Here is a 115,343-nt window from a genome sequence, read left to right on the forward strand (position 1 = left end):
AAGCTCCATCAGATTTCGGGGATGTTTATTAAACAAAATATCCTTTTGCTTAACATTCGACACATGTGTATAAATTTCTGTTGTGCTTATAGAACTATGTCCCAACATTCTTTGTATATACCGAATATCCACATCCTGCTCCAAAAGCAGAGTAGCAAAAGAGTGTCGGAACATATGTGGTGTCAAATGCTGTTCAATTCCAGCAAGTTTGGCATAACGTATAATCATATAGCGGACGGACTGATCTGACAATTTCTTCTGCAGTCTATTTACAAAAAAATACCCACAAGTATCAATATCAGACTTAAAAGTCCCATGATATAAAGAAAGAGCCGAGAGAACCTCTGGATTACCAATCTGCAGGATTCTCTCTTTGGCTCCTTTACCATAAATCAAAATATTGTTACTGATAAAATCTATGTTTACCGGGCGCAAAGAGCATAGTTCAGATATACGCATTCCAGTAGCGAATAAAAGCTCAATAACAGCAATGTCCCGAATACAGCACCGGAGCTGATATTCTGAGGTTGCCTGTTCTTTCTGCTGATATAAGGTGGACAGGAAAGTTTGTATAGCGTGAAAAGGAATTGTTTTAGGCAAAAGCTTTGCCTCCCGGAAACGGATATCCAGTTTAGAGAAGGGATTTTCAGTTATAACCTCTTTGTACTCCATATAATGAAAAAAGGCTTTTAGACTGGCAATCTTGCGTTTAATCGTTTTCGGCTTATACTGCTTATGCAAATAGGTAATGTAGTTATCAAGGTTATCCTTGAAATAAAATTCCGAAATATTTTGAAGATAATTTGTATACTGCCTCAGATCAATCCGATAAGCTTTCAATGTCTTCTGGTCAAGACGCTTCCTGTATTCACAATATTCAATATATTCCGCAACATAATCATTTAAAGTATTCATAGTCTGACACTCTCCTGTTTTTTAGACTATTATGAGTGCCAGCCTATGAAATGTCTATTATTTCCCCTCTGGAAAGAACTTATCCAGTATCTCCAGACAACCTTTGGAGGTATATCCCCAAAGAATAGAACTGAGCGCCTGCACTGCTTCTGGTCGCTTTCGATAGTAGGTTCTGGGGGATATATTTGCAATATGCGGACGCAGGTTCTCAATGATTTCATCCGTATTCTGAAGCTGTTGATGAGACAGGTAGCTGTAGTAAAGGATCCAGTAATACTGTTCTCCATGCTTGTGCTTATTCCGCAGGATGTCCACGGCAGAGTTTAAGAGTGTAAGCATCTTATTGCTTCGCTCAATGCTCTTTGCATAGTTCTCCAGTTTGGTTCCTCCTACATCCGCACCTGCAATATACATGGAATCCAGAAATTCTTCAATGCTGCTTCCGTACTCGATTTCAAAGGTGTTTCGTACCTGCTGGACCGCCAGTTCCAGATTCCAGACGGCATCCCTGTAATTCTTTAACAGTTTCCAGGTATCATGAAACAGAGGGTTCTCCTCCTGTGTTGGGATGTTTTTATTTGGTCTTGTGTTTGCCATAGTATTTACCTCATCTTTCTTGTGCTTTTGATTGACGAATTGGGATTTTGTTACTGAACGATGGACGTGGTGCCCTCAGCAGAGCTTGGCAGGAGAAAGCGTCAGCTCAAACTGATAAGGGATTCTCCCATCCAGACAGCATATCTTCAGTGAATACCTAAAATCTGTTTCCCTGCAGTCGGATAAGGGATATAACTTATACAGGGTTTCGGAGCATTCACAGCACGGAACCCCTTGTGCTACAAGGATTTCCGCCGTTTTTCGGATGACCTGGCAGATGTTGGATTTTGAAACGCTGCCGGACAGGGATGAAACGGTATCCAGCTCCTCCGCTATGTAAATCTGCTCTTCTCTGACAACAGTATTTTCCGGAATGGGAGCATTTTCCGTAATATGGACAGGAACCTGGAATGTCATGGAAACCTCCTCTTTGTCGATCATGACGTCACTGATATTGAACATGGTGGATAAGTAGCTGCACAGATAGATCACACTGCCGTGACGCCCAGTAAAGGAAACGAGGGAAAGGTATTCCTTCTCCTGCAGCTTATTGAGTATCCGGCTGACAGTTGCTTTCGAGATGCCCCAGCGCAGGGAAAGGTCGCTGCAGCTGGTCAGCGGATTGCCGGTGCAGTTGCGGAAATAGACCACGGGGCCGAGTTCGGAGCCCTGGACCTGGCTGTCGTTGTAGATGGCGTGTACCCAAAGATCCAGTACAATATCCATCTCTGAGCATTTTCCCATACTAATCAGCTCATGGACTGCAGCAACCGGGAAAAAGAAAAAGCCCACATCCTTCTGACATGGGTAGTTGTAGTCGAGTGCGGTATTATGCTTTTTCCATCCGGTAATGCAGAATTTGATGAGATGCCCCCTGCCGAGGCGGGTATAGGTAATGTAATTCTGGTTCTGGAGAAAATCCAGGATGGACAGTGCCTGGTGCTGGAACCGTGTGCGGAACCATCCGGAAAGCTCTGAAGTCCTGCAGATCCATTCTCCGGGGCCAACCAGATAGGAGATGCCCTCCAGTCTCTGATAGGAAGAGCGGAAGTTTGCATAGGAGCAGAGTGTCATGTAATAAAAAAGATAGGAACTTCCGTTTGTGCGGATGTTCCTATCCTCCATGAGCGTGCGGATGAATTCCCGGTAGATGCGGCACCGGGGATAGTCCACGATTTGTTTGATTTCTAATTGATAGTCCATATATTCAATCTCCTTTGAAATATTGAGCCAAATCTTGTACTGTAAAACTGTTTATGTTATGATTAGGAAAATAATGCGTTGCTGAAGGAATGAGCGCTCTTTGCCTATGTAGAGTCTGCAAATAAAAAGGTAGCTGACCACCATACGAATCTTTTCCTTGCTAATAGCCTGCTAATTGGACGGGCAGGGACTAAACAATATTAGACGGAAAAAACGGTTTTAGATGGACAACTACCCTCAAAAAAGTCCAAATTACACGGAAAATATGGACAACAGAGAGTTTGCTGGACTCAAAAAAACGGGTTGATTTGACTCCTAAGCGGTAGGTCGGGTGTTCGAATCACCTCGGGAACGTATAAAAAAGCTAAAACCTAATTATCAGGTTTTAGCTTTTTTTCATCTAATTTTCCTATGGATGAAATATCATTTCCCCCTGCAACCATATAACACCCTTAAACCGACGGCCAACTTGGGGCTCTCCTAAAAGATCTTTTTGATTGATACAAACCTCAAAAATTAAATCATGACTTTCCACCGTAAGCACATAGATCTGTTCTTCCGTTAAACTATTTTCCACCTGCTTACACTCTAAAATTTCTCCCAGTATACTGTAATGGTCACACTCTACTCCATAAGGCATAAAGTATGTAGACACAATGGAAAACACATCTTCATTTGCTATTCTTCTGGAAATCATAGAATAAATATCCATATCCTCCAGGGTTAGATTTTCAATAGCTTCCTCATCACCATCTCTGGCTGCCTGAATTAATTTTGTTCTCTGAAGGACAGCATCAGAATTTTCTTCTTCTGTCATTCCTTTGATTACAGGAAGCAGTACCTTGCCGCTTACAGAAAGACCAGTAAACCTAAGTGTTACAGTGCAGGAGGAAAGCTGGTTCAATCGCTTTTCATTTAACAGATCTGCCACATTCTGAACATAAAAAATAATAGATACGCCTAGAGACAGATCATCGCAGACGCCTGCATAGGATTCTTTTTCAGCATGACGCTCTACTGTAACACTGTCATACAGCTTTTCTTGTTTTCCCTGAAAATAAGGAAAATAGTAATCCCTGCGATAATTTTCGTTTTCATCGTATTCTCCGCGAAGTATAATTCCCATTCCTGGTGCAAATTCCTTTTTCCGCTCGGAAAAGTCCACTCCATTCCGATTACCGGAGGTGCGTTCACCTTGATAGCTTTCTTCTGTCATTTGAAGCAAAAAATTCAGTTGCTCTTTATTTTCAATTTCGCTAAAACCTACAGCTCTCAAATATTCGTGCACCGTATTTCACCTCCCTTTTCCAATGAATCAATACCTGTGTAAACTTTTATTTAACTCATTGTACGAAAAAATACACACGAAAGATAATTTTTTAGAAAGTTATCCACATATTATACACTTATCCACATATTATAAAAATGTTTTACTTGATTACTTTCTGACCTCCCATATAGGGCTGCAAAGCTTCTGGAATGCTGACGCTGCTATCCGCATTCAAATTATTCTCCAAAAATGCGATCAACATCCGAGGCGGTGCAACTACTGTATTATTTAATGTATGCGCAAAGTACTTTCCTTTTTCTCCATTGATTCGAATTTTTAAGCGCCGGGCCTGGGCATCTCCCAGATTCGAACAGCTTCCAACCTCAAAATATTTCTTTTGTCTGGGTGACCAGGCTTCCACATCTACAGACTTCACTTTTAAATCCGCCAAATCTCCGGAACAGCATTCCAATGTCCGAACCGGAATATCCAGAGAACGGAAAAGATCTACCGTATTCTGCCACAGCTTATCAAACCACATAGGACTGTCCTCTGGCTCACAGACTACAATCATTTCCTGCTTCTCAAATTGATGAATCCTATACACGCCTCGCTCCTCCAAACCATGAGCACCCTTTTCCTTGCGGAAGCAGGGAGAATAACTGGTCAGCGTCTGCGGAAGACTCTCCGGCTGAAGAATCGTATCAATAAATTTTCCGATCATGGAATGCTCGCTGGTACCAATCAGATATAAGTCTTCTCCTTCAATCTTATACATCATGGCATCCATCTCTGCAAAGCTCATAACACCTGTAACTACATTGCTGCGAATCATAAAGGGCGGTACACAATAAGTAAATCCCCTGCCGATCATAAAGTCTCTGGCATAGGCGATTACTGCAGAATGAAGCCTTGCAATGTCTCCCATAAGATAATAAAATCCATTCCCTGCTACTTTTCTGGCACTGTCTAAATCAATGCCGTTGAATTTCTCCATAATTTCTGTATGATAGGGAATATCAAAATTAGGTACAACCGGCTCACCATAACGCTGTACCTCTACGTTCTCACTGTCATCCTTACCAATGGGAACACTTGGATCAATAATATTAGGAATGGTCATCATGATTTTTAATATTTTCTCATCCAACTCTTTTTCTTTTTCCGAAAGAGCAGACAGGCGATCTGCCTGTGCAGCAACCTGCTTCTTTACTTCTTCTGCCTCTTCCTTTTTTCCCTGACCCATCAATGCGCCGATCTGCTTGGAAAGCTTGTTTCTCGCTGCTCGTAAAGCATCTGCCTCTTGTTGAGCTTCCCTTTTTTGTGCATCCAATTCAATAACCTCATCTACCAGCTTAAGCTTTTGATCCTGAAATTTATTCTTTATATTTTGCTTTACAATCTCCGGGTTTTCCCGTACAAACTTCATATCCAGCATAATTGTAATCTCCTTTAGTCATTTACTGCTTTTTCATCATATACCACTCTGATTCATTTTTCAAGCCTAGCTTTTATTTTTTGCCTGATTCAGGGCTTTTTCTTCTTCCTCTGAAAGATTAATCTGACATTCTCCCTTTACAATTTGTTTTACATAGGAATAACTTCCTTCATTTGCATACACTGAATTTATAATAAATCCATTTTCCTCTTGATCTAAAAGTGCTAATGCGTAACTCAATTCACCGCTCATCTCGCGAAATGCGTCATATTTTACCATTCCCATTTTCTGATAAGTCATACGCTGAATTTTCTTCAACACTTCTATTTCTACCTGCAATTTCTTATTTTCTTTATCTGCAATTTGGACCTTCTCCATATAAGAGAGAAGTTCTTCTTCTAAACTCTTACCGTCTTTTCCTTCTAAAAAAGCTTCTATACGCTTTTTCAGCTTTTTTTGTTTACATAACACGATAATTATTATAATTATAAGGACTACTAAAAGAAGTACTATAGCAAATAAGTAATACGCAGGGTCAATTCCTGTATATTGATAGATGTAATCTAAAACTGGGCTGTTCACGTCTTTTTCCTCCTGTCGTATTTTAAATTTTAATCATCTTTCTGATATTTTTATTATGTATGAGAAGTATTCAATATAATATCAATAATTCGTTCCAAATCTTCTTTAGAATAATACTCTATCTCAATTTTTCCATTACCCTTTGCTTTTTGATGAATAGATACCTTACTTCCAACAGCCTCTTTCATCTTTTCTTCCAAATCCGTATAAATAAAATCTTGTACAACTTTTTCCTTTTTCTTTTCTGTCTTTCCTTTCTGAATGTCCTTTACAATTTTTTCAATCTCACGGACACTAAGTTTTTCATCAAATACGCGAGCTGCTGTTGTCACTTGCAGCTCAGGATCTTCAATTCCCAATAATGCTCTGGCATGTCCTGTTGTAAGCATGTCATCAATCACCATTTGCTGTACTCGTTCATCCAATTTCAATAAACGCATTGAATTAGTAACCGTAGTTCGGCTTTTTGAAACTCTTTCTGCTACCTCATCCTGTTTCAGATTAAATTCTTCCAAAAGACGTTTGTAGGCTATAGCTTCTTCAATGGGATTAAGACTTTCCCTTTGAATATTTTCAATCAGAGATATCTCAACAACTTCCAGATCTGTATATTCTTTTACTATAACAGGAACTTCTTTTAGACCCGCTAGTTTTGCAGCTCGCCACCTTCTCTCTCCTGCAATAATCTCATAAAATCCGTTTTTTTCTTGCACAATCAGGGGCTGAATAATACCAAACTGACGAATAGAATCTGCAAGTTCCATTAAAGCATCTTCCTCGAATTGTTTTCGAGGCTGATCTTTATTTGGTCCCACCTTTGAAATCTTTATTTTTAATTCTATAGGTTTCTCAACAATCTTTTCTACTATTTTTTCTTTTTCTGGCTGTGATGATTTAATTGTTTCCGGAATAAGACTATCCAATCCTTTTCCTAACCCACTTTTCCTTGCCACTTTAGTCTTCCTCCCTATTTATAACTTCTTCTGCCAAAGCCCTATAACTTTCTGCTCCCGCTGATTTTGTATCATATATGGTAATGGGATACCCGTGGCTGGGTGCTTCCGCCAGACGAACATTTCTTGGGATTATTGTACTATATACCTTTTGTTTTACATTTGCCCTTACATTTTCTACTACCTGCAAAGAAAGATTTGTTCTGGCATCAAACATGGTAAAGACGATTCCTTCTATATCCAAATATGGGTTTAACCGTTCTTTTACCAAATTAATAGTATGTATTAACTGACTCAATCCTTCCAAAGCATAATACTCACACTGAATTGGGACTAAGACAGTATCTGCTGTAGTCATAGCATTAATTGTTAAAAGGCTCAAAGATGGAGGGCAGTCTATTAAAATAAAATCATATTTGTCTTTAATTTCATCTACATCTTTTTTTATAATATATTCCTTTTCTGGTATACCTATCAATTCTATCTCCGCTGCTGCTAAATCCACATTAGAAGGAATCAAATAAAGATTTTCAAACTCTGTAAATTCAATGCAATCTTGTATAGCTGCTTCTCCTAGAATTAAATCATAAACTGTATATTCTAATTGACTTTTATCAACACCCACACCGCTAGTTGCATTTCCTTGGGGATCTAAATCTATTAATAGAACCTTCTTATTTTTTTCTGCTAGGGCAGCGGATAAATTAATTGCAGTTGTTGTCTTACCTACACCGCCCTTTTGATTGGCAATAGCTATTACTCTTCCCATAAACAAATATTTCCTTCCTATTTTTTATGTTTCACGTGAAACATTCATTCACAAGTTAGTTTTAATTATATCACATTATTCTGCAGTATAAAACTATTTTATTTGTTTCACGTGAAACATTTTAAAAATCAGAATTATTTCGAGCATAGAGGTTCCTTTGCAGGCATTCCCGCTTTTCTTGGATATTTTTTTGGCGTATATCCCGTTTTTCTTATTTTTACAATACAACGAAAAACATCTGTATCAGGAAGTAATACTTCTCTCTGCTCCTCTATTATTCCTCCAAGAATATTAATTGCTCTTCTCCCAGATTCTAATTCTTCCTGTATTTTACCTGACTTATACGCAATAAAAAAACCTTCCTTTCTTACAAAAGGAATACAATATTCTGATAAAGTTGATAAATTTGCAACAGCTCTGGAAACACAAAGGTCAAATTGTTCCCTATAATTATCCTTTTTTGCTAAATCTTCCGCCCGACCATGGATTGCTATAATTTTTTCTAATCCAAGTTTTTGAATAACCTCATTTAAAAATTGAACCCTTTTATTTAAGGAATCCAATAACACCACATCTAAATCCGGATAAATAATTTTTAAAGGAATCCCGGGAAATCCTGCACCAGTACCTACATCAATTAATCTTCCCTTGGGAATAACTATCTGATGAATCATCAAACTATCAATAAAATGTTTCAATATCACTTCATCAAAATCTACAATCGCAGTCAAATTCATTACCTTATTTTTTTCCACCAAAAACTCATAATATTGAAAAAATTGAACTGCTTGTTGATCTGTCAATTCTAATTTAAGTTTTTTAAATTTTTCTTTAATCTTTTCCATTTTATCCATTATTCATACTTACCTTAATTTATAAGTCTTCTTTTTTGTTGTTCCATATAAACCAAAAGTACCGAAATATCTGCCGGTGATACTCCGGAAATACGGGAAGCCTGTCCGATAGATACAGGTCTGTATTTTTCAAGCTTCTGTCTTGCTTCCAAACGAAGACTCGGAACTTCCGCATATGGAAAATTTCCAGGAATATACCTATTTTCTAATTTTTTAAATTGCTCAACCTGTTTTTCCTGACGCTTAATGTATCCTTCATATTTAATATTAATATTTACCTGCTCCGCCACACCCTTAGCAAGCTTTGGCCGTTCCGGATCCAAAGGTGCCAAAATATCATAATTTAGTTCCGGTCGACGTATCAATTCTGCAAGAGTAGAACCAGATGTAAGAGATGCGCTTTTTGCTCGCTCTAATAATCTCTGTACCTTTTCGCCCGTTCCAATATTCACATGCTGCACTCTGTTGATTTCCTCTGAAATCTGTTTTTCCTTTTCCAAAAGTAGCTGATATCGATCTTCTGAAATAAGCCCCACTTGATACCCCAGCTTAGTTAAACGCAGATCGGCATTGTCTTGACGCAATAAAAGACGATATTCGGCACGAGAAGTCATCATTCGATAAGGTTCCCTATTTTCTTTTGTAACCAAATCATCTACTAATACACCAATATAAGCCTGAGAACGATCCAAAATCAATTGCTCTTTTCCTAGTATTTTCATAGATGCATTAATACCTGCCAAAAGCCCCTGTGCTGCCGCCTCTTCATAACCGGAGCTTCCATTAAACTGGCCACCGCTGAATAATCCGGAAACATCCCGAAATTCTAAAGTAGGAGCAAGCTGTCTGGGATCAATACAATCATATTCAATAGCATAAGCATTTCGAACAATCCTTACATTCTCTAAACCAGCTACAGAAGAATACATCTTATGCTGAACATCTTCTGGTAAAGAGCTGGACATGCCACCCACATACATTTCATTGGTATAAAGTCCCTCCGGTTCAATAAATACCTGATGCCGATTTTTATCTGCAAACTTTACTACCTTATCTTCAATAGAAGGGCAGTATCTTGGCCCTGTCCCTTCTATCATACCGGAATACAAAGGAGAACGATCCAAATTCTCACGAATAATTTCGTGAGTCTTTTCATTAGTATAAGTCAACCAACATGATACCTGTTCCTTCTGAACATCTTCCGGATCTGTAGTAAAAGAAAAAGGAACAACTTTCTCATCACCAAACTGTTCCTCCATTTTACTAAAATCAATGGAACGTCGATCAATACGTGCAGGAGTTCCTGTCTTAAAACGATACATTTGAATTCCCAAAGACTTTAAAGAATCTGACAAATAATTGGCCGCCTGCAACCCATTAGGTCCCGTGGCATTGCTTACATCTCCATAAATGCATCTTGCTCTTAAATATGTGCCTGTACAAAGTATTACAGCTTCCGCATAATAAACAGCTCCGGAATAAGTCTTAAGCCCAGTCACATGATGATTCTCTGATAAAATCTCTGTTACTTCAGCCTGCACAATTGAAAGATTTTCTGTGTTTTCCAAAACTCTACGCATACTACGACTATACTCAGATTTGTCCGCCTGTGCACGCAGAGAATGTACTGCCGGACCCTTGGAAACATTGAGCATTTTTGACTGGATAAAAGTCCTGTCAATATTCTTTCCCATTTCTCCGCCCAAAGCATCAATCTCACGAACCAAATGTCCCTTTGAGGTTCCTCCAATATTTGGATTGCAAGGCATAAGTGCAATACTGTCAATGCTTACTGTAAACATAATAGTTTTTAAACCCAATCTGGCACAAGCCAGCGCCGCTTCACAGCCTGCATGTCCGGCACCTACTACAGCCACCTGACAATTTTCACTATACACAGATTCCGATTTCATCTTTCATATCCTTCCATTATTTTCCAATACAAAAACGACTAAAAATTTCCTGCGTTAGATCTTCACTCATTTCTTCTCCTAAAATAGCTCCCAAAGAAGAATAAGCACCCATCAAATCAACAGTATAAAGATCCTCCGGCATTCCTTCACAGATACTATTCTTCACCATAAAAAGGCTTTCCTTTGCTTTCTCCAAAGCAGTCTTATGACGAATATTTGTAATAATAAGCTCATCATTAAAAGAAATACTTCCCTGAAAAAACAAATCTCGAATTATCTCTTCCAATTCTTTCAGTCCATGACCACTTTTTGCTGATACTGTAACCACTGGATGCTGTATCTGATCCTGAATCATTTCCTCTGTTACAACAGACAGTAAATCTGATTTATTCAACAATATAATCGACTTCTTATTATGCAAAAAAGCAAGAATTTCTTTGTCACTCTCATCCAAAGCGCAGGAACTGTCCACCACATATAGGATCAAATCAGCAGATTCAGCTTGTTCCTTTGCCCGATTCACACCTATTTGTTCTACAATATCCTGAGTTTGCCTGATTCCTGCCGTATCCAAAATATTCAAATTGACTCCATCCAAATGAAGCTGTTCTTCCAAAATATCCCGGGTCGTTCCCGCAATCTCTGTTACAATTGCACGTTCCTCTCCAAGAAGAGCATTCATAAGTGAAGACTTTCCTGCATTCGGCTTTCCTAAAATAACAGTCTTAATTCCCTCTTTTACAATTCTTCCATTATCAAAAGTATTTAAGAGTTTATCAATCTCTGAAATAAGATATTCCAGATTTTTTGAAAGCTTATCACTATATCCATCCAGACTGATATGCTCCGGGTCATCCAAAGCAGATTCTAAAAAAGCAGTTTCATATAAAATCCGTTTTCTAAAATCCTTTACTTTTTCACTGACAGAGCCTTTTAATTGAGAAACAGAACTTTTCAAGGCCAATTGATTCTTTGCTTGAATCAAATCCATAACTGCTTCTGCCTGCGAAAGATCCATTCTTCCATTGAGAAACGCACGCTTTGTAAATTCCCCTGGCTCAGCAGGACGTGCCCCTTTTTTGATGACAGTCTCCAAAATCCTGCGAAGTACAAGAATACCTCCATGACAATCTATTTCTACAGTGTTCTCCGCCGTATAGCTGTGGGGAGCCTTCATCAAAAGAATAATCACCTCATCCAGCAATTCTTCTCCATCATAGATATTTCCATAATGAATAGTGTATGAATGCTGATCCGATATTCTTTTTCCCGGATTTTTAAATTTAAAAATCTGTTCTATAATAGAGAAAGCATCTTCTCCGCTAATACGAATAATTCCAATTCCTCCGCTGGACATAGCTGTAGATATAGCTGCAATCGTATCACTATTCATAAGAAATACCCTTTCTTTTTCCTATCTTCACAAAAAGGAACGCCTCAGCGTTCCTTTTTCTCTCAGTCAACAGAATTGCCATTTACTTAGACCGCTGTCCACGGGAATTGCGGTTATAACGATTCCGATTTTTTCCTCCATTATAATGTTCCAAACGCACTCCTTCTCTCAAAGTTACAACTACACGGCGATAAGGTTCTTCCCCTTCACTATGAGTACAAACAAATTTATCATTTTGAAGAGCCGAATGAATCACACGCCGTTCATAAGGATTCATAGGTTCTAAGGAAACAGGCTTTCTCGTTCTTTTTACCTTATGAGAAATATTCTTTGCAAGATTCTCTAAGGTTGCTCTTCTTCTTTCCCGATAATTTTCCGTATCAACCTTTACACGAATATATTCTTCACTCTTTTTATTCGCAACCAGGCTGGTCAAATATTGAAGAGAATCTAAAGTCTGTCCTCTCTTTCCAATAAGGACACCCATATCATCCCCTTCCAGGTCAACAGTAATTTCATGTTCTTGAGGATGAGCAGTTACTATTACCTGAACTTTCATTTCCATAGCTGCAAATACCTTATTCAAAAATTCCTGAACAGGAACTACATCAATCTCAATCGGTTTTTTCTCTGGCTTCTTCTCTGCTTTTACTTCTACAGCAGGCTTTTCCTCTTTTTCAGCCTGTTCCTTTTTAACTTCTTTTTTTACTTCCTTTGCAGGCTCCTTTTTAGGTTCCGGAGATACAGGCTTTTCTACAGCTTTCTCATTTACTTTTTCCAAAATCTTTTCTACTTCTTTTTCTGCTTTCTTTGATGCCTGAATCTCTTCCTCAGTCTGAATATGAGCTTTGATCACAGCCTTTCTACTTCCAATACCAAGAAATCCGGCACTTCCCTGAGAAATCACTTCGTATGCAATCTTATCCCGCGTAGTGCCAAACTTAATTGCAGCTTCTAATATAGCATCATCAACTGTTTTTGCCGAAACTTCAATATATTCCATAGTGAACCCCTCACTTTTTATTTATTTTTGCCCTTATTGTTCTTTTCATTATACTGTTCTACCATTCTCGCCTTGGCTGCCAGACTTCCCGGTTTTGCCGTTCCCTTACTGTAATATTCGGTAGAATCCTGAATTGCTTTCTGACGTTCCTCAGAAGTAATCTCTCTTTTTGTTGTCTCTACATTGCGGGTGCTTGTCCTTGCTACATTACTAAGCCGTTCCGGAGGAAGCCCGTTTTTCTCTCTCTTCCTATTATAAGCTTCTATATTCTTTTTAATTTCTTCATCAATATCCATCTTACTTAGATGCTTATTGATTATCAACTGCTGAATGGTACGGACCACAGCACTCATAATCCAGTAGATGCCTACACCAACGGGAAGAATGGCACAAAAATATACGGACATAAGAGGCATAAAATTATTCATCATTTTCATGGACTGCATCATTTCATTATTCTCACCGTCCGCAGAAGCCGCCGCCTGGGGCATCAGCTTCAAGCTGAACCACTGACTTAAGCCCGCCAGTACCGGAATAAGAAGTGCAACTACAATCCACAGATAATTCCCCTCAGCAAAACTTTCCTTAATGGTATACCAGGGTGAATTTACAATATTCAGTCCCAGAAAATCATTAAAACCGCTCAAAGTGTGCTGCGTACTCTCCACAACACTGCTTAAGCCTGGAAATTCCGCTGCTATACTTTCCCACTCTGCGGTAGTTGCCTTATTCAGCACATCAATGATGGTATTCTCCAAAGCAAAATCACGCTTCTGAAAGGACGCAGCGCTTTTGAGTCCCTTAATAAATGCGCTTCCGCCCGAAGTACTCAGCAAATCTGTCACCAGAGGATAGTAAGCCATCTTAATCTTATCAATATATGCGGGAATCGCATACACCACTGCATATACTGCAAGCAGAACCGGAAACTGGATAAGCATGGGAAGACAGGTTCCCGTAGGCGAAGTGCCGTACTTTGCATAGACAGCCTTTGTCTCGTCCTGCATCTTCAGCATAGACGCCTGATCCTGTTTTCCTTTGTACTTTTTCTGAATCGCCTGGATCTCCGGATTCATCCGCATAGACATTTTTGAAAACTTCTGCTGCTTATATGTCAACGGAATCATAAGCATATATACAATAATGGTAAACAGAATAATAGCAAAGCCTACATTGGCAATTCCGATAGAATCCAGAAAATTAAAAATCTGATTAATAATCCAGCCTAATATTTTCGCAATATCACCCAGAATAAATCTAGAATCCTGTGTTAAAAACAAACTTGTCAATGGAAAAATCCTCCTTTAGCTTTTACCCCTGGATATCCTTTTCCTCAAAAATCTTTGCGGCTAAAGGAAACCTTACGGCACCGGATCATATCCTCCCTTAGAAAATGGATTACATCTTAAAATCCTCCATACAGCCAGAATACTTCCTTTTATGGCTCCATATTTCTGAATGGCCTCCAATCCATACTGGGAACAGCTTGGAATGTAAGGACATCTGGTACTTTTCATCGGCGATAGATATTTCTGATAAAATTGAATCAATCTGATCAATATGGTTTTCATTCTTTTCTGATAACTCCCTGAAGCTTTCCCAAGTGAAGCAATGCATTGCGGATCTCTTCAAAGCTTTTTCCTTTTGCATTTACCCTTGCGATGACTACCATGTCCAAACCACTATTGAACATGTCTTCCTGTAGCCGGTAACTTTCCCTGACCAGTCTTGTTATCCTGTGTCTTACCACACTGTTGCCTACTTTCTTACTGACGGATACACCAAGACGGTTCTTTGCAAGACCGTTTTCTCTTACATAGAGAACAAGATAACGGTTTGCACAAGATTTTCCTTCCTTATATATAAGCCGAAAATCCTGGTTCTTTTTCAACGATTCTGAATGAGGATACTTCATATCTCCTCCACATCAAAACATAAGCAGATCAAAAAAACACGTGCAGATCTAAAGAAACACCATACGGGTATCCCTTTATGCACAAAAGACACGTGCAGATCTAAGGAAAAAGGCCACATATATGCGGCCTACGCTGATAACTTCTTTCTTCCTTTTAATCTTCTAGCTGCTAACACTTTCCTTCCGCCAGCAGTACTCATTCTCGCTCTGAATCCATGAACTCTCGCTCTGGACTTCTTCTTTGGCTGAAATGTCATTTTCATCTCTCAAAACACCTCCTCTTCTAAAAAACATTATCTCAATTATATTCGGAAAAGCCTACAAAGTCAAGCAATTTACAGGCTTTTTTCGTTTTCTGGATTTTAAACAGTATTTTGTTATTAAAGAAAATTTTATCCACAATATGTGGATAAGTTGTGGATAAAATGTGGAAAAATGGAATTTTTTATTTTTTCTTGATTATGAAAATGATTTGTTATATTATTGAATATAGGGTAGCATGCATTTTTTTACAGCCACTTTGAGGAGAATAATACAATGAACCTAATTTTAGATAAATGGAGCGATATTCTGGAACATATTCGAAAAGAACATGAACTTTCAGATGTGTCCTTTGAGACATGGCTTCTTCCTTTAAAAATACACAGCATAGAAGGTCATACCGTACGGATTATTGTACCCGTAGATCAAATGGTTACTTATTTAAATTCAAAATTTAAAATTCCAATCTATGTAGCCATTGCAGAATTCACAGGGGAAAAATATGACATTGAATTTATCACAAAAGAAGAAGCTGACGCATTTGACCTAAAGCAGAAAAAGGAATCGCCTGCTACTTCCGCTTTACGCAGACAAGTACCAGTAAATGTAATTTCCGAACAGTCTAATATTAATGCAAAATATACCTTTGACACTTTTGTAGTAGGAAATAATAATAAGTTTGCCCATGCTGCATCTCTGGCCGTAGCTGAAACACCGGGAATTGTCTATAATCCGCTTTTTCTCCATGGAGGTGTAGGACTTGGCAAAACCCATTTGATGCACGCCATTGCAAACCATATATTAAATATTAATCCTAATATGAAGGTTCTCTATGTAACCAGTGAATATTTTACCAACGAATTGATCGAAACTCTCCGTGCAGGTGATCCAACTGGTATGACCAAATTCAGAGAAAAATATCGGAATATTGATGTTCTGTTAATTGACGATGTACAATTCATTATTGGAAAAGAAAGTACTCAGGAAGAATTCTTCCATACTTTCAACTCCCTTCACAATGTCAATAAGCAGATTATAATTTCCAGTGATCGTCCTCCCAAAGATATCGAGACTCTTGAGGAACGCTTAAGGACACGTTTTGAATGCGGCCTGATTGCCGATATTTCTTCCCCGGATTTTGAAACTCGTATGGCAATTCTTCGTAAAAAAGAAGAATTGGAAGGATATCAGATTGATGATGGCATCATTACCTACATAGCTACCAATGTAAAATCCAATATTCGTGAGCTGGAAGGAGCTTTCAATCGACTCATAGCCCTTTCTACATTGGAAAAACGTCCTATTGACATGCCTCTGGCTGAGGAAGCAATTAAGGATATTATTTCACCTGGAGAGAGCCGTAAGGTTACACCAGAACTGATCATTGATATTGTTGCAGAACATTTTCATGTAAAACCAGATGACATCAAAGGTAAAAAGCGAACTGCTGATATTGTATACCCCAGACAGATCGCCATGTACCTCTGCCAGGATCACGGAACCTCCTTTAAACGAATTGGAGAGCTCTTAGGAGGCAGAGACCATACAACGGTTATGCACGGAGTAGAAAAAATTTCCAATGAATTAAAGGTGAATGACTCTACCGTACGTCTCGTTGAAACCATACGGAAAAAGATCTATCCCAATTAAAATTTATCCCTCTACACTTATGGATAACGTTGGGATAAGCAGTGGAAAACTTTTCACAACTTCAAGTATGTGTACAACCTACCCTGTTTTCCACAAGCCTTCTATAATATTTTCACATACTTATCCTTTTGGAAAATGCCTTTATTACAAGGCTTAAAACTGGTTTTCAACATATTCACAGCCCCTACTAAGACTAAGACGGATTATTTTATTTATATATATATGAAAGGAGTTTTCCACATCATGAAAATCGTTTGTAATAAAACAGATTTATTAAAAGGTGTAAACATAGTTTTGAAAGCCGTTCCTTCCAAAACAACAATGTCCATTTTGGAATGTATCCTGATTGATGCTTCTGCTCAGAAAATCAAGCTTACAGCAAATGATATGGAACTTGGAATCGAGACTGTTATTGAAGGTGATATTCTGGAAAAAGGTATTGTAGCCATTGATGCTAAGATTTTTTCAGAAATTGTTCGAAAGCTTCCGGACAATTATGTTGCTATTGAAACAGATGCCAACTTCCAGACAAAGATTACCTGTGAGAAAGCAAAGTTTAATATTTCAGGAAAGTCAGGCGAGGATTTTTCCTATCTTCCTTATATAGAAAAAGAAGATCATATCAGTATCTCTCAATTCAGTTTAAAAGAAATCATTAAGCAGACCATATTTTCTATCTCTGACAATGAAAATAATAAAATGATGACAGGAGAACTATTTGAACTAAACGACTACAATTTGAAGGTAGTTTCTTTGGATGGCCATCGTGTTTCTATCCGCAATTTGGAGTTAAAGGAAAGCTATGACTCGAAAAAAGTCATTGTACCAGGAAAGACTCTAATGGAAATCAGCAAGATCCTTTCCGGAGAAATGGATTCTTTTGTCAATATCTTTTTTACAAAAAATCATATTGTTTTTGAATTTGATGAGACAGTCGTTGTTTCCCGTCTGATTGAAGGAGAATACTTTCGCATTGAACAGATGCTTTCCAATGATTATGAGACAAAGGTTCAAGTAAATAAAAAAGAATTGCTAAATTGTATTGATCGTGCCACTCTCCTTATCAAGGAGGGTGATAAAAAGCCGATTATCATTGAGATCGGCGATGGAGAAATGCATCTTAAGATAACCTCAGGAGTAGGTTCTATGAATGAGGAGATTGTGATTGAAAAAGAAGGAAAAGATATTTTAATTGGATTTAATCCAAAGTTTTTGATTGATGCACTTAGAGTGATTGATGATGAAATAATTACACTATATATGGTAAATCCAAAGGCACCCTGTTTTATAAGAGATGAAGAACAGTCTTATATTTATCTGATTCTGCCTGTGAATTTTAATAGTGCAGTCAATTAAGGAATAGGAGAACATATGGAAGAAATACATATTCGGGATGAATTTATTAAGCTTGGCCAGGCTTTGAAGCTGGCCGGGCTGGTAGATTCCGGTGTGGATGCAAAGTATGTGATACAAGAAGGGCATGTAAGAGTAAATGGGGAGACAGAGTATCAGAGAGGGAAGAAACTTCATTCTGGTGATATTTTTTCTTACCATGGACAGGATGTCAGGGTGTCATGATTATACAATCCATAGAGCTGAAGAATTTCCGGAACTACCGGGAATTGAAGCTGTACTTTGATGAAAATACGAATATCTTCTATGGGGATAATGCCCAGGGAAAGACAAATATCCTGGAGGCTGTCTATTTAAGCGGCACTACAAAGTCTCACAAGGGAAGCCGGGATAGGGATATGATCTTTTTTGGAGAAGAAGAAGGCCATCTGCGTACTTTTGTAAAAAAGGGCGAAATGGATTATCGTATTGATATTCATTTAAAAAAGAGCAGAACAAAGGGAATTGCAGTTAATGGTATTCCCATCAAAAAAGCAGGTGAGCTCTTTGGAATTGCTAATTTTGTATTTTTTTCTCCGGAAGACCTGAGTATTATTAAGCAGGGGCCGGGAGAAAGAAGAAGATTTCTGGATATGGAATTATGCCAGCTTGATAAGGTATATCTGCATAATCTGACCAATTACAATCGGATTGTAGTCCAGAGAAATCGGCTTTTAAAAGATTTGGCACTTCGCAGTGATCTGGAAGAAACTCTGGATGTATGGGATATGCAGCTGGCAGAGTATGGAAGTAAGATTATTGTCGGAAGGGAGTTATTTATTCGACAATTAAGTGAGATTATTTCCGGAATCCATAAAAATCTCTCAGGTGGCAAAGAAGATCTTCAAATCTCTTATGAAAAAAATGCAGAGGTAGCAGATCTTTATGAGATGATTCGAAGGAACAGGGATCGGGATAGAAAAATGAAAACTTCTACTGTAGGCCCCCATCGAGATGATTTACGGTTCGTTATAGATTCTATTGATATTCGAAAATTCGGTTCTCAGGGCCAACAAAGGACAGCCGCACTTTCCCTGAAATTATCGGAAATTGAATTGGTAAAAAAAATCATTCATGATACACCGGTATTGTTATTAGATGATGTTTTGTCTGAACTTGATCATAATAGGCAAAACTATTTATTAAACAGTATTCATGATATTCAAACTATGATTACCTGTACGGGTCTGGACGAATTTGTCAATCATAGGTTTTCCATTAATAAGGTATTTCGGGTAATCGAAGGTGCCGTATGGGATGAGAATTAGAAGCAGCAATTTGTTCTGGATAAGAGTTATACAGAGCATATTGAGGAAATAAAAATAGGAGGTTATATATGAGTACAGAGTACGGTGCAGATCAAATCCAGATTTTGGAGGGGCTGGAAGCAGTCCGGAAAAGACCTGGCATGTATATTGGAAGCACCTCTGCCAGGGGGCTCCACCATCTGGTATATGAGATTGTGGACAATTCCGTAGACGAGGCATTGGCAGGATTTTGTAAAAATATTGACGTATCCATCAATAAAGATAATTCTATTACAGTTATTGACGATGGAAGGGGAATTCCGGTAGGAATTAATCACAAGGCCGGGATACCAGCTGTAGAGGTAGTATTCACTATTCTTCATGCAGGCGGTAAATTTGGCGGCGGAGGATACAAAGTATCCGGCGGACTTCATGGTGTGGGAGCTTCTGTAGTAAATGCTCTTTCCGAATGGTTAGAGGTTACTATTTACAGTGGAGGAAAAATCTATAGACAGCGTTATGAAAGAGGCCATGTAATCTATAAGCTGAAAGAGATAGGAACTTGTGACCTTGAAAAAACAGGTACCACGGTAGTATTTCTTCCGGATAAGAAGATATTTGAAGAAACAGTTTTTGATTATGATACTTTAAAGATACGCCTTCGTGAGATGGCTTTTCTGACAAAAGGATTAAATATTATTCTCAGAGATAAAAGGGAAGAAAAAGAGGTTGTAAAGGAGTTCTGTTATGAAGGAGGAATCCGGCAGTTTGTGGAATACCTGAATCGTTCTAAGACCAGCCTTTATGAGCCTATTATCTACTGTGAAGGCATGGTAAATGATGTATATGTAGAGGTTTCTATGCAGCATAATGATTCTTATACAGAAAACTGCTACAGCTTTGTAAATAATATTAATACTCCGGAAGGAGGAACTCATTTAACAGGATTTAAAAATGCACTCACAAAAACCTTTAATGATTATGCAAGAAAAAATAAGCTTTTAAAGGATAGTGAACCCTCTTTGAGCGGCGAGGACATCAGAGAAGGTTTGACAGCCATTATCAGCATAAAAGTTGGTGAGCCTCAGTTTGAAGGTCAGACGAAGCAGAAGCTGGGCAACAGTGAAGCCAGGGGAGCTGTAGATAATGTGGTATCTGAACAATTGATGATTTTTCTGGAGCAGAATCCAACCATTGCAAAGGTAATTCTTGAGAAATCAATTTTAGCTCAGAGAGCCAGAGATGCAGCAAGAAAAGCCCGTGATCTGACTAGAAGAAAGACGGCTCTTGACGGTATGGCTTTGCCTGGCAAGCTGGCAGACTGTTCTGATAAGAATCCGGAAAATTGTGAGATCTACATTGTAGAGGGTGACTCTGCAGGGGGGTCTGCAAAGACAGCTCGTTCCCGTGCAACACAGGCAATTCTTCCTCTGCGCGGAAAGATTTTGAACGTAGAAAAAGCAAGACTTGATAAAATATATGCCAATGCAGAGATTAAAGCTATGATTACTGCATTTGGAACAGGAATTCATGAGGATTTTGATATTTCAAAGCTTCGTTACCACAAGATTATTCTCATGACAGATGCAGATGTTGATGGCGCCCATATAAGTACCCTGCTTTTGACCTTTATTTATCGTTTTATGCCGGATTTGATTCGGGAGGGTTATGTATATCTGGCACAGCCTCCTCTGTATAAGCTGGAAAAAAATAAAAAAGTATGGTACGCCTACAGTGATGAAGAATTGAATCAGATTTTAACAGAGGTTGGACGGGATCAAAGCAATAAGATTCAGCGTTATAAAGGTTTGGGAGAGATGGATGCAGATCAGCTTTGGGAGACAACTATGGATCCGGAGCACAGAATCTTAAAACGTGTTATGATAGACGATACAAATTCCGCAGAGATTGATTTAACCTTTACTACTCTTATGGGAGATAAAGTAGAACCAAGACGGGAGTTTATAGAGACGAATGCGAAGTATGTGAAGAATTTGGATATATAGAATAAATAATTACAGAATGGTAAAGTCGCAAAGGCGCACGAGAGGAACTTTCATGAGTGCCCTTTCGAATGAAAGTTTCTCTCATTACCTGTGTGTCGAAGTGATTTTACTCTTTAGTGCTATCGCACAGCGATTTTGAATAGGAGAATAGAATGGAAGATAATATCTTTGACAAGGTCCATGAGGTAGATTTGAAAAAGACCATGGAAGATTCCTATATTGATTATGCTATGAGCGTTATTGCGGCTCGTGCTCTTCCAGATGTAAGGGATGGCTTAAAGCCAGTGCAGCGCCGTGTGCTGTACTCTATGATTGAATTAAACAATGGTCCAGATAAGCCTCATCGTAAATGCGCCCGTATTGTCGGCGATACTATGGGTAAATATCATCCTCATGGAGACAGCTCTATCTACGGAGCTTTGGTTAACATGGCTCAGGAATGGTCTACCCGTTATCCTTTGGTAGACGGACACGGCAATTTTGGATCTGTTGATGGAGACGGTGCAGCGGCCATGCGTTATACAGAAGCGCGTTTAAGCAAGATTTCCATGGAAATGCTGGCAGACATCAACAAAGATACGGTAGACTTTGTACCTAACTTTGATGAGACAGAGAAGGAGCCCTCCGTGCTTCCTTCCAGATATCCAAATCTTCTGGTAAATGGTACGACTGGCATTGCCGTAGGAATGGCTACCAATATTCCGCCTCATAATTTGAAGGAAGTAATTGCCGCAGTTGTAAAGCTTATTGATAATCGGGTTTTAGAAGATCGAGATACAGAAATTGAAGAAGTATTAAAGATTGTTAAAGGTCCGGACTTTCCTACCGGAGCAGAAATTCTGGGTACAAGAGGCATTGAGGAAGCTTATCGAACCGGACGGGGAAAAATTCGTGTTCGTGCTGTTACAAATATTGAAGCAATGGCCAACGGAAAGAATCGTATTATAGTCACAGAGCTTCCCTATATGGTAAATAAAGCACGTCTTATTGAGAAAATTGCAGATCTGGTTAAGGAAAAGCGAATTGACGGTATTACTTATATTGGAGATGAATCCAGCCGAGAGGGAATGCGGATTAATATTGAGCTGAGAAAGGATGTAAATGCAAATGTCATTTTAAATCAGCTCTACAAGCATACACAGCTTCAGGATACCTTTGGAGTAAATATGCTGTCCCTGGTGAATAATCAGCCGAAAACCTTAAATCTTTTGGATATGCTGAAGTATTATCTTCTTCATCAGGAGGATGTGGTTACACGAAGGACAAAGTATGAGCTGAATAAGGCTGAGGAGAGAGCACATATATTAAAGGGATTGCTCATTGCCCTTGATCATATTGATGAGGTGATCAAGATTATCCGCAGTTCCCGGTCTACTCAGATTGCAAAAGAGGGATTAATGGAACGCTTTGGTCTGGATGATATCCAGGCACAGGCCATTGTAGATATGCGTCTGAGAGCTCTCACCGGATTGGAGAGAGAGAAGCTGGAAGCAGAATATAAGAGCCTTATGGAGCAGATAGAGTATTTAAAGTCTATTCTTGCAGATGAAAAGAAGCTTTTAGGAGTTATCAGGGAGGAAATTCTTGTTATCTCTGAGAAATATGGTGATGAGAGAAGAACCCATATTGGTTATGATGAATTTGATTTGTCTATGGAAGATTTAATTCCAAATGAAGAAATAGTGATTACTATGACAAATCTGGGTTATATCAAGCGGATGACTACGGATAATTTTAAGAGTCAGAATCGCGGGGGCAAGGGCATCAAGGGAATGCAGACTATCAATGAAGATTATATTGAGGATCTTATGATGACTACCACCCATCATTATCTGATGTTTTTTACCAATACAGGTAAAGTATACCGCTTGAAGGCTTATGAAATTCCAGAGGCCGGCAGAACTTCCAGGGGAACAGCTATTATCAATCTGCTGCAGCTGCAGCCGGGTGAGAAGATTACAGCTGTGATTCCTATTAAGGATTACAATGAAGGTAAATATCTGTTTATGGCTACCAAGAATGGACTTGTAAAGAAAACTTCAATTTTGGATTATGCGAATGTTCGTAAGACAGGGCTGCTGGCTATTAACCTTCGAGATGGGGATGAACTGATTGAAGTAAAATATACAGATAATGAACAGGATGTATTTCTTATCACAAAATTTGGTATGTGCATCCGTTTCCATGAGACAGATGTAAGACCTACGGGCCGTACTTCCATGGGAGTAATTGGAATGAATCTGACCGATCAGGATGAAGTGGTCGCTATGCAGGTGCATACCCAGGGTGAGTATCTTCTGGTTGTATCAGAAAAAGGACTTGGAAAACGTACTCACATAGAAGAATTTAATTCACAGAATCGCGGCGGTAAGGGAATTAAATGCTACAAGATTACAGAAAAGACAGGATATGTAATTGGCGCTAAGGCGGTAAATGAGGAAAATGAGGTAATGCTTATTACTACGGAGGGAATTGTTATTCGTATCCCCTGCAATGGAATTTCCATTGTAGGAAGAATTGCTTCAGGTGTGAAGCTAATGAATGTGGATTCCGAAAATGTAGTAGTGGCAAGTATTGCCAAGGTTCGGGGACAGGAAGATTCAGAAGAGGAAACAGATCCAGAAGATTCAGAAAACTCTCAAAAGAATCAAGAATCTGAAAGTCAGGATAAAAATGAATAATTTTATCGTAAATCAATAAATATATATTGATTCCCAAAAATAAGTATGATAAGATGCGGTTATCAGCTAAAAAGCGGTAACTGCATCTTTTTTCATAAAGATCATAAATGGGAGACATAGTATGAATCGAGTGAATGTAACAAAAATAACAAAAGGAATTTTAGATTTTATGTTTTATGCAGGAATTTTCGCATGTATAAGCCTTCCTCTTTCTCTCAGATTTATTGGAAACTATTTTCCTCACTATAAGATTTTTTATTTTCCTATGCTGATTTTATTCTTTATTTCGGGAATTTTTGCTATTTTAATTATCTTAGAGCTGCGGTCTATGTTTCGAACGGTGTTGAATGAGGACTGCTTTGTTAAAGAAAATGTTCGGGGATTAAAGAAAATGGGAAACTATAGTTTTTGTATTGCTGCTTTAAGTGCAGTCAGGCTGTTTATTGTAATTACTCCTGCAACCCTGGTAATCATTCTGGTATTTATAATTGCCGGATTATTTAGCAAGGTACTTTCCAATGTATTTGATCAAGCAGTTACTTATAAACTGGAAAATGATTTGACTATATAGAGGAAAACGGGGGCAGAAGGAAGGAGCAGCATATGTCAATTGTGATAAATCTGGATGTTATGATGGCAAAGCGAAAGATTGGGGTGACAGAGTTAGCTAAGGAAGTAGATATTACTATGGCAAATCTCTCTATTTTGAAAAATAATAAAGCAAAAGCTGTACGTTTTACTACCTTGAATGCTATCTGCAAAGCTTTAGACTGTCAACCAGGGGATATTCTGGAATATGTACCCGAGGAAGAAGGTATTAAAATCAATGAAAAGGGAATCTGATAGAAATAATTAAAAAATTGGTAATAATATTCATTTTTACAATAAAAATGAATAGATGACAAATTAATGAAAGTATACTATAATTACTTTGAATTCTTATGGAGAAAGAATCTAAAGTAATTTTTATATTTAGAATAATTTTTAGAATAAAAAAGTCGTGACAAAGGAGAAACAAGATGAAATTAAAAATATCTCAAAGAATGAGTTTATTATCTGTAATTTTGTCTCTTTTGACTACGACTATATTTATTTACTTCATAATGCAATTACTTTATACCAAAATGCCCCAATATGAAGAGTTTGTAACAGGTTATACTTCCTGGACAGCTTATTATAAATCAGGAGATATGAGCCTTGCTTATTTGGTGATTGGAGGTATTCTGGTATTTTATGGACTTTTTGTATTATTATTTTACTTTCTTTCCAATAAGCTAGATTGGTTGAAAGGAAATGTGGATGTAAAACTGGAATATAAATCCGGATGGAAAAACAGACTAAAAAAAGTGCAAAATATCTTTTTTTTCATTTTATTTATACAATTTAGTATAGCATCTGTATTAAGAACAATTGATCTTTTGATACCTGGAGATAATTTGGTTTATGGAAAAAGAATTTATTTGATACAGATAGTTTGTTTAATTGTAATCGTAGTTTTTATTTATATCTACATAAAGCAGAAGAATGAAAAAAGCATGAAACATGCTTTGGAAAAAAGTCAATTTTTTTTGCCTTTGTGTTTTTTATGTATCTCTCATTATGAATATCTATGGAATGGGATGATAGTTACTCAGTATGATTCTATAAAAATGAAAATAGTTATGGGAATTATAACAATTATATTAATTAGTTATAATGCTTATCGTATTTTTTTTAAGGATCGGGAAAAGAAAGAAGGAACAATCTATTTAAGCAGTTTTCTTTCTTTGGCAGTATTTGCTTCCTATATTCTTCCAAGAGGGACTATTTCGGGAACACCTTTGGAAATGTATCATTATGGAGAATTTTCAAGTCCTTTACATCAGCTGGTGAATTTTGGCATAGTTCCTTATCTGGATACTATGCCGATTCATGGAGTTTGCGATTATATTCAGGCAGGAGTATGGTATACGTTGTTTGATGGAACTTATGCTTCTTTTGAAGCAGCTATGGTAATTGGATGTGTACTAATTGCTGTAGTTACTGCTGCTATTATCTATTACTGTGTAGAAAATAAATTAGCCGGGTTACTTTGTATTCTGCTGTTTTCCTTGTTTGGAGATCATTATTATTATACACGATGGGCTTTTGTATTACCTTTTATGTTAATTATATTTTCAAAAAAGGTACGAACAGATTTTTCCAAACTATTATGGTGCTGGACGTTTATATCAATTTTATCTGTTGCCTGGAATCCGTCTATAGGAGGATCCTGTGCTTTAGCTGCCTTACCTATGGTTCTTTATGAAGGAATTCATGAAAAAGGGTGGAGAATCTTTCTGAGTCTGAAAGAAAGAGAGGGAAGAAAAAAACTTTTACCTTGGTATATTCCTCTTTTTATTCTGGGATTATGTTTTATCCCCATGTTTTTTGCAATTTTGCGTTATATTGTAGAAAACTCGGAGGCAATTTTGGAAACTACAGGGGATATTCTCATGGAAGAATTGACTGCACCTTATGTGTGGTATGCTACCTTTGGTTTTGTATTTTCTCTGTTGGCAGCTCTTTATTTTCTTATTGAAAAAAAGGAAGAAGAAAAAAAACTGGCAGTCTATGCACTGATGTTTTTAATCATATTTAATGGAATTATAATAAAATATACATTTATCAGAACACAATTTGGAGAACGGGGGATTATTGTTACCTGTCTGTGCAGTTTATTTTTGATTCTTATGATATTTCTTCCTTACTTGGATGAACATCGTTCTGTAAGCATAACAGGTATTACATTTTTTCTTTTTATTTGTGCAGTATGGTTTAAAGGAACCAACATATTGGAACTGCCAGGAAGAATTTTTGAACAAGATGAAATTCCTTCGGATTATGTTTATGCATCTGTGGATGAAACAGAAATACCTGGTCTTGGCAATATTTACATTACAGAAACTCAAAAACAGGAACTAATGAATTTGAATGAACTTATTCAAAAAGCAATTTGGGGGGGGCATCAGGTCATAGATATGACCAATCAGCTTGCTCATTATAATATTTTAAATATAAAAGTTTTGCTTCCTTTCAGCAGTACTTATAATACCAATAACCGTGTTATGCAGACAAAGGCAATTGAGGTATTAGAGGAAATAAAGCCGGAAGTAATTGTTGTATGGCCTGCCTGGGAGCATGATTCCGGATCATTAAGCACACGAAATTATTACCTTTATCAATATCTGTCAAAAAATTATGTTCCATGTAAATATAAAAATATTATTTTTTTTACTAATCAGACAGAGATTCAGGATCAATATGAATCTGCTTATGAAGAGCTTGGGCAGATCATGCATCTGGAAAGACTGAAAAAACTGCCGTCTGTCTGGGGAAATGAATATTTAGAAGAAAAGGAAACAGAGGATATATCTCTTTCATACAGTTTAGCGGATACAAATGCGGAAAAGCTGGGCAAAGATTGTTACCGTATGACAGCAGAAGAAAATTATTTTATGTATGTATTTGAGAAAAATTTGAATGGATCCCAGGTTCCATTTTTACGGATTAGTGTAAATAAGCATGATGAATCCCAGACAGATTTGAATTTTGAAGGTGTAGTCTATTTTATGAATGAAGGGAAAGGTTTAAATGAGGGGCATCGTTTTATCTATGATGGAGGAGAGGGGGAATTTTTAATTCCTTTGACAACCAGCCCTTATTGGAGTTATTCGGATGAAATACAGACAATTCTGTTAGATTTTATTGGTACTAATCTAAAAGATAGAGAAGTAGAAATTAGTTTGGAATTTGAAATATTAAAATCGTAAGATGAAGGAGGAGAAGTATAATGAATACAAAGGATAAAATTTTGCTTTTTATTCCAGGATATAATTGTGAGAAGCAGATTGTACGTGTTTTGGAACAATTGGACGAAGGCATTTTAAATTTTTTATCTCAGATTATCGTAGTTAATAACCGAAGTACAGATAAAACCGAACAGGCAGTGTTGCAATTTATGCAGGATCATCCTCAGGTTCCCATTGCATTACTGCGAAATCAGGATAATTACGGTCTTGGAGGATCTCACAAGACTGCTTTTCAGTATGCTATGGATCACGGCTATGATTATGTAATTGTTCTTCATGGTGATGATCAGGGTGATATCCATGACATGGATCGAGTGTTGAAAAAGAAGCTTTACAGAAAATATGACTGTTGTCTGGGAAGCCGCTTTATGCGGGGCTCCCGATTGAAGGGATATTCTCTTTTCCGTACCTTCGGAAATATCGTATATAATTTTTTATTTTCTGCAGTAGTGCGGAATCGGATTTTTGATCTGGGTTCCGGTTTGAATATGTATTCTGTATCTATGCTGAGAAATCATTTTTATGAAAAATTTCCGGATAAATTGACCTTTAATTACTGTATGATTCTGGCTTCCCACTATTACAGACATCGAATCATGTTTTTCCCAATTACCTGGAGGGAAGAAGATCAAATATCCAATGTAAAGATGGCAAGCCAGGCAGTATCTGTATTAAAAATGCTTGCAGCTTATGGACGAAACTATGAATTTATAAAAACAGAACTAAGGGAGATTCCCCGGAATGCTTATCTGGCCGATGTGATACAGGAAAACAAATGAGGACTTGTCTATGAAAATGTTATATCTTGTACCGCTGTTTCTGACAGGACTGTTTGTGGTTCATGCACTGAAAATGATGCGTTTTTATCTGGTGCTTTTAGAACAGAAGATATCCGTAAAGGAATTTTTGTTTTTATACATAAAAACTACTTTTATCAATCTGTTAATACCCTTTAAGTTGGGGGAGGTCTATCGGATATTCTGTGTAGTGCGTTTTACAAAATGCCTGCAGATCGGAATTTTAAGTGTTGTACTGGATCGGTTTTTTGATACGTTTATTTTATTATTATTTTTAATTCCATACGATCTAGTCATCCTTCATGGCCTTACCTGGATGACAGGGATTTTATTGGTATTTCTTTTATTTGTGATGCTGCTCTATCGAATGTTTGAGCCTACCTATCTGTATTTGAATGAATATATGATTCGGAATTCCAAAAGCAAGAGAGGAATTTTTATTCTTTCCGCCATGGAAATGCTTCGGGAATGGTATGATTATATAAAAGATCTCATTAAAGGCAGGCAATATTTGATTATTTTTTGTTCAGCCCTTGGATGGATAACGGAATTCGGTTTGCTTTGGCTGATATCCCGTTATGATCAGACAGCATTTGGTCTGACAGAATTTGCAGATTATATTCAATCTATATTTTCTTCGGAAAAGAATCATGTATTTATTATCTATAATCATTTTAGCATGTACATTTTGTTTGCATTGATTCTGATATTTTTGTGTTTTCGATTTTTGGGGAGAAGGAAAAAATGAAAAAAAAAGTATTTGTTCTGTATGATGACAGAATCCGGCCAAACGAAAAAATTGCTCAGGTAGCAGGGAATAAAACCTATGGAAGTATTATCTTTAAGCAAAAGACCATTCAGAGACGGGTGGAGGAAGTTCTTCAGGATAAAGATTACATTTTAAAATTTTGTCCTTTTTCAGAGGAAAAGAAAAGAGAAGAAAGCATTGGATTGGTGTTGTCTGCTTCTCAGTCTACATCAGTGGTATATTTGTTTTCTTCCTATGGAATTTTAGATCCTCAGATGTTCGGGCTTCTTTTGGATAAAACACAGTTTTTAAATCAATCAAAAAAAGTAACAGTAAATAAGAACACAGCAGCCTTACTCTTTGCAGATACAGAGCAATTCCGAGAATGGGTGAAAAAAGGCAGCAACCCGGAAGGAAATGAGGAAATGGAAGCCCTTTTGGGAGATATGCTGATAGATTTGAACTCTTTTGATGAATTTATTCAATACATAACCAGTGGTTTTGATGCAAGATTTTTTAATACTTTGGAGGGGGATCAATATACAGTTACAAAACGATCTGCAAACAGAGAAAAAATAAAGAATGAATATCAATTTTATTATTTTCTTCCCAGGGAAATGCAGCATTGGTTTGTACAGCCGTATTCCTATGAGGAATCAGATCAGATGGCCTGTTATACCATGGAGCGTATGCATATGACAGATCTGGCTATTCAGTATGTGCATGGGGCTGTCTCTACAGAGGATCTGGATCAAATTCTGTGTCAATTATTTTATTTTTTAAGGACAAGATGTACAAAAAAAATAACAAAAGAGGAATACGATCAACAGTCCAAACACCTGTATTTGGATAAGGTTCTGGAAAGGCTTGCAGGGCTTAAGAAAAGTTCTTATTTTGAGAAAATGAATGGAATGATTGGGGTTGGAACCTTCTATAAGGATATTGATGCAGTCTTTTCTCATTATGAAGATTTATACAGGAAAATACATGAAAAATATACCTTTGAACCTCTTGCTACAGTCAGTCACGGAGATCTCTGTTTTTCCAATATTCTTTATCAAAGGCATGCAAATATTCTGCGGATGATTGATCCAAAGGGGGCAACGGAGGAATCCGACATCTGGATGGATCCCTGGTATGATTTGGCAAAGCTGTCCCATTCCATCTGCGGAAGATATGACTTTTTTAACAGCAGCTTGTATCAGGTGAAGATAGGAGAAGATCTAAAACTTGAGCTTCAGATAGATTTCGAAAATCAGGCTTATATAGAGGTATTTCAAAGATATTTGGAGGAAAATCAGTTTTCTTATCCGGTTGTGCGTCTATATGAGGCTTCTTTGTTTTTATCCATGCTTCCATTGCACATGGATAATCCCCAGAAGGTATTTGGATTTTTATTAAACGGAATTGAAATTTTACAGGAGGTGGAGAGATGTTTGAAGGATTGACGCTGGTGATGGATATTGACGGAACCATCTGTCCGATTAAGAGGAAGGATCAGGAGTATATAGATGTGGTTCCTTACAAAGAAGTTGTGGAAAAGATGCGGGAATATAAGGCCGGCGGTGCAAAAATCGTATTGTATACCTCCCGGAATATGAATACCTACAAGGGAAATCTGGGCATGATCAATGCCAATACAGCAAAGGTTCTGATGAAGTGGCTGGAAAAGTGGGAGATTCCCTATGATGAGATTCTTTACGGAAAACCGTGGCCGGGACACAGAGGATTTTATGTGGATGATCGCTGTGTGAGACCGGACGAGCTTTTAAAATATTCGGAGGAGGAATTGGATGCTATTTGTAAAGGCAGCCGTCCAGAGGAGGAGCGTTTATGACAATTGTAATTACGATGGCAGGCTTTGGAACTCGATTTAAAAAAGCAGGCTATCCCATGCCAAAGTATCAGATTACTGCTCATGGAAAAACCTTATTTGAATGGTCTATGGAGAGTCTTGCAGACTTTCGCCGTCCGGAGGATACCTATTTGTTTATTCTGCGAAAAGAAGATCAGGCGTCAGATTTTATTCAGAAAAAATGCTCCGCAATGGGAATTTCACAAATTCAAATTATAGAATTGGACGAAATGACAGATGGGCAGGCTACTACAGCTATGTTGGGGGCTGAATATTGGAAAAAAGAAAGTCCTCTTTTAATTTATAACATTGATACATATGTGGAGGCAGGTCAGATGCGTCCCGAGGAATTTTGCGGAGACGGGTTTATTCCTTGTTTCTGCGGGGAGGGAGATCACTGGAGCTTTGTGCGTCTGGGAAGGGATGAAAAGGCAGTAGAAGTTCGGGAAAAGGTACGTATATCTGATTATTGCACACTTGGTGCTTATTATTTTAAAACATGTGGTCTCTATGAGGAACTTTATGAAGAATATTACAGTGAAGGATCCAATATGGAAAAGGGAGAAAAGTATATTGCTCCTCTCTACAATTATTTGATTCAGAAGGGAAAAGAGGTTCGAATATCTGTAATTGATGAAAAAAAGATCCATGTACTGGGAACTCCGGAGGAGTTAGATTATTTTAAGGAGTATTATAAAAGATGAAAAAAATACGAATCCGAAAGCTTTGGATAACAGTGGCAGTTGTTCATTGGCTTATCAGTCTTCTGACAGATACTTTTATTATTACCTGTGAGAGTTCTGCAGTTTATGGAATCTGGAAGGTTCTGTTTTTGCTGTTTATTCTTGGACTTTATCAGATAGCAGGAAATTTGGTGTATGAATTTCGATCCGGCAATAAAGCAGTTTGCAGGATACTTCGGCTTTCTGGAATTTATTTTTTAGTAATGCTGATTTTTCTGCTTTTAACGTGGCCGGGAATATGGAGAGTGGATGAGTTTGGAATCCTACGTTCGGCTCAGGAATTGAGCCTTCATTTCTGGCAGGGATACTTAACCTCTGTCTATTATATTCTTTGTCTGATGATGCTGCCTTTTCCGGCATCTGTCGTTTTGTTTATGTGTGTAATTAATTCTGCTGTTGTGGGATATCTGGTTTATAAGCTGTGGACATTTACAGGGGAAAGAAAATGTGCTTATATTTTGTATGTGCCCTTTTTGTTTTTTCCTGTTATTGATTCAAATCTGTATCCCATGCGTATGAGTATCTATGCTTTTTTGGAATTGCTTTTATTGGCAAAGATATGTTTTTGGGCCTATGAAAAACGATATCCAAAAAAGGGAGAATTTCTTTGGACAGCGCTGTTAGCAGGAATTGTTACAACATGGAGAAGTGAATCCGTTTATTATCTTCTGCTTTTTCCTGTATTGCTGATTATTTTTTTGTGGAAAAGAGCGTCAAAAAAACAGATTGCCAGGGCTGTTCTTATCTATTTAAGCATTTCTATTGTATTGATAGGAATTCAGAAGATAGGAGATGGAGGAACCGGAAGCGGCGGCAGGGGGGATGGATATGAAATTACAGCAATTATACGTCCGCTGACGCCTCTTGTAGTGGAAGCTGCCTATGCAGAAGAAAAAGATTTGATTGCTATGGTAGATAAGGTCATAAACTGCGCATTTATTTTTCAGGGAGCTTCCGAAGGAGAAAACGGAATCGGTATCTTTTGGAGATGGGGCGGAGATGGATTAGTGAGTGACAGCTATACGGAGGAAGATTTTCAAAATCTGAAACGGGCGTATTTTCAGTTAATTCTGCGTCATCCGAAAACCTTTTTAAGAGAACGTCTGGATACATATTGGAAATCTACGGGAATTTTGGGAGATCTTCCGAATACGGATCCTCCTTCACTGCCAATTAATAAAAATATTCGAAATATAACATATAACTTATTGGAACTGCGCATTTTGGATGATGATAATTATTGGGTTCAGGGGAAAGCATCTGAATTTGTATATTCAACCATTTTTCCGTCTCTGATTCTGGCAGCTGCAATGCTTTGGTTTTTGGTGAAAAAGAAGTGGATTTATGCAGGTTGTATCATGATGGCGGCTCTTAAAGTTCCGCTTGTATTTTTGACAGCCCCAGGATGTTTGTTTATGTATTACTATTCTCCTTATCTATGCGGATGGATATTTTTGTTCTTTATGGGAATTTTATGGATTAGGAACAAAAACAGGGAGGCAGAGGAATGAAACGAATACTTTTGATGGTATTATATAATCTTCCCTTTGTACCTTGGTGGTGGTATCAGCTCTGCTCCTATGCAAAACATACAGATGAAATTCCGGAGGATAAGAAATTTGCTCTGTTGAAGAAAATTACCGTTCATGCCAATAAAGGCGGGAGAGTAAAGATAGAAGTTCATGGAAAAGAGAATATTCCTTCCCAAAAAGGTTTTATTTTCTTTCCTAATCATCAGGGGTTGTTTGATGTGCTGTCCATTATTGAAGCCTGCCACATGCCTTTCTCAGTAGTAGCTAAGATCGAAGTAAAGAACATTTTGTTTTTAAAGCAAGTCTTTGCCATTTTGAAAGCAAAGTTTATGGATCGGGAGGATGTTCGCCAATCTTTGAAAATTATCCAGTCAGTGACGGAGGAGGTAAAAGAAGGGAGAAACTATCTGATTTTTCCGGAAGGGACACGTTCTAAAAAGGGAAATGAGGTAGGAGAATTTAAGAGCGGAAGCTTCAAAAGCGCCATGAATGCCAAATGTCCCATTGTGCCGGTAGCCATGCTGAATGCTTATCAGGCCTTTGATACCAACAGTATCAGTCCGGTTACGGTAGAAGTACACTTCCTAAAGCCTATTTTTTATGAAGAGTATCAGGGAATGAAGTCCAGGGATATTGCGGAACTGGTACGGAGACAGATCGTAGAAACCATAGAAAACAGTCTAAAAAACAATTGACAACCATAGGAAGAAATGCTATGTTTTAACTAATTATACGACTGACGGAAGTGGAAGGAACCACAGGGAGTATAAGGATTGGAAAGCCGACCGTCTGGGCACATGTGTAGCTTAGATTGCGGCTTTTTTCTATTTTATGGAAGATTTACCGAAACTATTTGAAAAAAGACAAGAGAGGAGAAAAGACATGGAAATGATTTCACTGGCACAGGAACTTAGGGAAAATTCCTATCCGGGACGGGGAATTGTCATTGGAAAATCCGAGGATGGCAAAAAAGCAGTGACTGCTTATTTCATTATGGGCAGAAGTGAGAACAGCAGAAACAGAATATTTGCAGAAGAGGAGGATGGAATACGAACAGAAGCCTATGATCCCTCTAAGCTTACAGATCCAAGTCTCATAATTTATGCGCCAGTACGGGTTCTGGGGAATAAGACCATTGTAACCAACGGGGATCAGACGGACACAGTTTATGAACTCATGGGAAAAGGACTGACCTTTGAGCAGGCTCTGCGCACCCGGGAGTTTGAACCGGACGGACCTAATTATACACCGCGGATTTCCGGAATTTTGGAGATTGAAAATGGAACATTCAGTTATTCCATGTCTATCTTAAAGAGTAATAATGGGGATCCGTCTTCTTGTAATCGATATACCTTTTCTTATGAAAACTGCCCGGCAGGAGAAGGACATTTTATCCATACCTATCAGTGTGACGGAGATCCTTTGCCGAGTTTTGTGGGAGAGCCGAAGCTGGTAGCTATACCAAGTGATATGGAAAAGTTTACGAATATGCTGTGGTTAAATCTCAATAATGAAAATAAAGTGTCTCTCTTTGTGCGGTATATTGATATTGAAACAGGAAAATGTGAGACAAAAATAGTAAATAAGAATGAGTAAAAGGCCAGAACAGGAGAAAGGATTATATATGAAAGAATTAGAGTTAAAATATGGGTGCAACCCCAATCAAAAGCCCTCTAAAATCTATGTGGCAAATGGTGAGGAACTTCCCATCACCGTCCTTTTTGGAAAGCCGGGCTATATCAATTTTTTGGATGCTTTTAATGGCTGGCAGCTTGTAAAGGAGCTTAAGGAGGCCACCGGACTTCCGGCAGCAACGTCCTTTAAGCATGTATCCCCGGCAGGGGCAGCCGTAGGACTTCCTTTGGATGACACTTTAAAGAAAATTTACTGGGTAGATGATATGGGGGAGCTTTCACCTTTGGCCTGTGCCTATGCCAGAGCCAGAGGCGCAGATCGCATGTCTTCCTTTGGAGATTTTATTGCCTTGTCGGATGTGTGTGACAAGGATACAGCTTGCATCATCAAAAGGGAAGTTTCTGACGGCGTTATTGCGCCGGGATATACAGAGGAAGCTTTGGAAATCTTAAAAGGAAAGAAAAAAGGAAACTATAATGTAATTCAGATTGATCCTTCCTATCGTCCGGCGCCACTGGAGCATAAGGAGGTCTATGGAATTACCTTTGAGCAGGGCCGTCAGGAGCTGCCTATCAATAATGAACTTCTTTCCAAAATTGTGACTAAGAATCAGGAATTGACAGATGCAGCAAAAATGGATCTGAAGATTTCTCTCATTACCTTAAAGTATACACAATCCAATTCTGTATGCTTTGTCAAGGGCGGGCAGGCTATCGGAATTGGTGCAGGTCAGCAGTCCAGGGTACACTGTACCAGATTGGCAGGCCAGAAAGCAGATAACTGGTTTCTGCGTCAAAGCCCCAAGGTATTGGGACTTCAGTTTATAGACGGAATCGGCCGGACAGACAGAGATAATGCAATAGATGTCTATATTGGAAATGAGTATATGGATGTACTTGCAGAGGGTGCATGGCAGAAAATCTTCAAGGTGAAGCCTGAAGTATTCACAGAAGAAGAAAAGCGTGCATGGCTTAATCAAATGGCAGATGTAACCGTAGGATCAGATGCATTTTTCCCATTCAGTGATAACATTGAACGGGCAAAGAAAAGTGGTGTAAAATATATTGCACAGCCAGGAGGATCTGTTCGGGATGATTTGGTAATTGAAGCCTGTGATAGATATGGAATGGTGATGGCCTTTACGGGGATACGGTTGTTCCATCATTAAAAGTATATTAAGATATGGAGCTTTGACAGCAAAGGATTTTTTCATTGACAAATGGAAGGATAACCGCTATACTAAAATTCTGAAATTATCTAAGATTTCCGCACAGCCGGGGAGTTAGCGGTGCCCTGTACCCACAATCCGCTACAGTGGGGGTGATATCCTGCCTCGGGCTTTGAAATAGCATACAGCCCTTTGTAAGCAGCATTGACGTCTGGGTCTTGCGCAACAGGAATCTGTGAACCGAGTCAGGTCAGGAATGAAGCAGCTCTAAGCAGAACCTTCTGTGTGCCGCAAGGCTGCCTGGGCTGAGCCGGCTGCAGAGGTAACTGGTGTTGTTTCTGGTTCAAAGCAGGATGTGCGGATTATAATAAAGTTTAGGAGCACAAATCATGTGTTGATTAAGGAGTTATTGCAAAGGCAGTAATTCCTTTTTGGTTTACTGGCAAGAATAGAAAAATCAATTGTGAATTGGGCTGCAAAGGTGAAATATGCAAATTTTATTGACTGCTATCAATGCAAAATATATCCATTCTAATCTGGCGGTTTATAGTCTGAAAGCTTCTGCCGGAGAATATTCTTCTCATGTGGAGCTGGCGGAATTTACGATTAATCATAGAACAGAAGAAATCCTAAGTGAGATTTATAGAAAAAAACCGGAGGTTCTGTTGTTTTCCTGCTATATTTGGAATATTGAACAAGTGAAGGAGCTGGTTCGGGAGTGTGCAAAGGTATTGCCCGAAACGCCTATCTGGCTGGGAGGGCCGGAGGTATCTTTCTGCCCTTTGGAGATTTTGAAAGAATATACTGAAGTGGCAGGGATTCTAACTGGAGAAGGAGAGGAAAGCTTTCGGCTTCTGGCAGAATGTTATGTGAGAAAGACTAAGAGATGGAAAGAGATCCCGGGAGCTGTTTTTCGTAAGTCAGCAATGGAATTAAAAAAATCAGAAAAATACAGAAATGAAGAAACTCAAGAAGATAAAGATGATATTTTCAGCAATAATCAGGGAAAACCCCTTGATATGGATACACTGCCTTTTCCATACACAGGGTTTATAGACTTTGCTCATAGAATCATTTATTATGAATCCAGCAGGGGATGTCCATTTGCCTGCAGTTACTGTCTTTCTTCCATTGACAAGCAGGTTCGTTTTCGGGATTTAAAGCTTGTATTCAGAGAACTTCAATACTTTTTGGATGCCAAAGTTTTGCAGGTAAAGTTTGTGGATAGAACCTTTAACTGCAGTCACAGTCATGCTTTTGCTATTTGGCGCTATCTTTTAGAGCATGATAATGGGGTGACAAATTTTCATTTTGAAATAGCTGCAGATTTGTTAAATGAGGAAGAAATGGAACTGATGGCTCAGATGCGTCCCGGGCTGATTCAGTTGGAAGTTGGTGTACAGTCCGTAAACGTTAAGACTATTGATGCCATTCATCGCAGAATGGATTTGGAAAAAGTAAGGGCTAATGTGGAAAGAATTCATAGGATGGGGAACATTCACCAACACCTGGATTTGATCGCAGGGCTGCCTTATGAGGATTATGTAAGCTTTGCCCATTCCTTTGATGAAGTATTTGCCATGAAACCGGAGCAGCTGCAGCTTGGTTTCCTCAAGGTTTTGCAAGGCTCTCCCATGTATCGGGAAGCAGAGCAATATGGGATAGTCTGTAAAGATAAGCCGCCCTATGAGGTACTGTATACGAACTGGCTTTCCTTTTCAGACATTTTACAGTTAAAGGCAATTGAAGAAATGGTGGAAATCTATTATAATAGTCATCAATTCCGGCATACATTGGAGAAGCTGCTTAAGACAGCTCCGTCACCCTTTTATTTTTTCCAACAGCTGGCGGATTTTTATGAAAGGAAGGGGTTAAATGGGAGAAACCATTCCCGGCTTCAAAGGTATGAGATTCTGCTGGAATTTATTCGAGAGATCTGTTCAAAGGAGGAAGATCGATACAGAGAGCTTTTAACCATAGATCTGTATGGAAGGGAAAAGGTAAAAAGCCGTCCGGCATTTGCATCCGATCAAAGTCCTTATCAGACAAAAATCAGGCAGATTTTGAGTCAGACAGGAAAACAAAAGCATGTGGAAGCATTGCTTACATGGGGGGAGATGCCGGTGTATTTGATTTTTGACTATGAAGCAAGAGATCCCCTGACACATGATGCATCTATAACACAATGGAAAGAAGCATAAGAGGAAGTATGAATATGATAGATACCTATATTGCCCTGGATCTGGAAACCACAGGACTTAATCCATCTATGGATCGAATCCTGGAGATAGGAGCCGTAAAGGTGATTGGCGGGCAGGTGGAAGAAACTTATGAGACACTGGTAAATCCGGGCAGAAAAATCGAAAAGCGGATAGAAGAATTGACTGGCATAACAGATGAGATGGCAGCAGAAGGGCTGGATACCCGGACAGCGGTAACAGAGCTCGTGGAATTCTGTGAAGATTTGCCCTTATTGGGGCATAACATTCTGTTTGATTACAGCTTTGTAAAACAGAATGCCATCAATCTGAATTTACCATTTGAAAAAGAAGGAATCGATACTCTCAAAATTGCAAGAGTTCTGTTTCCGGAGATGGAGCACAGAGGCCTCCAGGCTCTCTGCAGCTATTACCAGATTCAGCCGGAGAAGGCTCACAGGGCAGCCTTTGATGCGCTGGCTGCTATGGAATTGTATCATCGAATGGGAGAACAGTTTCCTGATAGCCCAGAGGAGCTTTTTGCTCCAAAAATGCTCATTTACAAAGGGAGAAAGCGGGGACCTATTACTCCTGCGCAAAAAGGGTACTTGAATGATCTGATAAAATATCATAAAATAGCATTGGAGGAGTCTGTAGATAGCCTCACTAAGAATGAAGCATCACGGATCATTGACCGAATTATTCTGGAATATGGGAGGATTCAAAGATGAATTGGTACAGTAAAAAGACGAGAAAGATCATTTCTACCGTGATCATCGTAATTGTAGTTGTGGCAATGATTGTTCCCCTTTTGAGCTATGCACTTTAGGGGAAGCAATTTGAAATCAGAAAAGAGGAAAAGGAAATGAAAAGATTTGCAGGTTATGGGTTTCTTTTTGCATTTATACTGGCTGTTGCCGGTATGGGAAGCATGGAAGCTCTGGCAAAAGAGAAAGAGGATCCCACGATTCACAGTGGTGTCTTTGCAGATGAGGTTGATCTGTCTGGTATGACAGAGGCAGAGGCAGAAGCAGAGCTGGCAGCTTACATAAACAGATTAGGAGACGAAACACTGACCTTGGAGATTTTTGATGAACAGGTGGAAGTAACATTAGGAGATCTGGGTTTGGGATGTACAAATCTGAACGTCATTGAGGAGGCTGCTCAGCTTGGCAAGACTGGCAATGTGATTAAGCGCTACAAAGAGCGCAAGGATTTGGAGCATGAAAATAAGGTATATGAATTAAATTGGATGCTGGATTCTGATCTGATAAGGGATTTTGTGTCAACAGAATGTGTTAAGTTTGATTCTGAGGCTAAGGATGCAACCTTAAAACGGGAAAACGGTACATTTCAAATTGTGGATGGAAATACAGGTACAAAGCTGGATGTAGAAGGCTCCATACAGGCAATACAGGATTATATTGAGAATGACTGGGACAAAGAAAACGGCAGAATTACGCTTCCTGTGGAGACAGACTATCCCAGAGGCAGCAGAGAAGAACTGAGCCGTGTAAAAGATGTACTTGGAACCTTTACTACCAGCTATTCTACCTCAGGCCCCAGCAGAAGCCAGAATGTGTCCAATGGAGCCCGGTTGATCAATGGAACGGTTCTGTATCCGGGAGATACTTTTTCTACCTATGAAGTGGTAAGCCCTTTTACCACAGCCAATGGCTATGAAATGGCAGGCTCTTATCTGAACGGAAAAGTGGTGGACAGCTTAGGAGGAGGAATTTGTCAGGTATCTACTACATTGTATAATGCAGTATTGCTCTCTGAGCTGGAGGTTGTAGAGAGATCGAATCACTCTATGATTGTAACCTATGTGGATCCTTCTGCTGATGCAGCTATTGCAGGAACATATAAGGATTTTAAATTTAAGAATGATTCGGATGCACCCATTTATATAGAGGGAGTTACTGCCAATAAGCAGATAACATTTACCATCTATGGAGAGGAAACACGTCCTTCCAACCGCACAGTCAAATATGTAAGTCAGACTCTAAGCACAACAGATCCCGGCGCAGTCATTATAGCAGATCCGGGACAGCCGATTGGATATCGGGTGGCAGAGAGCGCTCACAGGGGTGTGCAGGCAGAGCTGTATAAGCATGTGTATGTAAATGGTGTGGAAGAAAGTGTGACCAAGGTGAATAAAAGCACTTATAATGCCTCGCCGCGTACCGTTGTTATTGGCGTAGCCGGTGATCCGGGGATGTCTGCGGAGCTAATAGAGGCAGTAGCTACCCAGGATGAAGGTGTGGTAAATGCTGTTCTGGCCTCCTGTCTGGAGAGAATGCAGTAAGACAGACGATATAAAGCAGAGCAGGAGCAGGCAGAAATGAAGATAGGAAAAGTTTCCGAGACGATTTTAAAGAGAAGCATTTTTAAACAGATTCGAACTAAGCGGGATGAGGTGCTTTTAGGAGCCGGAGTCGGCGAGGATTGTGCTGCTGTGAAGCTGGAACCAGGAGAGGTTTTTGTGATTTCCACAGATCCCATAACCGGAACAGTGAAGGATATAGGAACACTGGCTGTCCAGGTTACAGTAAATGATTTGGCCAGCAGCGGGGCAGAGCCAATCGGTATCATGCTGACAGTACTTCTTCCGGAGGAGATTACGGAAGAGGATATTAAGAAAATGATGGAACAGATAGAAGAGGCCTGCGCCAAATCAAATGTTCAGGTTATGGGGGGCCACACAGAGGTAACAAGAGCTGTGAATCAGCCGGTGATCAGTGTCACCGGTGTAGGAAAGGCAAGAGAAGAACGGCTTATATCCACTGCCGGGGCAAAGGCAGGGCAGGATATCCTTGTAACCAAGTGGATTGGCATAGAGGGTACCTCCATTATTGCAAAGGAAAAGGAAAAGGAGCTTAAAACCAGATTTTCAGTGGATTTTGTGGAGACGGCCAAAGGCTTTGAGAAGTATCTTTCCGTATTGCCGGAAGCATCCGTAGCAGTAGAATTTGGTATCAGTGCCATGCATGACGTGACAGAGGGCGGAATCTATGGAGCACTTTGGGAGTTGGCAGAGGCTTCTGATGTAGGACTTGAGATTGATCTGAAAGCAATTCCTATTCGTCAGGAGACTGTTGAAATTTGTGAATATTTTGGATTGAATCCTTATTATCTGATTTCCAGCGGCTGTATGCTGATGGCAGGAGACAGAGGGCATGATTTGGTACGGGAGCTTAAAAAAGCCGGCATTCCGGCAGCAGTGATTGGAAAAGCAGTGGAAGGAAAGGCCCGGAGGATTTTGAATGGAGAGGAAGAAGCCTTTCTGGAACGCCCCAGAACAGACGAGCTGTATCGTATTTATGAATAAAAAAGTTATTGAGGAACAAAAACAGGAGGATGTGTAATGAGGGAAAAGATCTTAACTTTTATTGAAAAGAACAGCAGAGTGAACTTGAAGGATCTGGCAGTTATGCTGGGAGTGGATGAAGCAGCCATAGCAAATGAAATAGCAGATATGGAAAAAGAAGGAATCATCTGCGGCTATCACACATTGATTGACTGGGATAAGACAGGAGAAGAAAAGCTGACAGCGCTGATTGAAGTGAAGGTAACACCTCAGAGAGGACTTGGATTTGATAAGGTAGCAGAGCGCATTTACAATTATGCAGAAGTGGATAGTGTTTACCTGATTTCAGGAGGCTTTGACTTTATGGTGATGATTGAAGGGAAGACTATGCGTGATGTAGCGCAGTTTGTATCAGATAAGCTTTCTCCCCTGGATACGGTACTCAGCACAGCTACACATTTTGTACTGAAAAAGTATAAGGATCACGGTTCGATCATGGTACATAAATCAAAGGATGAAAGGATGCTGGTTACACCATGAGAAATTTTTTAGCTGATAAAGTTGTAGAGATTCCCCCTTCAGGCATACGGAAATTTTTTGATATCGTCAGTGAGATGCCGGATGCTATTTCTCTGGGAGTGGGGGAACCGGATTTTGATACTCCCTGGCATATTCGGGAAGAGGGAATTTATTCTCTGGAGAGGGGACGCACATTTTATACATCCAATTCCGGATTGAAGGAGCTTCGGGAAGAGATTTCCAGTTATTTGAAAAGAAAGGTTCATTTGAACTATGATCCCATAAAAGAAGTTATAGTGACCGTAGGCGGGAGTGAAGGAATTGACATAGCATTCCGCGCAGTTCTGAATCCCGGAGATGAGGTGTTGATTCCCCAACCCTGTTATGTGTCTTATGAACCCTGCGCTGTACTGGCCGGGGGAGTTCCTGTGCTTATTAATCTGAAAGAAGAGAATGAGTTTCGGTTGAGAAAACAGGAGCTTCTTGATGCAATTACAGAGAAAACAAAGATACTGGTACTTCCTTTCCCCAACAATCCTACCGGAGCCATAATGGAACAGAAGGATTTGGAGGAAATTGCAGAGATAGTAATTGAAAAGGATATTCTGGTTCTGTCGGATGAGATTTATTCGGAGCTTAGTTATAAAGGAGATCACATATCTATTGCGTCGCTTCCGGGAATGCAGGAGCGAACAATTCTGATTAATGGATTTTCCAAAGCCTATGCCATGACTGGCTGGCGGCTTGGATATGCCTGCGGGCCGGCAGATATTATTAAGCAGATGACAAAGATTCATCAGTTTGCCATTATGTGTGCGCCTACCAACAGCCAGTTTGCAGCAGTGGAAGCGCTGAAAAACGGGGATGACGATGTAGCTGTAATGCGGGAATCCTACGATCAGAGAAGGCGCTATGTGGTGCACACTCTGCGTGAAATAGGACTTCAGTGCTTTGAACCTTTTGGAGCCTTCTATGTGTTTCCCAGCATTCAGGAGTTTGGGATGACTGCAGATGAATTTGCAACCCGTTTTCTGGAGGAAGAAAAGGTGGCTGTGGTACCGGGAACTGCTTTTGGAGCCTGCGGAGAGGGATTTTTAAGACTTTCTTATGCCTATTCTCTGGAGGATCTGAAAGAGGCCTTCGGTCGTCTGGCAGATTTTGTAGGCCGTCTGCGGGAGGAAAAAGAAGGGAAATAGGCAATATGGCATTTAATATTGTGCTTTTGGAACCGGAGATTCCGGCAAACACAGGAAACATCGGCCGCACATGTGCAGCTACTGGGACAAGGCTCCATCTCATAGAACCTTTGGGTTTTCGCCTGGGAGAAAAGGAGCTGAAAAGAGCAGGAATGGATTATTGGTCTCAGCTGGATGTAACTACCTATATCAATTATGAAGATTTTTTAAAGCAGAATCCAGGTGCAAGAATCTATATGGCAACCACCAAAGGACCGCAGGTGTATTCAGAAGTACAGTTTGAGCCGGATTGCTACCTAATGTTTGGAAAGGAAAGCGCCGGGATTCCGGAAGAACTGCTGCTTGAACATCAGGAGACAGCCATACGAATTCCTATGATGGGGGATATGCGTTCTCTGAACCTGTCTAATGCAGCAGCGATTGTATTGTATGAAGCTCTGCGGCAGAGCAATTTTGCCCAGATGAAACTGGAAGGAAAGTTAAGGAAATACGACTGGAAATAAAAGGCGGGCACAAGTGTTATGCCTGGTATATTGCCGTTAAAGAAAAAGCTGGTGATAAGATGAAAAACAAACGACTGCAGAAAATTACATATGGAATGGCCGGAATCATCATGGCTTTCAGTCTTGGATTTGCTTCTCATGCTACTAAGACGAGTGATATTGATCGAACCAAAGATGAGATTGACAAGACTCAGGAAGAAATAGACAGGCAGCAGGAGGAGATTGATAAAACCCAGCAGGAGATCAATGCAACAAAGAGTAAACAGCAGAAGCTTGAAGAAGCCAAAGCGAATATGGAGGCATATCTGAAGGATTTGAATAATCAATATGCATCCATCAATGAGGAAATCGAAGAACTGAACCAAAAGATCGAAGAAAAGGAGCAGGAGATCGAAAAGACTCAGGCAGAGTTGGAGGAAGCAAAGGAGATCGAAGCGAAGCAGTATGAGGATATGAAAAGTCGGATTCAGTATATGTACGAGAATTCTCAGGCATCCTTTTTTGCAATTCTTCTGGAAGAAGGAAGCTTTGCTTCTGCTTTGAACAAAGCAAATTATGCTGCCAGTATTGCGGATTACGACCGAAAAATGATGGAAAATTATGTGACCCAGAAAGAAGCTGTAGAAGAGAAGGAAGCAACGCTTCAGGGAGAGAAGGAAGCATTAGATGAGCTTTATGCATCCATTGTGGAAAAACAGGATGAGGTTTCGGCATTGGCAAAAAGCACTTCTGGAAAGATTGGGCAGCATGTGAATGACATTGCAGCAGCGGAGGCAGCACTTAATGGAAAAAATGATACCCTGGAGGGACAAAAGGAAGTACTGGCTTCACTGATTGCAGAGAAGAAAAAGCTGGAGGCATCTTTAGAGGCAGCAAAGCTGGCAGAGATTAATGCATCTCTTGGAAATGTAGCAGGTGTACAGACTACAGGATCGGATTATGTACACTATGGAGCCTATAGCGCTACAGAAGAAGAAGTTACAGCTCTTGCGGTTCTGATTCATTGTGAAGCTGCCAATCAGGGAGATGCAGGGCGTCTTGCAGTAGGGGCCGTGGTTATGAATCGGATTCGAGATCCCCGATTTGCCCAAAGTACGATTATGAGTGTAATTCGGGCGCCGGGACAATTTTCTCCTGTTACTTCCGGGCGTTTTGATCTGGTATTACAGCAGGATTTGGGAAGTGTGAGTCAGGCTTGTTTCGATGCAGCCCGCCGTGCTATTGCAGGGGAGTCCAACGTAGGCAACCGCGTGTTTTTCCGTACTCACAATAATAATCCAGCTTTGAGTGGATTGATTATCGGGGCTCATATATTCTCCTATACCTGGAATTATGCACCAGAGGAAGGTACGCCTTCGGTAAGTGCACCAGAAGAGAATCCTCCTGAAGAAAATCAACCAGAGGAGAATCCGCCGGAAACAGAAAATCCAGATGAAGGAGGATCAGAACCAAGTGCTCCGGAAGAAGGTATATCAGAAGGGGATACATCAGGAGTATAATAAAGTGTAAGAAAAAATCAGAATCCGGTATTTTGTACTGGACAAATACCGGATTCTATGATAATATAATCAATGCTGAAAACAAAACAATTAAATAACGGCGTGTGGCTCAGCTTGGTAGAGCGCTACGTTCGGGACGTAGAGGCCGCAGGTTCGAATCCTGTCACGCCGATTCCTTGGCAGGGGTGCCGGAACTCTTAAAATGGATGAGAGTTCCGGTTTTTTATATTTCTTCCAAAATGTTTTCAGTGAATTTTGTTATAGTATCACACTGAAAAAATTATATTAAAAATGAAATATCCGGGCAGTCATCAAGTAAAAATCAGGATTTCTCTGTAAAATTGCATTGGTTTCATTAGAAAAGATAGTGAGCCAGCCTCGACCAATGGTCATAAGCAGAGCACCTGTTACAATAATATAAAGAATCCGGGAGGAACGAGTCTTATCAAAATGAATATACTCCAGCAGGAGGAAGAAAGCCAGAAGGCTGACGGCCAGGCTTAAGTCACAGACATAGCGGATATGAATTCCTCCCAGAAGAAAATCAAGGTAGCCAAGTCCAAGAATCCCAAGGAGCAGCAGACTATAGGTCCACTTTTTCAGGGAATCCTTCTTTTCTTTTGAACCCAAAAGGAAGCATATCAGAAGAATGCCAAGATTTAAAGGCATCTGAAATAGTCCGGCGCTGTATTCCTGATAAAGGTAATTTCCAAAATCCACACATTTTTCTGTGGTAAACCTCAGAAATGGAAAGAATTCCAGAGAGACAAAAGATTCTCCAAAATAATGGTAGATCATAGAAGTAAAATGGTGCAGACTCAGGGTAACATGATTGTACCGAATATCACTCTCTGTAAGCTGGAAAGCTGTCCCAAACTCAAATACGGAGTCAAAACGAATATAATTATAGTACATAATAGCCATACCGCCGATAAAAACAGGAATTAAGAAAGGGAGCACGCATAATAGCTTGTCCTGAAATGGCCTGGAGCGTTCAAAGAGAATCCGAAGAAATAACGGTGCTGCAAAGGCAATAGCCAAAAGCACCATATTAGGACGGGAAAGTACCAGCATCACCACGGAAATGCCGGAGAGAGCAAAAAGCAAAATCTTCCGGCATTTTTTTGTACTTCGACATGCAAAAGTGGAAAAGGCAATAAAGGCAGCCAGCCATCCCACTGCACTGATGAGAGGCAGGTAGTAAAAACTTAAAGATGCCTGCATCAGATATAAAAAGCTTCCGGACACTACAGCGGCTTCGCCAATGAGAAATAAAAGCAGGTTTGCCCGAGGCCGGAAAGTAATAAACAACCCATGTATAGCTGCAAAAACAGCAAAAATAGCAAAAACAGCCAATACAGAGCCAGCCAGAAGCTCTGTAGGAAGCATTCCGGTGAGCCAGTATACAGGATAATACACCATAAATAGAGGGGCTAAACCAAAATAAGAGTAATATTTTCCATTATAATAGGCACGATCCCAATGGTAAGTAATCTCTTTTTTGTCACGCTCTCCCCTGTCATATGGGTTGTCAAGGGCTTCCAATTCGGGATTGACATCCAGATCCAGAGAAAGCTGCCCTTTTTCAAATGCATCCAATTGCTGCATATAGGCGTCCACAACCATTTCCGGAGAACGGATCTCATCCAGAGATGGGTAGGAACGAAGATAGGAATGGGCGGCATCTGCCTTGTATAAAATTCCACAGGAGACAAAGAGACAGAGGGCCAAAACAGCCAGGTTCATCAGCCGATGGCTCTTCTTTTCCGGACAATAATCTATTTCATAGAGACGATAACACAAAGTTGCAGCAAGGGCAAAAAGGAATCCGGCCATAAGCAATAGGCGCAGCCAGTGAACCTGAAAGGGGATATGCTCATTCAGTACTACTGAGAGAAGAAAAACTGGTGCAAGGGGTTGTTCTGTAAAGTTAATGCGAAGCCTGGTCAGAGAGCCATGGCTATTGATGGGTACTGTAAAAATGGATTTTTGGCCTCCGGGATTAACTTGGAAGCTACCGGCACCCATTGTCCGGTAAGCATTCGCTTCATCACAGATTCCGATATTTCCGTATAACAACTGTGAGGGGCCGGAGGTGCGGACCGTAACACTGCGAACGGGTATGGACAGGTCATTAAAGGAAACTGTGGGGTTCTCTGGAAGAAGAGGAAGTGCTTCGCCATTAAATCCGTCCATAGCAGAGAGATCTAACTCCATGCGGGTGTAGTCCCCGAGGTACTGGGAAAAGTAAGAGAACTGAAAGACACCCAATTCCAAAATAAAGGCCAGCAGGATTGCTCCAATCAGAAGAATGCCTGGATTGGATTTTTTGATAGCTTCCATATATTTTTTCATTATAACCTAAGCCTCCATAACTTCACAGACACATCAAAGAGTGCTGACTTTTACTTTGATAATAGCATTGGAGGAAAAGAGTGTCAATTCGGAAGTGGTTTTCTGGGAGCCGTGAATGGTAAGTTTAAATTGACAAAATGCACGTAAACTTTTATCATGGAAGTAGAAGAAAACGAAAATTTCGGACTGCATAAGCGGTGCCGGGTAAGGGGTGTTGAATATGGATAATTTCGTAATTTCTATTACAAGAACCTGCGGAAGCGGTGCAACCTCTATTGGAAGAATCTTGGCAAAGGATCTGGGGGTGGAGCTGTATGATCGGAATCTGCTGAGGCTGGCTTCCGATGAAAGCGGCATCAGTCAGGAATTATTTGCAAGGGCTGACGAGGATCAGAAGAAGAGCCTTTTATTCCGGGCATCCCAGAAAGTGTATAACGGTGAACTGATTCCGCCGGAGAAGGAGGATTTCACTTCCAATAACAATCTCTTTAATTATCAAGCCAAGGTGCTTCGGGAGCTGGCGGAGGTATCCTCCTATGTAGTAATCGGGAGGGCTGCGGATTATGTGCTGAATGACAAGCCGAATCTGGTAAGGGTATTTATCTATGCTTCCAGAGAAAAATGTATTCAGAAAGAAATGAACCGCCAGAAGATTGACTGGAAGAGGGCGGATAAATTCATCACCAAAACAGACCGCTATCGCCGGGATTATTACCGCTATTTTACCGGCCAGGAGTGGGAGAGTATGCGCAATTATGATCTGTGTATCAATACCACGGATATGACTTACGAGGAAGCGGCCAAGGCTATCAAGAACTTTGCGTTTACTCTGCTGGAAAGCAAGAAAAAGTAAAAACCCGCAGCTTCATATGACAAATTTGTATTTTTATAGCCGGAAAGGATAAAATAAATAAGCGGAAATAAGATGAGCGGTCTCTTTAAAAACAAAAAAGAGGCCGCAGATTTATTTTATTCCACTAAATTTTATAAAATATTCAGATTTTCTTTAAGATTCATGATATACTATTGCTGTATCATCAAATCAATATCTTTTTATGTACAAGAAGCATGTGCAGATTAGGAAAAGGAGTAACTATGGCCAAAAAACGGGAATTCACTTTTAACTCCAGAGACGGAAGAACTAAAATCCATGCTGTGGAGTGGAGCCCGGAGCAGGGGACGATTACAGGGGTCCTGCAGATTTTTCATGGAATGATCGAATTTATCGGCCGTTATGAGGAATTTGCAGAGTTTTTAACGGAACGCGGCTTTGTGGTAGTGGGAAACGATCATTTGGGCCATGGCGCATCCATTGTATCAAAAAAGGATTACGGCTTTTTCAGTGAAAAGAATGGAAATACTGCCGTGCTTGCGGATGTTCACCATCTAAAGCGGATAACAGAAAAGCGATATCCGGATGTGCCTTATTATATTTTGGGGCACAGCATGGGTTCGTTTCTTCTGCGGCAATATCTATGCCTTCGGGGAAAAGAGCTGGACGGAGCGGTAATTATGGGAACAGGCACACAGCCGCTGTCCCTTTTAAAGCTGGGCAAAGTACTTTGCAGGGGTATGGCGGCAATATTTGGATGGCATTACCGGAGCCTGTTTGTTGACATGTTAGCCTTTGGCGGTTATAATAAACACTTCAGACCGGCAAGGACAGGCCGGGACTGGCTTACAAAGGATGAAGAGCTTGTAGATCGCTGCCTGGCAGACGAGCGCTGTACTTTCCGATTCACCATAAATGGTTATTATAATCTGTTTACCAGTATAGAAGCGGCGTCAAAGGATGAGAATCTGAGAAAGATGCCAAAGGATCTGCCGATACTGTTTACGGCAGGCGGAGACGATCCGGTGGGAAACTTTGGGAAAGGCGTGGAACAGGTAAAATGCATTTTTGAAGCTATAGGAATGCAGGATGTGACAAAGATTATTTATGAAACCGACAGACATGAGATTCTCAATGAGACTGACAGAGAAACGGTGTATGAGGATATTTATGCATGGCTGGAAAAGTGTTTGGCACATCCCCGTAGAAAAAAGTCCAGCTAAGAAATGTTAAGTGATAATGATAAATTTTTTTAGCTTGACCGTAAAGTCGCAAAGGCACACGAGAGAAACTTTCATGAGTTTCTTTTCGAATGAAAGTTTCTCTCATTAGGTGTGTGCTGAAGGGACTTTACACTTTAGTACTGTTGCGTAGCAACTTAAAAAGGAGGAGTAAAAAATGAAAAAGAGACTTTTATCTCTGGTACTAGCCATGGTAATGTTGGTTACAACCGGAATTACAGCCTTTGCGGCAGAGGATGACACGCCGATTCTGGCATTGGGGGCAAACCTGAGTGAAGACCAGAAAGCAGTTGTACTAAATCTGTTGGGAGTAGATCCGGCGGAATTGGACAATTATAAAGTAATCTACGTGACGAATGAACAGGAGCATCAGTATTTGGATCAATATTTGGGTTCAAGCGTCATAGGAACGAAAGCGCTGTCTTCTGTGCTGATCCGTCCGGCGGCAGAAGGATCAGGACTGAACGTTACTACCTACAATATCAGTTACTGCACCATAGATATGTACCGGAATGCCCTGATTACGGCAGGACTTAAGGATGCTGATGTCTATGTGGCAGGTCCTACCAACCTGTCAGGAACGGCTGCGCTTATTGGTGCGGTAAAGGGCTATGAAGAAATGACCGGTGAGACGGTAGGTGAGGAAGCTCTGGAAACGGCGGTAAATGAGATTGTCGTAACAGGAGATCTGGGTGATATACTGGGTGACTCGGAAGCGGCATCTGATATTATTGCCTATATCAAGCAGCAGATTGCAGAAGAGCATATAGAGTCGGATGAGGATATTGAGCGAATCATCCGCAATGCCATGAAGGAATTTAACATTGAGCTGACAGACGAGCAGGTGGCGGAGCTGATCAAGCTTATGAATAAGATCAGTAAGCTGGATCTGGATGTGGATGCGCTGGCAAGGCAGGCCGGAGAACTGTATGAAAAGCTGAAAGGAATGGGACTGGATCTGGATAATATCGACACGGAACAGGTGGGAAACTTTATTACCCGGTTTTTTGATGCGATAGTCGGTTTCTTTAATAAGCTGTTTGGCTAAAGACATATTTGAGGAGAATGCAGGTTATGTATAAAGCACTGCTGGTAGATGATGAAGCGCTGATACGGGAGGCGATTAGTGAAAACATCCCTTGGGAGGAGCTGGGTTTTGAACTGATAGCAAGCTGCGAGAACGGCAGGGAAGCCATGGATCAGATAAGGCGGACACCGCCGGAACTTTTGCTGACGGATATCTGTATGCCTTATGTGGATGGAATTGAACTGGCTCGTTATGTTCACGAAAATCATCCCGATACCAAAACCGTCATCATCAGCGGCTATGATGAATTTGAATATGCAAAGCAGGCGGTGCGCTATCAGGTAATGGAGTATATTTTAAAGCCCATTACACCGGCAGAGCTTACAGAAGTTCTTCTTCGGGCGAAAGAAAGCCTGGATGAAAAATGTGAAAAAACCAGAACATTGAAAAAATTGCAGGGGGCCTATATCAGTAATAGGCCCTTTTTGCGAGGACGCTTTTTAAACAGTCTTCTTAAGGGAAATGAGCGGTCCGGCGGCCTTGACGAGAAAATGGCGGAGCTGGAGATTTCTTTGACAGGCTGTTTTTTTAATACGGCTATTGTGGAGGGAGATGACTTATCACCCTTTTTAAACCAGTACAAGGATGTTCGGGACGAGCTGGCGCTTTTTGCTATCTGCAACATTACTCAGGAATTAATTGAGCGGCGGAAGCTGGGAGTGGCTTTTCAGAATATGGAGGAAAAGACCGTTATTATTTTCTGCGGCGACACGGAGGAGCAGCTGGGCCGGCAGGCAGACGAGACGCTTAAGGAAATTCAGAAAACCATCGGGAATCTGCTCTTAATTGAGACCACGGTTGGCGTAGGGCAGACGGTCTCGGATGTCCGGCGCCTGTATCAATCCTATGAGAGCGCCAGGGAGGCCATGAAACAGAAGTTTTTGATGGGAGGAGGCCGGATTCTGCAGCAGGAACTTTTAGAAGATCCGAAAAGCAATATGTCTATTGATGTGTCAAAATGGGCGGAGCAGGTAGTGCAGGAGGTAAAAAGCGGAAATGAGGAGGCCATAGAGGAACGGATCCGGGAATTTGCCCAGGAAATTCGTGACTCCTATGTAAACCGCAACCGTTCTATTATCTATATGCAGAATCTTCTTTTGACTATTATTGGCACGGCAAATCTTATAAAGGAAAAGGAATGCATAATTGTAGAAGAAGAAAAGACATTCTTAAACAGGATCTATGATTATGAGCATTTGACAGATATGGCGGCAGATGTGACGGCTATCTGTATCCATATTTCCAAGCTTCTGGGAGAGCAGAGAGACAGCTATGGTAAGAAGCAGGCCCTGATGGCTTTGGATTATATTAAGGACAATTATATGAATTCAGAGGTGAACTTGAATTCCGTGTGCAGCCATCTGGCTATCAGTACCAGCTATTTCAGCACACTTTTTAAAAGCTGTACGGGGGAGACGTTTATTGAAGCCCTGACAAAGAAGCGCATGGAGGAGGCGAAGAAGCTTCTGGAGAATACTTCTATGAAGACTTATGAGGTTGCCCGTGAGGTGGGTTTTTCAGATCCTCACTATTTCAGCATTGCTTTTAAAAAGGCTACAGGCAGAACACCTACCGAATACGCCAAGGAGAAACGAACAGGATGAAAAAGAATTTGCTCATGCGCTTCCGCAGTATTCGAACCTCCATTATCTTTTCTTTTGCCGTGCTGATTGTATTTGCCCTGATGGTATTTCTTCTTCTTTCTTTAAATTTTACCCGGGAAGCCGTGCTGGAAAACTCTACGGAATACACGTCTCAGTTAATTGGACAGGTGAACAATGATATAGATTCTTACATTGGCTATATGGAGAATATTTCCCTGATTGTAGCAGATAATTCCGATGTGTGGGATTACCTGTTCGGGCGGGAGCTTTCTAGGGAAAGGGAGGAAGAGATTCCAGAACGGATTCTGGGAGTTTTTAAAACGATTACGGATACTCGAAGCGATATTGTAAATATTGCGCTTCTTTCCAGAAACGGGGAGGCTTTGATTAATCAGGGAAGAGCAAGATTGAATCCTTACATTGATGTTTCGGAGCTTACCTGGTATCAGGCAGCTGTGGCAGCAGGAGAAAAAACAGTGATTTCTTCCTCCCATGTGCAAAACGCCATATACGGAAGCTATGACTGGGTGGTAACCTTAAGCCGCAATATTTCCAGAACAGAGGATCCGGAGGCCGGGGGTGTATTTTTTGTAGATCTGAACTACAGCGCTATCAGCGATCTTTGCGAACGGATCAGTCTGGGAAACCGGGGCTATATTTATATTTTGGATGAAAATGGGGGAATTGTATACCATCCTCAGCAGCAGCTTATTTACAGCGGTATGAAAAAGGAGTTGATTGATGAGGTAATGCAGTCAAAGGAGTCATCCTTTTTGACAAAGGACGGGCGTCTGTATACGATCTCCAGATCCGAACGGACCGGATGGATTGTAGTGGGGGTTTCCATGGTATCAGAACTGATGCGGCGGGCGGAGGAAGCAAGGAAGATTTATCTGCTTATTGCTCTTGCGCTGTTCATGGCAGCTCTTGTTCTTGCCTACCTTTTGTCGGATGAAATAACAAAGCCGATCAAGGCGCTGGAAAAATCCATGAAAGAAGTGGAAAAGGGCAATTTTGCCCATGCGGCGCTGGCAGTTCGGGAAGAGAATGAGATAGGGCATTTGAGCCGTAACTTCAATATGATGACAGAGGAAATTCAAAATCTGATAGAGCAGAGAGATCAGGAGCAGCAGATCAAGCGGAAATCAGAGCTTAAGGCCCTCCAATCTCAGATCAATCCTCATTTTCTGTATAATACTCTGGACTCTATTATCTGGATGGCTGAGTGGGGAAAGAATCAGGAAGTAGTGCGTATGACTTCCTCTCTGGCAAAGCTTCTGCGCCGGAGCATCAGCAATGAGCAGGAGACGGTAACCGTGGCCGAAGAGGTAGAATACACAGAAACCTATCTGACCATTCAGAAAATGCGTTACAAGGATAAGCTGGAATATGAGATTCAGGTAGAACCAGAGATTCTGCAGGAAAATGTGATTAAACTGATTCTGCAACCTTTGGTAGAAAATGCCATCTATCATGGGATTAAGTATAAAGAGGGAAAGGGAATGGTTCGGATCGAGGGATTTCGGGAGGGGGAGCATATGATTCTCCGGGTGCGGGATGACGGAAAAGGAATGGATTCGGAAACTCTGGCTCATATTTTTGAGAAGCATACCAGAGACACCCGTTCTAACGGAGTGGGGCTCAACAATGTTAATGAGAGGATACAGATTTATTACGGAGAAGATTATGGAATTAGCTTTAAGAGCAGTCCGGGAAAGGGAACGGAGGCGGCCATAACACTTCCCTTTGGAAAGGAGGAGGGAAGCGATGAGGAATCATAAACAAAGGCTTTTGCTTGCGGGAGTTTTGCTTGCTGCTACGCTGGTTTCGGGAGGATGGTATCTGCAAAGACAGAATTATAGTTCAGAGCCCCTGCAGATCGTATTGATCCAGAAAGCGGTGGATGATACGGACTTCTGGACCTGCATATACGAGGGCGGGCATATGGCGGCAGATGAACTGGGCGTGGAGCTGACCGTAATGGGACCCAGACAGGAGAGTGACTCACAGCTTCAGCATCAGATGATCCTGGAGGCTATTGAACAAAAACCGGATGCAATTGCTCTTACGCCCAGCAGCTTTGAGGAAACCATACCTTACGCAGAGCAGATTGAAGCGGCAGGAATTACGCTGGTGCTTATGGATTCCACCATGGAAAAAGAAATGGGAGTATCTCTGATTGCTACGGATAATTTTGAAGCCGGTTATAAAATGGGGTCATATATGAGCCAATTTGTGGATGCGGATACCCTGATTGGGGTTGTGGGACATGTAAAAGGGACTTCCACAGCGACGGAGAGGGAAAGTGGTTTTCGGGCCGGGTTAAAGGATGCCCAGAAGCAGATTGCAGAGGTGGTATTTTGCGATTCTTCTTCGGATAAGGCTTATGAGTTAACCTGCAGCCTGCTTGAACATTATCCGGACATGAATCTGATTGTGGGCTTGAATGAATATTCGGCAGTGGGGGCTGCCAGGGCGGTAAAGGATATGGGGCGTTCCGAAAACTGCCATATGGCAGGCTTTGACAGCTCCATTGAAGAGATTCGGCTCTTGGAGGAGGGAGTGTTTGATGCTATTGTGATACAGAAGCCCTTTAATATGGGATATCTGGGAATAGAAACGGCGGTACGGGCGGCAAGAGGAAAAGAAGTGGAGTCTTATGTGGATTCGGGCTCGGAGCTGATTACAAAAGAGAATATGTATACGGAAGAAAATCAAAAATTACTGTTTCCGTTTTTCGGTAAGAGTACGAAAGGATTATAAATTTTCCAATTAAAACCGGGGAAAAAGTTCATCAATCTTGAGCAAAAGAGATTGATGAACTTTTTTTCGTAAAATATTCACCTATTCCAAAAGGATTTTCTATTACTTTATTCATAATTTGGACATATAATAGACATAAATTCAACGAGCAGACAAGGCGTTTTCGTCGCCTTCTCTACGGGGGTACTGGAGGGAAAAAGGTGGAAAAAATTAAACAGAATGCAATCGTAAAAAAGATTGGGTTTAACAGGGTGGTACTGTTATGTGTTATGGTGCTGCTGTATCTCCTGTTTGCGCTCATCACACCGATGGTAAAGGCAAATGCAAACTTCGTGAGTTTTGCCCGTATCGTCAGCTTATTGAAATATGCTTATTTCATGGGCTTCTTATCTTTGGGGGTAACCTTTGTTATTGCTACGGGAGGAATTGATTTTTCCATTGGCCCGGTAATGTTTTGCGGAGCCCTGATTTCGGGATATCTTTTGACCTCCAGGGGATGGCCGCTGATTATATGCCTGATTCTGTGCATCCTTGTAGGAACGGCTTTTGGAGTGCTTAACGGCGTTCTGGTATCTTATGCGGGGCTGCCGTCATTTATTACTTCCATGGCAAGCATGATGCTTGCAAAAGGAATCGGATCCGTATTTACAAAGACACAGTCCGTAAGCTGGCCCCAGGCAGGAGATGCCAATGGTTGGTTCCGGAACCTGGTAGGCATGAAAGTGGGAACTACGGAGATTCCCACAGGACTGTTTATTCTGCTTCTGGCAGCCGTTATCTGTGCTGTCATTTTGAATAAGACCATGGCAGGGCGGTATATCCTTTGTATCGGCAGCAATCGGGAAGCCGTAAGACTGTCCGGCGTGAATACCAAGCGGTGGGAAACGCTGGCATATATTATCTGCGGAACACTGGCTGGAATGGCGGCTATCTTCTATGTGGCTAAGAACACTACGGTTCTTCCGGGCCTTGGTGATACGTTTAATAACGAGGCTATTGCCGGATGCGTAATGGGAGGAACATCTATGACCGGAGGTGTGGCTTCCATTGGAGGAACTCTTATTGGAGTACTGATTATTGCACTTCTGCAGGAGGGGATTATGGCCATGGGCTTCCAGATCAATTACCAGTACATAATTACCGGACTTATCGTTCTGACGGTAGTATATGCAGACCTGCGCAGCAGAAGCAGACGCAATTAGGCGAGAGGGGGAGGAAAAATGGGCGACGTAATTTTAACCATGAAAGGCATCGATAAATCGTTCCCCGGAGTACATGCGCTGGATCATGTGGACCTGGAGGTCAGAAAAGGCGAAGTACATGCGCTGATGGGCGAGAATGGAGCCGGAAAGTCAACTCTTATGAAAGTGCTGACCGGCATTTACACCAAGGACGAGGGTACGATTACCTATGAGGGAAGGGAAGTGGAGTTTTCCAACCCGAGAGAGGCTCAGGATGCGGGAATTGTGATTGTGCATCAGGAGCTGAATATGATGGGACACCTGACAGTGGCTCAGAACATCTTTATCGGCCGGGAGATTATGAACGGCAAACTCATTGATGACAAGAAAATGAATGAAGAAGCAAAAAAGCTTTTTGATCAGCTTGGCATTGATATAGATCCGAAAGAAACCATGAGCCGTCTGACGGTCGGAAAGCAGCAGATGTGCGAGATTGCAAAGGCTATCTCCCACGAGGCGAAGGTTATTATTTTTGATGAGCCCTCTGCGGCATTGACAGAGGCAGAGATTGAAGAGTTATTCAAGATTATCCGGGATCTGCGGGATAAGCAGATGGGTATCGTATATATTTCCCATCGTATGGACGAGATTAAAGTCATTACGGATCGGGTAACGGTTATGCGTGACGGCGGTTACGTAGGAACCCTGATTACGAAGGATTCCACCAAGGATGATATCATCAATATGATGGTAGGCCGTGTAATTTATGAGGATCCCAAGACAGAGAGCGCCGTTCCCAAGGATGCGCCTATTGTACTAAAGGTAGAGCACCTGAATGCAGGCAGGATGGTTCGGGATGTAAGTTTTGAACTGAGAAAAGGAGAAATCTTAGGTTTTTCCGGATTGATGGGAGCAGGCAGAACCGAGACGGCAAGGGCTTTGTTTGGAGCAGATCCCAAGGAAAGCGGAGATATTTATGTAAACGGACAAAAAGTAGACATAAAGACTCCCCAGGATGCGGTAAAATGTGGCATTGGCTATCTGTCAGAGGATAGAAAACGATATGGAATTGTAGTGGCAAAAACAATCGCAGAGAATTCTACCATGGCCAGTCTTGAGAATTTTATGAAAGGTGCCTTTATTGATAAGAAGAAAGAAAATCAGGTGGCTCAGCAGTATGTAGAGACACTTAAGACAAAGACACCTGGCGTAGATCAACTAGTAGTGAATCTTTCCGGAGGAAATCAGCAGAAAGTGGTTATTGCCAAATGGCTGGTAAGGAACTGTGATATTCTGATTTTCGATGAACCTACCCGGGGTATTGACGTAGGAGCCAAGAGCGAGATTTATCAGTTGATGAATGAACTGGTGGCTCAGGGCAAGTCTGTTATCATGATTTCATCAGAGATGACGGAGATTTTGCGAATGAGTGACCGGATCGTGGTTATGTGTGAGGGCAGAAAAACCGGTGAGCTGGATATTTCAGAGGCTACGCAGGAACGAATCATGCATGCGGCGACGCTTAGGGATTAGGAGGGGAGAAATCATGACAGAGAAGAAAAAAGGAAATGCTTTTACAGACAATCCGCTTGTAAGGGCCATCGGGGTACAGAAGATTGTAGTTGTACTCGTGCTGCTTGCCATGCTTATCTTCTTTAGCACCGCAAGCTCCGCATTCCGCCAGTATTCAACACTTTTGAGTATTATGGACTGTACCTATTATCTGGCTTTTCTGGGGATTGGAGTTACGTTCTGCCTGATTACCGGCGGTGTAGACCTTTCCATTGGAACAGGAATGTTTTGTTATGCATTGGTGGGAGGTTATCTGATTACTCAGAAAAACATGCCGGTTATTGTGGGAATCATCGTAACAGTGCTGTGTGGCCTGCTGGTGGGAACCATAAACGGCCTGATCGTTTCCAAGGGTGGCCATGCTCCTTTCCTGGCAACACTTTGTACCATGATGATTGTGAGAGGCATGGGAGCCATCGTGACCAGCAATGCAAGTGTTACCTGGCCGTCATCCAGTTCGCCCAATGGCTGGACCCGTAAGATCTTTAAGATGGATATGGGCGGAACAAAAGTTCCCATAGGATTCTTATGGGTGCTGATTCTGGCAGTTGTTATGAGTATCTTCTTGAACAAGACCAGGCCGGGGCGCTATATCATCGCTATTGGAAGCAATAAAGAAGCTACGAGACTTTCCGGTGTGAATGTGGCAAAGTATCAGACATTGGCTTATATTATCTCCGGAGTTTTTACCGGACTGGCGGCTTTGGCTTATAGTTCCGCATTCCAGTCTATGATACCCGGCGGCGGCGGCGGAATCGAGTTGAATGCCATCGGCGGAGCCATCATTGGAGGAACCTCCATGAGCGGAGGTGCGGGAACCATATCGGGGACTATTATCGGTGTGTTCCTGATGTCCGTATTGCAGACCGGATTACCCATGATAGGACTCCAGGCAAATTGGCAGCAGATTATTATCGGTCTGGTATTGATTATAGCCGTTTATATTGATGTATTGAAGAATAAGAAACTTGCATAGGTGTTTACTGCATAAGCAGTTTACATAGAAATGCTCCAAAAAGGAGAAAAATAAAAGGAGGAACTTAAAACATGAAAAAGAAAGTTTTAGCAGCATTGCTCTCCGTAGCAATGGTAGCAACCCTGTTAAGCGGCTGTGGCGGCAAGGCTGAGGATCCTGCAGCACCTGCAGAGACAGAAGCTCCGGCAGAGACCGAGGCACCCGCAGAGAGTGATGAGCCCACAGATACACCTGCAGCAGATGCAGGCAGCATGTCTTTTGAGATCGTATCCAAGGGATTACAGCATGAGTACTGGCAGGCAGTTAAGCAGGGTGTTGAGAGCAAGGCAGCAGAGCTTGGTGTAACTGTTAACTTCGTAGGTCCGGACAGTGAGTCCAACATTGACCAGCAGGTACAGCAGCTGGAGAACGCTCTGAATGCAAACCCAACCGCAATCGGTCTGGCTGCACTGGATACAGAGTCCGTAAAGGGCCAGCTTCAGACATGTCTCGACAAGGGCATTCCGGTAATCGGATTTGACTCTGGTGTTCCAGGTGCTCCGGAAGGATCCGTATTGGCAAACTGCTCCACAGATAACTATGCAGCAGGTGCCGTAGCGGCAGAGGAAGTTTACAAGGCTGTTAAAGATCGTATCGATGGTACTGTTCGTATCGGCGTTGTAGCTCAGGATGCTACTTCCGAGTCCGTTGTAAACAGAGGTCTTGGCTTTATTGACAAGTTTGCTGAGTTGGCAGTAGCTGACGGACATACGGCAACCGTTGTTGGTAATGAGAAGTACATCAGCGATTCCAAGTGTGAGAAGACTGATGGCGCAAATGTTATTATCGACGTTCGTGTTCCTGCACAGGTTACTTCCGATGCATCTCTTGCAGACGTTAACTCTCTCCTTGGTGAGGACGGAATCCTTGCACTGTACGGTTCCAATGAGCACTCTGCAAATGCTATCGTTTCCGCAGCTGAGAATCACAGCGAGATCGGAACTGGTGCAGATCAGGTTGTTGCAGCCGGATTCGACTCTGGTGCAGCTCAGATTGAAGCTGTAAAGAACGGAGTTCTTCTTGGCGCTATTACTCAGGCTCCTGTACAGATGGGCGAGAAGCTTGTTGAAAGCCTGTATGCAGCAGCAAATGGCGAGTCAGTGGCAGACATTGACACCGGATGCCAGTGGTACACCGCTGAGAACATTGAGGATCCTGCAATCTGGGATAACCTTTACGGCAAATAAAGAGAGTTTGTAGAAGAGGGGGTACACCTTGCGGTGTGCCCTTTCTTCGTACTATACAGGCAGCACAAAGGGACTGCTTGAAAATATAATAATATGGAGGTATATTTATGCTAAAAGGAATTCCGCAAATTTTATCACCGGAGCTTTTGATGGTTTTGTGCGAGATGGGGCATGGAGATCGGCTGGTGATCTCAGATGGCAATTTCCCGGCAGAATCTATGGGAAAGGATGCCATTGTGATTCGCTGTGACGGTCATGGCGTACCGGAACTTTTGGATGCTGTCTTAAAGCTTTTCCCATTAGACACTTATGTAGAAAAGCCGGTAAACTTGATGGAGGTAGTGCCTGGAGATGATGTGGAGACACCTATCTGGGATACATATAAGGATATTATTGCGAAGTATGATAAGCGTGGGGCAGCTTGTGTAGGCAATATTGAGCGATTTGCATTCTATGATGAGGCAAAGACAGCATATGCTATTATTGCTACCAGTGAGAAAGCGCTGTACGCCAACATTATGCTTCAAAAGGGAGTTGTAGTAGAATAATCGAAAAAATCTTAACAAAAACGGATTAGATTCTTAAGATTTCTGATCTTTTTGGGATATGCCTTGCGGCATATCCCTTTTTTCGTTATACTGAAAAACATTAAAAGTTATGTAAAGCGATGGAAAGGGGAGATGTTTTCAGACAAAGGTGAGGGTGGTTATGGATAAAAGAGAGGAGCTTTATGAAAAAATGGAAGGCATATGGTTTTGCCTTGGCATGTATCCTTTTTCTCTGCTCAAAAAAAGAGATTTTTGCAGCTGGAGAAAAAAATAACGATGAGATAAAAGCAGAGGAATCATTTTTTGAGGATGGGGATGTGGTAGGATTTATTGGTGACAGCATAACCCATGCGGAGTATACGAGTATTAATTATATGGAATTCCTTTATCAGTACTATCTGAGTCGTTTTCCCGACAGAGAGATTGAATTTCGTAATCTGGGAACGGCGAGCTGTACCGTCCAGGATGTGCTGGATATCTATGACAGAGATCCGGCGTTTCAGGGGCTTAATCAGGCAGTCATTCTTTTGGGAATGAATGAAGCAATACAGGAGATCTCTGTAGAAGCATATATTGCTGATATGGAGAAATTGATTGAACGCTTAAAAGCAGATGGACTGAAGGGTGAGGATATACTGATTCTTGCACCGACACCCTACGATCAGACATGTGCGCTTAATTATGATAAAAACGGCTATCCTTATCAGAGAAGTGATGACAGGCTGACTGCATTTACAGAACAGCTGGAGGTAAAAGCAGAAGAGTGGAAGGTCTGTTATGCAGATCTTCATACACCTATGAAAGAATTGTCAGTAGAGCTTCAGAAAGAGGACGGAAAAAATACTCTGACCATAGGTGATTGCATTCACCCGGAGGCAGTTGGTCAAATGGTGATGGCTTACTATATTCTTCAGGCTCAGGGGGCAGTGGAGGAACTGCCGGAGCTTTTGATTCCGGAAGTGCCAGTGGAAATCCTGGAGGATTTTTACCGAAATGAACAGGGCGTGCGCCTGAGCTGGAAGCCGGAGTGTCTGCCGATGTTTACGGCAGACGAGTTTCAGGAGCTTACGGGGCTGATTCCATCAGCAGAAGCAATTGGAAAAGAAGTACTTTATGTGGAAGGCTTTTCCGAAGAAGTTTCTTATGAATTGACCATAGGTGACAATGTCTTGGGGGACTTTACAGGCCAGGAATTGCTAGAAGGAATTAATTTGGCTGTGCTGGAGGAAAACCCTTTACGGAAGCTTGCAGTTGAGATAGATGAAAAAAGCCGGGTGCGCCACAAGCTTGCAGCGGAATATCGAAGTGCTGTATATACAGCGGCGGAAACAGACACTGAGGAAGCATGGGCACAGCTTCAGGAAACATGGAAGAATTGGCAGAAAGCAGATAGAGCGTTGCGGGAAAAAATACATGAAAAAGTACAGACTGCAGCGGATCAGGATTATATAGTGAGTATTGTTGAAAAAGGATTCTCTAAGGAAATATTAGATCAGGAGTCTATGCCGGCCGAGGAATTTCTTTTTGAAGACGGTGATGTAGTAGGTTTTTTGGGTGACAGTATTACCCAGGTGAGCTACAGCGGAATCAGTTATCCTGAGTTTTTGCATCAGTATTATATTACACGTTATCCCCATTGGGAGTTGGAGCTTCGAAATCTCGGCACTGGTTATTATACGGCAAAGCATGCTTTGGAGCTTTACAATGGGGAAAGCGGAATTTATGATGCTGCCTTGGACGGGATTACAAAGGCTGTGATTATGTTTGGCATGAACGAAGCTCAGGATGGAGGCGATACAGAGACATATATTCAGAATATACGGAAATTAACAGAGATGCTGAATGCCAGAGGAATCGAGAATGAGGATGTGATTCTGGCAGCGCCTACACCCTACGATCAAACCAGAAGTTCTAATTACAAAGAAAATGGCGAGATGAAAGAGACGGTAGATAATATCCTTTTGGAATATACCGTAAAGCTTAAGCAGCTATCCCGGGAACTTGGAACACATTATGTGGATCTTCACACCCCTATGCTGCGGGCCACAAAGCTTTTTCAGGAAAAGGATGCAGATGATACCCTGACTGTGGATGACAATATACATCCAAAGGCAGAGGGAAGCATTCTGGCAGGCTTCTTCTTTTTATATCAGCAGGGAGCCGGAAAAGAAGTGGCAGATGTTCGGATTCTGGATAAAGGAGATGTACAGACAGACAATGCGAAGGTGAGCAGGGTAAAATGGAGAGGGAGGGGAGATTATGTAAGCTTTGCATACCATCCCTACAGTCTTCCTATGGCTATTTCCAGCGAAGTTGCCCAGACAGATGCGGATTTTGATATCATGAACCGGATCAGTCAGGAAAATCTTCAGGTAACAGGGCTGGAAAGCAGTGAGAAGTATACAGTTTATATGGATAATGTTCCCATAGGAGAATTCACAGGGGAAGCATTGGAACAGGGAGTGAACTTGGCCGCTTGCGACTGGAATTGGGGGCAGGTTGCTGCAAAGGAGATAGAGGGGCTGAATCAGAAGTGGCAGGAATGCTCTGCGGAATACCGCAGTGTTTTGGGAAAAGCCACTTTAGGTGAACGGAGCGCAACACAGGAGGATGTGGATATTGCTTATGCAGCATGGAAAGCGCAAGCAGAGGAACTTAAGAACCAGATGTATGAGATAGCCCGAACCAGCGTATCCAGAACCTATCAGATAGAGATTGTAAATAAGAATGGCCGAATCTGGATGAAGTTGGAACGATGGAAATGGGCTATAGGTGTTGCTATTGCTGCAGCAATCAGTTTGCCGTTCCTTGCAGGCGTTATATTTCAGATGAAAAAGCGAAAAAAGAAAAACAGAATTTAATTAATCCACTTTTTACGAAAGTCAGAAGCGCTGATGCCTTCTGACTTTTTAAATTGCCGATTGAGATAGCTGGAATCATAGAAGCCGCAGTTTTCTGCAATTTGCTCCAGAGTATAGTCAGAAAAACGGAGCAGCTTTTTAGCAAGCGTAATACGCCGGGCAATGACGTAGTGATTCAGGGTGATTCCATAGAGAGAGCGAAACTCTCTGGACAAATGATATTTGCTAATGAAAAAATGTTCTGACAGAGCATCCAGAGAAAACTTTTCTGTATAGTGTTCATCCAGATACTGACGTATCTGGGACATCTTTTGATGTCCGGGGTGCTTTTCGGTATGGCGCTCAGTAATATCAAGCAGCAGGAGGGAAAGAATATCCACAATCAGCCGTGAAGAAAAAATTTCAGCAGAGAGGTCAGAGGCGGTGTTTACCTCCAACAGATGTTCCAAAGAATCCTGAAGTTCTGGAAAGGTTTGGGGGTGAAAAGCGGGGGCACTTTTGGCGGAGAAATACTGGTAGTATTTCTCTGAACTGGATCCGTTAAAATGAACCCAGATTAGTTCCCAAGGATCAGAACTGTTGCTCTGATGATAATAGGGAACCATGCAGTCAATAAAAAAGCAGGAGCCTTTTTGCAAAGAATAGGAGTTTCCCTTGTACATAAGTGTACCGCTTCCGGATAGGACAAGAACCACCAGATAGGAATCCAGATTTTTACGTTGGGCAAGATGGCTTTCCTTTAGTTTCAGATAACCTGTTTCCTGCACATAATAGAGGGCAGAGCGTGCAAAGGCGCTGGGAGTCTGAATCATGCGCCGAGAGCTTTCTACATAGGAATCGGGGAATTTATCAAAATAGTTTTTCAAGGGAGTTTCCTTTCATGCACATATAGTCTCAAAAAGAACTTGTGGATAGCAATATAATACCTATTTTAAGCAACATCTTCACTTGTTATCTTAAATATACCGGTTTATACTGTCAAAAGCAATGAAAAAACAGAATTAATAAGCAAACAACCTGAAAGGAAAAAAATCTATGTATTATGCACTGTTGTCCGGCGGCTCAGGAAAACGCCTTTGGCCGTTATCAAATGATGCAAGACCGAAACAATATGTAAAGCTGGTCAATCAGGAAACAAATTCCATGGAACGCTGCTCGATGCTTCAGCGAGTATGGGCACAGCTTTTGGATGCAAAAATAGCGAATAATACAATTATCACTGCGGGAGAAGCACAGGCGGAGCTGATTCAAAGTCAGGTTCCCGGAGCGCAGATGGCTGCAGAACCGGCAGGCAGGGATACCTTTGGAGCCGTACTGCTTTCCTGTGCCTATCTTCATAGCTGCATGGGAGCGTCTAAAGAAGATTATGTAGCCGTGATGCCCATAGACCCCTATACAGAAAGAGCTTATTTTGAAGCGGTAAAGGGATTGGAGAAGGTTATGAAGGATTCCGGTGCAGATGCAGGACTTATGGGAGCAGTGCCCTCTTATCCAGCAACAAAATACGGATATATATTGCCGGGAGAGCAGAAGGAGGGGTATTTCTGGATCCAAAGCTTTATAGAAAAACCAGAGGAAAGGCAGGCGGAAGAACTTTTGGGGCAGGGAGCCCTATGGAACTGCGGAGTTTTCTGTCTTCGGATTGGAGATATGCTGGAACGGGCAAAAGTGTACGGGGTTCCGGAAGATTACGAAGGCTTGTATGCTGCCTATGAGAAATTACCAAGGATCAGCTTTGACTATGAGGTGCTGGAGAAATCTGAAAAGCTGGCGGCTGTAGAATTCCAGGGATACTGGAAGGATCTTGGTACCTGGGATGCTATGGCAGAGCAGATGAGCATGGATACATTTGGAAAAGTGATTTTAGATGATACCTGCAGAAACACGCAGGTAATCAATGAACTGGCAATGCCGGTAGTTACTGTAGGAACGAGGAATCTGGTAGTCGTAGCAGCACAGGATGGAATTCTGGTAGCAGATAAGAATGAGACAGGCAGAGTAAAAGAATTGACAGCGGGGCTTCAGACACGGCCCATGTTTGAAGAACGGAGATGGGGAACATTGGAAACTCTGGATGATACAGAGACAGCACAAATCTCTACATTGACAAGAAAGATTCGAATCTATGACGGCATGACTTCCAGTTACCATTACCACAAGGATAGAGATGAGATTTGGACGGTCCTAAAAGGGACAGGTGAATTGATTTTGGAAGGAAATAAGATTGCGCTCTCTCAGGGAAAAGCAGTCTGTATTCGAAAAAACCAGCGTCATGCAGTAAAAGCGTTTAAGGATTTTGAGTATATTGAGATTCATGTGGGAACCAGTGTGGGAAATGATGACATTCATCGGATTACCTTTGAGTGGGATGAGATAGAGAGGAGTAGTATATTATGAAAAAAACAGCATTAATTACAGGAATTACTGGCCAGGATGGCTCTTATCTGGCGGAGCTTTTGCTGGAAAAAGGATATGAAGTTTATGGGTTGTTCCGCAGAGGCTCCACCGATACGACAGCAAGAATTACCCATCTGTTAAAAAAAGGAACAGATGAGGAACAAAGGCTACATCTGGTTTATGGGGACATGACAGATTCTATGAATCTGGTGCGTCTGCTCCTTGAAATAAAACCGAACGAAGTGTACAATCTGGCAGCTCAGTCTCATGTGGCTGTTTCCTTTGAGGAACCAGAGTATACAGCAAATGCAGATGGAGTTGGCGTTTTGCGTGTACTTGAAGCTGTGCGTGCGGCAGGACTTGCGAGGACGACTAGGATCTATCAGGCGTCAACCTCTGAACTTTTCGGAAAGGCTGAGGAAATTCCACAGAGGGAAACGACACCATTTCATCCCCGTTCTCCTTATGCGGTGGCAAAACTCTATGGCTATTGGATAACGAGGCACTATCGGGAAGCATACGGAATGTATGCGGTAAACGGGATTCTGTTTAATCACGAATCTGAACGGAGAGGGGAAAATTTTGTAACAAGGAAAATCACGCTGGCAGCAGCAAATATTTTGGCGGGGCATCAGGAAAAGCTGTATCTGGGAAATCTGGATGCAAAACGGGACTGGGGTTACGCCAAGGACTACGTGGAATGTATGTGGAGGATGCTGCAGCATGAGACACCAGAGGATTTTGTGATTGCAACCGGTGTGACCCATACCGTAAGAGAATTTGTAGAGACTGCATTTCGTCAGGGGGGAGTTAATCTTCAATGGCAGGGAACGGGTGTCGAAGAAAAAGGGATTGATATGAAAACCGGAAAAGTATTAGTTGAAGTATCCCCTGATTTTTTTCGCCCGGCAGAGGTAGACTTGCTTTTGGGAGATCCTTCAAAGGCAAAGAAGCTTTTAGGCTGGAATCCAGGAAAGACTTCCTTTGAGCAACTGGTAAAACTTATGATGGAGCATGACATGAAGGAACTTGGTATACAGTATGAGCGCTGCGAAACTGGAATAGGAGAAGAAAAATGATTTGTGAACCATTGGATAGACAGAAAAAAATATATGTGGCCGGACACTGCGGACTGGTAGGCTCTGCACTAGTACGCTGTCTGAAAAAAGAGGGATTTGCTCAGATTATTACGAAAACACATGAGGAGCTTGATTTGACAAGGCAGGCAGAGGTGGAAGCATTTTTTGCAGAGGAAAAACCGGATTATGTGCTTTTGGCAGCGGCCAAGGTGGGCGGAATCCATGCCAATGATACATACCCGGCAGATTTTATTATGAAGAATCTGCAGATAGAGTGTAATGTAATAGATGCAGCGTATAAAAATCAGGTAAAAAAGCTGCTGTTTTTGGGAAGCTCTTGTATTTATCCGCGAGAATGCCCTCAGCCTATTCGGGAAGAATATCTTTTGAGCGGATATTTGGAAAAAACGAACGAGGCTTATGCGCTGGCAAAAATTGCAGGGCTGAAAATGTGCGCTTTTTACAATCAGCAGTACCACACTCACTATATCAGTGTGATGCCCTGCAATCTTTATGGAGTGAATGACAACTTTGCACTGGATAATTCTCATGTGCTTCCTGCACTGATACGAAAGTTTCACGAAGCGAAACAAAAGGGAGAGCTTGCGGTAACTGTTTGGGGAAGCGGGACGCCTTTGCGGGAGTTTTTGAATGTGGATGATCTGGCGGACGCATGCTTATATTTGATGGATCATTATGACGGAAACGAATTTTTTAATGTGGGATCCGGGAAGGAAGTAAGCATTTTAGAGCTGGCAGAGCTTGTAAAAGAGGTAACAGGTTATCCGGGCAGAATTGTACTGGATCCAGCAAAGCCAGACGGAACGCCCAGGAAGGTGACGGATATCAGCCGCATTTCGGAGACGGGCTGGAAACCGAAAATTGATTTGGAAAAAGGAATCCGCCAGACTTATGAGTGGTTCTGTAAAAAATATGAGACAGGAGCGTTTACAGAGCGATGATGGAGCAAGGGCCAATAAAGCTGCAACCAGTACGGAAAAATTATTTATGGGGAACAGAGGATTGGATGCTCTCCTGGCTGAACGAGGGATTGGAAGAAATCCCTCTTTTGATTAAAATCATTACAGCGAAGGAGGCCCTTTCGGTTCAGGTGCATCCAAAGGATTCTCTTGCATGGGAGATGGAACATGGAAATGGTAAAACAGAGATGTGGTACGTGATGGACTGTGAGCCTGACGCATATTTGTATTATGGTTTGAAGCATAGAATTTCTGTAAATGAATTTCGGAAACGGATTGAGAACGGAACCCTTCTGGAGGTATGCCGTAGGGTAATGGTAAGAAAAGGAGACGTTCTTTTTGTTCCGGCAGGAATTATTCACGCTATTGGCAGAGGGATTACGGTGGCAGAAGTGCAGCAGAGCTCTGATATCACATATCGAGTGTATGATTATGATCGAAAGGACGAGAACCACAGGAGACGGACGCTGCATATTGAGAAAGCTCTTAAGGCTGCGAACTTCATGCCGCCTTTGCCAGGACGTCATCCTATGGGGCCCAGAATCGAGAAAAATGGATATTCCAAAACTTTATTAGTGCAATGTCCGTATTTTGTGGTACAATTATACGAGATAGTAGAATGTATGGAAGGGAATGTTGAGGCATCCTTTCAGTCATTTCTTGTTTTGGAGGGAGAAGGAAGCCTAAAAAGCAACTATGGAAGCCTGAAGCTTACAAAGGGTGACAGTATCTTTCTCCCAAAAGGAATGGGAGCCTACCACCTTATTGGAAGGCTGCAAATACTTATAAGCGAGGTATAACGGATGAATTTAAAGTTTGGAACAGGAGGGCTTCGTGCCACTATGGGGCCGGGACCGGATCATTTAAATTTAGAAACCATACGAGAGGCAGCCTTGGGGGCAGCAGCCTATGTGAAAAGCCGGAGTGAAGAACCGTCTGTGGCAGTAGCCTATGACAGCCGGAATCACTCGGAAGAATTTGCAAAAGAAGCAGCAAGAGTATTGGCCCTGAAGGGATGTAAGGTGTATATTTATCCCCGGTTGATGCCGACGCCGACTTTATCCTTTGCAGTGCGCCATCTGAAATGTGATGCAGGAATCTGTATAACGGCCAGTCATAATCCAAAAGACTATAATGGCTTTAAGGTTTATGGGGCAGATGGATGTCAGGTCACCAGCGGAGCAGCAGCGGCGATCCAGATGTATATTGAAAAGGCCGATGAGAAAGAGGCTGGGGAGGATCTGGATTTTGAATATTTTTTGGAATCGGAAGAAATTGAGTATATCAATGACAAGACCATCAAGGCATTTCTTGCGTCTATTATAAAAAAACGAACGCAAAAGGAACTGACATCTCATTTGAAAGTGGTTTATACGCCGCTGAACGGAAGCGGGTTAAGCTGTGTGAGCAGTATCCTAAAATATATTGGAATAAAGAATCTACAGATTGTAATGGAACAGGCAAAACCGGACGGTAATTTTCCTACTTGCCCCATCCCGAATCCGGAGGAACCGGAAGCGCTGAAGCTGGGATTGGACTATTGTGAAAAGCTGGAGGCAGATCTGCTGCTTGCTACAGATCCGGATAGTGACCGCATTGGCGTGGCTGTCCGGCAAGGCGAGACTTATCGGCAATTGACAGGAAATCAGGTGGGAATCCTACTATTGGATTATATATTGAAATGCAGGCAGGAGGCAGGAACACTGCCGGAAAATCCCGTTGTGATTAAGACTATCGTGACTACTTCTATGGCAGATCACATTGCAGAGCATTATGGTGTTGAGGTAATCAATACTTTGACAGGCTTCAAATATATTGGAGAGCAGATTGGCCTTTTGGAACAGGCGGGCAAGGCAGAGCGTTTTGTGTTTGGATTTGAGGAAAGTTGCGGCTATCTCGTTGGAAGCTATGTGCGGGATAAGGATGCGGTGGGGGCGGCCATGCTGATTTGCGAGATGGCAGACACTTACAAGTCTATAGGCAAGACGCTTCTGGATGTACTCGAGGATCTGTACCAGACTTATGGACGATATACGACAGAGCTGAAAAGCTATACTTTTGATGGCATGGAGGCAGACAGGCGCATGAGCCTGATACGCAAGGGGCTTGCAGAGAAGCCGGATATGAAGATGCGGGGCTCCAAGGTAGTTCGGTATAAGGATTATCAGGAAGGCATCGACGGACTTCCCAAGTCCGATGTAATCAAGCTGTGGATGGAGGACGGCTCGGAAGTCGTGATCCGTCCGTCAGGTACGGAGCCGAAGATTAAGGTGTATACGGAGAGAAAAGAGAAATAAAAAAGAACAGACCATATAAGAAGAGAGCATTCCTTCATAACAGGATTTGAGTATGAAGGGATACTCTTTTTGTGTTGGGGTCTTTATATAGTTGTCTTTCTGGGCGGCCCGCAGCTTTCCCGTACGGCAAGATAAAAGGGCATAGAGATTTTCATGGGAAGATGATGTCCGCCCTGTATACGGTCAATCAGAGTCTTTGCAGCCATTTTTCCCATTTCTTCCAGCGGAACGTGAACAGTAGTAAGCATTGGGGAAAGATACTGGGCCATATCGATGTCATCAATGCTGATAACGGATATGTCTTCTGGAATTCTTAAGCCCTCTTCCTGAATTGCACGCATAACACCAATAGCTGTTAAGTCATTGGGGGCAAAAACAGCAGTAGCTTCACGAGTCCTGTTAAGAAGAGCTTTTGTGCCTTGATATCCGCCCTCGGAACAAATCATAACATTAGAAATAAATTCATTTTGAATGGGAATATTGTGCTTGCGCAGAGTAGAACAATACCCCACATAACGTTCCTCGTTTTGAGTTTCGCCTACGTAGGCAATTTTTGTATGTCCAAGCCCGATCAGGTATTCAATAACGTGTTCACTGGCAAGAGTGCTTTCGCACAGGACCTGATCGTATTTGGCGTTTAGGCTGTTCAGGCCCGTATAAATAACATAATTAAAATGCTTTTTTAAAAAACTCAGCAATTGCTTGTTGCAGCGTCCCAGAATGGCAACGCCGTCTACATGATTGTCGGCAATGAGATGGAACGTGCTTGGGTGCTGAATATCAATAGCCGTAAAAGAATACTTTAAAATATAGTTTTGCTTAAAGGCTTCTTTCTCAATGCTGCGTGCCAGCTGAGAAAAGAAAGGATCCGTAATGGCATCCGGCTCTCTTGCAAACAGGCAGGCAATGGAATGAGAAGAAGCCTGACCGGAAGGAGTATTTCCGCTTTTGAGATTACGGGCTATGGAGTTGGGCGTATAGTTGGTTCGACGCACAATCTCCCAGATACGATCTTGTACCTCTTTGCTTGCGGCCCGGGAGTTGTTTTGATTAATTACTCTTGAAACGGTAGAGATAGACACACCGGCTTCTTGTGCAATTTCTTTCAGCGTCATATGAAATTTTCCTCGCTTTTTGCTTAAATTATACTCAAATCTTATCTTATCATAGAAAAAAATAATAAAAGTGTCAACAAAAAACGTAAGGAATACTTTGGAAAAAGCATAGACAAACGTTTGGGTAAAAATAGTATTTAAAAATGCGGCTCTCCGCAGAGGAATATATAAAAATAATATATTTTCACAATTTTGCACAAACTAAACCGGGAAAACCTTTGGCCGGTATGACAAAAACTTGCACAAGGGAAGCTGATAAGGGGCGTGTCTTAGGCGGTTATACAAACGTTTGGGTAAAATTTTGTTGAAATTAGGGTATTAATAAACTATGATTAACTTACAAATCGAGTTGATTTATAAAAAACTCACAAAAAGTAAACCTTAAAAATGTATTAGGAGGGTAAAAAATGAAGAAGACGAGAAAACTAGTTGCATTGTTATTGGCTACAGCCATGGTTGCCAGTATGGCAGCCTGCGGTTCAAAAGAGGAGAAGCCCGCACAGGAGGCTCCGGCTGCGGAGGACACAGCAGATAATCCCCAAGAGTCGGAAGAAACTGCGGAACCTGCAGATGATACGGTATACGATCTCAAAGTCAGCGGTCACCCGTACATCCATGCACTTGCCAGCGTATATGCCATTGACCAGGGATATTTTAAATGTGAAGATACCACAGTTGACATGTATTCCGGCGGTCCTGTTCAGAATGAAGCGATTGCTTCCGGAGCGTGGGATGTAGGAACAACCGGCACCGGCGGTATTGTTCTCGGAGCTGTTGGTTATAATCTGAAAGCTATAGCTTATACTTCACCGGATGAGAACACCGTCGATCTTTGGGTTCGTCCCGACAGCCCTCTGGCAGGCTGCACACCGGATGAGAAGGGCGTGTATGGAACAGCAGATGATTGGAAGGGACTGACAGTACTTTGTGCCACCGGCACCTCCTGCCATATGATGCTCATCGGGCTTTTGGAGCATCTGGGCCTGACTGAGGATGACATCAATCTGATTGACACTTCTGTTGCTGATTCCTATGCGGCATTTAAAGCAGGCACCGGCGATGTTGTAGCGCTTTGGTCACCTTTTGGATTCCAGGCAGAAGAAGATACGGATTGGGTAAAGGTTGCAAATGCGGTTAACCTTGGAATTATTCAGCCCTGCGTAGTGGTTGCAACTGAGGATGCAATTGCCAATGACTGGGATGGTGTTTATGCCTACTTAAAGGCTTATCTGCAGGCCGCTACGGAATTAAATGCGGATCCGGAAGGAACAGCCGATCTGCTTTACGATTTTGAGGAAGATCAGGGAATCAGCTTAAGCGAGACTGCTGCGGTGAAAGAAGTTGAAAGCCGTCCATATGCTTCTATAGAGCGTAATAAAGAGCTTTTCACGGTAAGAGATGACGGAGGCTGTGAGGCAAATGATATTCTGCTGGTATTTGCGGAGTTCTTCGAAGGACAGGGAAAGATTTCAGAGGATGATTTGAATGCCCTTCGGGAGAATGGATTGGTTGATACAAGCTTTATGGAAGCATACATGAATGGGCAGTAAAATGAAAAGGTTCAAAACAGAATAGAGACATAATAGGGGGAGGGGAGCCCTCCCCCTATTATGTGGTTTGCAATGGAGTGATGAATATGAGTGATAATTCAAAACAGATTTCCACCGAGACAGCCAATTCCATTCGGATTGAGGCAAAGGCCAAGAGAAAGGAAGCAAGACAGCTTTTGCTTATCTCGACAGTCAGCATACTGGTATTTTTATGTCTCTGGGAGCTGGCAGTGCGTGCAGGGTGGATTGACAGCAAGTACCTTTGTGCGCCTACACAGGTGGTGAAGACCTTTATACAAAAGTTTTCAGATCCAAAGCCGGACGGTGCCGTACTTGGCATTCACATAATTACCAGCTTGAAACTGGTTCTTGTAGGATATTGCACTGCGGTGATCATCGGCGTTCCCCTTGGGCTTATCATGGGATATTATCATACCTTTGATAAGCTGGTATCCCCCGTTTTTGAGATTGTACGCCCGATTCCGCCGATTGCCTGGATTCCGCTGTCTATCATCTGGCTGGGAGTGGGTACAACGGCCAAGGCATTTATTATATTTCTTGCGGCATTTGTACCTTGCGTAATCAATTCGTATACGGGAGTAAAGCTGACGCCTGTAGTGTATTTGAACGTAGCTAAGACATCAGGTGCATCCACATGGGAGGTATTTTGGACCGTAAGCAGAAACTATGCGATGCCCCTGGCTTTTACGGGCATACAGGTGGCGCTGGGAAATGCATGGTCCACCCTGGTTGCATCGGAACTGCTGGCAGCAACGGCAGGCCTGGGGTATATGATACAGCAGGGACGCTCCCTGGTAAGATCGGATATCATAATAGTGGGAATGCTTACAATCGGTGTTATTGGAGCAATTCTGACAACGCTTTTATCGAAATTAGAAAACTATGTTGTGAAATGGAGGAGCAGAGCATGAAAAAGAATCAATCGCAGACTCGGGATATTATACTTTCTACTCTGTCCATCCTTGGACTGATTGCTATTTGGTTCCTTGTGTCAAACAGCAAGCCGGATTTTTTTCCTACACCCATGGCTACCATTGAGCGGTTAATTCGATTGATTGAAAAGCCGGTTATGAAGATATCCATTCTCGGCCATGTTTTTGCAAGCCTTAAAAGAGTTGTAATGGCCCTTTTGGCTGCAATTGTTTTAGGAGTCGGTATGGGACTCTTTATGGGATGGAATAAAAAGGTCCGTGCGGCGCTCAATCCCATTTTAATGGCTCTGCGTCCGATTCCGCCTATAGCCTGGATTCCGCTGATTATCTTACTGTTTGGCATTGGGGAATTTCCAAAAGTGCTTTTGGTATTTATCGGCGCATTCTTTCCGATTGTTATGAACACCATGTCCGGAGTTGCGATGGTGGATGATATGTATCTGAAGGTGGGAAAAATTTATAAAGCCAATACATGGCAGATGCTTCGACATGTGGTGTTTCCGGCGGCAATGCCCACCATACTTGCCGGTATTAAAATTGCAATTAGCTCCGGCTGGATGGTTGTGGTAGCGGCAGAAATGTTATCGAGTAAATCCGGACTTGGCTTCTTAATCAACAGGGGACGTGACAGCTATGATGTTGCACTGATTATGGTTGCTATGATTTTGATTGGCGTCGTGGGAGCCTTGTTAAGCGCCGTATTTACATTTATTGAAAGGAAGTTGTGCGGATGGATGAGCAAAGAGTAGTCAAGGTTCACTTGGAGAACATATCTAAGTCCTTTGCGACACGAAAGATGATTTTTGAAGCGGTAAACCATGTCACGATTGATGTATACAAAAATGAATTTCTTGTGCTGCTTGGTCCGGGTCAGTGCGGAAAGACCGTGCTCCTGAATATGGTGAGCGGTTTGGAAACGCCCACGGAAGGCAAGGTGGAATTTATTGACAGTGACGGAACGGATCTTGGCTTTGTATTTCAAAAGACAGCGGTTTTTCCATGGAAAACGGTGATGGAAAATGTGGAGATGCCTTTGGAATTAAAGGGAGTACCAAAAGAAAAACGAAGAGAAAGGGCACAATACCTCATTGATCTGGTGGGACTGAACGGGTTTGAAAACGCATTGCCCAAGCAGCTGTCCGGAGGCATGAAGCAGCGCGTGGGAATTGCACGTGCTTACTGCAACAATCCCCAGGTTTTATTGATGGATGAGCCTTTTGGAGCGTTGGATGCTCAGACCCGTTACCAGATGGAGGAAGAAATTCTGCGTATTTGGGAACAGGAGAAGAGAACAGTTATATTCGTAACGAATAATATTGAGGAGGCGGTATATCTGGCGGATCGGATTATTGTGCTGAGCGCCTGCCCGGCGACGGTTAAAGAGGTCTATGATATCTCGCTCCCCAGACCACGTGATTATGTTGATACAGAGTTTTTGCGTATCCGTGAAGCAATTGAGGCAAATACCGATTTGGCGCTGTAGATGGGAGGAATATCATGGAAAATCAAGAGATTAAGGTCCAGGTAAATCATCTGACAAAGCGTTTCGGTGATTTGCTGGTGTTAAATGACATTTCCTTTAATATTAAAAAAGGAGAATTTGTCTGTATTGTCGGGCCTACCGGCTGTGGAAAAACAACATTTTTAAATCTTCTGACAAGGCTGATTGATCCTACGGAGGGAGAAATTTTAATTGACGGAGAGCCTGCAGATCCGAAGAAGCACAGCATTTCATTTGTGTTTCAGGAGCCTTCTGCATTTCCCTGGCTCACAGCACAGCAGAATATCGAATATGGTCTGCGCATTAAGAAAAAGTCAAATGAAGAGATTGCGGCTCAGAGTGAGAAAATTATCGATCTTCTGGGGCTTGATAAATATCGGAATGCTTATCCTCATGAGATGTCTGTTAGTATGGAACAGCGTGTGGTAATTGGACGGGCATTTGCACTGAATCCGGATTTGCTTTTGATGGATGAGCCCTATGGGCAGATGGATATTAAGATGCGTTATTACTTGGAGGATGAGGTGATTCGTCTCTGGCAGGCTACCGGGAGTACGGTTTTATTCATTACTCATAATTTGGAGGAAGCTGCTTACCTTGCACAGAGAGTATTGATTTTGTCCAACAAGCCGGCCAAAATCAAGGCCAGCATTGATGTGGATTTACCCAGGCCAAGAAAGGTTTCGGATCCGGAGTTTATCAGGATAAGAAAAGAGATTACGGACATGATCAAATGGTGGTAAAGGAGGAATATGATGAAAAATTTGAAGGACAAAGTGGTATTTATAAGCGGAGGAGCCCAGGGACTGGGCTATGCAATGGCGGAAAAATTTGCGGCTGAGGGTGCAAAAATTGTAATAGGCGATATTCAGGAAAAGCTTGCATTGGAAGCGGCCAAGCGGCTGGGAGAAGAGTTTGAAATAGAGACTTATGCGTTTCGCATGGACGTGACAAGCGTAGAAGATATTAAAGAGGCCTTTGCTAAAGTAAAAGAACACTTTGGAAAGCTTGATGTACAGGTAAATTGTGCAGGAATACAGATCCGCTGTCCGTCGAAAGAATTTACGGAGGAGAACTGGGATAAATTGATGAATGTGAATTTAAAAGGCGTATTCTTCTGCTGCCAGCAGGCGGCGCTTCTGATGGGAGATAAAGGTGGTGCTATTGTTAATATTTCTTCCGGCACATCAACACAGACGACACCGGGCAGAGCTCCTTATGTAATCTCCAAGGGAGGCGTAAATGCTATGACCGCCGTTCTGGCGGCAGAATGGGCGGAGGATTGCGGGAATAAAAAGGCTATTCGGGTAAATGCGGTGGCTCCGGGGTGGATTCTGACGAATATGGTACAGGATGGCTACCGTCTGGGCGTGGTTTCCCAGAATCAGATTCATGCGGCAGTCCCCTTCAAAAGACTGGCGGATCCCTCGGAAATTGCGGATGCGGTTGTATTTCTTGGGTCCGATGAATCCAGCTACATAACGGGACAAACCCTGTTCGTGGACGGCGGATGGAGCGCCCTTGGCATGCCGGCTATGGATATGATCAAAGAATAGGGGGGAAGTTTTTATGAGATTGGAATATACTGCGGAACAGTTGGAAGCTATCGCACATGATATTAGAGTGGATGTGATAGAAAGCCTGCACTGTGCAGGCTCCGGACATCCCGGAGGATCTTTGTCCATAGCGGAGATAATGAGTGTTCTCTATTTTCATGAAATGAACCTTGACCCGGCAAACCCCAACTGGGAGGAGCGTGATCGCTTTGTTCTCTCAAAAGGGCATGCTGCGCCGGCTTACTATGCGGCATTGGCGGAGCGGGGTTATTTTTCAAAGGAATTGTTAAAAACCCTTCGTCAGATTGACAGTCCGCTCCAGGGGCATCCTGACAGAAAGAAAGCAGTTGGCGTAGATATGTCTACCGGATCCTTGGGACAGGGGATTTCCGCAGCGGCCGGAATGGCCTGCTTTGCGAAGAGAAGCAGTAAAGATTTTAGGGTTTACTGTGTTCTTGGAGACGGCGAGATGCAGGAAGGAGAGGTATGGGAGGCGCTGATGGCCGCTGCCCATTATAAGCTCTCGAATTTTACGGTTCTGTTAGACAATAACAATCTTCAGATTGACGGACAGGTGAGAGACGTAATGTCGGTCTATCCGATTCGGGAGAAGGTTGAGGCATTTGGCTGGAAAGTCCTTGAAGCGGGGGGACATGATGTGAAAGCTTTGTGCAGTGCTTTGAAGAAAGCGAGAGAAAACACGGAGACACCGACCTTTATCATCTGTAAAACAGTAAAAGGAAAGGGCGTATCTTTCATGGAAAATCAGGCCGGCTGGCACGGCGCTGCCGTTACGGATGAAAATTATGAGACAGCTATGAAGGAACTGAATGCATAAGGAGGTGGAGAAAATGTTATCAACCAGAGAAGCCTATGGCCAGGCGCTGGCAGAGATGGGAGAAAAATATGATTTCTATGTGCTGGATGCGGACTTGTCCAAAGCTACACAGACAGTGCTTTTTGCGAAAAAATTTCCGGAGCGGTTTATGAATATGGGAATAGCCGAAAGCAATATGATGGACTTTGCGGCAGGTATTTCTACCTGCGGGATCCCGGTTTTTGCCAGTACATTTGCAGCTTTTGCAGCAGGACGGGCATACGATCAGATTCGAAACGGGATCGCCTATCCCAACTGTAATGTAAAAATCGGTGCGACTCATGGAGGCGTATTAATTGGTGCGGACGGAGGAAGCCATCAATGTATCGAGGATATAGCTTTAATGCGTGCGATTCCGAATATGACGGTGCTGTGCCCTTGTGATGAAGCGGAGACTTACGCCTGCGTACAAGCGGCGCTCGAACATGAGGGCCCTGTTTACCTGCGCTTTGGAAGACTGGGAAGTCCGAAGGTATATGAGGAAGAAAATCTTGATTTTGCAATCGGCAAGGGGCAGGTGGTTTGTGAGGGTACGGATGTGACCTTAATAGCCATTGGAGATATGGTATCAAAATGCTGCGAAGCGCAAAGGGCTCTTGAAGCGGAGGGAATTCATGCGGCAGTTCTGGATATGGCATCGATTAAGCCCATTGACGGGGAATTGATCTGTGAATTTGCAAAGAAAACGGGGTGCATTGTAACAGTGGAGGACCATAATGTGATGGGCGGAATGGGCAGTGCGGTGGCTGAGGTGCTGGCAAAGAATTGTCCGGTTCCTATGGAATTTGTTGGGATTCAGGATCAGTTCGGATGCTCCGGTACACCGGAGGATTTGGCAGAGCATTATGGATTAACGGCTGCGGCAATTGTTCGGGCCGCAAAGAAAATTATGGAAAAGAAGGGCTGACTGTGAAGAAAATAGTTTTTACTGCTCCCAGGAGTGCCGAAATTCGGGAATGCGAGATTCCTTCTTATGGGGCAAATGAAGTGCTGCTTCAGAATGAGCGAATCGGTGTCTGCGGAACGGATATACAGGTTTTTATGGGAAGAAACAGGTATATGCAGTTTCCGGTTACTCCCTTTCATGAGGGGGTTGCACGTGTTGTAAAGACGGGCAAAGATGTAAAGAACGTAAAGGCAGGAGAGCGTGTTACCATACGGCCGATCTTAAGCTGCGGACATTGCTATTCCTGTGAGAGAGGACATGAAAATGCCTGTGAGAATTTTAATTGCCTTGGCGTGCAGTCGGACGGGCTTGGTGCGGAGTATTTTGTAATTGATAAACATTATGTCTATCCGATCTCGAAAAAATGTCCCTTAGATCAGGCGGTGCTTATTGAGCCTTTTGCGGTGGGAGTTCATGCGGCTGTGCGTGGGAAGGTCTGCGGCAGGCGGGTGCTGGTGGTAGGTGCGGGAACGATCGGCAATTTTACAGCTCAAGCCTGCGGCTTACTGGGAGCAAAGCAAGTGTGCATTTGTGATTTGAGTGAAGATAAAGTGAAAATGGCAGAAAGGTCAGGGATTTCAATTTGCCTGAACAGCCATAGCCGTACTTTGACGGATGTGGCAAAAGAGGCTTTTGGCACATTTCCGGATGTGATTATAGACTGTGTTGGAGCAAAAGCGGTTCTTCCCCAGATTTTGGAGCTGGCCGGAAAGACGACGGATATTGTAATTGTGGGAAATTATTCGGAACCGGTTCTGATTGATGTGGCAAAAATACAGCGCAATGAGCTGAACGTGTATGGAAATATTACTTATACGGAAGAAGATTTCCGTAAGGCGGTGGAGCTGGTGATGGATCAGAAGGTCTATATGGACGGATTTATTTCTGCCAAATTTCAATTTGATCAGGCTCAGGAAATGATGGATTTTGCTGCCGAAAATCGTGGGATAAATATGAAGGTTGTAATGGATTATGGTGTCTCAGGATGCGGTAAGGAGGGATGACATGTATCATATTTCACCTTCTCTCCTTTGTGCGGATCAGTTGGAACTGAAGCAGACGGTTGCGGAGTTGGAGACCCTTGGGGTTGATTGGCTTCACATTGATGTGATGGATGGAAGCTTTGTTCCGAATTTTGCATTTGGTACGGATCTTACACGTGCCATCGGAAGGCTTTCAAAGCTGCCTCTTTATGTACATATGATGAGCGTCCATCCTATGGATTTTGTAAAGCCCTTTGCTGACCTGGGAGCAGAGTATTATTGCTTTCATTATGAGACAACAGTGAATCCCTTTCGCTTATGTCAGCAGATTACGGCTGCCGGTATGAAAGCGGCAGCGGCTTTGAATCCCTCCACACCGGTTGAGGTTCTTGCGGATTTGCTTCCGTATCTTTCCTGCATAACACTGATGGCAATAGAGCCGGGCTTTTCGGGACAAACATTTTTACCCCATACCTATGAAAAAATTCGAAAGCTGCGCAGACTGATCGGAACTGCCCCCGTACTGATAGAAGTTGACGGCGGAGCGGATATTCCGATTTCCATGGAATGTATCCGGTGCGGAGCTGATGTAATTGTAGGCGGCTATTTTACCTTATTTGATAAAAAAGGGAATTTGTGTGACAACTATCAAGCTTATATGCAGGCACAAAAGGAGATATGAGAGTATGACAATACAAGAATTAAAGGAAATGGTTGTGGAGGCTAACAAAGAACTGCCAAAACGTCGTGTGGTTTTGTATTCATGGGGAAATGTAAGTGGGATTGACAGAGAGCGTGAGATAATTGTGATAAAACCCGTGGGGATTCCCTATGAGGAGCTGACGGTTGAAAACGTTAGTGTTGTGGACTTTGACGGAAATAAGATCCCGGGAGAAAAAAATCCATTGAATCCTTCCGTGGATCTGGATATCCATCGGGCGTTATATGAGAATTTTTCTTCTTGTAATGCCATTGTGCATACCCATTCTACTTTTGCTACGGTTATGGCGCAGCTGCATAGAGACGTGCCCTGCTTTGGCACGACCCATGCGGATTATTTTGCAGGCTCTGTTCCCTGTGTGGATGCTCTTTCGGAAGAAGAAATTATCCATAATTATGAGTGGAATACAGGAATGGCCATTGTGAAATATTTTTGTGAACATAAAATCGATCCGGCGGAGGTACCGGCAGCATTGTCTGTTAATCATGGACCGTTTACATGGGGAGAGGATTGCTGGGATGCGGTCCATAAAGCGGTTGTGCTGGAAGAGATCTGCAAGATGGCCGTGCATATGCTGGCGATTGAGCCGGAATGGCAGCCTATCCCCAAGGTTATGAGTGACAAGCACTATTACCGTAAGCATGGGGCAAATGCATATTTTACAAATGATGATCACGGCCATGGGATGGTCCGCAGTAAATAATAAAAGGGTCGGATATTTGGAGGATATTGATGAAGCATTTATATTTGAATTTAAAACGTTTTGATGTTCCTGTGGAGTTTGGGGGAGTGAACCGGATCGCTCCGATTACGGAATGGGGAAGCTGCATTGTTGCAAACACCCAGGAAGCTTTAAAGGAATATGATCCGGCGGAAGCGGAATTTGTACAGTTTTTTCCGGAAGCGCATTTGATGCAGGCAGTTGCGGCAAAAAGTGAGGGGAGTCCCATACAAATAGGCTGCCAGGGCATCTATCGTCAGGATACGGGGGCAAACGGCTTTGGCGCTTTTACTGCAAACCGTCCGGCGGCTGCGGCTGCGGCTATGGGGGTGCAGGCAGTTCTGATCGGTCACTGTGAAGAAAGAAATGACAAGATGGGGATTTTGGCAGAGGCAAAGGCTGCCGACACGGCAGCTGTCAATCGTATTCTGAACCAGGAGATTAAGCTGGCGGTTTCCAGGGGATTAAAGGTGCTCTACTGTATTGGAGAAAAAAGCGAGGAACAGGAACGATGGCAGGAGGTTCTGGGGGAACAGCTGAATATCGGCCTTGAGGGCGTAGACAAATCAAAGGTGGTGATTGGTTATGAGCCGATCTGGTCCATCGGGCCGGGAAAAACGCCTGCTGATAAGCCGTATATCACAAAAATTGCCCGTTTCATTAAAGAAACTGCCGGAGGGATTGATGTGGTGTATGGGGGCGGTCTCAAGGTAGATAACGCAGAAATGCTGTCTTCTATCCGGGAGATTGACGGGGGTCTGATTGCACTGACCCGTTTCAGCGGCGAGATAGGCTTCTATCCGGATGAGTATTTGGAGATTATTCGTACATATTTGGGAAAGTGAGGATAAATAGATGAAACTTGATTTTGAATACGGGAATGGCATCATGTCTGCCCATTTGCCGGATACAACGGATGTGTTCATTCCTGGAGAGACTGTTCCAGATCCACCGTATATCCCGGAGGAGCAAATAGCAGAGAAAACAAAAGAATCTCTTTGCAATCCAATGGGTATGAAGCCCCTGGCTGAATTAGCGCATAAGGGCAGCACGGCAGTGATTATTATTCCGGATATTGTGAAAGGCGGCTGTCAGCCGACGTCCCACCGGAAAACAGCGGTTCGCTTGATTGTGGATGAACTGTATAAAGCAGGAGTTGAAAAAAAGGATATTCTTCTTTTGTTTTCCAATGGGCTTCACCCAAGAACCACCGTAAATGAGGCAAAGCAGATTTTAGGAGAAGAGCTTTTTGATGAATTTTACTGGTCCCATCAGATTACAAGCCATGATTCCGAGGACTATGACCACCTGGTAGACTTAGGCTGCACAAAGCGTGGAGATCGGGTGCTGATGAATAAGTACGTATTTGACTGTGATATCCCCATTCTGATCGGCCATACCCAGGGAAATCCTTATGGCGGGTATTCAGGAGGCTACAAGCACTGCGCAACAGGTATTACCCATTGGCGTTCTATTGCGAGCCATCATGTGCCTGATGTGATGCACCGTGCTGATTTTACCCCCGTTTCCGGTCATAGCTTAATGCGTACAAAATTTGATGAGATTGGTATGCTGATGGAAGAAAAAATGGGTCATCCCTTTTTCTGCTGCGATGCAGTATTGGATACTTATTCCCGGCAGATAGAGATTAATTCAGGCTATGCCGCCGTCATGCAGCCAAAATCCTGGGCTATGGCAAATAAGCGTACCTACGTGCCTTTTGCGGAAAAGAAATATGATGTGATGGTATTTGGCATGCCCCAGAATTTCCACTATGGCGACGGAATGGGAACGAATCCCATTCAGCTGATGCAGGCATTGTCTGCCCAGGTGATTCGTCATAAAAGGGTTATGAGTGACCACTGTGTAATTATTTGTTCTTCTGTCTGCAACGGATATTTTCATGATGAGAGATGGCCGTACCTGCGGGAGTTGTATGAGATGTTCCAGCATGATTATATGAATGTGCTGCCTGATATGAACCGCTATGGGGAATACTTTGCCACAAATGAGGAATACATCCGGAAATATCGGTTTGCAAACGCATTTCATCCGTTCCACGGATTTTCGATGATGTCCTGCGGCCATATTGCGGAAATGGACACAAGTGCAATTTACATTGTAGGTGCTCAGGAGCCGGGGATTGCAAGAGGTATGGGACTTAAGACACGGGCAACCTTTGAAGAGGCATTGGAGGACGCAAAGAAAAAATATGTGGGAGACAATCCCAATATTCTTGCTTTGCCGAAAACCTTTAAGCTAAGTGCCGTTCATCTGTGCATGAAAGATGATGATTTGTCGGGAGTATAAGCGGCAGACAGCTTCGGCACCACAGCAGCGTATCTGCTGACTGTGGTGCCGAACTTGTTCCGGTCATAAAAATCGTGGAAAGATTTGTGTTAGGGGAAAAATAGAATGTATTTTATATTTTTTTTGGTCAGCTTTCTGGCATCTGTTGTCGGAGCAATCTGCGGAATCGGCGGAGGCGTTATTATAAAGCCGCTTTTGGACGCCGCAGGAATTATGAGTGTTTCAGCGATTAGCTTTCTTTCAGGGTGTACTGTTTTCGCTATGTCAGCAGTTTCTGTGGGAAGCTCTATGCGAAACAGGACGGTGCATGTGAAATTTGCGGTTACTCTACCCCTTGCGATTGGATCGGCAGTTGGAGGATTGGCAGGAAAGACACTTTTTCAAGTTATCAAAAATATGGTTGCTTCAGAGAATACGGTGGGATTTGTTCAGGCAGCAATGCTTTTGGCGATCACCTTCATCACTTTTCTATATACCTTAAAAAAAAGCAAAATACATACATTAAAACTTAAAAATGCCCTTATCTGTGTTGGCGTGGGAATTTTATTGGGATTTTTCTCGGCTTTTCTGGGGATTGGGGGAGGTCCTATTAACCTGATGGTTCTCAGTTATTTCTTTTCTATGGATACGAAAGAAGCGGCTATTAATTCTTTATTTGTAATCCTTGTTTCCCAAATTTTTAGCCTGACACAGACGATTTTGTCAGGGAATATACCAAAAATTGAGGTATTATTTTTGGTTCTTATGGTAATTGGAGGAATTTTAGGAGGAAAAGCCGGCAGCAGGATTAATAGAAAAATTCAGGTAAAGCATGTAAATTACCTGTTTGAAGGCTTGATGGTTCTGATTATGGCTATTTGCGGGTATAACATGTATGGCTTTCGATAATCTGTTTGATTCTGCTTGCGGTTTTATAATGCACATGCTAGAATTTGATTAAATGTCAGAAAAGGAGATTGGGCTTGTTTCATGGATATCTTACATACAAAGCTGCATTTGCTGGAACAATATTTGAAGGCTCTGGGAAGTGCTGCCGTTGCCTTTTCCGGCGGGGTGGATTCCGCATTCCTAATGACCGCTGCCCATCGGACGCTGGGAAAACAGGCGATTGCAGTAACGGCCCGATCCTGTGCCTTTCCGGAAAGAGAGCTTAGAGAAGCAAGAGAGCTGGCAAAAGCAGAAGGAATTCGCCATATAGAGTTTGATTTTCCTGCTTTTGAGGTGGATGGCTTTGCAAAGAATCCGCCGGATCGGTGTTATCACTGCAAAACTGCAATTTTAAAACAGATGAGGACAATTGCAAAGGCAGAAGGGCTCAGTCATATCATAGAAGGCTCCAATGTGGATGACGCCAAGGATTATCGGCCTGGCACAAAGGCCATATGTGAGCAGGGTATATTAAGCCCTTTAAAAGAAGCGGGGCTTACGAAAAAGGAGATACGGCAGCTTTCCAAAGAATGGGGACTGCCTACCTGGAACAAGCAGTCGGCGGCCTGCCTGGCATCACGTTTTGCTTATGGAGACCCCATTACGGAGAAAAAACTATCCATGGTAGAGCAGGCGGAGGACTACTTAAGAGATCAGGGCTTCGGGCAGCTTCGGGTAAGAGTTCACGGGAATTTGGCAAGACTTGAGCTGACAGGCGAGGACTTTGAACAGGCAGCAGGACAAGCAAAGCGCCAGGAGATATTCAGGAAGCTTCAGGCTTTGGGATTTACTTATGTGACACTGGATCTTTGCGGATATCGAATGGGAAGCATGAATGAAGCATTGGAAATCGACTGAGCAGATTTGTACACACACCATAAGCGATTGCATATGGTGTGTGTTTAAAATGGAACTGAAAGAGAATCGGAGGCGGAATATATATGAATGTGACGGAATTGCTGCAGCAGGTAAAGGAAGGAAGCGTCACTATAGAAGCGGCAGAAAAACAATTAAAGAATCTTCCCTATGAAGACCTGGGCTTTGCGAAGCTGGATCATCATAGAAAGCTCCGGCAAGGCTTTGAGGAGGTTATTTATTGCAGCGGCAAGGCAACAGAGCATCTGGTTAGAATTTATCAAACCCTGACAGGGGAAGGGATAGATGTTCTGGGAACCAGGGCAAGCCGGGAACAGTATGAAGCGGTACGGGAAGCGGTGCCGGAGGCGGTTTTTGATTCCATCTCCAAGATACTTAAGGTGGAAAAAAGGGAAAAAGAAAAAATCGGAAAAATTATTGTATGTACAGGAGGAACGGCGGATGTGCCGGTGGCGGAAGAAGCGGCGCAGACAGCAGAGTTTTTTGGTACACAGGTAGTAAGGCTCTTTGATGTGGGAGTGGCAGGGATTCACCGTCTTCTCTCCAATATGGATGTTTTCGAAGGCGCAAACTGTGTGATTGCGGTTGCGGGTATGGAGGGGGCATTGGCCGGTGTGGTTGCCGGGCTTGTGGAGGTGCCGGTGATTGCAGTGCCTACTTCCGTGGGTTACGGGGCGAGTTTCCATGGCCTTTCGGCACTGCTGACTATGCTGAATTCCTGTGCCAATGGGATTACGGTGGTAAATATAGACAACGGCTATGGAGCGGCTTATGTGGCGACACAGATTAACCGCTTAGCGGTTGGAGGCTTGAGGAACGGATAGCAGCCATCAAAAGATAAAGGCGTATCCTGCAATGATTATGAAGCTAAGACGGAGGAATTATATGGAAGAAAAGAAGACTTTGTATCTGGAATGCCGTTCGGGAATCAGCGGAGATATGACGGTGGCAGCACTGCTTGATCTGGGAGCTACGGAGGAAAATTTGCGGCATACGCTGGCGCAATTACCCCTGGACGGCTATGAGATACGGATTGGAAGAGTACAGAAATCCGGGCTGGATGCCTGTGATTTTGACGTGATTTTGGAAGAAGAGAAAGGGGCTCATGTGCATCATGAACATGCGCATCATCATGAGCATGGAGAAGAACATCACCATGCTCATGGTCCCCATGCACATGCCCATCGGACTTGGAGAGATATTGAACAGATGCTGGATGGGGCAGGCTTGAAGCCAAGAGTACTGGAGCTGTCAAAGCAGATGTTCCGGATTGTGGCGGAAGCGGAAGGAAAGGTTCACGGCCGTCCGGCAGATGAAGTTCATTTTCATGAGGTGGGGGCCGTGGACTCTATTGTGGATATTGTGTCTGCTGCGGCATGCATGGAGGAGCTTAACGTAGACAGAGTTGTTGCTTCGGATATTTGGGAAGGACAGGGGCATGTGCACTGCCAGCACGGAATATTGCCGGTTCCTGTTCCGGCGGTACTTGAGATAGCATCCGGCCATGGGCTTACCCTTAAGCAGACGGAGCAGCAGGGCGAGATGGTGACGCCCACGGGAGCCGCCATTGCGGCGCTGTCAGAGGGAAAGAAGCCGGAGAAATTCACGATTGAAAAAATCGGCCTGGGAGCCGGAAAAAAGGAATTTCCAAGGGCCAATGTGCTGAGAGCTATGCTTATTAAAGAAGAGCGGCAGCCGGGAGAAAGGCTCTGGATGCTGGAAAGCAATATTGACGACTGCTCCGGGGAGGTTATGGGATACTGTCTGGAATGCCTTTTGGAGGCCGGGGCCAGAGACGCATTTTTCACATCTATTTATATGAAAAAGAACCGGCCGGCATATCAGCTCTCCGTGCTCTGTGATGAGGAGCAGATTGAAAAGATGAATGCTATTTTATTCCGGGAGACGACTACGATTGGAGTACGCCGCTATCCTGTGGAGCGGGAAAGCCTGGAGCGCAGGATAGAGGAGGTATCTACGCCTTATGGGAAGGCGAAAGTAAAGGTGTGTCTGCTTGGCGGGAAGGAGATGCGCTATCCGGAGTATGAGAGTGTGAAGAAGCTTGCGAAAGAGCAGGGGATGGGTTATAGAGAGATGTATCAACTGGTAAAGGAGAATGTATGAATTTATTTTTTGCGGCGGTACCTATTATATGCCGAGCAGGAACAAACGGTCCTGCCAAGCTCCAAGATGAAAACGCTTTGGGAGTCTGGCAGGGCCCTTTTTTATGTTTTTAAAAGAATATTACACAAAATAAAAGTTTTTTTTATTTTGTTAAACCTTATTTTTTTATATTTTATAATTACGAACAAACTAGCTGAAAGAAAAGAAGAGAGGTGAAATTAATTTGCAGAAAAAGGTGCTTTTGGAAGTGAAAAATATTTATAAGTCTTTTGGCATTACAAAAGCATTGACGGATGTTTCGTTTCAAATATATTCCGGTGAAGTCAGAGGGCTTATAGGGGAGAACGGATCCGGAAAATCAACGGTTTCCTCTATTATTTCCGGGATCCGGAAAGCAGACCGGGGTCAGATGATATATGAGGGCAGGGAATATATTCCTGCAGATATCATTGATGCCAATAATCAGCATATCTGTATGATTGTCCAGGAGCAAAGTACGGTTTCTACAATTTCTGTGGCGGCAAATCTGTTTATAGGAAAAGAGCATATGTTTGTGCGGGGAGGCGTTGTGAACCGGAGAAAAATGGAACATGCGGCGCAAAAAGCCCTGGATGATGTAGGAATCACACATATCCGCCCGAAAGAACTGACTAGGTATTTAAGCTTTGAGGACAGGAAGCTTCTTGAGATTGCAAGAGCGTTTTATATGAAACCCAAGCTTCTGATTGTGGACGAGACAACAACGGCGTTGTCAAGGCAGGGGAGAGAGCTTTTGTATTCATTAATGGTACGGCTTTGCAAAGAAGGCGGTTCCGTGCTGTTCATATCACATGATATAGATGAGGTTATGAATAAAAGTGATGCCGTAACAGTGCTGAAGGATGGAGTTATGACAGCAACCTTAGAGAAAGCGGAATTTTCAGAGCAGAAGATTCGCAATCTCATGGTAGGAAGAGAAATCAGCGGCGATTACTACCGCACGGATTGGGAGTGCGGTTATGAAAATGAAGTAGTTCTAAAGGCAGAAAACATCTCTTACGGGCTGCTGAGAAATGTTACCGTGGAACTGCATAAGGGAGAGATTCTTGGAATAGGCGGACTGACAGAGTGCGGTATGCATGATTTGGGAAAGCTGATGTTCGGTATTATGAAACCGGATAAGGGACGAGTTATCTACAATGGAGAAGAAACCATTACATGCCCCAATCAAGCTATTAAGCGCCGCATAGGATATATGTCAAAAAACCGTGATACGGAAGCGCTGCTGACTACAATGTCCATACAGGATAACATTTGTGTTTCCGGCTATGGCAAGATAGAAAAAAACGGCATTATCACATCCGTAGCAGAAAAGGAGTTTTCTGAAAAATGGGCGGGAGTCATGAACACAAAAATGTCTTCTGTCAAAGCAGCTGTAAACAGCCTGAGCGGAGGGAATAAACAGAAAATTGTAATAGCGAAATGGCTGGCCAATGATACGAAAGTATTTATTATGGATTGCCCTACCAGGGGGATAGACGTAGGTGTGAAAGCTGCAATTTACCGCTTAATGGAGAAGTTGAAAAAAGAAGGGAAATCCATTCTGGTAATTTCGGAAGAGCTGACGGAGCTCCTGGGCATGAGTGATCGAATAATAGTTCTCAAAGACGGAAAACAGGCAGGGGAATTCAAAAGGAATGAGGTATTCACAGAGCAGAAATTAATAGAAGTAATGATTTAACAGGAAGGAGAAGCGGATGTGAAAGAGAGAATACTTGCATTAAAAGAAAACAGTGAAGAAAAAAAGCAAATGCTCCTGACTGCCGTTCCTTTAATTGTACTTATTTTGCTGATAATTTTCTTTGAGATAGTAAGCAGGGGCAGGCTTATCTCCAGGATGAATATAGGAGCCTTGCTGAACTCTATGTTTTTTATTGCATTAGGTGCAACGGGAGTCTCGTTTCTTATGGCACAGGGAAATCTGGATTTTTCTCTTGGGGGAATCGTAGGGCTGTCAGCTACATTGGCAGGATTTGCGGCTTGGATAAATCCGGTCCTTTCCGTTGTTGTTGTAATTGGAACGGGAGCCGCATGCGGATTGCTGAATGGAGTGGTTCATGCAAAACTCAAAGTGGCGGCAATCATAACCACCCTATCTACGGCGTTTATATTTCGGGGAATTCAGGGGACCTTAATTGCCTCTGGTGCGGTAAGCCTGCCGCCAGGCATGATGTTTTTGGAAAATACTCCGTTAAAGGTTACATTAATGGTAAGTGCATTTGCCATGGGGGCTGTGTTTTATAACAAGACAAGAGTGGGAAAATACTGCAAGGCGATTGGCTCCGGGGAAGAAGCGGCATTTCAATCAGGAATAAAAGTAGATAAATATAAAATATGCAGCTTTATGTTTTCCGGTGCGGTGGCCGGGATAGTGGGATTTTTCTATCTGACAAGAGCAGCCTCCGCTTCCGCCAATACGGGGTCGGGCTTTGAGTTTGATGTGCTTCTGGCGATGCTTTTGGGCGGAATGCCGATTTCCGGCGGAGCCGGTGCAAGATTCCGCAGTGTAATTATTGGAAGCCTTATCATGACGATTTTATCAAACGGCATGATTTTGTGGGGATTGGACTTAGTATTACAGCAATTCATCAGAGGGATTATATTTTTGATTTCCGTATCTGTCTCCTTTGACAGAAGAAACCTGGTAACTATTGTATAACACAAATAATTATAGAGAAAAGAGGTAAAATATGAAGAAAAAAATGATATCTTATGTATTATGCTTATGCTTGTGCGTGTTAGCGACGGCAGGAGTAATGGGATGCGGACCGAAGGCGGCTGAGGAGGAGCCTTTTGTAATTGGTATGAGATTCCCTACAAGTATTGATCAGATGCAGCAGCAGACTATGGATAATGTAACGGAGCTTGTGGAGTCCGCAGGAGGGACGCTTCTGGTTGAAAATGCAGCTTTAACACCGGAAGGAAATATTCAGGCATATGAGCGGCTGATTGCGGCAGGCGTAGACGGGCTTGTGGTGATTCCGGCATCAGATTCCGTGCTTCCCAGAATTAAAGAAATGTGTGAGACCGCAAAAATCCCCTGGGCGATCTATTACCGTTCCATTTTGGATGAGGATATTAAAGCGGAGATAGAAGCTTCAGAGTATTATCTTGGAAATACTTATGAAGACGAGTTTATGGCAGGCTATAACCTGACGGCGAAAATGGGAGAAGCCGGATGTAAAAATATTGTTCTTTTCTCAACGGCACTTGGCGATACTACGGGAGCACAGAGAGAAGATGGAATGAATCAGGCTTGTGAGGAATACAGCATGACTGTGATTAATGAGTTCCGGGCAACTGCTCAGGCGTCTGATGCCGCTCAGTCTATTGAAAGTGTGCTCACAACACATCCGGAGGTAGACGGAATCTTTATTGCAGCAGGAACCATTACGCCTGGAATTCTTCCGGCAATTACCAGTGTGCTGGATCAATATAACAGGCAGGACGTAAAAATCACGATTATTGATTATCCCCAGGGATTGCAGGATGCATTTAGCAGCGGTTATATGCTTGCGGCATGCGGCGGCCACAATGTAACAGACCCGCTGTTTGCCACAACAATGGTATTAAATAAGATTAAAGGAACGGCTTTGTCAGAGGAACCAATGTCCGTACGTATCAATCAGATGATTCTGGAAAGCGAAGAAGACGTAATAAATTATTTTAAATACTGTGAAGGCGGAGTTTCCACTTATACACCGGATGAAACAAAGGAAATGTTCTTTAAGTGGGAAAATGACAGCATTACCCGTGACAGTTTCCTGAAGGTGGCGGAAGAATATACGATTGACAGTGTAATTGAACGCCACAAGGACTTGGTAAAAGAATAATAGAAAAGGAGCAGGAAAAAGAGTGAATGGTAAAAAGCAAAAAGGGATAGCGGCCTCCATACTTTTTCCGGTGGCAATTTACCTTTTGTTTCTTATAACAGCGAGAGAACGCTTCGTGGGTACAGGGGTGTTGAGAGCTATTTTGATTCAGTCATTTATGCCGCTGCTGTGCGCCTATGGAATGGTATTTGGAAGATCTATGAGAATGCTGGATTTAAGTATAGGCTCCAGAATTATTGCATCCAGCATGATTGGCGGAATTGCGGCAATGAATTATCATATGGGCCTTATGGGGTTTGTGGTGGTAACGATTATAAGCAGTGTGCTGTTAGGCGCAATCTGCGGTCTGGTATTCCGATACTTTCGGATTCCATCTATTGTGGTTTCCCTGGTGATTGCCATGATCTTTGAAGTGATTGGCTCAAAGGTTACAAATGGTATGGCCTTCCTGAAGCTGGACAAGGAGCTTACGATTTTAGGCGGAGTTCCCTGGAATGTAGTGGTGATAATGATAACTACACTGCTATTTTACTGCGTTTACTATAAAACAAAGTTTTGCTATAATGTAAGGGCTATCAGCGGTGATGAGATTATCGCAAAAAATAATGGAATCAATGTGGATAAAACTAAATTTTTGGCCTATGTTGTGGGAAGTTTTTTTATCGGAATTGCGGCGATCATTCAGATGAGCTATGCAACCTCTATGTCGGCCCAGTTGAATATGGAAAGCCTGTCAATGTCCTTTAAGCCGTTGATGGCTATGATTGTAGGAGTCCAGCTGCAGGATTATGTGGGGCTTCCGGCGGGGATTTTTATAGGCTCTTTTATGATATCAACATTGTTTTCCGGCCTTGTGGCATTGGGATTTCCGGCCCCTGCACAGGATATTGCATTGGGAATATTTCTTGTGATTGCGGTTTCCCTATCTACAAATACTGAAAAAATTGGAGAATTAATAGCAAAGCAAAGACGAAAAAAGTTAATTACATAAATGGTAAAAGCGGAGAGCAATTATGGAAAAAATCAGAGTACTGCTTGTAGATGATGATCGGCTGGCAATATCTTATATGAAAGAGATTGTGGACTGGGAAAATCTGGGCTATGAAATTGTGGGGACAGCCTACAATGGAAAGCAGGCATTGAAGCTGTTTGACCAATGCTCTCCGCATCTTGTTATTACGGATATCAGTATGCCGCACATGGATGGTATTGAGGTGAGTAAAAGAATAAAAGAATGTTCAAAAGATATCCGGGTGGTGCTCCTTACCTCCTATGGAGAATTTGAGTACGCAAGGCAGGCCGTTCAGCTGGGGATAGACTATTATCTTATTAAAGATGAGATAGACGGCAGTTATATGGAGGAAAAGCTGAATGCATTAAAAAGTCTGATTTTGGACCAGGCAAGAATTTCCCAGATCATGTTCCAGAAAGCAATTGCGGATTATTTTCAGATGGGAGAGGACTATATAAAAAGGGCATACAAGGATAAAGCATTGTATGATTTTTGGAGTAAAGAGCATTCTTATATTTTGGTAGAGCAGAATTTGCCGATTGCTCTGGAAGAAAAGTGGGAATTAAAAGTGAAGGCACCAAACCTGCCGGAGCTTTTGGAATTGAGCCTGAAAATAGCGGCGAATTGTAAAGTTAAAGTAGAAGTCTTCAGTATTTTACCGGAAAACCGGATTTTGCTGGGGCTGGAAAGCCAGGAAAGGAGCCGGTATAAGGAGCAGCAAAAAAGTTACTATGTGTCAGAAAAGATAAGAAGCAGTGCGGCTAATGCATGGGGAGCACGCTATACGGCATATGTATCCCTCTTTCCTATGAGATTTTCGGAGCTGTATGAGCAGTTAATGAACCAAAACGGAATAACGTCTGCAAAGCTTTATCTTGGGACCGGAAAAACATACGGCATTACGGAAAATCCATGGAGAAAAGAAGAGAGAAGCGCCGTAATGGTTTCCGGGGATTATTTTGCTGCTGCTATCCATGAAAAAAAGTTTTTGGAGAAGCTGCGGGAAATATATGATGCATGTTATTTATACAAAAACATGGCACTGCCCTTTTTGCGGAATATGCGGCTGGCGTATCGGGCTTTAGCCGCTGAAAGAAGGAATGTTCTTGGCTTTTTGGCGGAAAGCGATTTTATGGACAAGCCCCTCTATGATTTTACAGAAATCATAAAATGGCTTGGGCAATATTACGAGTGGATAGAAAAACGGCGCATACCAGGAAAAGGGAATTCGCAGAAAACCGGCAGAGCAGAGGTGGAAAAGGCCGTCTTGTATATTAAGGAGCACTATACGGACAGCCAGCTAAAGGTATCTGATATTGCTGAATTTCTGAATATCAGTGAAAGCCGCATCAGTGTTCTTTTTAAAGCGGAAACGGGGCAGACACTTATACAATATCTTACCCAGGTAAGGATAGAAACGGCAAAAAAGCTTCTAAGAACATCGGAATATAAAGTATATGAAATTGCGGAAATGGTTGGGTATGCCAATAGCCAGTATTTGAGTAAAGTATTTCATAAGGAAACAGGATATTTTCCTTTGGAATACAAAAACGGGAATGAGAACAATGAATGAAGCGAAATTGCAGAAAAAAACCATATTGCTGGCATTGCAGATTTATACAATCGTTTTTGCTGCAAGTATATTATTAAGCTATGTTTTTATCATTTCTCCGTTATGGGATCAGGCAGTTGTTAATTACAACACTCAAAATGAATATATTCTGGATGAAGTGGATGCCGCATTGAACACGGTGAAGGAATATGCCAATTATATTGCTTATTCGGAAGACATTATGAAAAAGATGAATGCCTATCTGCAGACCCCATCCGATGCGGCGGTGCGATTTGATTTAGAAACGGTTTTATATAATACCAAGAACCTGAAACAGGGAATTGAAGCGGTTGTTTTGGAAATGGAAGGAGGAGACAGGGTTACCTCCATACTGGATTTGGCGAAAGAAGAGGAAGAACTTCTGGTTTCTGACTGGTATGCAAGAATACGGGAGAATAGCTACAGCGGCGGTTTTTCGAAAGGAATCTCAATTGTAAAAAATAGTGTTCCGGTAAAATTGATTGCTTACAGTAAAAGCTATCGGATGAAAAACCGGAAGTTTACGTTAACGGTTTTTGTGCGGTATGAAGATCTTTTGGGAAGAATTATGCGCCACTATCATGATGAATTTGAGGAACAGTATTGGAGTATGCGGGATGGAGAAGCGCTTTTTGAGGGGGAACAGGCGGGGCTTGATAAGCTCATAGGCTTTGGTAAAAACAGCGATCCCATACAAAAGAGTTTGAAAGGGGTTTTGTTTATTCAAAGCCTTGATAATGCATCTTACCGCTCCATATCTTTTGTTTCCACAAGAAATATTTTTTATGCAATCAAGGAACCTGTGCTGCTGATACTGTTAATGTCCGTTGTGCTGTTGATCAGTACACTGCTCATTGTGGTTTATATTGTAAAAAGAGTAACAAAGCCGGTCCATCAGCTTGCAAAAGCAATGGAGCGGGTGGCGGCAAAGGATTTTGCGGTTAAGCTTCCCATGGAGAGTGATGATGAGATTGGTTATTTGAGTCAAACATTTAACCATCTGAGTGAGGAATTACAGAATTACATTGAAAAAATTGTAAAAAGCATAGAGACAGAACAGGAAATGAAATACGGTCTGCTTATCAGCCAAATAGATCCGCATTTCTGCTGCAATACATTAAATACCATCAAATATCTGGCTAAACAGGGAAGAATGAAGGACGTGGAAATAGTAGCGGTTGCCTTGTCAAATATTTTGAGGGATCGGTTACGAGTAAAAAATTTTCAGATTTATGATACGGTGGCGCAAGAGACCAATATGGTAAAAAAATATCTTACGATACAGGAATATCACTATGGCGGTGATGTAGAGGTGCATTGGTTTCTGGAAGAAGGGGTAAAAGACTTGAAAATTCCGAAAAATATTATTCAGCCATTGGTGGAGAATGCACTTGTCCATGGGCTGGTTGATGAGGACGATGGAAGCATTAAGGGGATCCTTACCATTCGAGTAGAGAAAACAGATGCATTGTATATCAGCGTGGCGGACAATGGCTGCGGAATGAGCCGGGAACAAATTGAAGAAATTATGAATGGAACGGTGAAGGCAAAACAGAGCGGCCATGGCATTGGCATTGATAATATCAAAGAGCGTTTGGAAATTCTGTATGGAGCTCAGGCCCGGTTTTCGATCTATAGTGAACTGGGAAAAGGAACGGAAATGGAAATTATAATTCAATAGGACTTGACGGTCTGATGGAGGTAGAGAAATGAAAATACAGGATATAACTGTGGAATATCAGCATAATCCCATAGGGCTGGATACGGCCGCACCGAGATTTGCATGGAAATTGGCTGATGACAGCCAAAATATATATCAAAAAGCATATCATATTCAGGTTTCGAAGGATGATGAGTTTCGGGAGCTGGCCTGGGATTCCCGGAAGGTGGATTCGGACGAGTCCATTCAAATAGTGTATAACGGGGAGACGCTTACAAGCTTTACGGAATATTTTTGGCGTGTGAAGGTGTGGGATCAGGAAGAAACGGAAACTGATTGGAGTGATATCGGACGCTTTGAAATGGCTATGATGAGCTGGAAAGACTGGGAAGCTGACTGGATTACACCGGAATATGATTATAAAGCGCCCAAAACGGCCTGCCCCATTTTGAGAAAGGAATTTCAAATAGGAAAACGGGTGACGAAAGCAAGAATTTATGTTACAGCCAAAGGTTTGTATGAGCTGTGGCTAAATGGAAAGAAGGTAGGACGGGATTTTCTGACACCGGGATGGACTTCTTATAATAAGCGGACGCTGTATCAGGTGTATGATGTAACAGATATGCTTAAAGAAGGAGGAAATGCCATAGGAGCTACTATTGGAAGCGGATGGTATAAGGGCGAATTGGGATGGCGATCCAGGCGGAACCTTTACGGAGGAAGAGAGGCGCTTATTATGGAGCTTCATATGACATATGAGGATGGAGCTGTGGAAAAAATTCTGTCGGATGGAACATGGCAGTCTTCCTATAGGGGACCGGTAATCTGCTCGGAAATTTATCATGGTGAGACATATGACGCTCAAAAAGAGATTCTGTTTGATACCTATGGCTGTGGCTTTGAGGACTGGTTTCATGTAAGAGTTATGGGAGCTGCGGCAAAAGATATTCTTCACGCTCAGGAATGTCCGCCTGTACGGGAAAAGCTGGTGCTGCGTCCCGTCGAATTGCTTCGTTCGCCCAATGGTCAGCAGATACTGGATATGGGACAGAACATGGCCGGACATGTACGGTTCCGGGTTAAGGGAAAAGCAGGAGAGCGTGTTGTATTAAGACATGGGGAAATTTTAGATTCGGAGGGGAACTTCTACAGCGAGAATCTGAAGGGTGCCCGGCAAAGAGTGGAATATATACTTAAGGATGAACAGGAGGCAGTCTTTGAGCCTCATTTTACATACCAGGGATTTCGGTATGTATTGATTGAGGAGTATCCTGGAGAAATCAAAAAAGAAGATTTTGAAGGGATAGTTCTGTACTCTGACATTTCCCAGACGGGAAAATTTCATTGTTCCGATGAAAACCTGCAACAGCTTACACAGAATATTTTATGGGGACAGAGAGGAAATTTTGTGGATATTCCTACGGATTGTCCGCAAAGATGCGAAAGGCTGGGTTGGACGGGAGACATCCAGATATTCTGTGACACGGCGGCTCTGCAGATGGAAACCCCTTTATTTCTGCGAAAATGGCTTCATGATGTTGCGGCAGAGCAGTTTCCCAGCGGCGGTGTGCCATGGGTCGTGCCGGATATTTATGATGATACATATGCCTATGATTTGGTTGGATATACAGGTCAAAGCGAAAAGGTGGCAGCGGCCTGGGGGGATTGTGCAACAGTTGTTCCCTGGAATCTGTATCAGGCGTTCGGTGATAAGCGCATTCTGGAAGAACAGTTTGACAGTATGAAGAAATACGTGGAATTTATCCGAAAACAGGGCCCCTGTGAATATACATGGGAGGGACAGCATCAACTGGGAGACTGGGTAGCTCTGGATGCGCCATATGGAAGCTTTGTGGGAGCTACGGATGTGGATTATGTAGCGAGCGCATATTTTGCAAAGTCAACAGAAATCCTTTATAAAACAGCAGAGGTTATCGGTCGTGATAAAGAATATAAGATTTATCGGGAGCTGCATCACAATATTTTAAAGGCATTTCAGGAAAAATATGTGGATGAGGATGGTGAGCTTACGGTAAAGACTCAGACGGCATTGGTTTTGGCAGCGAATTTTGGGCTGGTATCGGAGGAGCTGGCATCAAATTATATGAAAAAGCTGGCGGAATGGCTGAAGGAAACAAATTATGATTTGATTACGGGATTTGTAGGAACTCCGTATATCTGCCATGCGCTGACCAAATATGGTCAAGTGGAAACAGCATATAAATTGCTGTTTAAAAAGGAATATCCTTCCTGGATGTACCAGGTCACAAAAGGAGCGACTACGGTTTGGGAGCATCTGGATGGAATCCGCCCGGACGGGACCTTGTGGAATCCAAGAATGAATTCTTTTAATCATTATGCGTATGGTTCCATAGCGGAATGGATCTACAGGGATATAACCGGGCTGAAGATATGTGAAGAAGTGCCGGGGTATAAGAAGTTTCAAATTTGCCCCCGGTTGGGGAAAGAATTGGATTCGGCCGAATTTGCTTATGAAAGTATGTATGGAAAGATTGTAAGCGGGTGGAAACGGACGGAGGATAAGATTGAATATCACATAACAGTTCCTGTAAATACAACAGCAGAACTGAGGCTTGTGGGAAGTGAGCTTCTGGAATGTCAGGTGCCATATCAGAAAATCAAAGATGAGTATGTGTTGGAGACAGGATCGGGAGATTATTGGTTTACTATGAGAGAGTAAGAGGGATTTGGGAACAATTTTCCGTATCCACAGTTCACGAAAATGTGAAAACAAAAAATCCGCAGTACTACGACGCCTGCGGATTTTTCAATATGATTATGGAAGCAATGGGGCTCGAACCCATGACCTCTCGCGTGTGAGGCGAACGCTCATCCCAGCTGAGCTATGCTTCCGATATGACCAAAAAATCCGCCTTTGCGTCAGACTTCTTCTTTGGTGCAGGCACTAAAAAGTCCTCCTACGAATGTGAGACCCCTTAGTACGGCGACTGGACCCGAAGGGATTCGAACCCTCGACCTCTGCGTTGCGAACGCAGCGCTCTCCCAACTGAGCCACGAGCCCATTGTGCACATGACGGCTCAGACATAATCCAAGCATTGTCATCTGCAAATTCTATTTTACTACTTTATGAAAGAAAATCAAGTTCTTTTTACAAGCTGCGACAGTGCGGTTTTATATGTTTGATATAATTTGAAATAAAAAATTCCCCACAGTGATTTGGTAAAATTCAAGAGAACTTTTAACAAATACATTGTGGGGAATAACAAATAATCTTTCAAGTATAAATTTCTTAGCTATTTCTTATCCGCATCCTTCACCAATTTCACCATAGTTCCGCCCAGCAGGAACAAAGCAACCAGGTTGGGAATTGACATCAATCCGTTGAAGGTATCCGCAATACTCCAGAGAAGTCCCAGATTCACGGTGGCTCCAAGAATGGCAACGGCGGAATACACAAGCATAAAGGGCTTATTTGCCCTGGAACCCAGCAAAAACTCAATACACCGTGTTCCGTAAAGCCCCCACCCAAGAATCGTGGAAAAAGCAAAACAGCAAAGAGCCACAGCGGTAAAAATGGACACCCAGTTTCCATAAGTTGCGGTAAAGCCGCTGATAGTCAGTTCGGCACCGGCTGCCGCCCCATAGCCTACAGGAACGCCGCTGCAGAGAATAACCAAGGCCGTAGTCGTACAGATAATAATCGTATCTGTAAACACTTCAAAAATGCCGAAATATCCCTGCTTAACCGGATCTTTCGTATCCGCCGCCGCATGAGCGATAGAGCCGGTACCAAGGCCTGCTTCGTTGGAAAAAATACCCCGGGAAACACCGTTTTTCAAGCTGAGAAACATAGTCCCAACAGCGCCGCCTGTAACAGCGGAGGGTGAAAAGGCACCCTGAAAAATAGAAGCAAATACGCCGGGAACATTTTGAATATGAATCAGAATCACGCCAATAGCCAGAATAATATAAAATACGGCCATAAATGGAACCAGACGCTCCGTAACACGGCCGATTCTCTTTATGCCGCCCAGAAGAATCAAAGCAACCAAAATCATAATCACAATACCGATAATCAGATTAAGGGTGCCCAGAGAAGCTTCGGAAACAATATTATAATTCAAAAGGGCGGTATTAACAGCCGTAGTGATTGTGTTAACCTGTGTGGCATTTCCCGTGCCAAATACGGTAAGAACCCCCAGAATAGAAAATATCACGGCCAGCCATCTCCACCGGGGCCCAAGCCCGTTTTTTATGTAATACATAGGTCCGCCGACCCAGTCTCCGTGTTCGTTCTTTTCACGAAAATGAACTGCCAGAGTTACTTCGGAAAACTTCGTACACATTCCAAGGAGGGCGGAAACCCACATCCAGAATACGGCTCCCGGGCCTCCGATAGCGATAGCACCGGCCACGCCGGCGATATTACCCGTGCCTACGGTGGCGGCAAGTGCGGTACAGACCGCCTGGAAAGGCGTAACGGATCCCTCGGCGGCATCTGAACGGGCAAAGAGCTTTCCGATAGTTACCCGAAAGGTGTGACCGAACTTGCGGAATTGGATAAAATGGATACGGCAGCTTAAATAAAGTCCTACGCCGATAATGCAGACCATGGCCGGGATTCCCCAGACAATATTATTGACTGCGCTGTTGATGTCTGTAATAGTCTGTAGCATCGTATTCATTCCTCATATCTTTCTTTCAAATTTTTGAATAACAGATTGAATTTCATCATATCATACTTTGTGTTTTGGGTTCAAGACAATATGAGTACTTTAATTGTGACTTTGATTGCAAAAATATTGTTAAATCAAGTAAAAATGAGGGAAATATCAGACAAAATTGTTGTTTTACACATTGACTTGATAAAGAAGAAATGCTAATATTTAAGGGTGTATGTAAGAGTATTCTATTACATGATATTGAAAGAGAACAGGTGGTGATTGAGTGGTTCAAGAAGCAGTTCAAGCTGTGAAGGAAGCGGAAGCCCAGGCAGAGGCGATTCTTAAGGAAGCCCAGGAACAGAGCGAAAAACTAATCGCCCAGGCGAAAGAAGAGGCCAAAGAGGTTCAGGAGAAGGCTGCGGCACAGGCTAAGGAAAAGGGGGCTATGCGTATGCAGGAGGCTAAGGAGACCGGCAGCAAGCTCATGGAAGAGGCGGCCGCCAAAGCACAGAAAGAAGCCGACGCATTGAAAGCCCTTGCGGCACAGGAGGAAGAAAAAGCGGTACAGGCCGTAACCTCCGGGCTGATCTAAAGAGAGCTGCGTAGGCCCAAAAGAGGAGTGCCCCAAAAGATGAGGTAACCCCGTACGCCCAAAAACTGGGCGAATTAATGAAACACCCTGCGGGTATCCCTGTATATCCAAGGGGCGTGGATAAGTCAATGAAAGGAGGGATGTATATGGCAGTATTGGAGATGCAGCGGATTGGCATCTGTGCAATGAAAAAGGACAGAAAAAAGCTTCTGGAGCTTCTTCAGCAAAAGGGCGTTGTAGAGATTGATGCCAATGTGGAAGAAGATGAAGTTTTTAAGAAGATGGATACGTCCAGCTCCAGGAATATTTTTGAAAAGAATGCACAGGTAGCGGAGCGCGCTTTAGAGATACTGCAGGAATATGTTCCGGAAAAGAAAGGCATGCTGGCCTCACTGGAAGGTAAGGCACTGGTAGACTCAGAGAAGTACAACAGTGTCATTAGAGGGCAGGATGCAATCATGTCAAAGGCACGCCAGTTGGTGTCCCTTTCCAGACAGATAGCAGAGAACAATGCAAACATTCAGAAACGGGAGAACCAGATAGAAGCGCTGGAACCCTGGAAGAATCTGGATGTTCCCATGAATTTTATGGGAACGAAAAAAACAGTGGGTTTTGTGGGAACCGTTTCTGAGCTAATGAACACCGAGCAGCTTTATGCAGCAGTAACCCAAGCCGTTCCCGATGTGGAGGCTTTTTTTGCGGAGGTGATTTCCACAGACAGAGATCAAACCTACCTCTGCGTACTTTGCGGAAAGAAAGACGCTGCTGCCATGGAAGAGGGGCTGCGAAGCATAGGCTTTGCGAGGCCGTCTCAAATTGGAAGCCTTTTGCCGGCGGACCGTCAGGAACAGCTTCGGAAAAAGAGAGAGGCTCTGGTTAAAAAGAATGAAGAGATCATTTCTCAGATCGGCTCTTTTGGAGAATCCAGAAGAGATTTGGAGCTGGCAGCTGATTACTACCGGGTGAGACTGGATAAATATGAGGTGTTGGGAGGGCTGATTCAGTCCAAGAACACATTTTTGCTGACAGGTTATGTGCCGAAGGTGGAAGCAGAGGCTATAAGACAGGAGCTGGAGAAGAGCTTTACCTTAAGTGTCGAGGTTTCGGACGTGGAGGAAGAGGACGTACCGCCGATTCTTCTTAAGAACGGCAAGCTTGCGGCTTCCTTTGAGGGAGTTGTGGAGTCCTTTGGACTTCCGGGTAAGGGCGAGATTGATCCCACCGCTATTATGGCGTGGTGCTACATCTTCCTGTTCGGACTGATGCTTTCCGACGCAGCCTATGGATTCATTGTCTTTTTAGCTTGCGCTATTATACTTAAAAAGTTTCCCCGTATGGGAGAGGGAATGCAGAAATCTCTTCGGCTGTTTATGTACTGCGGCGTGTCCACGTTAGTATGGGGCGTGCTTTTTGGCGGATATTTCGGAGATGTGGTGGACGTAGTGTCAAGAACTTTCTTCGGAAACCAGGTGACCATCAAGGCCCTTTGGTTTGTTCCGTTGAATGATCCGATGAAAATGCTGGTTTATTCCATGCTGTTCGGACTCATTCACATGTTCCTGGGACTTGGCCTGAAAGCCTATATGCTGATCAGGGATAAGAAGTATCTGGATTGCTTCTGTGATGTAGGACTCTGGCTTATCTTTTTGATGGGATTGATTTTGATGTTCCTGCCAAGCAGTATGTTTGCATCCATTTCTCAGATGTACTTTACTTTCCCGGCTGCGGTGAATACTTTGGCCAAGGTGATGGCGATTGGAGGAGCGGCAGGCATCTGTCTCATGTCCGGACGCGCTAATAAGAACTTTGCATTGCGGATTGCCTTAGGAGCATACGATCTCTACAATGTAACGGGATGGCTCAGTGACGTACTGTCCTATTCAAGACTTCTGGCTCTTGGATTGGCTACGGGCGTTATTGCTTCCGTTATTAACTCCATGGGAAGTATGATGGGAAGCGGAGTTGTGGGCGCTATTGTATTTATCCTGGTATTTGTGGTAGGCCATGTTTTGAATTTGGCTATCAACCTTCTGGGAGCCTATGTGCACACCAACCGTCTGCAGTATGTAGAGTTTTTCGGAAAGTTTTACGAGGGTGGAGGAAGACCCTTCAACCCATTTAATATGAAAACAAAATATGTTGATATTAAGGAGGAAAAATAATTATGTTAGGTCAATTAGGAGGCGTTTACGCATTATTAGGAGCAGCAGTTGCAGCACTTTTGGCAGGTATTGGTTCCGCAGTGGGCGTAGCTATCGCAGGTCAGGCTGCAGCAGGCGTTGTTACTGAGGATCCGGCTAAGTTCTCTAAGGTTTTGATTCTGCAGCTTCTGCCCGGTACACAGGGTATCTACGGTTTGCTGGTAGCTTTCGTTACTCTGTCCAAGACAGGTCTTCTGGGCGGCAGCATGGCAGCTATTGACGTTCCTACAGGTCTTATGATTTTGGCGGCCTGCCTGCCTATCGGTATCGTAGGTATGATTTCCGCTATCAATCAGGGCAAGACCTCTGTGGCATCTATCGGCATCGTAGCAAAGAAGCCGGAGCAGTTCGGTAAGGCTATGCTGTTCCCTGCCATGGTTGAGACCTATGCGATCCTTGCACTTCTGGTTTCCATCCTGGCTGTAAACTCTATCCCGGTTTAAGTAATAAGATAAAAATCCGAGAGAAGGAGAGCTGATTGATGACTGGATTAGAGAAAATGGTAAGCCAGATTGTGGATGAGGCAAAAGCGGAAGCCGAAAGCCGTGTAAACGGGGCAAAGGAAGAAGCTGACAAGATCGTCTCAGAAGCAAAGGCGGAAGCGGAAAAGCTGATTGAGCAAAGCTTAGAGCAGTCAGAGACAGATGCCGCCAATTACCTGGAGCGTGTAAAATCCTCCGCAGACCTGCAGCGCAGAACCGCTATTTTGCAGGCAAAGCAGGAAGTGATTGCCTCCATTCTGGAAAAGGCATATGCATCTCTGAATACAATGGACGAGAAAGCATATTTTGATATGATTCGGAAGATGCTTGAGAAGTTTACATTGTCTGAAAGCGGAGAGATCTATTTTTCCGCAGCAGACTTAAATCGCATTCCTGCTGGGTTTGAGAAAGAGATTTCCGATATTGCCGCTAAGAAGGGCGGCAGCCTGACCCTTAAGAAGGAAAGCAAAGAAATAGAAAACGGATTTATCCTGGTATACGGCGGTATTGAGGAGAACTGTACATTCCGTGCGTTGTTCAACACCCAGAGAGATACGCTGCAGGATAAGATCCATCAGGAGTTGTTCGCATAACACGCATAAGGAGGTTAGAAAATGTCTGATTTGGAATATACCTATGCGGTTGCGCGAATTCGTTCCAAGGAGTTAACCCTTTTCTCCGCAGCTGCCATTGAGCAGCTGCTGGCCCGTAAAACCTATGAGAACTGCCTGCAGTTTTTGCAGGAGAAGGGCTGGGGAGACTCGGATACTCCAATGGATGCGGAGAAGATTCTGACCAGAGAGCGGGAGAAAACGTGGGAGGATATCCGGGAGCTTGTAAGCGACATGTCGGCGTTTGGCATTCTGGATTATCCCAATGTATTTCATAACCTGAAAGCGGCTATTAAGGAAGTGTGCACGGAAGGACACAGCTCCAGTATCTTTTATAAGGATACGGAGCCTTCGGCGGAAACGATCCTGGAAGCAGTAAGAAGCAGGGATTTTGCAAGTCTTCCGGAGTATATGGCTGATGCCGCTGCAGAGGCCTTTGAGACCTTGCTCCATACAAGGGATGGTCAGCTTTGTGATGTGATTGTAGATCGGGCGACCCTTGATGCCATCTATCAGGCAGGCAAGGCGGCAAAGGATGAAGTGATCCGTAATTATGCGGAATCTACCGTAGCCGTAGCCAATATCAAGATTGCAGTTCGCTCACAGAAAACCGCAAAATCATTAGAATTTATGAGGAGAGCACTGGCTCCCTGTGACACCCTGGATGTAGAAGCGCTGGCTCATGCGGCTCTTGGGGGCCCGGAAGCCATTCGGGACTACCTGGCAGGCACGGACTATGCGGAGGGTGCGGAGGCTTTGGCAGTATCGCCCTCGGCCTTTGAGCGCTGGTGCGACAACCGGATTATCTATACCATCCGCCCTCAGAAATACAATTCATTTTCCGTAGGACCCATTGTGGCTTATGCACTGGCCCGGGAAAATGAGATCAAAACGGTAAGAATTATCCTGTCCGGAAAGTTGAACGGCTTGTCGGATGATTCCATCCGGGAAAGGGTAAGGGAGATGTATGTATAGGATTGCAGTGCTGGGAGATTACGACAGCATTTATGGCTTTGCTACGCTGGGTCTTGATACATTTCCGGTGACAGACCCTGCTGAGGCCGCAAAAAAGCTGCACCAATTGGCCGGCGGCGAGTACGCCGTGATCTACATTACGGAGAGTCTGGCAGCCCAGATAGAACACGAGATTGAAAAGCTTCGGGAGCAGGTAGTTCCCGCAGTGATTCTGATTCCCGGTGTGTCCGGCAATACGGGCAAGGGAATCGAGAGCGTTCGCAAATCCGTAGAACAGGCAGTTGGATCGGATATTTTATTCAGTAATAATTAAATAGAAAGTGGGTGATTCGTCCAAATGAGTATAGGAACAATAAAGAAAGTAGCAGGACCGCTGGTCATCGCAAGCGGAATGCGGGATGCGAACATGTTCGACGTGGTTCGTGTCAGCAACCAGCGTTTGATTGGCGAGATCATAGAGATGCATGGGGACGAGGCGTCTGTTCAGGTATACGAGGAAACATCCGGACTTGGACCTGGCGAACCTGTAGAGTCCATGAATGTACCCATGTCCGTAGAATTAGGACCGGGACTTATCAGCAGCATCTATGATGGAATTCAGCGTCCGCTGGATGACATTATGAAGCTGTCAGGAAATAACTTAAAGCGTGGTGTGGAGGTTCCCTCCTTAAAGCGTGATCTGAAGTGGAACTTTGTACCTGTTGCCAAGGTAGGCGATGAGGTGGAGCCGGGTGATGTGCTGGGAACCGTACAGGAGACAGCATCCGTAGTACAGAAGATCATGGTTCCTTATGGAACTTCCGGTAAAGTGAAAGAGATCAAAGCCGGAGAATTTACGGTAGAAGAGGTAGTAGCGGTTGTTACTACGGAAGATGGCGACAAGGAGCTGACCATGTTGCAGCGCTGGCCCGTTCGTAAGGGCCGTCCTTACCAGGAGAAGCTGCCGCCGGAGATGCCTCTGATTACCGGCCAGCGTGTAGTAGACGGACTCTTCCCCATTGCCAAGGGCGGTGTGGCAGCCGTCCCCGGACCTTTCGGTTCCGGCAAGACGGTTATCCAGCATCAGCTTGCAAAGTGGGCCGAGGCTGATATCGTAGTTTACATCGGCTGCGGCGAGCGCGGAAATGAGATGACGGACGTACTGAACGAGTTCCCGGAACTGAAAGACCCGAAGACAGGCCGTTCGCTGATGGAGCGTACCGTGCTGATTGCCAATACCTCCGACATGCCCGTTGCGGCTCGTGAGGCATCTATCTATACAGGTATTACCATTGCGGAGTACTTCCGTGATATGGGTTATTCCGTAGCATTGATGGCAGACTCCACCTCCCGTTGGGCCGAGGCTCTCCGTGAGATGTCCGGACGTCTGGAGGAGATGCCTGGTGAGGAGGGATATCCGGCTTACTTAGGATCCCGTCTGGCACAGTTCTATGAGCGTGCAGGACGTGTGGTTTCCCTTGGAAAGGATTCCCGTGTGGGCGCTCTGTCCGTAATCGGTGCCGTTTCACCGCCAGGTGGTGATATTTCCGAGCCCGTATCTCAGGCAACCTTGCGTATCGTAAAGGTATACTGGGGATTGGATTCCGCTCTGGCTTACAAGCGTCATTTCCCGGCTATCAACTGGCTGACCAGCTATTCCCTGTATGTGGATGATATGGCAGACTGGTTCAACAAGAATGTGGCCGATGACTGGATGGAGCTGCGTCAGAACCTTATGTCACTTCTTCAGGAAGAGGCAGAGTTAAATGAGATCGTTCAGATGGTAGGTATGGATGCGCTTTCCGCACCGGATCGTCTGAAGATGGAAGCGGCCCGCTCTATCCGTGAGGACTTCCTCCATCAGAACTCTTTCCATGAGGTAGATACTTATACTTCTCTGGAGAAGCAGTACCTGATGATGAAGCTGGTGCTGAAATTCTACGAAGACGGTGTGGAAGCATTGGATAAGGGCGCTGATGTGAACGGACTCATTAAGATGGAGGTTCGTGAGCGAATTGGCCGTTTTAAATACACACTGAATGATGACATTCAGAAAGAATATGATGCAATCACCAATGAGCTTGCAACGGAGATTGCGAATTTGCTCGGGAAGGAGGACTTCTAAATGCCAAAGGAGTATAGAACAATACAAGAAGTTGCCGGCCCGCTGATGCTGGTTCAGGGTGTTGAAAATGTAACCTATGATGAGATCGGTGAGATTGAGCTGGCAAACGGCGAGACACGCCGGTGTAAGGTTCTGGAGATTGACGGAACCAACGCACTGGTTCAGTTGTATGAGAGTGCAACCGGTATCAACCTGTCCAACAGTAAGGTGCGTTTCCTGGGAAGAACCCTGGAGTTAGGCGTATCCGCAGATATGCTGGGCCGTGTATTTGACGGTATGGGACGTCCCATTGATAAGGGACCGGAGATTTTACCGGATGAGCGCCGTGATATCAACGGCCTGGCTATGAATCCGGCAGCCCGTGACTACCCCAACGAGTTTATCCAGACAGGTATTTCTGCTATTGACGGACTGAATACCCTGGTACGTGGACAGAAGCTTCCTATCTTCTCCGCTTCCGGTCTGCCCCATGCACAGCTTGGAGCCCAGATCGCAAGACAGGCAAAGGTTCGGGGCAAGGATGAGTCCTTCGCCGTAGTATTTGCCGCCATGGGTATTACTTTTGAGGAGTCCAACTTCTTTATTAACAGCTTTAAGGAGACGGGCGCTATTGACCGTACCGTTCTCTTCATTAACCTGGCAAATGACCCGGCCGTAGAGCGTATCGCAACACCACGTATGGCGCTGACTGCGGCAGAGTACCTTGCATTTGAGCAGGGCATGCACGTACTGGTTATTTTGACGGATATTACCAACTATGCGGACGCTCTTCGTGAGGTATCCGCAGCACGTAAGGAGGTTCCGGGCCGTCGTGGTTATCCGGGCTATCTGTACACTGACCTGGCGACTCTGTATGAGCGTGCCGGACGTCAGAAGGGCAGGGACGGAAGTATCACTATGATTCCGATCTTGACCATGCCTGAGGGAGATAAGACTCACCCGATTCCTGACTTGACCGGATACATCACTGAGGGTCAGGTAATCTTAAGCCGTGAGCTTTACAGTAAGGGTGTTACGCCGCCGATTGATGTACTGCCCTCTCTGTCCCGTCTGAAAGATAAGGGTATCGGTGACGGAAAGACTCGTGCGGATCATGCCAACACCATGAACCAGTTGTTTGCCGCTTACTCCCGTGGTAAAGAGGCTAAGGAACTTATGGTTATCTTAGGTGAGGCAGCTCTTTCCGATATTGACTTGATTTATGCGAAGTTTGCGGATGCATTTGAGAAAGAGTATGTATCCCAGGGATATCTGGCGAACCGTGATATTGAGGAAACTCTGAATATTGGCTGGAAGCTTCTTTCTATCCTGCCAAGGAGTGAGCTGAAACGTATCGATGACAAGTATCTGGATGAATACTATGGTAAGTTTTGAGCCAGGCGCAATAGGCGAAGCGGAAACTGAATTGGGAGATTGCTCACAAGGCAGTTTCTGGTTTGACTGTTGCATGCGGCGAATGCCGTCCAGTGAGAAATCACAAGGTGATTTCGAGCTGGACTGGCGAAATAAGTAGAAAGGGAGGTGATTTGATTGGCATCTACCCAGGTAACTCCAACCCGAATGGAGCTGACCAAGCAGAAGAAAAAGCTGGTCACTGCAACCCGGGGACACAAGCTTCTGAAGGATAAACGAGACGAGCTGATGCGTCAGTTCCTTGATATGGTCCGTGAAAACATGGCTCTTCGTGAGAAAGTGGAGGCCGGCATCAAATCTGCCAACAAGAATTTTGTCATTGCCAAGGCAGGTATGTCGGAAGAGATTCTCCGGGTGGCGCTGATGGCGCCTAAGCAGGAGGTTTATCTGGAAACCTCTACCAAGAACGTTATGAGCGTAGACATTCCGGTGTTTGAATACAAGACCCGGACTGCGGACAGCAATGATATCTACTCCTACGGTTTTGCGTTTACCTCCAGTGATCTGGACGACGCAGTAAAGTCTTTGGCGGATATTCTGCCGGATATGTTGCTGTTGGCGGAGAGGGAGAAAGCGTGTCAGCTTATGGCAAGCGAGATCGAGAAGACCCGCCGTCGTGTAAACGCTCTGGAGCATGTAATCATTCCTCAGGCGCAGAGCAATATTAAATATATTACCATGAAGCTGGATGAAAATGAGAGAGGATCTCAGATTCGCCTGATGAAAGTAAAGGACATGATGCTGGAGGAAGAGCATCATTACAAAGAGAAGCAGCAGCAAAGGGCGCAGGCTTAAATAGTTCAAAACAGGGTAAGGCTGGAAGAGAGAACCGGCGTTACCCTGTTTTCTAATACGAAAAATGATTATCCTCAGGGACTGAATATGGAAGAGCGCTTTCAGAAGATAGAGAGGTATCTGAACATAGGATAAAAAAATTCTTGACAAATCCTTCCTCAGATGTTACTTTAATTCCAGTGATATAGTATGTAACTGTTCGGCAGGCATTAACTATGCATGAATATTTTGGATGTTTATGCACGTTAATGCTTTTTTTGCGTAAAAAATGGGGAAATGTGGGCATAGTAAGTAGCAAGATGTGGATAAAACGTCCAAAAACCAAAAAACGAAAACAGTAATACTTCGGAATGGTGAGAAGTATTACGGAACTAAAATGGAGGGTTCGGTATGAAAGACAAGATTTTTGGTGTATTGCAGCGAGTGGGACGTTCCTTTATGCTTCCAATCGCAATTTTGCCAGTGGCAGGTCTGCTGCTTGGTGTAGGTGGCTCCTTCACCAATGAAACTATGCTTGAGGCCTACGGCCTGATGGGGATCATGGGTCCCGGAACCTTTTTAAATGCCATTTTAAAGGTAATGAGTGCAGCCGGCGATATCGTATTCGCCAATCTTCCCATCATCTTTGCCATGGGTGTTGCTATCGGCATGGCAAAGAAAGAAAAGGAAGTGGCAGCTCTGGCAGCGGCAATTGCATTTTTCATAATGCATGCTTCCATCGGTGCCATGATCGGGAATCACGGCGGAGCGGAGGCCATGCTGGAGGGAGCTACAACCTCAGTTGTGGGCATTACATCACTGCAGATGGGCGTGTTCGGAGGTATCATCGTAGGACTTGGTGTTGCAGCCCTTCACAACCGCTTTTATAAGATTGAACTGCCTCAGGTATTGTCCTTCTTCGGAGGCACCCGGTTTGTACCTATTGTCAGCGGTTTGACCTATACCATTGTGGGCATTTTGATGTTTTACATCTGGCCGGTGATTCAGCAGGGAATCTATGCCGTGGGTGGTGTGGTGCTGGAATCCGGTTATGCCGGAACCTGGGTGTATGGTCTGATGGAGCGGGCGCTGATTCCTTTTGGTCTTCATCATGTATTTTATCTCCCCTTCTGGCAGACGGCTCTCGGCGGAACTATGGAGGTTGCAGGCCGCATGGTAGAGGGCGCTCAGAATATCTTCTTCGCACAGCTTGCAGATCCTACGGTAGAGCACTTTGCCGTATCTGCAACCCGATTTATGGCAGGCAAGTTCCCGCTGATGATCTTTGGACTTCCGGGAGCAGCCCTTGCTATGTATAAAGTGGCAAAGCCGGAGAAGAAGGAAGCCGTTGCAGGTCTTTTGTTATCCGCAGCTCTGACGTCTATGCTGACCGGAATTACGGAGCCCCTGGAATTTACTTTCCTCTTTGTAGCGCCGCTTTTGTATGCCATCCACTGTGTATTTGCCGGTCTTGCTTATATGCTGATGCACGTGTTCGGCGTTGGTGTGGGAATGACTTTCTCCGGCGGTCTCATTGATATGTTTCTGTTCGGCATTCTTCAGGGAAATGCAAAAACAAGCTGGATTTGGATTGTAGTGGTAGGTGCGGCCTACTTTGTCGTTTACTATTTTCTGTTCTCGTTCCTTATCCGGAAAATGGATCTGAAGACGCCGGGACGTGATGACAGTGAAGAAGTAAAGCTGTACCGCAGAAGCGATGTGGATGCAAAGAAAAAGGGGGGACAGGGAGCACAGGACGGCGGCGTTTCCGAGGAGGATGCTCTGTCAGCAGCGATATGCCGAGGGCTTGGCGGAAAGAAAAATATCTCCGATGTGGACTGCTGCGCCACAAGACTTCGCTGTACAGTTCACAAGTCCGAGCTGGTGGACGATGCCATGCTGAAATCCACAGGAGCTTCCGGTGTAGTTCACAAGGGTAATGGCGTGCAGGTGATTTATGGTCCCCGAGTAACTGTGATTAAGTCTAATCTGGAGGATTATCTGGAATACGCACCGGATGAAGAGTATGCTCCGGCTCAGGCGGCAGAAAATGAAAAAGCAGCAGAACAAAAGACAGAGAAAACAGAGGGTAGGGTGGCAGAGAGCGTTACCATTTATAGCCCGGTTACGGGTACGGCGGCCGACATTTCCGAAACCCCAGATGAGGCATTTGCAGGACGGATGATGGGAGACGGCGCTATGGTAATCCCGGAGGAACCAACCGTATGCGCTCCGGAGGATGGAGAGGTCTGCTTTGTGTTTGAGACAAAGCATGCCATTGGCTTCCAGACTGCATCGGGAATTGCCATGCTGCTCCATATGGGAATCGACACGGTAAATTTAAACGGCCAGGGTTTTGAGGTTCTGGTAAAGGATGGAGATCAGGTGAAAAAGGGTGATGTACTGATGAAGCTTGACCTGGAATATTTAAAGAGCCATGCACCGTCCCTTGCTTCTCCGGTACTGTGTACCGAGCTTGGGGAGAATCAGAAGATTCGTCTGCTTGCGGCAGGAGCGGTGAAGGCAGGGGATGCTTTGTATGCCGTAGACACCTATGAGGAACAATAACAAGTAGTTTTGAGCTTCTTAAAATTCTTCAAAGAACGAGGAATAGCTTGCTATGTGGCAAGTTATTCTTTGTTCTCTAAATGAAAGGGAAAGAATGTTGGGAGTATGATAAACAATTGGGGGACAGAAAAGATGTTCAGAGTAAAAAAAGCGCTGAATCATAACACGGTTATTGCGATTAACATGGCAGACAACCGGGAGTATCTTCTTATTGGTAAGGGCCTTGGCTTTGGAAGAAAGGTCAGTGAACGCATGGAGGTTCCCGATGGCTGCACCGTATATTCTCTGCGTGAGCATACGGAGCGTGGAACTGCTATGGATTTGGTAAAAGATATAGACCCAGTTTTTCTGGAAATTGCCGAAGAGGTGCTGAAAGAAAGCGAACGAATCTTTGGGCGCATTGACTGGAGCATCCTCTTTCCCATGGCAGATCACATTGCCTTTGCAGTCCGGCGGATTCAGAATAATGAACAGATTAGTAATCCTCTAACCAGTGACATTCGGGCTTTGTTCCATATGGAGTATAAGACAGCAGAGTGCATTCGGCCAATACTTAAGAAACGCTTGAATGTAGAGATTGATGAGCATGAAGTAGGATATATTGCCTTACATATTCACTCAGCCATTGAGGATGAAAATGTGGCCCTCTCTATGCAGATTGCCCAGACCGTTCGAGAATGTATTCAGATGGTGGAGGATGCCACCGGGCTGACCATAGATGTTATGTCCCTATCCTATAATCGTTTGATGAACCATGTGCGTTATATGGCGGCCCGGGCTGTAAAGGGGGAAAAGCTGAAGCTGAACATGAATGACTATATGTCAACAAAATTCCCCAAAGCCTATGAACTGGCGTCTCAGGTGTGCAGACATCTGGAGAACTATCTGCGCAAGCCTCTTGATGAGGTGGAGATTGGCTATCTAGCTATGCACATCGAACGTGTGGCGGCACAGGAGGAGACATAAATGAGGGTTCAGCCTGCTAAGGTACACAGGAAAAGGTGTTGCGCATATACTATTGAAAAAGGATTTTTTTATGACCCCTTATTATGAGCAATACTTACCGGGACAAAACCCCACCCCCTTTTACGAAGCGCATGGGCGATACCCTTTTTGCCCTTTCTGCCCATGGGAAGATGAAAAAGCGAGAGATCAAAGAAAGTTTAGGGAACTCTATCCGGCTCTTGCAAGACAGATTCAACCGTTGGTAGAGGAAGAATGTGACCGGATGGAGTACGACGGAAGTTTTATGTTTGACGAATATCCGGATCAGCTTCAGATCCGCCGGATCAGCCGTCGCGTTTATGACCGGCTGAATAAGAAGGATTACCAGGACGATCTGATGATGCAGGACACAAACGGGCGGAACTGGATGGAGGATTTCGTCACTATGATGCTTCTCAACGAGATGTATCAGCGCCGCTGCCGCCGCAGAGACCGGCGGTGCAATAGGATGTATTGAAAACAGAAGGCCGGAAATGTGTGAAGCTTACGCACATTTCCGGCCTTTTCTTTGATCTGTTCTAGTAATTTTAGGCAGTTTATGCTATAGTAGACGAGAATGAAATACGGATGCTTAAAAGATAGGAATAAGGTTGATAAATGGAAGAATTAAAGGATTTACTAGAAAAATATTTGAATAAAGATCTGCTTCGAATCATTATAAGCGGAGCAAGAGGAAATATAGATATAACAAAGATCACAATTCGCCCTGTGCTTTTGAAAGAGACACTTTGCTTTCAGGCTGAGCTGTTTCGGGGAACAAAGGCTTTTCATGAGAATCTTGGAAAAACGGAGATCGTTTTGCGGGTTTTGGAATGGATGGACACATCCTTTCGGCAGCTCCAACTGGAGAGCGGTCTTGGCATGGCCAGTGTTTTAGTAAGTAAAAAGGGAAAGGTTACAATAAAAGAGAAGAAAAGTGCAGGCGTAAAAGTACCGGAGTTGGCACATAATAAAAAGAAGAGGTATCTTTTAAAAGAGGGTAGGTCAATAGACTTTTTGGTGGATTTAGGCGTTATGACTGCTGAAGGAAAAGTGGTGCATTCCCGCTATGATAAGTTCCGGCAAATTAACCGTTTTTTGGAATTTATTGAGGATATACAAGATGCATTGCCAAAGGAGCGAGAGATAAGGATCCTGGATTTTGGATGCGGTAAATCGTATTTAACCTTTGCTATGTATTATTATCTAAAGATATGTAAGGACTTAAATATCCGCATTACGGGACTGGATTTAAAGGAGGATGTGATTAAGCGCTGCAGTGCCTTAGCGGAAAAGTATGGATATGAAAAACTGGAATTTTTAAGAGGAGATATTGCAAAATATGAAGGAGAAGAACAGGTGGATATGGTAGTTACTCTCCATGCCTGTGATACGGCTACAGATTTTGCCCTCTATAAGGCGATTAGATGGGATGCGAAAGTGATTCTGTCGGTCCCTTGCTGTCAGCACGAGTTAAACAAACAGATTCAAAATGAACAGCTTGATCCGGTACTGAAATACGGCCTTTTAAAAGAGCGGATTGCGGCTCTTGTGACAGATGGCCTGCGGGCGGAGCTTTTGGAACAGCAGGGCTATGACACGCAGATATTGGAATTTATTGATATGGAGCACACGCCTAAGAATATTTTGATACGGGCGGTAAAGCGGCCTGGGGAACACAAGGTGAGCAGCGAGGCTTATGAGAAGTGTACGGAGGCTTTGCATGTGCAGCCGACGCTGGAGAGACTGCTTGTATCGGAATATGCGCCTGCGGATGCCTGCGAAAGCCGAAAATTATGTCCAAAAAGCATGGACAAATCAAGGAAACCCCTTACAGGGATACCTTTATGTCCAAAAAGCATGGACGAATCAAGGAAAGGAGCAGCCGAATGAAAAAGTTGGTACTTAAAATTTTAACCATTCTGGCAGCATTTTTCCTGGGCATTTTCTGTATGAGCTATATGCTGTCCGTGGGAAACCGGGACCTGACGGATTCCATGGCATCTGCAACGCTTCCGATGGTTTATATGGAGCAAAATGGACAGCAGCTGAATCTGATGCATGGCTATACCCAGCCTATGGATGGAAGCCTTCTGCGAGAAGCGGTACTTCCGCTCCCGGCA

101 protein-coding genes, 3 tRNA genes, 1 other RNA gene and 1 riboswitch (1 of these 106 running past the window's edge) are annotated in these 115,343 nt (G+C 43.2%); of the genes, 83 read left to right on the forward strand and 22 right to left on the reverse strand.

Going from position 1 to position 115,343, the window contains the following annotated elements:
* The 16 genes from VSQ61_RS04465 to rpmH all read right to left on the reverse strand — a co-directional run.
* Positions 1–915 (reverse strand): tyrosine-type recombinase/integrase (locus tag VSQ61_RS04465; protein WP_334343244.1); only part of this gene is annotated, 915 nt, incomplete at its 3' end.
* A gap of 57 nt (positions 916–972) precedes the next feature.
* A complete protein-coding gene (locus VSQ61_RS04470; RefSeq protein WP_334343245.1) occupies positions 973–1,512 on the reverse strand; it encodes a hypothetical protein in 540 nt (179 codons plus the stop codon).
* 75 nt (positions 1,513–1,587) lie between these two features.
* The gene (locus VSQ61_RS04475; protein ID WP_334343246.1) at positions 1,588–2,715 is read right to left on the reverse strand and encodes a MarR family transcriptional regulator; all 1,128 of its coding nucleotides are present in this window, start codon (positions 2,713–2,715) and stop codon (positions 1,588–1,590) included.
* Between the two features lie 409 nt (positions 2,716–3,124).
* Positions 3,125–4,003, reverse strand: a complete 879-nt coding sequence (locus tag VSQ61_RS04480; RefSeq protein WP_334343247.1) for a DUF3881 family protein — start codon at positions 4,001–4,003, stop codon at positions 3,125–3,127.
* Positions 4,004–4,145: 142 nt separating this feature from the next.
* A complete protein-coding gene (gene serS / locus VSQ61_RS04485; protein WP_334343248.1) occupies positions 4,146–5,423 on the reverse strand; it encodes a serine--tRNA ligase in 1,278 nt (425 codons plus the stop codon).
* A 66-nt stretch (positions 5,424–5,489) separates the two neighbouring features.
* Positions 5,490–6,005 carry a DUF4446 family protein gene (locus VSQ61_RS04490; protein WP_334343249.1) on the reverse strand — a complete coding sequence of 172 codons (516 nt, stop codon included), beginning with the start codon at positions 6,003–6,005 and terminating at the stop codon, positions 5,490–5,492.
* 53 nt (positions 6,006–6,058) lie between these two features.
* The gene (locus VSQ61_RS04495) at positions 6,059–6,958 is read right to left on the reverse strand and encodes a ParB/RepB/Spo0J family partition protein (protein WP_334343250.1); all 900 of its coding nucleotides are present in this window, start codon (positions 6,956–6,958) and stop codon (positions 6,059–6,061) included.
* Position 6,959: 1 nt separating this feature from the next.
* Positions 6,960–7,727, reverse strand: a complete 768-nt coding sequence (locus tag VSQ61_RS04500) for a ParA family protein (RefSeq protein ID WP_334343251.1) — start codon at positions 7,725–7,727, stop codon at positions 6,960–6,962.
* 134 nt (positions 7,728–7,861) lie between these two features.
* Entirely contained in the window at positions 7,862–8,572 is a 711-nt protein-coding gene (gene rsmG, locus VSQ61_RS04505) for a 16S rRNA (guanine(527)-N(7))-methyltransferase RsmG (protein WP_334343442.1), read from the reverse strand.
* 23 nt (positions 8,573–8,595) lie between these two features.
* Positions 8,596–10,494 (reverse strand): tRNA uridine-5-carboxymethylaminomethyl(34) synthesis enzyme MnmG, encoded by a 1,899-nt coding sequence (mnmG, locus tag VSQ61_RS04510; protein WP_334343252.1) that lies wholly within the window; start codon positions 10,492–10,494, stop codon positions 8,596–8,598.
* 16 nt (positions 10,495–10,510) lie between these two features.
* Positions 10,511–11,887, reverse strand: a complete 1,377-nt coding sequence (mnmE, locus tag VSQ61_RS04515; protein ID WP_334343253.1) for a tRNA uridine-5-carboxymethylaminomethyl(34) synthesis GTPase MnmE — start codon at positions 11,885–11,887, stop codon at positions 10,511–10,513.
* Between the two features lie 82 nt (positions 11,888–11,969).
* Positions 11,970–12,890, reverse strand: a complete 921-nt coding sequence (gene jag / locus VSQ61_RS04520; protein ID WP_334343254.1) for an RNA-binding cell elongation regulator Jag/EloR — start codon at positions 12,888–12,890, stop codon at positions 11,970–11,972.
* A gap of 17 nt (positions 12,891–12,907) precedes the next feature.
* The gene (locus VSQ61_RS04525) at positions 12,908–14,179 is read right to left on the reverse strand and encodes a YidC/Oxa1 family membrane protein insertase (protein WP_334343255.1); all 1,272 of its coding nucleotides are present in this window, start codon (positions 14,177–14,179) and stop codon (positions 12,908–12,910) included.
* A 72-nt stretch (positions 14,180–14,251) separates the two neighbouring features.
* Positions 14,252–14,461 carry a membrane protein insertion efficiency factor YidD gene (gene yidD / locus VSQ61_RS04530; RefSeq protein ID WP_334343256.1) on the reverse strand — a complete coding sequence of 70 codons (210 nt, stop codon included), beginning with the start codon at positions 14,459–14,461 and terminating at the stop codon, positions 14,252–14,254.
* A complete protein-coding gene (gene rnpA / locus VSQ61_RS04535; protein ID WP_334343257.1) occupies positions 14,458–14,805 on the reverse strand; it encodes a ribonuclease P protein component in 348 nt (115 codons plus the stop codon). Before rnpA ends, yidD begins: the two co-directional genes overlap by 4 nt.
* A gap of 128 nt (positions 14,806–14,933) precedes the next feature.
* Entirely contained in the window at positions 14,934–15,068 is a 135-nt protein-coding gene (gene rpmH, locus VSQ61_RS04540; RefSeq protein WP_160562916.1) for a 50S ribosomal protein L34, read from the reverse strand.
* A gap of 274 nt (positions 15,069–15,342) precedes the next feature.
* On the opposite strand from rpmH, the gene dnaA reads away from it, so the two are divergent.
* From dnaA to VSQ61_RS04680, 28 genes are all read left to right on the forward strand, one after another.
* Positions 15,343–16,716, forward strand: coding sequence for a chromosomal replication initiator protein DnaA (dnaA, locus tag VSQ61_RS04545; protein WP_334343258.1), 1,374 nt, complete (start codon positions 15,343–15,345; stop codon positions 16,714–16,716).
* Positions 16,717–16,959: 243 nt separating this feature from the next.
* Positions 16,960–18,072 carry a DNA polymerase III subunit beta gene (gene dnaN / locus VSQ61_RS04550; RefSeq protein WP_334343259.1) on the forward strand — a complete coding sequence of 371 codons (1,113 nt, stop codon included), beginning with the start codon at positions 16,960–16,962 and terminating at the stop codon, positions 18,070–18,072.
* A gap of 15 nt (positions 18,073–18,087) precedes the next feature.
* Entirely contained in the window at positions 18,088–18,294 is a 207-nt protein-coding gene (locus VSQ61_RS04555) for an RNA-binding S4 domain-containing protein (protein WP_334343260.1), read from the forward strand.
* Positions 18,291–19,376: a DNA replication/repair protein RecF gene (recF, locus tag VSQ61_RS04560; RefSeq protein ID WP_334343261.1), complete on the forward strand. Its 1,086-nt coding sequence runs from the start codon at positions 18,291–18,293 to the stop codon at positions 19,374–19,376. Before VSQ61_RS04555 ends, recF begins: the two co-directional genes overlap by 4 nt.
* Positions 19,377–19,444: 68 nt before the next feature.
* Positions 19,445–21,361 (forward strand): DNA topoisomerase (ATP-hydrolyzing) subunit B, encoded by a 1,917-nt coding sequence (gyrB, locus tag VSQ61_RS04565; RefSeq protein ID WP_334343262.1) that lies wholly within the window; start codon positions 19,445–19,447, stop codon positions 21,359–21,361.
* A 152-nt stretch (positions 21,362–21,513) separates the two neighbouring features.
* Positions 21,514–24,042 (forward strand): DNA gyrase subunit A, encoded by a 2,529-nt coding sequence (gene gyrA, locus VSQ61_RS04570; protein WP_334343263.1) that lies wholly within the window; start codon positions 21,514–21,516, stop codon positions 24,040–24,042.
* 121 nt (positions 24,043–24,163) lie between these two features.
* Positions 24,164–24,613 (forward strand): DUF2975 domain-containing protein, encoded by a 450-nt coding sequence (locus VSQ61_RS04575; RefSeq protein WP_334343264.1) that lies wholly within the window; start codon positions 24,164–24,166, stop codon positions 24,611–24,613.
* 32 nt (positions 24,614–24,645) lie between these two features.
* Positions 24,646–24,885 (forward strand): helix-turn-helix domain-containing protein, encoded by a 240-nt coding sequence (locus VSQ61_RS04580; protein WP_334343265.1) that lies wholly within the window; start codon positions 24,646–24,648, stop codon positions 24,883–24,885.
* 176 nt (positions 24,886–25,061) lie between these two features.
* On the forward strand, positions 25,062–27,833 hold the full coding sequence (locus VSQ61_RS04585) for a glycosyltransferase family protein (protein WP_334343266.1): 2,772 nt from the start codon (positions 25,062–25,064) through the stop codon (positions 27,831–27,833).
* Between the two features lie 20 nt (positions 27,834–27,853).
* A complete protein-coding gene (locus VSQ61_RS04590) occupies positions 27,854–28,651 on the forward strand; it encodes a glycosyltransferase family 2 protein (RefSeq protein ID WP_334343267.1) in 798 nt (265 codons plus the stop codon).
* Positions 28,652–28,661: 10 nt separating this feature from the next.
* Positions 28,662–29,417, forward strand: a complete 756-nt coding sequence (locus tag VSQ61_RS04595) for a lysylphosphatidylglycerol synthase domain-containing protein (RefSeq protein ID WP_334343268.1) — start codon at positions 28,662–28,664, stop codon at positions 29,415–29,417.
* Positions 29,414–30,865, forward strand: coding sequence for a protein kinase family protein (locus tag VSQ61_RS04600; RefSeq protein WP_334343269.1), 1,452 nt, complete (start codon positions 29,414–29,416; stop codon positions 30,863–30,865). Before VSQ61_RS04595 ends, VSQ61_RS04600 begins: the two co-directional genes overlap by 4 nt.
* Positions 30,850–31,254: an HAD family hydrolase gene (locus VSQ61_RS04605; protein WP_334343270.1), complete on the forward strand. Its 405-nt coding sequence runs from the start codon at positions 30,850–30,852 to the stop codon at positions 31,252–31,254. Before VSQ61_RS04600 ends, VSQ61_RS04605 begins: the two co-directional genes overlap by 16 nt.
* Positions 31,251–31,976 carry a glycosyltransferase family 2 protein gene (locus VSQ61_RS04610; RefSeq protein ID WP_334343271.1) on the forward strand — a complete coding sequence of 242 codons (726 nt, stop codon included), beginning with the start codon at positions 31,251–31,253 and terminating at the stop codon, positions 31,974–31,976. The genes VSQ61_RS04605 and VSQ61_RS04610 overlap by 4 nt, the downstream gene beginning before the upstream one ends.
* Positions 31,973–33,526 carry a hypothetical protein gene (locus VSQ61_RS04615; RefSeq protein WP_334343272.1) on the forward strand — a complete coding sequence of 518 codons (1,554 nt, stop codon included), beginning with the start codon at positions 31,973–31,975 and terminating at the stop codon, positions 33,524–33,526. The genes VSQ61_RS04610 and VSQ61_RS04615 overlap by 4 nt, the downstream gene beginning before the upstream one ends.
* Positions 33,523–34,242, forward strand: coding sequence for a lysophospholipid acyltransferase family protein (locus tag VSQ61_RS04620; protein WP_334343273.1), 720 nt, complete (start codon positions 33,523–33,525; stop codon positions 34,240–34,242). Before VSQ61_RS04615 ends, VSQ61_RS04620 begins: the two co-directional genes overlap by 4 nt.
* 27 nt (positions 34,243–34,269) lie before the next feature.
* A riboswitch (ZMP/ZTP riboswitch) is annotated at positions 34,270–34,349 on the forward strand.
* A gap of 80 nt (positions 34,350–34,429) precedes the next feature.
* The gene (locus tag VSQ61_RS04625) at positions 34,430–35,143 is read left to right on the forward strand and encodes an IMP cyclohydrolase (RefSeq protein WP_334343274.1); all 714 of its coding nucleotides are present in this window, start codon (positions 34,430–34,432) and stop codon (positions 35,141–35,143) included.
* A gap of 28 nt (positions 35,144–35,171) precedes the next feature.
* A complete protein-coding gene (locus VSQ61_RS04630) occupies positions 35,172–36,350 on the forward strand; it encodes a phosphoribosylaminoimidazolecarboxamide formyltransferase (protein WP_334343275.1) in 1,179 nt (392 codons plus the stop codon).
* 98 nt (positions 36,351–36,448) lie between these two features.
* Positions 36,449–36,711, forward strand: an RNA gene (ffs, locus tag VSQ61_RS04635) — signal recognition particle sRNA large type.
* A 127-nt stretch (positions 36,712–36,838) separates the two neighbouring features.
* On the forward strand, positions 36,839–38,551 hold the full coding sequence (locus VSQ61_RS04640) for a B12-binding domain-containing radical SAM protein (protein ID WP_334343276.1): 1,713 nt from the start codon (positions 36,839–36,841) through the stop codon (positions 38,549–38,551).
* Between the two features lie 14 nt (positions 38,552–38,565).
* A complete protein-coding gene (locus VSQ61_RS04645; RefSeq protein WP_334343277.1) occupies positions 38,566–39,279 on the forward strand; it encodes an exonuclease domain-containing protein in 714 nt (237 codons plus the stop codon).
* A 134-nt stretch (positions 39,280–39,413) separates the two neighbouring features.
* Positions 39,414–40,856 carry a VanW family protein gene (locus tag VSQ61_RS04650; protein WP_334343278.1) on the forward strand — a complete coding sequence of 481 codons (1,443 nt, stop codon included), beginning with the start codon at positions 39,414–39,416 and terminating at the stop codon, positions 40,854–40,856.
* Positions 40,857–40,892: 36 nt separating this feature from the next.
* Positions 40,893–41,879 (forward strand): AIR synthase family protein, encoded by a 987-nt coding sequence (locus VSQ61_RS04655; protein ID WP_334343279.1) that lies wholly within the window; start codon positions 40,893–40,895, stop codon positions 41,877–41,879.
* Positions 41,880–41,915: 36 nt separating this feature from the next.
* Positions 41,916–42,398, forward strand: a complete 483-nt coding sequence (locus tag VSQ61_RS04660; protein WP_334343280.1) for an Lrp/AsnC family transcriptional regulator — start codon at positions 41,916–41,918, stop codon at positions 42,396–42,398.
* Positions 42,395–43,573, forward strand: coding sequence for an aminotransferase class I/II-fold pyridoxal phosphate-dependent enzyme (locus VSQ61_RS04665; protein WP_334343281.1), 1,179 nt, complete (start codon positions 42,395–42,397; stop codon positions 43,571–43,573). Before VSQ61_RS04660 ends, VSQ61_RS04665 begins: the two co-directional genes overlap by 4 nt.
* A gap of 5 nt (positions 43,574–43,578) precedes the next feature.
* Positions 43,579–44,076, forward strand: a complete 498-nt coding sequence (locus VSQ61_RS04670) for a tRNA (cytidine(34)-2'-O)-methyltransferase (RefSeq protein ID WP_334343282.1) — start codon at positions 43,579–43,581, stop codon at positions 44,074–44,076.
* A 59-nt stretch (positions 44,077–44,135) separates the two neighbouring features.
* A complete protein-coding gene (locus tag VSQ61_RS04675; protein WP_334343283.1) occupies positions 44,136–45,575 on the forward strand; it encodes a cell wall hydrolase in 1,440 nt (479 codons plus the stop codon).
* A 98-nt stretch (positions 45,576–45,673) separates the two neighbouring features.
* Positions 45,674–45,747 (forward strand) — tRNA-Pro (locus VSQ61_RS04680).
* A gap of 113 nt (positions 45,748–45,860) precedes the next feature.
* On the opposite strand, the gene VSQ61_RS04685 is transcribed toward VSQ61_RS04680, so the two are convergent.
* On the reverse strand, positions 45,861–47,930 hold the full coding sequence (locus VSQ61_RS04685) for a hypothetical protein (RefSeq protein ID WP_334343284.1): 2,070 nt from the start codon (positions 47,928–47,930) through the stop codon (positions 45,861–45,863).
* Between the two features lie 220 nt (positions 47,931–48,150).
* Between VSQ61_RS04685 and VSQ61_RS04690 the strand changes: the two genes are divergently transcribed.
* The 12 genes from VSQ61_RS04690 to VSQ61_RS04745 all read left to right on the forward strand — a co-directional run bounded on the left by VSQ61_RS04690 (position 48,151) and on the right by VSQ61_RS04745 (position 63,821).
* Positions 48,151–48,783 (forward strand): cytidylate kinase-like family protein, encoded by a 633-nt coding sequence (locus tag VSQ61_RS04690; protein ID WP_334343285.1) that lies wholly within the window; start codon positions 48,151–48,153, stop codon positions 48,781–48,783.
* Between the two features lie 242 nt (positions 48,784–49,025).
* Positions 49,026–49,985, forward strand: a complete 960-nt coding sequence (locus VSQ61_RS04695; protein ID WP_334343286.1) for an alpha/beta fold hydrolase — start codon at positions 49,026–49,028, stop codon at positions 49,983–49,985.
* A 175-nt stretch (positions 49,986–50,160) separates the two neighbouring features.
* On the forward strand, positions 50,161–51,051 hold the full coding sequence (locus VSQ61_RS04700) for a DUF1002 domain-containing protein (RefSeq protein ID WP_334343287.1): 891 nt from the start codon (positions 50,161–50,163) through the stop codon (positions 51,049–51,051).
* Between the two features lie 26 nt (positions 51,052–51,077).
* Positions 51,078–52,694 carry a response regulator gene (locus VSQ61_RS04705; protein ID WP_334343288.1) on the forward strand — a complete coding sequence of 539 codons (1,617 nt, stop codon included), beginning with the start codon at positions 51,078–51,080 and terminating at the stop codon, positions 52,692–52,694.
* Positions 52,691–54,475, forward strand: coding sequence for a cache domain-containing sensor histidine kinase (locus VSQ61_RS04710; RefSeq protein WP_334343289.1), 1,785 nt, complete (start codon positions 52,691–52,693; stop codon positions 54,473–54,475). Before VSQ61_RS04705 ends, VSQ61_RS04710 begins: the two co-directional genes overlap by 4 nt.
* Positions 54,462–55,457, forward strand: a complete 996-nt coding sequence (locus VSQ61_RS04715) for a substrate-binding domain-containing protein (RefSeq protein WP_334343290.1) — start codon at positions 54,462–54,464, stop codon at positions 55,455–55,457. Before VSQ61_RS04710 ends, VSQ61_RS04715 begins: the two co-directional genes overlap by 14 nt.
* A 200-nt stretch (positions 55,458–55,657) precedes the next feature.
* The gene (locus VSQ61_RS04720) at positions 55,658–56,659 is read left to right on the forward strand and encodes an ABC transporter permease (protein ID WP_334343291.1); all 1,002 of its coding nucleotides are present in this window, start codon (positions 55,658–55,660) and stop codon (positions 56,657–56,659) included.
* A gap of 18 nt (positions 56,660–56,677) precedes the next feature.
* Positions 56,678–58,171 carry a sugar ABC transporter ATP-binding protein gene (locus VSQ61_RS04725; protein ID WP_334343292.1) on the forward strand — a complete coding sequence of 498 codons (1,494 nt, stop codon included), beginning with the start codon at positions 56,678–56,680 and terminating at the stop codon, positions 58,169–58,171.
* Positions 58,172–58,184: 13 nt separating this feature from the next.
* Positions 58,185–59,186 carry an ABC transporter permease gene (locus tag VSQ61_RS04730; protein WP_334343293.1) on the forward strand — a complete coding sequence of 334 codons (1,002 nt, stop codon included), beginning with the start codon at positions 58,185–58,187 and terminating at the stop codon, positions 59,184–59,186.
* A 71-nt stretch (positions 59,187–59,257) separates the two neighbouring features.
* Entirely contained in the window at positions 59,258–60,412 is a 1,155-nt protein-coding gene (locus VSQ61_RS04735) for a substrate-binding domain-containing protein (protein ID WP_334343295.1), read from the forward strand.
* A gap of 107 nt (positions 60,413–60,519) precedes the next feature.
* The gene (locus VSQ61_RS04740) at positions 60,520–60,960 is read left to right on the forward strand and encodes an RbsD/FucU family protein (RefSeq protein WP_334343296.1); all 441 of its coding nucleotides are present in this window, start codon (positions 60,520–60,522) and stop codon (positions 60,958–60,960) included.
* 182 nt (positions 60,961–61,142) lie between these two features.
* The gene (locus tag VSQ61_RS04745; RefSeq protein WP_334343297.1) at positions 61,143–63,821 is read left to right on the forward strand and encodes a GDSL-type esterase/lipase family protein; all 2,679 of its coding nucleotides are present in this window, start codon (positions 61,143–61,145) and stop codon (positions 63,819–63,821) included.
* On the opposite strand, the gene VSQ61_RS04750 is transcribed toward VSQ61_RS04745, so the two are convergent.
* Positions 63,818–64,687 (reverse strand): AraC family transcriptional regulator, encoded by an 870-nt coding sequence (locus VSQ61_RS04750; RefSeq protein WP_334343298.1) that lies wholly within the window; start codon positions 64,685–64,687, stop codon positions 63,818–63,820. The two genes, VSQ61_RS04745 and VSQ61_RS04750, sit on opposite strands and share 4 nt — an antisense overlap.
* Before the next feature lie 169 nt (positions 64,688–64,856).
* Here VSQ61_RS04750 and VSQ61_RS04755 point away from each other — a divergent pair, with 169 nt between their 5' ends.
* From VSQ61_RS04755 to VSQ61_RS04775, 5 genes are read left to right on the forward strand one after another with little or no spacing between them, the layout of a single operon-like run.
* Entirely contained in the window at positions 64,857–66,218 is a 1,362-nt protein-coding gene (locus tag VSQ61_RS04755; RefSeq protein ID WP_334343299.1) for a sugar phosphate nucleotidyltransferase, read from the forward strand.
* Positions 66,215–67,297: a GDP-mannose 4,6-dehydratase gene (gmd, locus tag VSQ61_RS04760; protein WP_334343300.1), complete on the forward strand. Its 1,083-nt coding sequence runs from the start codon at positions 66,215–66,217 to the stop codon at positions 67,295–67,297. The genes VSQ61_RS04755 and gmd overlap by 4 nt, the downstream gene beginning before the upstream one ends.
* Entirely contained in the window at positions 67,294–68,259 is a 966-nt protein-coding gene (locus VSQ61_RS04765) for a GDP-L-fucose synthase family protein (protein WP_334343301.1), read from the forward strand. The genes gmd and VSQ61_RS04765 overlap by 4 nt, the downstream gene beginning before the upstream one ends.
* Entirely contained in the window at positions 68,256–69,077 is an 822-nt protein-coding gene (locus tag VSQ61_RS04770; RefSeq protein WP_334343302.1) for a class I mannose-6-phosphate isomerase, read from the forward strand. Before VSQ61_RS04765 ends, VSQ61_RS04770 begins: the two co-directional genes overlap by 4 nt.
* A 3-nt stretch (positions 69,078–69,080) precedes the next feature.
* On the forward strand, positions 69,081–70,574 hold the full coding sequence (locus VSQ61_RS04775; RefSeq protein ID WP_334343303.1) for a phospho-sugar mutase: 1,494 nt from the start codon (positions 69,081–69,083) through the stop codon (positions 70,572–70,574).
* A gap of 83 nt (positions 70,575–70,657) precedes the next feature.
* Here the strand turns inward: VSQ61_RS04775 and VSQ61_RS04780 are convergent, their stop codons facing one another.
* A complete protein-coding gene (locus VSQ61_RS04780) occupies positions 70,658–71,689 on the reverse strand; it encodes a LacI family DNA-binding transcriptional regulator (protein WP_334343304.1) in 1,032 nt (343 codons plus the stop codon).
* Between the two features lie 407 nt (positions 71,690–72,096).
* Between VSQ61_RS04780 and VSQ61_RS04785 the strand changes: the two genes are divergently transcribed.
* The 24 genes from VSQ61_RS04785 to VSQ61_RS04900 all read left to right on the forward strand — a co-directional run bounded on the left by VSQ61_RS04785 (position 72,097) and on the right by VSQ61_RS04900 (position 98,570).
* Positions 72,097–73,239 (forward strand): ABC transporter substrate-binding protein, encoded by a 1,143-nt coding sequence (locus VSQ61_RS04785; protein WP_334343305.1) that lies wholly within the window; start codon positions 72,097–72,099, stop codon positions 73,237–73,239.
* Positions 73,240–73,325: 86 nt separating this feature from the next.
* Positions 73,326–74,171, forward strand: a complete 846-nt coding sequence (locus tag VSQ61_RS04790; RefSeq protein ID WP_334343307.1) for an ABC transporter permease — start codon at positions 73,326–73,328, stop codon at positions 74,169–74,171.
* On the forward strand, positions 74,168–74,941 hold the full coding sequence (locus VSQ61_RS04795) for an ABC transporter permease (protein WP_334343308.1): 774 nt from the start codon (positions 74,168–74,170) through the stop codon (positions 74,939–74,941). The genes VSQ61_RS04790 and VSQ61_RS04795 overlap by 4 nt, the downstream gene beginning before the upstream one ends.
* Positions 74,923–75,675 (forward strand): ABC transporter ATP-binding protein, encoded by a 753-nt coding sequence (locus tag VSQ61_RS04800; protein ID WP_334343309.1) that lies wholly within the window; start codon positions 74,923–74,925, stop codon positions 75,673–75,675. The genes VSQ61_RS04795 and VSQ61_RS04800 overlap by 19 nt, the downstream gene beginning before the upstream one ends.
* Before the next feature lie 14 nt (positions 75,676–75,689).
* Positions 75,690–76,436, forward strand: a complete 747-nt coding sequence (locus VSQ61_RS04805; protein WP_334343310.1) for an ABC transporter ATP-binding protein — start codon at positions 75,690–75,692, stop codon at positions 76,434–76,436.
* Positions 76,437–76,448: 12 nt separating this feature from the next.
* Entirely contained in the window at positions 76,449–77,249 is an 801-nt protein-coding gene (locus VSQ61_RS04810; RefSeq protein ID WP_334343311.1) for an SDR family NAD(P)-dependent oxidoreductase, read from the forward strand.
* Positions 77,250–77,262: 13 nt separating this feature from the next.
* Positions 77,263–78,087 carry a transketolase gene (locus tag VSQ61_RS04815; protein WP_334343312.1) on the forward strand — a complete coding sequence of 275 codons (825 nt, stop codon included), beginning with the start codon at positions 77,263–77,265 and terminating at the stop codon, positions 78,085–78,087.
* A gap of 13 nt (positions 78,088–78,100) precedes the next feature.
* A complete protein-coding gene (locus VSQ61_RS04820; protein ID WP_334343313.1) occupies positions 78,101–79,033 on the forward strand; it encodes a transketolase family protein in 933 nt (310 codons plus the stop codon).
* A 2-nt stretch (positions 79,034–79,035) separates the two neighbouring features.
* A complete protein-coding gene (locus tag VSQ61_RS04825) occupies positions 79,036–80,076 on the forward strand; it encodes a zinc-dependent alcohol dehydrogenase (RefSeq protein WP_334343314.1) in 1,041 nt (346 codons plus the stop codon).
* Between the two features lies 1 nt (position 80,077).
* Positions 80,078–80,737 carry a ribulose-phosphate 3-epimerase gene (locus VSQ61_RS04830; protein ID WP_334343315.1) on the forward strand — a complete coding sequence of 220 codons (660 nt, stop codon included), beginning with the start codon at positions 80,078–80,080 and terminating at the stop codon, positions 80,735–80,737.
* Positions 80,738–80,741: 4 nt separating this feature from the next.
* A complete protein-coding gene (gene araD, locus VSQ61_RS04835; RefSeq protein WP_334343316.1) occupies positions 80,742–81,479 on the forward strand; it encodes an L-ribulose-5-phosphate 4-epimerase AraD in 738 nt (245 codons plus the stop codon).
* Positions 81,480–81,508: 29 nt separating this feature from the next.
* The gene (locus VSQ61_RS04840) at positions 81,509–82,342 is read left to right on the forward strand and encodes a triose-phosphate isomerase (RefSeq protein WP_334343317.1); all 834 of its coding nucleotides are present in this window, start codon (positions 81,509–81,511) and stop codon (positions 82,340–82,342) included.
* A 10-nt stretch (positions 82,343–82,352) separates the two neighbouring features.
* Positions 82,353–83,807: a lactate racemase domain-containing protein gene (locus tag VSQ61_RS04845; protein ID WP_334343318.1), complete on the forward strand. Its 1,455-nt coding sequence runs from the start codon at positions 82,353–82,355 to the stop codon at positions 83,805–83,807.
* A 105-nt stretch (positions 83,808–83,912) separates the two neighbouring features.
* Positions 83,913–84,695 (forward strand): sulfite exporter TauE/SafE family protein, encoded by a 783-nt coding sequence (locus VSQ61_RS04850; RefSeq protein WP_334343320.1) that lies wholly within the window; start codon positions 83,913–83,915, stop codon positions 84,693–84,695.
* Positions 84,696–84,776: 81 nt separating this feature from the next.
* Positions 84,777–85,592 carry an ATP-dependent sacrificial sulfur transferase LarE gene (gene larE / locus VSQ61_RS04855; RefSeq protein WP_334343321.1) on the forward strand — a complete coding sequence of 272 codons (816 nt, stop codon included), beginning with the start codon at positions 84,777–84,779 and terminating at the stop codon, positions 85,590–85,592.
* Between the two features lie 83 nt (positions 85,593–85,675).
* Positions 85,676–86,434, forward strand: a complete 759-nt coding sequence (larB, locus tag VSQ61_RS04860) for a nickel pincer cofactor biosynthesis protein LarB (protein WP_334343322.1) — start codon at positions 85,676–85,678, stop codon at positions 86,432–86,434.
* A 61-nt stretch (positions 86,435–86,495) separates the two neighbouring features.
* The gene (gene larC / locus VSQ61_RS04865; RefSeq protein WP_334343323.1) at positions 86,496–87,734 is read left to right on the forward strand and encodes a nickel pincer cofactor biosynthesis protein LarC; all 1,239 of its coding nucleotides are present in this window, start codon (positions 86,496–86,498) and stop codon (positions 87,732–87,734) included.
* Positions 87,735–87,957: 223 nt separating this feature from the next.
* The gene (locus VSQ61_RS04870; RefSeq protein WP_334343324.1) at positions 87,958–89,454 is read left to right on the forward strand and encodes a sugar ABC transporter ATP-binding protein; all 1,497 of its coding nucleotides are present in this window, start codon (positions 87,958–87,960) and stop codon (positions 89,452–89,454) included.
* An 18-nt stretch (positions 89,455–89,472) separates the two neighbouring features.
* Positions 89,473–90,432 carry an ABC transporter permease gene (locus VSQ61_RS04875; protein ID WP_334343325.1) on the forward strand — a complete coding sequence of 320 codons (960 nt, stop codon included), beginning with the start codon at positions 89,473–89,475 and terminating at the stop codon, positions 90,430–90,432.
* Positions 90,433–90,463: 31 nt separating this feature from the next.
* The gene (locus VSQ61_RS04880; RefSeq protein ID WP_334343326.1) at positions 90,464–91,606 is read left to right on the forward strand and encodes a sugar ABC transporter substrate-binding protein; all 1,143 of its coding nucleotides are present in this window, start codon (positions 90,464–90,466) and stop codon (positions 91,604–91,606) included.
* Between the two features lie 22 nt (positions 91,607–91,628).
* A complete protein-coding gene (locus tag VSQ61_RS04885) occupies positions 91,629–92,597 on the forward strand; it encodes an ABC transporter permease (RefSeq protein WP_334343327.1) in 969 nt (322 codons plus the stop codon).
* Positions 92,598–92,619: 22 nt separating this feature from the next.
* On the forward strand, positions 92,620–94,191 hold the full coding sequence (locus tag VSQ61_RS04890) for a response regulator transcription factor (protein ID WP_334343328.1): 1,572 nt from the start codon (positions 92,620–92,622) through the stop codon (positions 94,189–94,191).
* A complete protein-coding gene (locus tag VSQ61_RS04895; RefSeq protein WP_334343329.1) occupies positions 94,184–95,890 on the forward strand; it encodes a sensor histidine kinase in 1,707 nt (568 codons plus the stop codon). The genes VSQ61_RS04890 and VSQ61_RS04895 overlap by 8 nt, the downstream gene beginning before the upstream one ends.
* A 28-nt stretch (positions 95,891–95,918) precedes the next feature.
* Entirely contained in the window at positions 95,919–98,570 is a 2,652-nt protein-coding gene (locus VSQ61_RS04900; RefSeq protein ID WP_334343330.1) for a family 78 glycoside hydrolase catalytic domain, read from the forward strand.
* A gap of 99 nt (positions 98,571–98,669) precedes the next feature.
* Here the strand turns inward: VSQ61_RS04900 and VSQ61_RS04905 are convergent.
* From VSQ61_RS04905 to VSQ61_RS04915, 3 genes are all read right to left on the reverse strand, one after another.
* Positions 98,670–98,743 (reverse strand) — tRNA-Val (locus tag VSQ61_RS04905).
* A gap of 96 nt (positions 98,744–98,839) precedes the next feature.
* Positions 98,840–98,912: transfer RNA gene (locus tag VSQ61_RS04910), tRNA-Ala, on the reverse strand.
* 233 nt (positions 98,913–99,145) lie between these two features.
* Complete coding sequence (locus tag VSQ61_RS04915) at positions 99,146–100,528, reverse strand: alanine/glycine:cation symporter family protein (RefSeq protein ID WP_334343443.1); 1,383 nt, start codon at positions 100,526–100,528, stop codon at positions 99,146–99,148.
* 271 nt (positions 100,529–100,799) lie between these two features.
* Here VSQ61_RS04915 and VSQ61_RS04920 point away from each other — a divergent pair, with 271 nt between their 5' ends.
* The 14 genes from VSQ61_RS04920 to VSQ61_RS04985 all read left to right on the forward strand — a co-directional run.
* Positions 100,800–101,108 (forward strand): hypothetical protein, encoded by a 309-nt coding sequence (locus tag VSQ61_RS04920; protein WP_334343331.1) that lies wholly within the window; start codon positions 100,800–100,802, stop codon positions 101,106–101,108.
* Between the two features lie 146 nt (positions 101,109–101,254).
* Entirely contained in the window at positions 101,255–103,270 is a 2,016-nt protein-coding gene (locus VSQ61_RS04925; RefSeq protein ID WP_334343332.1) for a V-type ATP synthase subunit I, read from the forward strand.
* Positions 103,271–103,272: 2 nt separating this feature from the next.
* Complete coding sequence (locus VSQ61_RS04930; RefSeq protein WP_172542584.1) at positions 103,273–103,752, forward strand: V-type ATP synthase subunit K; 480 nt, start codon at positions 103,273–103,275, stop codon at positions 103,750–103,752.
* 38 nt (positions 103,753–103,790) lie between these two features.
* The gene (locus VSQ61_RS04935) at positions 103,791–104,384 is read left to right on the forward strand and encodes a V-type ATP synthase subunit E (protein ID WP_334343333.1); all 594 of its coding nucleotides are present in this window, start codon (positions 103,791–103,793) and stop codon (positions 104,382–104,384) included.
* Between the two features lie 21 nt (positions 104,385–104,405).
* A complete protein-coding gene (locus tag VSQ61_RS04940; RefSeq protein ID WP_334343334.1) occupies positions 104,406–105,377 on the forward strand; it encodes a V0D/AC39 family V-type ATPase subunit in 972 nt (323 codons plus the stop codon).
* A complete protein-coding gene (locus VSQ61_RS04945; protein ID WP_334343335.1) occupies positions 105,370–105,690 on the forward strand; it encodes a V-type ATP synthase subunit F in 321 nt (106 codons plus the stop codon). Before VSQ61_RS04940 ends, VSQ61_RS04945 begins: the two co-directional genes overlap by 8 nt.
* Before the next feature lie 24 nt (positions 105,691–105,714).
* Positions 105,715–107,481, forward strand: coding sequence for a V-type ATP synthase subunit A (locus VSQ61_RS04950; RefSeq protein ID WP_334343336.1), 1,767 nt, complete (start codon positions 105,715–105,717; stop codon positions 107,479–107,481).
* Positions 107,482–108,855, forward strand: coding sequence for a V-type ATP synthase subunit B (locus VSQ61_RS04955; protein ID WP_334343337.1), 1,374 nt, complete (start codon positions 107,482–107,484; stop codon positions 108,853–108,855).
* Between the two features lie 156 nt (positions 108,856–109,011).
* The gene (locus VSQ61_RS04960) at positions 109,012–109,689 is read left to right on the forward strand and encodes a V-type ATP synthase subunit D (protein ID WP_334343338.1); all 678 of its coding nucleotides are present in this window, start codon (positions 109,012–109,014) and stop codon (positions 109,687–109,689) included.
* 390 nt (positions 109,690–110,079) lie between these two features.
* Entirely contained in the window at positions 110,080–112,236 is a 2,157-nt protein-coding gene (locus VSQ61_RS04965; RefSeq protein WP_334343339.1) for a PTS sugar transporter subunit IIABC, read from the forward strand.
* Between the two features lie 132 nt (positions 112,237–112,368).
* Positions 112,369–113,202: a PRD domain-containing protein gene (locus tag VSQ61_RS04970; RefSeq protein ID WP_334343340.1), complete on the forward strand. Its 834-nt coding sequence runs from the start codon at positions 112,369–112,371 to the stop codon at positions 113,200–113,202.
* Positions 113,203–113,272: 70 nt separating this feature from the next.
* The gene (locus tag VSQ61_RS04975) at positions 113,273–113,698 is read left to right on the forward strand and encodes a hypothetical protein (protein WP_334343341.1); all 426 of its coding nucleotides are present in this window, start codon (positions 113,273–113,275) and stop codon (positions 113,696–113,698) included.
* 140 nt (positions 113,699–113,838) lie between these two features.
* Positions 113,839–115,113, forward strand: coding sequence for a class I SAM-dependent methyltransferase (locus VSQ61_RS04980; protein ID WP_334343342.1), 1,275 nt, complete (start codon positions 113,839–113,841; stop codon positions 115,111–115,113).
* Positions 115,110–115,343 carry the 5' end (the start) of a hypothetical protein gene (locus VSQ61_RS04985; protein WP_334343343.1) on the forward strand. Its footprint extends 2,304 nt past the window's final position, so 234 of the gene's 2,538 nt are visible here — the first part of the coding sequence; the start codon lies at positions 115,110–115,112; the stop codon falls past the right edge of the window. Before VSQ61_RS04980 ends, VSQ61_RS04985 begins: the two co-directional genes overlap by 4 nt.

Source organism: Candidatus Merdisoma sp. JLR.KK006 (assembly GCF_036941035.1).
In the GTDB taxonomy this organism is placed as follows: Bacteria; Bacillota; Clostridia; order Lachnospirales; family Lachnospiraceae; genus Laedolimicola.

Bases quoted from the DNA above. Each gene is read 5' to 3' on its own strand.
- VSQ61_RS04470 (WP_334343245.1), bottom strand. From the start codon at position 1,512: ATGGCAAACACAAGACCAAATAAAAACATCCCAACACAGGAGGAGAAC.
- VSQ61_RS04475 (WP_334343246.1), bottom strand. From the start codon at position 2,715: ATGGACTATCAATTAGAAATCAAACAAATCGTGGACTATCCCCGGTGC.
- serS (WP_334343248.1), bottom strand. From the start codon at position 5,423: ATGCTGGATATGAAGTTTGTACGGGAAAACCCGGAGATTGTAAAGCAA.
- VSQ61_RS04500 (WP_334343251.1), bottom strand. From the start codon at position 7,727: ATGGGAAGAGTAATAGCTATTGCCAATCAAAAGGGCGGTGTAGGTAAG.
- rsmG (WP_334343442.1), bottom strand. From the start codon at position 8,572: ATGGAAAAGATTAAAGAAAAATTTAAAAAACTTAAATTAGAATTGACA.
- mnmG (WP_334343252.1), bottom strand. From the start codon at position 10,494: ATGAAATCGGAATCTGTGTATAGTGAAAATTGTCAGGTGGCTGTAGTA.
- mnmE (WP_334343253.1), bottom strand. From the start codon at position 11,887: ATGAATAGTGATACGATTGCAGCTATATCTACAGCTATGTCCAGCGGA.
- jag (WP_334343254.1), bottom strand. From the start codon at position 12,890: ATGGAATATATTGAAGTTTCGGCAAAAACAGTTGATGATGCTATATTA.
- yidD (WP_334343256.1), bottom strand. From the start codon at position 14,461: ATGAAAACCATATTGATCAGATTGATTCAATTTTATCAGAAATATCTA.
- rnpA (WP_334343257.1), bottom strand. From the start codon at position 14,805: ATGAAGTATCCTCATTCAGAATCGTTGAAAAAGAACCAGGATTTTCGG.
- rpmH (WP_160562916.1), bottom strand. From the start codon at position 15,068: ATGAAAATGACATTTCAGCCAAAGAAGAAGTCCAGAGCGAGAGTTCAT.
- dnaA (WP_334343258.1), top strand. From the start codon at position 15,343: ATGAACCTAATTTTAGATAAATGGAGCGATATTCTGGAACATATTCGA.
- dnaN (WP_334343259.1), top strand. From the start codon at position 16,960: ATGAAAATCGTTTGTAATAAAACAGATTTATTAAAAGGTGTAAACATA.
- VSQ61_RS04555 (WP_334343260.1), top strand. From the start codon at position 18,088: ATGGAAGAAATACATATTCGGGATGAATTTATTAAGCTTGGCCAGGCT.
- recF (WP_334343261.1), top strand. From the start codon at position 18,291: ATGATTATACAATCCATAGAGCTGAAGAATTTCCGGAACTACCGGGAA.
- gyrB (WP_334343262.1), top strand. From the start codon at position 19,445: ATGAGTACAGAGTACGGTGCAGATCAAATCCAGATTTTGGAGGGGCTG.
- gyrA (WP_334343263.1), top strand. From the start codon at position 21,514: ATGGAAGATAATATCTTTGACAAGGTCCATGAGGTAGATTTGAAAAAG.
- VSQ61_RS04575 (WP_334343264.1), top strand. From the start codon at position 24,164: ATGAATCGAGTGAATGTAACAAAAATAACAAAAGGAATTTTAGATTTT.
- VSQ61_RS04580 (WP_334343265.1), top strand. From the start codon at position 24,646: ATGTCAATTGTGATAAATCTGGATGTTATGATGGCAAAGCGAAAGATT.
- VSQ61_RS04585 (WP_334343266.1), top strand. From the start codon at position 25,062: ATGAAATTAAAAATATCTCAAAGAATGAGTTTATTATCTGTAATTTTG.
- VSQ61_RS04590 (WP_334343267.1), top strand. From the start codon at position 27,854: ATGAATACAAAGGATAAAATTTTGCTTTTTATTCCAGGATATAATTGT.
- VSQ61_RS04595 (WP_334343268.1), top strand. From the start codon at position 28,662: ATGAAAATGTTATATCTTGTACCGCTGTTTCTGACAGGACTGTTTGTG.
- VSQ61_RS04600 (WP_334343269.1), top strand. From the start codon at position 29,414: ATGAAAAAAAAAGTATTTGTTCTGTATGATGACAGAATCCGGCCAAAC.
- VSQ61_RS04605 (WP_334343270.1), top strand. From the start codon at position 30,850: ATGTTTGAAGGATTGACGCTGGTGATGGATATTGACGGAACCATCTGT.
- VSQ61_RS04610 (WP_334343271.1), top strand. From the start codon at position 31,251: ATGACAATTGTAATTACGATGGCAGGCTTTGGAACTCGATTTAAAAAA.
- VSQ61_RS04615 (WP_334343272.1), top strand. From the start codon at position 31,973: ATGAAAAAAATACGAATCCGAAAGCTTTGGATAACAGTGGCAGTTGTT.
- VSQ61_RS04620 (WP_334343273.1), top strand. From the start codon at position 33,523: ATGAAACGAATACTTTTGATGGTATTATATAATCTTCCCTTTGTACCT.
- VSQ61_RS04625 (WP_334343274.1), top strand. From the start codon at position 34,430: ATGGAAATGATTTCACTGGCACAGGAACTTAGGGAAAATTCCTATCCG.
- VSQ61_RS04630 (WP_334343275.1), top strand. From the start codon at position 35,172: ATGAAAGAATTAGAGTTAAAATATGGGTGCAACCCCAATCAAAAGCCC.
- VSQ61_RS04640 (WP_334343276.1), top strand. From the start codon at position 36,839: ATGCAAATTTTATTGACTGCTATCAATGCAAAATATATCCATTCTAAT.
- VSQ61_RS04645 (WP_334343277.1), top strand. From the start codon at position 38,566: ATGATAGATACCTATATTGCCCTGGATCTGGAAACCACAGGACTTAAT.
- VSQ61_RS04650 (WP_334343278.1), top strand. From the start codon at position 39,414: ATGAAAAGATTTGCAGGTTATGGGTTTCTTTTTGCATTTATACTGGCT.
- VSQ61_RS04655 (WP_334343279.1), top strand. From the start codon at position 40,893: ATGAAGATAGGAAAAGTTTCCGAGACGATTTTAAAGAGAAGCATTTTT.
- VSQ61_RS04660 (WP_334343280.1), top strand. From the start codon at position 41,916: ATGAGGGAAAAGATCTTAACTTTTATTGAAAAGAACAGCAGAGTGAAC.
- VSQ61_RS04665 (WP_334343281.1), top strand. From the start codon at position 42,395: ATGAGAAATTTTTTAGCTGATAAAGTTGTAGAGATTCCCCCTTCAGGC.
- VSQ61_RS04670 (WP_334343282.1), top strand. From the start codon at position 43,579: ATGGCATTTAATATTGTGCTTTTGGAACCGGAGATTCCGGCAAACACA.
- VSQ61_RS04675 (WP_334343283.1), top strand. From the start codon at position 44,136: ATGAAAAACAAACGACTGCAGAAAATTACATATGGAATGGCCGGAATC.
- VSQ61_RS04685 (WP_334343284.1), bottom strand. From the start codon at position 47,930: ATGAAAAAATATATGGAAGCTATCAAAAAATCCAATCCAGGCATTCTT.
- VSQ61_RS04690 (WP_334343285.1), top strand. From the start codon at position 48,151: ATGGATAATTTCGTAATTTCTATTACAAGAACCTGCGGAAGCGGTGCA.
- VSQ61_RS04695 (WP_334343286.1), top strand. From the start codon at position 49,026: ATGGCCAAAAAACGGGAATTCACTTTTAACTCCAGAGACGGAAGAACT.
- VSQ61_RS04700 (WP_334343287.1), top strand. From the start codon at position 50,161: ATGAAAAAGAGACTTTTATCTCTGGTACTAGCCATGGTAATGTTGGTT.
- VSQ61_RS04705 (WP_334343288.1), top strand. From the start codon at position 51,078: ATGTATAAAGCACTGCTGGTAGATGATGAAGCGCTGATACGGGAGGCG.
- VSQ61_RS04710 (WP_334343289.1), top strand. From the start codon at position 52,691: ATGAAAAAGAATTTGCTCATGCGCTTCCGCAGTATTCGAACCTCCATT.
- VSQ61_RS04715 (WP_334343290.1), top strand. From the start codon at position 54,462: ATGAGGAATCATAAACAAAGGCTTTTGCTTGCGGGAGTTTTGCTTGCT.
- VSQ61_RS04725 (WP_334343292.1), top strand. From the start codon at position 56,678: ATGGGCGACGTAATTTTAACCATGAAAGGCATCGATAAATCGTTCCCC.
- VSQ61_RS04730 (WP_334343293.1), top strand. From the start codon at position 58,185: ATGACAGAGAAGAAAAAAGGAAATGCTTTTACAGACAATCCGCTTGTA.
- VSQ61_RS04735 (WP_334343295.1), top strand. From the start codon at position 59,258: ATGAAAAAGAAAGTTTTAGCAGCATTGCTCTCCGTAGCAATGGTAGCA.
- VSQ61_RS04740 (WP_334343296.1), top strand. From the start codon at position 60,520: ATGCTAAAAGGAATTCCGCAAATTTTATCACCGGAGCTTTTGATGGTT.
- VSQ61_RS04745 (WP_334343297.1), top strand. From the start codon at position 61,143: ATGAAAAAATGGAAGGCATATGGTTTTGCCTTGGCATGTATCCTTTTT.
- VSQ61_RS04755 (WP_334343299.1), top strand. From the start codon at position 64,857: ATGTATTATGCACTGTTGTCCGGCGGCTCAGGAAAACGCCTTTGGCCG.
- gmd (WP_334343300.1), top strand. From the start codon at position 66,215: ATGAAAAAAACAGCATTAATTACAGGAATTACTGGCCAGGATGGCTCT.
- VSQ61_RS04765 (WP_334343301.1), top strand. From the start codon at position 67,294: ATGATTTGTGAACCATTGGATAGACAGAAAAAAATATATGTGGCCGGA.
- VSQ61_RS04770 (WP_334343302.1), top strand. From the start codon at position 68,256: ATGATGGAGCAAGGGCCAATAAAGCTGCAACCAGTACGGAAAAATTAT.
- VSQ61_RS04775 (WP_334343303.1), top strand. From the start codon at position 69,081: ATGAATTTAAAGTTTGGAACAGGAGGGCTTCGTGCCACTATGGGGCCG.
- VSQ61_RS04780 (WP_334343304.1), bottom strand. From the start codon at position 71,689: ATGACGCTGAAAGAAATTGCACAAGAAGCCGGTGTGTCTATCTCTACC.
- VSQ61_RS04785 (WP_334343305.1), top strand. From the start codon at position 72,097: ATGAAGAAGACGAGAAAACTAGTTGCATTGTTATTGGCTACAGCCATG.
- VSQ61_RS04790 (WP_334343307.1), top strand. From the start codon at position 73,326: ATGAGTGATAATTCAAAACAGATTTCCACCGAGACAGCCAATTCCATT.
- VSQ61_RS04795 (WP_334343308.1), top strand. From the start codon at position 74,168: ATGAAAAAGAATCAATCGCAGACTCGGGATATTATACTTTCTACTCTG.
- VSQ61_RS04800 (WP_334343309.1), top strand. From the start codon at position 74,923: ATGGATGAGCAAAGAGTAGTCAAGGTTCACTTGGAGAACATATCTAAG.
- VSQ61_RS04805 (WP_334343310.1), top strand. From the start codon at position 75,690: ATGGAAAATCAAGAGATTAAGGTCCAGGTAAATCATCTGACAAAGCGT.
- VSQ61_RS04810 (WP_334343311.1), top strand. From the start codon at position 76,449: ATGAAAAATTTGAAGGACAAAGTGGTATTTATAAGCGGAGGAGCCCAG.
- VSQ61_RS04815 (WP_334343312.1), top strand. From the start codon at position 77,263: ATGAGATTGGAATATACTGCGGAACAGTTGGAAGCTATCGCACATGAT.
- VSQ61_RS04820 (WP_334343313.1), top strand. From the start codon at position 78,101: ATGTTATCAACCAGAGAAGCCTATGGCCAGGCGCTGGCAGAGATGGGA.
- VSQ61_RS04830 (WP_334343315.1), top strand. From the start codon at position 80,078: ATGTATCATATTTCACCTTCTCTCCTTTGTGCGGATCAGTTGGAACTG.
- araD (WP_334343316.1), top strand. From the start codon at position 80,742: ATGACAATACAAGAATTAAAGGAAATGGTTGTGGAGGCTAACAAAGAA.
- VSQ61_RS04840 (WP_334343317.1), top strand. From the start codon at position 81,509: ATGAAGCATTTATATTTGAATTTAAAACGTTTTGATGTTCCTGTGGAG.
- VSQ61_RS04845 (WP_334343318.1), top strand. From the start codon at position 82,353: ATGAAACTTGATTTTGAATACGGGAATGGCATCATGTCTGCCCATTTG.
- VSQ61_RS04850 (WP_334343320.1), top strand. From the start codon at position 83,913: ATGTATTTTATATTTTTTTTGGTCAGCTTTCTGGCATCTGTTGTCGGA.
- larE (WP_334343321.1), top strand. From the start codon at position 84,777: ATGGATATCTTACATACAAAGCTGCATTTGCTGGAACAATATTTGAAG.
- larB (WP_334343322.1), top strand. From the start codon at position 85,676: ATGAATGTGACGGAATTGCTGCAGCAGGTAAAGGAAGGAAGCGTCACT.
- larC (WP_334343323.1), top strand. From the start codon at position 86,496: ATGGAAGAAAAGAAGACTTTGTATCTGGAATGCCGTTCGGGAATCAGC.
- VSQ61_RS04880 (WP_334343326.1), top strand. From the start codon at position 90,464: ATGAAGAAAAAAATGATATCTTATGTATTATGCTTATGCTTGTGCGTG.
- VSQ61_RS04890 (WP_334343328.1), top strand. From the start codon at position 92,620: ATGGAAAAAATCAGAGTACTGCTTGTAGATGATGATCGGCTGGCAATA.
- VSQ61_RS04895 (WP_334343329.1), top strand. From the start codon at position 94,184: ATGAATGAAGCGAAATTGCAGAAAAAAACCATATTGCTGGCATTGCAG.
- VSQ61_RS04900 (WP_334343330.1), top strand. From the start codon at position 95,919: ATGAAAATACAGGATATAACTGTGGAATATCAGCATAATCCCATAGGG.
- VSQ61_RS04915 (WP_334343443.1), bottom strand. From the start codon at position 100,528: ATGCTACAGACTATTACAGACATCAACAGCGCAGTCAATAATATTGTC.
- VSQ61_RS04925 (WP_334343332.1), top strand. From the start codon at position 101,255: ATGGCAGTATTGGAGATGCAGCGGATTGGCATCTGTGCAATGAAAAAG.
- VSQ61_RS04930 (WP_172542584.1), top strand. From the start codon at position 103,273: ATGTTAGGTCAATTAGGAGGCGTTTACGCATTATTAGGAGCAGCAGTT.
- VSQ61_RS04935 (WP_334343333.1), top strand. From the start codon at position 103,791: ATGACTGGATTAGAGAAAATGGTAAGCCAGATTGTGGATGAGGCAAAA.
- VSQ61_RS04940 (WP_334343334.1), top strand. From the start codon at position 104,406: ATGTCTGATTTGGAATATACCTATGCGGTTGCGCGAATTCGTTCCAAG.
- VSQ61_RS04945 (WP_334343335.1), top strand. From the start codon at position 105,370: ATGTATAGGATTGCAGTGCTGGGAGATTACGACAGCATTTATGGCTTT.
- VSQ61_RS04950 (WP_334343336.1), top strand. From the start codon at position 105,715: ATGAGTATAGGAACAATAAAGAAAGTAGCAGGACCGCTGGTCATCGCA.
- VSQ61_RS04955 (WP_334343337.1), top strand. From the start codon at position 107,482: ATGCCAAAGGAGTATAGAACAATACAAGAAGTTGCCGGCCCGCTGATG.
- VSQ61_RS04965 (WP_334343339.1), top strand. From the start codon at position 110,080: ATGAAAGACAAGATTTTTGGTGTATTGCAGCGAGTGGGACGTTCCTTT.
- VSQ61_RS04970 (WP_334343340.1), top strand. From the start codon at position 112,369: ATGTTCAGAGTAAAAAAAGCGCTGAATCATAACACGGTTATTGCGATT.
- VSQ61_RS04975 (WP_334343341.1), top strand. From the start codon at position 113,273: ATGACCCCTTATTATGAGCAATACTTACCGGGACAAAACCCCACCCCC.
- VSQ61_RS04980 (WP_334343342.1), top strand. From the start codon at position 113,839: ATGGAAGAATTAAAGGATTTACTAGAAAAATATTTGAATAAAGATCTG.